Genomic DNA, 111,240 nt, shown 5'->3' on the forward strand with positions numbered 1-111,240 from the left:
CTGGTTGCGCCACATCCTTGAACGCCTGCCGACCGCCAGTAGCGTCGAGGATTACGAAGCTGCTACGCATCGCGTACAACAGGCGATTGCCCTTTGACTTCTATATATTTATCCTGCGCACTTCCAATAGGAGTGCTCAGATATGGACTGTCACCTACACACCACCTCGTTGAAGCAGCTATTTGTCCTGCTCGGTTTCGCCCTTCTGGCAGGCGGCTGCAGCAGCACCTCTCAGCAGAGCGCCCGTTTCTGCGATCACAGCGGCTGTTCCGAACGCCCCTCTCCTCCGTCTCGGCCGACTATCTGAACAAACCGGCCGTGGTCAAAAGTGAAGAAATCCTCAAGCTCGAAGAGGCTGCCGCCAGCGAACCCAAGGCCGCATACGATCTGTCCCTGCGTTACTTTCGAGGCGACGGCGTGCAGCGCAACAGTTATCAGGCTTTGCAATGGATGCGCAAGGCAGGCCATGGTGGTCTACTGGAGGCCCAGAAGGCACTGGGCGGCTATTACCTGAGCGGTTTTGAGGAAATGGGCAGCGATCCCCAAGAAGCTGAGAAATGGCTGTCGATGGCAGCAGCGCAAGGCGACCAGGAATCTGCCGCGCGTCTGGCCGAAGCCACGGAAGCGAAGAAGTCAGAAGCCGACGACTACCGCTGGCGCAAGCACTGGCGTGAGTACTACCGCGGATACTGGTATCGAGGCTATTCGTACTTCGGCTACTGGCGACAGGGCTATTGGTACTACTACTGACAACCCTCAACAATAAGTAAGAAAGCTCGGCCAGGGAAGGCAAGGGTGATCCCTGCTGTATCTAGCTAAGCGAATGATCATCCGACACGACAACATATGGAGAAGTGCATTTCATGAACAAGGCTCGCATCCCATCCAAGCCTCTCAAACTGTTCAGCCTGTGCCTGCTGGGCGCGACTTTGTCCGCCTGTGCTGGCGGCGGCATGATCAGTACCGGCAACCAGTCCACTGCCATGTCCGGATCCGCCGGTGGTAGCACCAGCGTCGGCGCCAACCCGGAACTGGAGCGCTGCGATCGCACTCTGGGAACCATCGCCATCGATGACGGGCGTAATTCCGACTGGTATGGCCAGTTCGGCAGCGCAACCCAAGTCACCAGCATCGAACCACTCCTGCGCCTGGCAGTACAGCAATCCAACTGCTTTGTGATCACCTCCATCGGCAACCAGCAGCTAGACAGCCGTCTGAGCAAGATAACCGACCAGCAGCGCAATTCCGGCGAATACCGTGCGGCTCCAACCAGCAAAAGGGCCAGCGCGTTGCCGCTGATTACTTCCTAGAACCCAAGATCATCATCGATAACGATTCGGTAGGCGGCGTCGGCTCAGCCATCGGTGGCCTGCTGGGCAACAGCGCCGTGGCGGGCCTGGCGGGCGCCTTGCAATCGAAGGCATCGGTAGTAACCCTGTCGCTGTTTGACATTCGCTCCTCGGTACAGATTTCCACCTCCGAAGGCAACGCCACCGCTACCAATTATGGTGCAGCCCTGGGCGCCCTCACCAGCAGCGGCGTGGCCGGCGGCCTGGGTGGTTTCTCCCGCACCCCGGAAGGCAAAGCCACCGTGGCAGCGTTCAACGACGCTTGGAACAAGATGATCGTCTCCCTGAAAAACTACAAGGCACAGGAAGTTGAAGGTGGCCTGGGTACCGGTGGCGTCTTGAAGGTCAACTGACCTACATACACCTCCACCAACAAAAACGCCCCGCACAAGCAGTTGTGCGGGGCGTTTTTGTTTGTAAACCGCTTGGGACTATAGATTTCTAGCGCTTGCGACCGAAACCGGGGCGCTGACCATCGCCGGCGGGCGGGCGCTTGCCGGGTGTTACCGGGCGCGGCTTGCGTGCCGGACGCTCGGACAACTCGACGGCCGGACGCGGCTGACGCTTCTTCACATCGCTCGGGCGCTCCGCTACCGGCGTGCCGCGACCGTTTTCACGACGCTCACCACTGTCTTTGCGCGGACCACGCGGCGCGCGCTGCTCGCCATCTTCACGGCGCGGCGCACGGCTCGGGCGAGTATCTGCTGAACCTGCCTGGTCCTTCGCCGGACGCAGCACACGCTTGCCACGCACCTCGACCGGTTTGGCCGACTTGCGCTGCAGACGGTCGAGCTTCTCGCGGGTCTTTTCCTTCATCGCCGGCAGCGCCTGCGGGGTCAGGCCGACTTCGGCGCTGAGGATGTCCACCTCGCGCTGGTCCATTTCGCGCCAGCGGCCCATGGTCAACTCGGAAGTGAGGAACACCGGACCAAAGCGCACGCGCTTCAGGCGGCTGACCACCAGGCCCTGGGACTCCCACAGGCGACGCACTTCGCGGTTACGCCCTTCCATCACCACGCAGTGGTACCAGTGGTTGAAGCCTTCGCCACCGGGCGCTTCCTTGATGTCGGTGAACTTGGCCGGACCATCCTCGAGCATCACGCCATTCTTGAGGTTCTCCAGCATTTCCTCGGTGACTTCGCCACGCACACGCACCGCGTATTCGCGGTCCATCTGATAGGACGGGTGCATCAGACGGTTGGCCAGTTCACCGTCAGTGGTGAACAGCAACAGGCCAGTGGTGTTGATATCGAGACGACCGATGTTGATCCAGCGGCCTTCTTTGGGGCGCGGCAGACGATCGAATACGGTGGGACGGCCTTCCGGATCATCACGGGTACAGATCTCGCCATCCGGCTTGTTGTAGATCAGCACGCGGCGTACCGAGCCGGTGATTTCTTCGCGCTTGAGCAAACGGCCATCAAGAGCGATGGCGTCATTGGCATCGACACGCTGTCCCAGGATCGCAGCAGCGCCATTGACCTTGACCCGACCTTCGGCGATCCAGGTCTCGATTTCGCGGCGCGAGGCCAGCCCGAGGCGGGCCAGGACTTTCTGCAGTTTTTCGCCTGCAGGACGCGGTTGTTCGTGCTCAGTCATCTTGGGCACCTCCCGGTGTAGTAAAGGATGATCGAAGGGCGCGCATCATACGCGCTGTAGAGCCCATAGGGTAGACGATGCTGCGGCATTCGCCTGGTAGAAGCAGGAGCACAGCACCGGATCGTAGGAGCCCCGCCCCGGGGCGAAGCCTTTGCGCACAAGCCTTGTACTATCGGCGCCCCCGCCATTCGCCGCGAGGCGCGGCTCCTACACCGGATATGCGGTCAATACTTACGCCTTCCGGTGGCCTCCAGCGCCAGCAAGCGCATATCGGCCTCGGCCAGCAGCGCCAGGCGCTCACCCTTGCCCAGGCGTTTCCAGCCTTTGATTTCCTCACGGCTGCGGCCGCAGCCCAGGCAGATATCCTTTTCGAATTCACAGACCTTGATGCACGGACTCTTGCTCATTGGATCGCCTAAACCAGAAAGGATCGGATGGGCGCAAGAATAAAGGCCGAGGGACAAACAGCGAGATTGAAGTATTCGATAAAGGGCTTAAGCGATATCAATGCAACGGCTGATCGCCGTCCAGGTCGGCCAGATCATCTTCGACCGCTTCATCCTCTTCGTCTTCTACCAGACGCAGGTCATCGAAATCAGTCTTGAGCCCTTGCTCCATGTCGTCCAGCTCGGCCAGCAAGCTACGGAAGCTGGTTTCCTCGCGAGGCTCGGCGGCTTCACCGTCGTCCTGCAAGACCAGATCGGCACGCGCCTGCAGCCCTGCCGGCACCTCGGCATCGTCGTCCAGCGCCAGCTCGGGCTCCGACTCCAACTCGCGCAAAGCGGCGAGCGGCGGCAGTTCGTCGAGGCTTTTCAGGTTGAAGTGGTCGAGAAAGCCCTTGGTGGTGGCGAACATCGCCGGGCGCCCCGGCACGTCGCGATAGCCCACCACGCGAATCCACTCACGCTCGAGCAGGGTCTTGGTGATGTTGCTGTTGACCGCCACGCCGCGCACGTCCTCGATCTCGCCACGGGTGATGGGCTGGCGGTAGGCGATCAGCGCCAAGGTTTCCAGCAGCGCACGGGAGTAACGCTGCGGGCGCTCTTCCCAGAGCCGGCCCACCCAGGGCGCGAAGCGCTCACGCACCTGCAGGCGATACCCCGAGGCCACCTCCTTCAGCTCGAAGGCGCGGCCTTCGCAAGACTGCCGGAGGATCTCCAGCGCCGCCTTGAACTGCTCAGGCTCGGGCCGCTCGCCCTCCTCGAACAGCTCGAAGAGGCGCTCGAGCGACTGCGCCTTGCCGGAAGCCAGCAGAAAGGCTTCGAGCAACTGGGCCAGGTCTTTGGGGTCGTTCAGGTTCATTCGGCACGGGCTCGGACATGGATAACGGCGAAGGGCTCATTCTGCACCAGCTCAACCAGGGATTCCTTGATCAATTCGAGCACTGCCATGAAGGTCACCACCACACCAAGTCGCCCTTCCTCGGCGCTGAACAGCTCGACGAACGGTACAAACGCCCCATCCTTGAGACGCTCCAGCACTTCGCTCATGCGCTCGCGGGTCGACAGCGCCTCGCGGGTAACCTGGTGGCTTTCGAACATGTCGGCGCGGCGCAGCACCTCGGCCATCGACAGCAACACCTCTTCCAGGCTGACGTCCGGCAGCAGCTTGCGCGCGCGGGCTTCGGGAGCATCCAGTTTCGGTACGGTCACGTCGCGGCCAACGCGCGGCAGTTCGTCGATCCCCTCGGCAGCGGCCTTGAAGCGCTCGTATTCCTGCAGGCGACGAATCAGCTCGGCACGCGGATCGTCTTCTTCCTCCTCGGCCTCGGTGGAGCGCGGCAGCAGCATGCGCGATTTGATCTCGGCCAGCATGGCGGCCATCACCAGGTATTCGGCAGCCAGCTCCAGACGTACCGAATGCATGAGTTCAACGTAGCCCATGTACTGCTTGGTGATCTCGGCAACGGGGATGTCGAGGATGTCGATGTTCTGTTTGCGAATCAGATACAGCAGCAGGTCCAGCGGACCTTCGAAGGCTTCGAGGAAAACCTCCAGGGCATCCGGGGGAATGTACAGGTCCAGCGGCAATTCGGTGACCGCCTCACCATAAACCAGGGCGAACGGCAGCTCCTGCTGGGCGCCGGCCTGGCTGTCCGGGGTTGGCGTGGCGGGCTCACTCATCGACTGGCGCTCCTTCAGCGGTAATTCAGGCCCATGGCCATGCGTACTTCGGCCAGGGTTTCGCGCGCTTCGTCACGCGCGCGTTCGGCGCCTTCGGCGAGGATGCTGCGCACCAGGTCCGGACTATCCTCATAGTCGATGGCGCGCTGCTGCAGGGGCATCAGCTCGGCCTGCAAAGAGGAGCACAGCGCGCTCTTGCAGTCGAGGCAACCAATCGAGGCGCTACGACAGCCCTCGATCACCCAGTGCAATTGCTCGGCGCTAGAATACAGCTGATGCAGCGACCAGACCGGGCAACGCTGCGGCTCACCCGGATCGTCGCGGTGTACCCGTGCCGGATCGGTGGGCATGCGCCGCAGTTTTTCCTCGAGCTCGGCATCGCTATCGCGCAGGAATATCGCGTTACCGCTGGACTTGGCCATCTTCTGTCCGTCCAGGCCAGGCACCCGCGAAAACTCGGCAAGAATCGGCTGCGGCTCGCTCAGAATCACCTTGCCGCCACCTTCCAGATAGCCGTACAGACGCTCCTGGTCGCCGAGGGTGATGCTGGTCTGTTCCTTGAGCAGGGCCCGCGCCGTCTCCAGCGCCTGTACGTCACCCTGCTCCTGATAGGCCTTGCGCAGGTTGCTGTAGAGCTTGCCGAGCTTCTTGCCCAGCTTGCCGATGGCCGCTTCGGCCTTCAGCTCGAAATCCGGCTCGCTGCCGTACAGGTGGTTGAAGCGGCGCGCCACTTCACGGGCAAATTCGATATGAGGTAGCTGATCCGCACCGACCGGCACCTGGCCGGCGCGATAGAGCAGGATGTCCGCCGCCTGCAGCAGCGGGTAGCCAAGAAACCCGTAGGTGGAAAGATCCTTGCCGCTCTGTCGCTCCTGCTGCTCCTTGTAGGACGGCACGCGCTCGAGCCAGCTGAGCGGACAGATCATCGACAGCAGCAGGTGCAGCTCGGCATGCTCCGGCACCTGCGACTGCACGAACAGTGTCGCCGAGCTGGGACTGACGCCAGCGGCCAGCCAATCCACCGCCATGTCCATGACATGCTGGGAAAGCTGGCCGGCATCGGCATATTCGGTGGTCAGCGCATGCCAGTCGACGATGCAGAAGAAGCAGTCGTACTCGTGCTGCAACCTGACCCAGTTCTTCAGCACGCCATGGTAATGCCCGAGGTGCAGACGACCGCTCGGACGCATCCCTGACAGCACCCGACGCTCGGAGTCGTTAAGGCTCAAACCGTTCCATCCAAAGTCCAGACGAGGCCAGGGAGTATAGGGTAGCTGCGCCCCCGGCGGAAAATCCGCCGTCAGAGATCGCTGAACGGCGTCGGATCACCGCAACCGACGCGCAGCACTTGCGGGCTATCGTCGGCGAGACTGACCACGGTGGACGCTTCCAGCCCGCCAAAACCGCCGTCGATGATCAGGTCAACATGGTGTTCAAGAATCTGCCGCATTTCGTAAGGGTCGGACATCGGCAGTTCATCGCCCGGCATGATCAGGCTGACGCTCATCAGCGGCTCGCCCAACTGCTCCAGCAGCGCCAGGGCAATCGGATGGCTGGGCACGCGAATGCCAATGGTGCGGCGCTTGGGATGCAGCAGCATGCGCGGCACTTCACGGGTGGCATTGAGGATGAAGGTGTAAGGGCCGGGCGTGTGATTTTTCAGCAGGCGAAAGGCAGCGGTGTCGACCTTGGCAAACAGCCCGATCTGCGACAGATCGCGGCAAACCAGGGTGAAGTTGTGCTTGTCATCGAGCTGACGCAGGCGACGAATGCGCTCTACCGCATTCTTGTCACCGATCATGCAGCCCAGCGCATAGGAGGAGTCGGTCGGATAGACAACCACGCCGCCGCCACGAATGATTTCCACGGCCTGTTTTATCAGGCGTGCCTGCGGGTTTTCCGGGTGGACCTGGAAAAATTGACTCACACTTGCTCCCAGCTCATAAAGTGACAGCGGATGGCTGTGCATGCTCGAAACGCTCCCAGAGCGCAGTCAGATCGTCGGGCAGCGGCCGGTACATACCCAGCTCGGACCAGTCGCCGGGCGCATGAAAATCACTGCCGACGCTGGCCATCAAACCAAACTCACGGGCCAGAATCGCCAGGCCGCCGACCTGCTCGGCCGGCTGCATGCCGTTGACCACTTCCAGCGCGTGGCCACCGGCTGCCGCGAAGTCGGCAACCAGACGGCGACGCTTACTGCGCGTGAAATCGTATTGCCACGGATGCGCCAGGCTGATCCAGGCCCCGGCCGCGCGCAAAGTGGCAACGGTTTCTTCCAGCATAGGCCAATGCTGCTTGACGTCACCCAATTTGCCCGAACCCAACCACTTGCGAAACGCCTCGGCACGGTCGCGCACATGGCCGGCGCGCACGAGAAATTCGGCGAAATGTGACCGGGCCGGCGCATTGCCGCTATCGCCCAGTTCCTGCTGAACGGCCCGCGCGCCCTCCAGAGCGCCTGGCATACCTTTGGCCGCGAGGCGTCGGTCGATCTCTTGCGCACGCTGCCAGCGCCCATGGTGCAAGGCATCGATGGCAGCACACAGCGCCGGCGCCTCGCGCTCGAAGGCATAGCCCAACACGTGGATGGTCGCTCCACCCCAGGTGCAGGACAGCTCGATGCCATTGATCAGTTGCATATCCAGAGCCGTCGCTGTGCGACGTGCTTCATCCAGCCCTTCCAGGGTGTCGTGATCGGTCAGTGCCAGCAGCCTAACGCCACGCTCATGCGCCCGGGTCACCAGGACGGCGGGGGCCAGGGCGCCATCGGAGGCGGTGCTGTGGCAGTGCAGATCGACAATCATGGCGGCGCTTTCGTTGAGATTGATGTTTGTTATTATGCCCCACATCCGCGCCAAGGCTGTTGCCATATGGCGAAAATGCTTCATCCCTCCCCGCTTCGCCCCTAAATAAGGACTGAAATGCTCTACGCCATCATCGCCACCGACGTCGAAAACTCCCTGGAAAATCGTCTGGCCACCCGCCCTGCTCACCTCGCTCGTCTGGAGCAGCTGAAGCAGGAAGGTCGCCTGCTGCTGGCCGGCCCGCACCCGGCCATCGACAGCAATGATCCAGGCCCGGCTGGTTTCAGCGGCAGCCTGGTGGTTGCCGAGTTCGACTCCCTTGAAGCTGCCCAACAATGGGCTGATGCCGACCCGTACCGCACAGCCGGCGTGTATGCCAACGTTTTGGTCAAACCCTTCAAGAAAGTGCTGCCCTGACGAAGTGCCACCCACGCTGCTTTCGCACACAAGGAATCGCGATGCGCCCGATCCCGCTGTCCCTGCTGGTCACCGTGATGCTGACCTGTGCTTCGGTACAGGCAGAAGAACAACCCGCTCAGCCTTCCGCCCCAGCAGCTGCGGTCGACAGCCAGGTGTTGGAACAGCGCCTGGCGCAGAGTGAGCAACTGCGCAATGAGCTGGAAGCGAGCAGCGCCGTGCAACTGCAGCGCCTGCGCCAGGAAAATCAGCGACTGCGCCTGCAGCTCAAGGAAAGCCAGGCGCAGGCTCAACCCCGGCTGCTCAGCGAGGAACAGACCTGGTTCGCCCTCGGCGCAGCCCTGAGCCTGATCTCGATGCTATTCGGCGCCCTGTTGCGTGGCTCTCGCAAGACCCGTCGCGAGTGGATCAACTAAGCCATGAACCGATTGCTGCTGATCGATGATGATCAGGAACTCTGCGAGCTGCTTACCCGTTGGCTGACCCAGGAAGGCTTTCAGGTCACCGCCTGCCACGAAGCCGCTGGCGCCCGTCAGGCACTTGCCGCACAAGCCCCCGAGGCTGTGGTGCTGGACGTGATGCTGCCGGACGGCAGCGGCCTTGAGTTGCTCAAGCAGCTACGGGGCGAGCATCCGGACCTGCCAGTGCTGATGCTCTCCGCCCGCGGCGAACCGCTGGACCGCATCCTTGGCCTGGAGTTGGGCGCCGATGACTACCTGGCCAAGCCCTGTGACCCTCGCGAGCTGACCGCACGCCTGCGCGCCGTGCTGCGCCGCACCGTGCCCGCGCCGGCCAGCAGCCAGCTGGAGCTGGGCGACCTCAGCTTCAGCCCCAATCGCGGGGTGGTCAGCATTGGCGAGCATGACGTTCCGCTGACACTTTCCGAAAGCCGCCTGCTGGAAGCCCTGCTGCGCCAACCAGGTGAGCCGGTGGACAAACAGGCATTGGCGCAACTGGCCCTGGGCCGCAAATTGACCCTGTATGACCGTAGCCTGGACATGCACGTCAGCAACCTGCGCAAGAAGCTCGGCCCGCACCCGGATGGCCGCCCACGCATTCTCGCCCTGCGCAGCCGCGGCTATTACTACGCGCAGTGAGTACGCCCTGGCGCAGCGTAAATAACCCGCAACATCGCCTTTACCCAAGCTTTACCCACAGCTGACTGCCCTTGACCTTGACCGCCGCATAATGAGCCCATCCGGTACTTACCGGCCTCGGAACCTGTTTACGACCTGCTGCGCGTCGGCCCTGCTGCGTTGAAAACAGACTCGGAATGCTCATGTACAACAGTACAGTCGCCCGCGACTCCGACCGTTCCTCGTCTGTTTTCGCCTTGCATGACTCTAGCTCGCTAGATCGCAAAACAGGTTCTCAAGACAAGGAGAATCACCATGCGCAAGACCCTCACCGCCCTGCTGCTCGCTGCCACCCTGCCGACCCTGGCCTTCGCCATGCCCATGCACGACGGCGGCCCTCGCCACCATGATCGCGGCCACAGCATGTTCAAGGAGCTGAACCTGAGCAAGGAGCAGCGCCAGGAGTTTCGCAAACTGATGGGCGAGCAGATGAAAACCCATCGCGACATCACCAAGCGCTACCTGGACAAGCTGCCGGAAGCCGAAAAGCAGGCCATGAAGAAGGAGTTGGACAAGGCTCGCGCCGACCAGCACAAGGCCCTGCGTGACCTGCTCAACCCCGAGCAGCAGAAAGCCTTCGACGAGCACCAGAAGAAAATGGAAGCTCGCCGCGCAGAAATGGCCGAATTCAAGGCCTGGAAGGCCGAGAAGGACAGCAAGACCAACTGATCGACACCCCCTAGACCCGCCGCCGCGCTCCCTGGGCCCGGCGGCTTTTGCATGAGGAATCACCGTGCGTTCACTGTTCTGGCGCATTCTGGCGACCTTCTGGCTGGGCATCGCCCTGGTAGCCGGCCTGTCGCTGCTGCTGGGCCGCGCCCTGAATCAGGACGCCTGGATTCTGAGCCTGCACCCGGGCCTTGACGATCTCGATAGCAAGTGGGTCAAGCGCTATGAACAGCAAGGGCCAGCCGCCGCCCAGGATTTTCTCGAACAGCGCAAGCGCAAGTACCGTATCGACACCCAGGTGCTTGGCGAGAGCGGCCAGCAACTGGTCAAAGGCACCTTTCCGTCCCGTGCTGCCGCCTTCGAGGCGCGTCACGGCGACGAACGTCGCTTGCCATGGCGGCGCCTGACCGCCGAATACACCAGCCCGGAAAGCGGCGAAAGCTACCTGTTCATCTACCGTATTCCACACCCGGAACTGGCAGCCTGGCACCGCGGCAGCCTGTTCTGGCCACTCAGCGCCATCGCCATTGCCCTGGTGGTGCTGACGCTGTTCAGCCTGATGCTGACGCTGTCGATCACCCGCCCGCTGGATCGCCTGCGCGGCGCCGTGCATGACCTCGGCCAGACCGCCTACCAACAGAACAGCCTGGCTCGTCTGGCCACGCGCCGCGACGAGCTGGGCCTACTGGCCAAGGACTTCAACCGCATGGGCGAGCGCCTGCAAGGCTTGATCGGCAGCCAGCGCCAGTTGCTGCGCGATGTCTCCCACGAACTGCGCTCGCCCCTGGCGCGCCTGCGTATTGCACTGGCATTGGCGGAGCGCGCCGATGCTGCGGAGCGAGAAAGGCTCTGGCCCCGCCTGAGTCAGGAGTGTGATCGACTGGAAGCGCTGATCAGCGAAATTCTTGCCCTGGCCCGTCTGGACGCGGATCCGGGCGCCGCACAGCCCGTCGATCTGGCCGCCCTGCTCGGCAACCTGCAGGAAGACGTTCGCCTGACCGCCCCGCAACAACAGCTGCAGATCGATCTCGACCCGCGCGCACGCCTGCAAGGCTGGCCAGACATGCTGGAGCGCGCGCTGGACAATCTGCTACGCAATGCCTTGCGCTTCAGCCCAGCGGATCAACCTGTCCTCATCAGCGTGCAGAGCCAGGGGCAAAACGTAACGCTGAGCGTGCGCGACCATGGCCCTGGAGTCGCTAGCGAATACCTGGAGCAATTGGGTAAACCGTTCTTCCGCGCGCCAGGCCAGAGCGGCTCCGGCCACGGCCTCGGCTTGGCTATCGCGCGGCGGGCGGCGCAACGTCATGGCGGTGAACTGCTGTTGAGCAACCATCCGCAAGGCGGCTTCATCGCCACGCTCAGCCTGCCGGCCAGGCAGCAGGCAGGCTGAAGCGCGTTTCGCTCAGCCCTCCCAGGCGCTGACGAAATCCTCGACGCGAACCTCCGGGGCGCGGCGCAGCTCACGCTCCGGCGTACCAAGGTAGAGGTAGGCGATGATCTGCTCGTCCGCCGCCAGGCCCAGCCCCTTGGCCACATGGGCGTTATAGGCCATGTCGCCGGTACGCCAGACCGCACCGATACCCTGAGCATGGGCGGCCAGCAGCATGCCATGCGCGGCACAGCCGGCTGCTATCACCTGCTCGGAAGCGGGTACCTTGGGGTGAGCCTGAACCCGGGCGATCACCACCACCAGCAATGGCGCGCGCAGCGGCATGCCACGCGCCTTGTTCAGCGCTTCCGGCGCAGCATGCGCATCGGCGACCAGCAAGGCCTCGGCGAACAGCTCGCCCATACGCTCACGCGCTTGCCCCTCGACCGTCAGAAAACGCCACGGACGTAGCTGACCATGATCAGGCGCACGCAGGGCTGCGCGAAACAGCATCTCGCGCTGAGCAGCATCCGGGGCTGGTTCGACCAGGCGAGGAACGGAAACACGGTTGAGCAGAGCGTCGAGGGCCTCCATCGGCCACCTCCAAAAACAAAGATGGCGCATTCTCAATGCTGCAAGCTGCAAGCTGCAAGCTCAGCGGTATGCGGGGACGGCGCATCAGCCTGTAGGCACTGCGCCTCGCGGCGAATCGCAAGAACACCGCAAAGCCAAAAGCTTCGCCCCGGGGGCGGGGCTCCTACACAAACCTCGCAGGCGCCGACCTACCCTGTAGGAGCCGCGTCTCGCGGCGAATCGCAAGAACATCGCAAAGCCAAAAGCTTCGCCCCGGGGCGGGGCTCCTACACAAACCCCGCAGGCGCCGACCTACCCTGTAGGAGCCGCGCCTCGCGGCGAATCGCAAGAACATCGCAAAGCCAAAAGCTTCGCCCCGGGGCGGGGCTCCTACACAAACCCCGCAGGCGCCGACCTACCCTGTAGGAGCCGCGCCTCGCGGCGAATCGCAAGAACACCGCAAAGCCAAAAGCCCCGCCCCGGGGGCGGGGCTCCCACAAAGGCGCTTCGGGTATCCTGCCAAATAAGCATCAGGCAATGTCCAGCTTCACCTGCGGCTTGAGATACCGTCAGGCTACCCGGTCGGGCGATATCACCGGTTGCACCGGCGGAGTGAGCGGCGGCAGACCGTAAGCCCTGCGCGCCTCGTCGCAACGCGGGTTGTGCTCACCGTTCGCCCATGACGCTTCGAACTCGCGGCAGCTACTCGAGCGCTGTTCGTACATGGTGCAACGCACACCACAACCGACGTCGCCCAACAGTTGCGTACAACGTGCCGGTTTGCTCTCCGTGCCACGCATGGCGACGTAATGGGGGCTGATCTGGATGACCTGCTCGTCCGGAACGCTACCGCCCGCGGATTGGCACTCGCCCCAGAAGAAGGACACACGAAAAAACGCGCAGCAGGCGCCGCACGTAAGGCAGGGATTAGCTTCGGACATTTGAGGAGAGCTCGGAAACCGACGGACGTCGGCAACTGGCAGCTATTCTATGCTCGGCGATGCGCTTGTAAAGCCCCCACCGTTGCGGTTTACAGCCGTCCGTGCGCAGGTAGAATGGCGCATTTTCCAACCCGCCAGAGCCCTCTAAATGGCCTTGCCGACGCTGCGCATCATCGGTTTCATCATCGGCATATTCCTGATTACCCTGGCGATCAGCATGGCCATCCCGATGCTGACCCTGCTGATCTTCGAGCAGCCTGAAGATCTCAATGCCTTTCTCTGGTCCAGCCTGATCACCCTGATCGCCGGGCTCGCCCTGATGATTCCCGGCCGGCCGCAGAACGCTCAGTTACGCCCGCGTGACATGTACCTGCTGACGACCGGGAGCTGGACCGTGGTTTGCTGCTTTGCCGCGCTGCCGATGATGCTGATCGCCCATATCAGCTACACCGACGCCATCTTCGAAACCATGTCCGGCATTACCACTACGGGCTCCACCGTGCTGACCGGGCTGGATGACATGTCGCCCGGTATTCTGATCTGGCGCTCGATGCTGCACTGGCTCGGCGGCATCGGCTTCATCGGCATGGCCGTCGCCATTTTGCCGCTGCTGCGCGTGGGTGGCATGCGCCTGTTCCAGACCGAATCCTCGGACTGGGGCGAGAAGGTAATGCCACGCTCGCACATGGCGGCGAAGTATCTGTTGGTGATTTATCTGGCCCTGACGCTGCTGGGTTTCCTGGCCTTCTGGGCGGCAGGCATGAGCCCTTTCGACGCCATCAACCACTCCATGGCAGCGATCTCCACCGGCGGATTCTCCACCTCGGACGTGTCCCTGGCGCACTGGCCAGAACCGGCCGTGCATTGGACGGCGGTGGTCCTGATGCTGCTCGGCGGCATGCCGTTCATGCTTTACGTCGCCTTTATTCGCGGCAATCGCAACGCCCTGTTCAAAGACCATCAGGTTCGCGGCTTCATCGGTTTTCTGCTGCTGACCTGGCTGGTCTTCGGCACCTGGTTGTGGATCAACTCGGACTACGCCTGGCTCGACGCCTTTCGCATCGTCGCGGTAAACGTCACCTCTGTGGTCACCACCACCGGCTTCGCCCTCGGCGACTACACCACCTGGGGCAGCTTCGCCGTGCTGCTGTTCTTCTACCTGACCTTCGTCGGCGGCTGCTCGGGCTCCACCGCAGGCGGCCTGAAGATCTTCCGCTTCCAGGTCGCCTACGTGCTGCTCAAGGCCAACCTGATGCAGCTGGTGCACCCCCGCGCGGTGATCAAGCAGCAGTACAACAATCACAACCTGGATGAAGAGATCGTCCGCTCGCTGATCACCTTCTCCTTCTTCTTCACCATCACCATCGGTGTGCTGGCCCTGGCCCTGACCCTGGTCGGCCTAGACTGGGTCACCGCGCTGACCGGCGCCGCCACCGCGGTGTGCAACGTCGGCCCAGGGCTTGGCCCGATCATCGGCCCAGTCGGCAACTTCGCCAGCCTGCCGGATTCAGCCAAGTGGCTGCTCAGTGCTGGCATGCTGCTCGGCCGCCTGGAAATTCTGACCGTACTGGTGCTGGTCACCCGTAGTTTCTGGAAACACTGACCGATGCCCCTAGCCAGCCTGCGCATCCTCGCCTTCATCAACGGCATCTTCCTCGTCACCCTGGCGCTGGGCATGCTGGTGCCGGTGATCACCCTGTTGATCTTCGAGCAGACGCAGGGCATCAATGCCTTTCTCTGGTCGAGCCTGATCACCGCGCTCACCGGCATCGCCATGATCGCCCAGGGCAGGCCCCAACAAACGCAACTGCGCCCCCGCGACATGTACATGCTGACGGTGTCGAGCTGGGTGATGGTGTCGATCTTCGCCGCCTTGCCGTTCATCTTCGCCGAACGGGCGAGCATCACCGACGCGTACTTCGAGAGCATGTCCGGCATCACCGCTACCGGCGCCACCGTATTCAGCGGCCTCGACGACATGTCGCCCGGTATTCTGATCTGGCGCTCGATGCTGCACTGGCTCGGCGGCATCGGCTTCATCGGCATGGCCGTCGCCATTTTGCCGCTGCTGCGCGTGGGTGGCATGCGCCTGTTCCAGACCGAGTCGTCGGACCGCTCGGAAAAGGTCATGCCGCGCTCGCACATGGTCGCCAAGTACATGGTGCTGGCCTATGTCGGCCTGAGCACACTCGCGGTGCTGGCGTTCTGGTGGGCGGGTATGGGCCTGTTCGATGCGATCAACCACGCCATGTCGGCGATCGCCACCGGTGGTTTCTCCACGTCCGACTCTTCACTGGGCAAATGGCAGGAACCGGCGATTCACTGGGTCGCCATCGTGGTGATGGTGCTCGGCAGTCTGCCGTTCGTGCTCTATGTCAGCACCCTGCGCGGCAACTACCGCGCACTGTTTCGCGACGCGCAGGTGCGTGGATTCCTGCTGTTGCTGGTGGGCAGCTGGTTCGTGCTGGCGGGCTGGAAATGGCTCACCACCGACCTGTACTGGCTCGATGCGCTACGCCTGGTGGCGGTGAACATCACCTCGATCATGACCACCACCGGCTTTGCCGTGGGCGATTACCACCTGTGGGGCCCGTTCGCCAGCATGATGTTTTTCTACCTGGGTTTCGTCGGAGGCTGCTCCGGCTCCACCGCCGGCGGCCTGAAGATATTCCGCTTCCAGGTCGCCTACATCCTGCTCAAGGCCAACCTCAAGCAGCTCATTCACCCCCGGGCGGTGATCAAGCAGCATTACAACCGCCACCGCCTGGACGAAGACATCGTTCGCTCGATCCTGGCCTTCGCCTTCTTCTACACCATCACCATCGCCACGCTGGCCCTGGCAGTAGCGATGTGCGGCGTGGACTGGATCACTGCCCTGACCGGCGCTGCGGCGATGGTCTCAGGCGTTGGCCCAGGCATGGGCGAGATGGTCGGCCCGGCCGGCAACTACGCCACCATCCCCGATACGGCCAAGTGGCTACTGAGCCTGGGTATGCTGCTCGGGCGCCTGGAAATCCTCACGGTGCTGGTGCTGTTGTTCCCCGCCTTCTGGCGCCATTGAGTGGTCGATGGACCTTAACCAGCCAGCCCACGACGACTGCGATACTCACCGGGCGTTTCTCCGAACCAGCGGCGAAACGCCCTGAAGAAGTTGCTCGGGTCGGCAAAGCCCAGCAGATAGGCAACCTCCAGCAACGTCAGGTCGACCTGGCCAAGATACTGCTCGGCCAGCTCTCGGCGCGTGTCGTCGAGCAACTGCTGATAGCTGGTGCCCTCCTCCTGCAGGCGTCGCTGCAAGGTGCGCTGCGACAGATGCAGCGCCTGCGCCACCACCTCGCGGCGTGGCTCGCCCTGCGGCAACAGGCGGCATAGCACCTGACGTGCCTGATGGGTGACGCGACTGCTGCAGAAACGCGCCAGGTATTCGCCGGCAAAACGGTCATGCAGTTGCGCCAGCGCCTCATTGGCACTGGGCAATGGTGTCTCCAGATCGGCACGCTCGAAGATCAACCCGTAATGCTCGGCATTGAACTTCAGCGGAGCCTGGAACACCTGCTGATAAGGCGCCAGGTCGGCGGGTGGCGGACCTTGCAGGCGAATCTCGCGCGGGCGAATGGGCTTGCCGGTCATCCAGCGGCAAAAGGCCAGGCAGTATGCCAGCGACGCCTCGGCGCTCTGCCGGGCCGGCGGCAGGCGGTCGCCATGAATGGCCAGAGTCAGCGCATAGCCGTCGGGTTGCGGCAAAAAATTCAGGTCCGCGCCTTCACCGATGATGCGCTGGTAGCGCACCAGACGGGTGAAGCCATCACGCAGGTTGCGACTGGACATCAGTGCATAACCCACCACATGGAAGGACGCCGGGCGCACCACCTGCGCCATGTTCAGGCCGATCGCCGGATTGCCCGACAGCGCCACGGCGCGCTGCCACAGACGGGTCATGCCGTCCTGCGGGAAGCGCGCATCGGGGTCGTTCAGCGCGGCGTAATCCATGCCCAGTTCGGTGAACAGGCTGGTGCAGTCTACGCCGCCCAGCTCCAGCGCCTGCACGATGGCCAAGGCCCAGCTGGAGGATGTGGTTCTTTCGCTCATCGTCTTGTTCTTGTGATCAATCAGCAATGCCATGGTTGGCGGCGCAAGGATACTAGACTGGCACCTTAAGTCAGTGGCCCACGGAGACAGCAGGTCTAGACTCGTAGGTGACAATAACAGGAGGTGCGCCATGACCGCCCAGACCACCGAACGCTACCAGAGCTTCGCCGAGTTCTACCCCTATTACCTGCAGGAACACAGTAACCCCGTGTGCCGCCGACTGCACTATGCCGGCAGCCTGCTGGTGCTGGCGATCCTCGCCTACGCCCTGTTCAGCCAACAATGGCTGTGGCTGCTGGCCATGCCGCTGGCCGGTTATGGCTTCGCCTGGGTCGGCCACTTCGTCTTCGAAAAGAACCGCCCGGCCACCTTCGACTATCCGCTGTACAGCCTGATGGGCGATTGGGTGATGCTCAAGGATGCCTTTACCGGCCGTATCCGTTTCTAAGAACCTGGCTGCTCACACTAGGGTCTGTTGCCGTTTCGACGCGAGCCGCGTTGCTGCGCCAAATTGCGCCACGCGAGGCGCGGGATGCAGGTAATGGTCGTTCCCTTGCCAAATCCCGCAACGACGCATGGCGCAATTTGCCGCGCAACCCGAAGGGACGGGCCAGTTTTTGCGTGGTACGTTGTTACTCGACGGCTCATTTGGGCGACCAAACTTCGCCTCTCGCGCCTAGCCCCACGCAAAAACTGGCTCCGTCGCGGCCGTGCGCGAAACGGCAACAGAGCCTAGGCAGCTACAACCACCCGGACATTGCCACAGCCATCCTCAAGCCTTTCGTCAGTGCCGAGAATCACTGGATGGTCGAGAAGCATGGCATTTTCCAGGGTTATTACTTCTTCTATCACCTGGGCATGGATCGCCACCTGCGCGAGCAGTTCAAGGATCACCCGCAATACCAGGCGACCATCGAGTTCTGCGCCAAATACGATGCGGCCGCCTTCGACCCGGACTATGAAAGCCTGCCATTGAGCTTCTTCGAGCCCATGCTGCAGCGCGTATTCGCCCGACCGAAGAACTCCATCTATCTGGCTGCAATGGACAATACCAGCGCCTGACCGCTGGCCACTGTTGCGCCACCGCTCGGCGGCCATGCTTGGCTGGCCTCCACCCCCTTGGTTATGATCCCCGCCCAGCGAGCCTCAGGCTCAGGTCTTGCAGACCAGCCAGGCGTCCAGCAGAGACGCCAGAAATCCAGCAGGGACAGTTCCAGCAGATGAAGCCAGCAACCATCAGCCGTGCCAACGGGCTACCGACGCCGCCGTTGCGCGAATACTATTCGCGCGTACTGGCCTATATCGCCACGGCCGCCAGCATCGCCGCCGGCACCTATGTCGGGCACTTCGCCTACGACATTCTGTGGATGGTGCCCTACGCCCTGCTCTACCCTCATCTGGCGCACAATCTCAGCCGCCGTTTCAAGCGCGACTATCCGCAGCAGACCGACCTCGCCCTGCTGTTCTTCGATGCCCTGCACGCCGGCGCGGCCTGCGTGCTGCTCGGCTTCTCTGCCGTGCCCAGCCTGATGTTCCTGCTGATTCTCTGTTTCAGTGCCCTGGTCGTCGGCGGCATGCGCTATCTCGGCCTGGGCCTGCTGGTGGCCGCCAGCGGCATGGCGCTGTGCGCCGCGCTGGTTGGGATTCATCCCAATACCGACACGCCGACGCTGGTGGCGCTGGTCAGCATCCTCTTCGCCACCCTGTACATCTGCATCACTGCCTACTTCGTCAACCAGCAGGGCCTGCGCCTGGCTCAGGTACGCAGCGAGATCAAGCGTGAGCAGGAAAAGGCCGCGCGCCTGGCGCGCAACCTGGCCAAGTACCTGTCACCACAGGTCTGGGAATCGATCTTCACCGGCAAGAAGAGCGTGCGCCTGGAGACTCAGCGCAAGAAGCTCACGGTGTTCTTCTCCGATATCAAGGGGTTTACCGAGCTGTCGGAAGAGCTGGAAGCCGAAGCGCTGACCGACCTGCTCAACACCTACCTCAATGAAATGTCGAAGATCACCCTGAAATACGGCGGCACCATCGACAAGTTCATCGGTGACTGCGTCATGGTGTTTTTCGGCGACCCGAGTAGCAACGGCGCCAAGAAGGATGCGGTCGCGGCGGTTTCCATGGCCATCGCCATGCGCAAACACATGAAGGTGCTACGCCAGCAGTGGCGCGCCCAGGGCATCACCAAGCCACTGGAAATTCGCATGGGCCTCAATACTGGCTACTGCACGGTGGGCAACTTCGGCGCCGACACGCGTATGGACTACACCATCATCGGCCGCGACGTGAACCTTGCCAGCCGCCTGGAAAGCGCCGCCGAATCCGGCGAAATCCTGATCTCCCACGAGACTTATTCGCTGGTCAAGGACGTGATCATGTGCCGCGACAAGGGCCAGATCGCCGTCAAGGGTTTCACCCGCCCGGTGCAGATCTACCAGGTGGTGGACTTCCGCCGCGACCTGGGCGCCACCTCCAGCTACGTCGAGCACGAACTGCCGGGCTTCTCCATGTACCTGGACACCAATGGCATTCAGAACTTCGACAAGGAACGGGTGATCCAGGCGCTCAACCAGGCGGCCGAAAAGCTGCGCGACAAGGTCATTCTGTAAGATCGGAACGCCGGCCGCTCGTAGCGCAGCGAACAGTCCGCCGTTCTTTGGCGCAGTACAAATCCAACGGCGCACTGCTTCCAAGCGGCCGGTGTCCCGGTACGCCCTACCGGCAATACGCCCTACGCCTCCAGTGCCTCGGTCAACACTGGCTCGCCATCGATCAGCGGCTGCAATGCCAGAAACTCCAGCGCCGACGCGCGCCAGGACTGCGCTGCCGCCAATTCCGCGCAACGCTTACGATCCAGCTCCAGCGCGCCCAGGCAGGCGGCATGCAGATCCTCGGCCATCACTCCACTGACGCCCTGCTGCAGCACATCCAGCGGCCCGGCCACGGGAAACGCAGCCACGGGTGTACCGCAAGCCAAGGCCTCCAGCATCACCAGGCCATAGGTATCGGTACGCGAAGGAAAGACCAGCACCGAGGCATCCTGATAAGCCTCGGCCAACGCCTGGCCATGGCGGTAGCCGAGAAAGCGCACCAGCGGATACTGTTGTTGCAACGTCTCACGCTGTGGACCGTCACCAACCACACGTTTCTCCCCCGTCAGGTCCAGATCGAGAAAGGCCTGCAGGTTCTTTTCCGGAGCGATGCGTCCGACGTAGAGAAACACCGGTTGCACAGGTCGTGGACGCGTCTCGTCCGGCCGAAACAGCCGGGTATCCACCCCTTTGCACCACAGTTGCAGCCGTTGCAGAGCCCAGTTGGCGAACTCCTGGCGCAGCCGCTCGGTGGTCACCAGCACGGCGTGACTGGGGCGATGGAAAGCGCGTAGAAAGGCATAGCCCCAACGCGGCGCAATCCAAGGCCAGCGGGCGCTGACGTACTCCGGAAAACGCGTATGGATCGCCGTGGAAAACGCCAGCCCACGCTTGACCAGCCAACGCCGCGCTGCCCAACCCAGCGGCCCCTCGGTAGCGAGGTGCACGCAGTCAGGACGAAAGTTGCGAATCGCCGCACCGACGCGCCACAGATCCCACACCAGCGGAATCTCAGGGTAGGTCGGACAAGGCACGGCGCGGAAATCGGCGGGCGATAGCAGCTTGACCTGATGCCCCAGCCCACGCAGTTCGCCGACCAGCGCGGCCAGGCTGGTGACCACACCATTGACCTGAGGCGCCCAGGCGTCGGAGACGATCAGTATCCTCATGCGCCGGTCTCGAGGGCGACAGCCTGCTCCTCGCTGGCCAGTTGCGACTCGGCCAGACGATAGAGCTCGATCTGCCCATCCCAGTGCTCGATCAGCGCCGTGCAGGATTCCACCCAGTCGCCGCAGTTCATGTACTCGACACCACTGACCTGACGGATTTCGGCGTGGTGGATGTGACCACAGACCACGCCCTGCAGGCCGCGCTTGACGCACTCGTGAGCGATGGCCTCCTCGAAGTCGCTGATGAAGTTCACCGCAGTCTTGACCTTGTGCTTGAGGTAAGCCGACAGCGACCAGTAGCCGTAGCCCCAGCGGCTGCGCCAGTGATTTAGCCAGCGGTTGAGGGTCAGGGTGAATTCGTAGGCCGAGTCGCCGAGAAAGGCCAGCCAGCGGTGATAACGGGTAATCACATCGAACTGATCGCCATGGATCACCAGCAATTGCCGGCCATCGGCCGTGACGTGCACGGCCTCGTCGACCAGTTGGATATTGCCCAGCAGCAGGCTGGAGTAACGACGTAGAAACTCGTCATGGTTGCCGGTGACGTAGATCACTTCGGTGCCGTGCTTGCTCATGGTCAGCAGACGGCGGATGACGTTGGTGTGCGCCTGTGGCCAGTAGATGCCGCCGCGCAGTTTCCAGCCGTCGATGATGTCGCCCACCAGGTAGATACGGTCGGCGTGGTAGCGCTTGAGAAAGGCTGCCAGGTGCTCGGCCTGGCAATCGCGGGTGCCGAGGTGTACATCGGAGATCCACAGGGTACGGACACGTTGCTTGCGGCTGGGCTTGGCGAGCTGGACGCTGGTCATGGGCGACCTCCGGCTGGGTTTAGACGAGCTTGAGGGGTCGCGGTGAAAGGCTTGTGACGGGAAAAAGACGGTCCCATGACGCAGCAGCGCCCCGGCCCAGGCGTTACACTGCGGCGGTTGCCGAGGAAACCGCCATGCTCCCGATCCTGTCCCTGCGTCATTACAGCCACGAAGTGCTCAGCCATAGCCACGACCACGCGCAACTGGTGTTCGGCCTGGCGGGCGAGCTGCAATTCGAAGTCGATGGCCAGGGCAGCCAGGTGCTGCGCCATCACCTGGCCGTAGTGCCGGCCGAAGCGCGCCATACCTGCGGCAGCCCACGCGGCAGCCAGTGCCTGGTGCTGGATCTGCCGGCCAACGACTGGCTGGAGCGCCAGCTTGGCCACCATGCGAGCGACATCCAGCGTCTGTTGGACAAACCCAACGCACTGCAACTCGATCCCTCGCAGGGGCAGCTACTCAACTGGCTGGCCAGCAGCCCGATCAATGATCCAATCATCGCGGGCCAAGGTGCGGCCTTGCTACTCGGCAGCCTGGCCTGCAGCCGCCAGCATGCCGAGACGACCGGCTTGCCGCTGACAGCCCTGGATCGCTATATCGAACAGCACGCAGCGCATCCGCTGCAGGTGGCAGATCTGGCACGCCTGGCCGGTCTGTCGGTGGCGCGTTTCCATGCGCGTTTCCTCGCCGAGACCGGGCGCACGCCGATGGAACATATTCGCCAACGGCGCCTGCAACTCGCCGAACAGCTGTTGCGTGGCAGCGACCTGGCGGTTGGAGAAATCGCCGCACAGGTCGGCTACAGCTCGCAAAGCGCCTTCACCGCTGCCCTCTATCGCCATCTCGGCATGACCCCGCGACAGTTGCGCCGCACGCGCTAGCAGCCCCAGCGGCGCACCGCTCTCGTAGGGTGGGTTAGCCGCCTGTCACGCTGGTTGGCTACCCCGCCGAAACCGGTGTGGCGTAACCCACCATCGTCGCCAATCGTTACATCGTCTGGTGGGTTACGCGGCGCGTCACGATGGAAGTGTCTGATCGTTCGAAGGTTAGCGCCGCTAACCCACCCTACGTGCTCCTGCCACCTTCAGACCTGATTGAGAGTCCGACGACAAAACTCGTAGTTCCTGCGACAGACAGCCCTTCGCGAGGCGCCTAGACTGCGCGTCAGTAACCAGGAGTACCCCATGCAAACCATCGAATGGCAGGATTTCGAGAAAGTGGAGCTGCGCGTCGGCACCATTCGCTGCGCTCGTCCCAATGAAAAGGCAGTGAAGCCGGCCTACGTGCTGGAAGTCGATCTCGGCGAACTGGGCGTCAAGACCTCCAGCGCGCAAATCACCGCGCATTACAGCTGTGGCGAGCTGATTGGTCGCCAGGTGCTGTGCGTGTGCAATTTCGCCCCCAAGCGCATCGCCGGGGTGCGCTCGGAAGTGCTGGTCACCGGTGTCTATGACAACGACAACCGTGTCGTCCTCGCCGGGTTCGACCAGCCATTGCCCAACGGTGCGCGCCTGGCATGACGGAACGTAACGCCCTGCTGGCGATTCACCTGGGTGCCCTGCTGTTCGGCCTGTCGGGCATTTTCGGCAAACTGGCGGCGACCACGCCGAACATGATCGCCGGCGGCCGCGCGTTCTTCGCGGTACTCGCCCTGGGCCTGGCCGCGCTGCTCTGGCGCAGCCGCAACGCGGTTCGCCCGAGCTTGCGGCAGATGACTCTGCTGGCACTCGGCGGCCTGCTGCTGGGCACGCACTGGGTCACCTTCTTCGAAGCGGTGAAGGTCTCCGGCGTGGCCATCGCCACGCTCGGCTTCGCCAGCTTCCCGGCCTTCACCGTACTGCTGGAGGGCCTGCTGTTTCGCGAGCGCACCCGCCCCGGCGAGTTCGCCATGGTCGGCGTGGTATGCGTGGGGCTGATCCTGGTCACGCCCGAGTTCAGCCTGAACAGTGACGCCACAGTCGGATTGCTGTGGGCAGTGTTGTCGGGCTTTCTGTTCGCCCTGCTGTCGCTGCTCAATCGCGCCAGCACCCGCGGCCTCGACCCGGTACAGGCAGCGCTGCACCAGAACGTCGCCGTGTTCATCTGCTTCCTGCCGCTGGCCTGGCCGCTGCTGCCCAGCGTGCGCCCGGTGGACTGGCTGTGGCTGGCCATGCTCGGCATCTTCTGCACCGGCCTGGCACACAGCCTGTTCGTCGCCAGCCTGCGCGTGCTCAAGGCGCGCACCACAGCAGTGATCTTCGCCCTGGAACCGGTCTACGGGATTCTGTTCGCCTGGTGGCTGTTCAGCGAGCAGCCGACGCTGCGCATGCTGGCCGGAGGCATGCTGATCGTCAGCGCTATCTTCATTTCGGCGCGGATGGGGCGTTGAACCAAGCGGTGCGCACAGCGCACCCTACCGGTCGTTGTGACCCAGATCGCGACCTGGATCGATCAGATCACGCACCCGCTGCTTGAGCACCTTGGCCTCGGGGAAACCACCATCGGCCTTGCGTTCCCAGATCTGTTGGCCATCGCAGAGGATGCGGAACACGCCGCCGGTGCCCGGCTCCAGGCTGACCCGCCCGAGCTCGTCGGCAAAGGTGCTCAGCAGTTCCTGAGCCAGCCACGCGGCGCGCAGCAGCCACTGACACTGGGTGCAATAGGTGATGACGATTTCGGGCTTCTGATCGGGCATGGCAGCGGCTCTACTGTGGGGCTTGATGCCTATAATAACGGCCTTTGTCTCTGCTCCTGCCGGAATCCATCATGCGCCGCCTGCTCCTTTCGCTGCTTTGCCTGTTCGCTCTGTCCAGCCTGCCTGTCATCGCCGCCGAACGTGTCGGCCTGGTGCTGTCAGGCGGCGCCGCCCGTGGCCTGGCGCACATTGGTGTGCTCAAGGCGCTGGAGGAACAAGGTATTCGCATCGACGCCATCGCCGGCACCAGCATGGGCGCCATCGTCGGTGGGCTGTACGCGGCCGGCTATTCGGTGGCGGAGCTTGAACGTCTGGCGCTGGAGCTGGATTGGCAACAGGCGCTGTCCGACTCACCGCCACGCGAGGACATCCCCTTTCGCCGCAAGCAGGACGACCGTGATTTTCTGATCAAGCAGAAACTCAGCTTCCGCGACGACGGCAGCCTTGGCCTGCCGCTGGGCGTGATCCAGGGCCAGAACCTGGCGCTGCTGCTGGAAAGCCTGCTGGTGCATCGCAGCGCCACCCGCGATTTCGATCATCTGCCGATTCCCTATCGCGCCGTGGCCACCGATGTGGTCACGGGTGAACAGGTGATCATGAGCAGCGGCCACCTGCCGCAGGTGATGCGCGCCAGTATGTCGATCCCGGCGGTGTTCGCCCCGGTGGAAGTGGACGGCCGCCTGCTGGTCGACGGCGGCATGGTCAACAACGTGCCCATCGACGTGGCGCGGCAGATGGGCGTCGATCACGTCATCGTCGTCGACCTGGGTATGCCACTGAAACCGGCCAAGGACCTGCTCACCGTGGTCGACGTGATGAACCAGTCGATCAACCTGATGATGCGTAAAAACTCCGAGACCCAACTCGAAACGCTGGAGGCGGACGACGTATTGATCCTGCCCCCTCTGGCCGGCTTCGGCGTCGCCGACTTCAATCGTGGCGAACAGATGATCGACGCCGGCTATCGCGCCACACAGATTCAGGCAGAGCGTTTGGCTCGCTTGCGCACCAGCAGTGCCGGCAACCCGGCGTTGGCCATGGCGCGCTCGCGCGAACAGCGTACACCGGTGATTCGCGAAATCCATGTGGAGAACGACTCGAAAGTCGGCGATGCAGTGATTCGCCGGCATATTCGCCAACCGCTCGGCGAGCCACTGGACATGGATCGCCTGCAGAAAGACATGGGCACGCTGTACGGCCTGGACTACTTCGAGCGCGTGCAATACCGGGTAGAGCCGCTGGACGAGCGCGGTAGCGCCCTGGTGATCGATGCCCGCGGCAAGCGCACCGGCACCGATTACCTGCGCCTGGGCCTGAATCTGTCGGATGACATGCGCGGCGACAGCCCCTTCAATATCGGCGCCAGTTACCGCATCAATGGCATCAACGAGCTCGGCGCCGAATGGCTGACTCGCTTGCAGTTAGGTGACCGCCAGGAGCTCTACAGCGAGTTCTATCAGCCGCTGGACGCCGGCTCACGTTACTTCGTCGCGCCCTACCTGTTCGGCGAGGCGCAGAACGTCGAAGCGATTCTGGACAACGACCCGATCGCCGAATACCGCCTGGAACGCTACGGCTACGGTCTCAATCTCGGCCGACAGATTGCCAACAATGGCGAGATTCGCTTCGGCATCGCTCAGGCCTGGGGCGAGGCGGATGTCCGCGTAGGCGAGCGCGACCTGCCCAGCTTCAGCTTCAGCGAGGGCTACTACGAACTGCTGTACTCCTTCGACACCCTGGACAACCTCGACTTCCCGCGCACCGGCGAGGATATCGGCCTGATGCTGCGCAAGTACGACCGCGACCTGGGCTCGGACGAGGCATATCGCCAATGGCAACTGAAGCTGGACAAGGCCTACAGCCACGGCCCCAATACCTGGCTGTTCGGCGGTCGCTACGGGCGTACCCTGGATGAAGCGGAGGTGGTCACCTCGGGTTTCATTCTCGGTGGTGCCCAGGAGCTGTCGGGCTTTCGTCAGGACTCGCTGAGCGGCCAGAACATGGCCCTGGCACGGATGATCTACTACCGGCGCATGACACAAACCTCGATGCTGCCGCTGAACTTCCCGCTGTACCTGGGCCTGTCGCTGGAGCGCGGCCGTGCCTGGAACAACGACAACGCCTTCGACAGCGGCTATATCAACGCAGCCAGCATCTTCCTCGGCCTGGACACCCCGCTGGGCCCGCTGAACTTCAGCTATGGCTTCAACGACGAGCGGGAGAAGGCGCTGTATCTCAATCTGGGTAAGAGTTTCTGAAACGACGAGGCCGCGACATATGCGCGGCCTCGTCAGGTGCAGCAGCAGAGGCGCTCAGGCGATTTCCGCCAGCAACTGGCGCGCGGCCTTCCTCTGCTCGTCATCGCCGTTATCGATCACCTCGTTGAGGATGTCGCAGGCGGTGGCGATATCGCCCTGTTTGATATAGGCCAGCGCCTGGTTAAGCTGGGCCATATGCTCCGGATTGCCCGCCAGGTGGTCGATGTCGCCCTGCAGCGCAGCGGTGGCATCGGCATCACCGGCGAAAGCGTCGATGAAGTTGTCATCCAGCGCCGGCACCTCATCACTGAGCACCATTTCCATCTCACTGAAGGCGCTCAACTGCTCGTCTTCATGATGCAGTTCGAACACCTCCGGGAGCTCCTGCAGATTGCTGGCGAACGACGGATCGAACTCCGGTTCTGCAGCAGCCTTGGGTTTGGCCTTGGCGGCAGCAGGGAAAGGGCTGACCAGATCCCAATCGGCATCCAGCGACAGGTCGTCGAGGTTGAGCTGAAAATCAGGTTCGGCCGCAGGCTGCTGCTCAGCGATAACCTCGGTCGGTACCTGCTGAGTCACCCGCAGATCAGGATGCCGCGCCTTCAAGGCATCGATGCGTGCGGCGTCGAACGCTTCGGCGCGCAGCACGGCCTCCTCACGCGCGAAGCCCGCCCCGTCGCCCAGCAGCGCCAGAACTTCCAATAGACGGAAGCGCAGATCGCTGCGCTGCGGGTCCTGAGCCAGCGCCTTGCTCAGCTCACCACGGGCCTCGCTGAAGCGACCGTAGGCGATGTAGACATTGGCAGCCTCGAGTGGGTCGACCGGCCCTTGAGCACGCACCGGAGCCGGCGCCGGTACTGCCTTGACCACCGGAGCTGCGCCAACCGCCGCGAGTAGCGGACGAGGCGGTTGCTGCGGTGGCTGCCCCTTGGGTTGTACCTGCACCGCCGGCCTGGTTTTCTCGCCACGCCGCCGCACGGCCCAGAAAAGCGCACCGAGCAACAGCAGAAGCCCTATACCACCGGCCAACAGGGTCGACCACCAGCCGCGCTCTGCTGCCGCGGGCTCCTCGACACTGACCGGCGCGGCGGCAATGGGCTGGGCGGCCGGCTCGGCGGGCGTGCGCGCAGCCAGCTCAGCCAACTGAGCATCCTTCTGCGCCAATTGCTCCTGCAACTGCTGCAGTTGCAATTGCAGTTGCGCCAAGCCTTGTTGCAGTTGCAGATTTTCCGCCGCCTGGTTGGCCAGCTCCAGATCGACCTGGCGCTGCCTCTCGGCCAGCAGCTCCAGGCTTTCGCTTTGCTGCGGTGCTGGCTCCAGGGCAGCCAGAGGCGCGCTAACGGGCCCTTCGGCAGTGTTTTCAGCGAGCACGGGTGAGGCCTCGGCAGCGACCGGAGCAGCGCTCGGCGGGGCAGCCTCCGCACGGGCGGCATCCGGCAACAGCAGCTCGGCGCCAGCCTGTAGACGACTTGGATCGCCGCCAGCGAAGGCATTCGGGTTGAGGGCAAGAATGCCCTCCATCAGCGCCTGCTGAGACAGCGTACTGCCCTGCTCACGCAAACGCGCGGCGATGGACCAGAGACTGTCGCCACGGCTGACCTGATGACGGTGCCCAGCAGATGCACGCGGCGGCGTGACCGCTCTGACCGACGAGGCCGGTGCTGCGGTGCGGTTAGAGGGTTGCGATACGGCAGCAGCGCTTGGTGCGGTTACAGCGGAATAAGCCGAAGAACCAGGTGGATCGAGCAGAACCGTATATTCACGTAGTAACTGGCCATTGGGACGCGCCACTTCGACGATGAAGTTCAGGTATGGCTCACGCACCGGACGGTTCGACACCACGCGGATCACACTACGTGATCCCTGCAGAAGCGGCGTGAAACGCAGATCATTGAGAAAGTAGAAGCGCTCCACCCCCGAACGACTGAACACCTCGGCTGGTGCCAGACCGACACGCAGATCCTGCGCGCCCAGATCACCCACTTCCAGCAGCTCGATCTCGGCCTCGAAAGGCTGATTCAGCGCAGAATGCAGCGTGATTTCACCCAAACCAAGCGCCGGAGCCATTCCCGAATAGAGGGCGGACCCCGACGCCAGACCCAACATTAATTGACGCACCCGAGCCATGCGACCTCCAGGGTTATTCGGCTCGAACGCCACCTCCTCGACTTCCTGTCTGAGCATCCCTTGGCCGGGAGGCTGGCGCCCTTGATAGTTCGAGAACGGGCGACAAGGTCCTTGTCGAGGCCGTCTCGAATTGCATTATGGCTACTAATTCACAAAGTAGCGGCTTGGCGGCCAGTTTGCCGATGAAAGCACGGTGCCATCAAGTTGAATCAGTCAAAAATTAGGCAAATAAAAAATACGATCAAAAAAATGATCGGATTTTTGACAGTGCAGGCGGTTCACTTCATCAGGTTGCCGAGCACTCGAGCGTGCACCTGCTGACAGCGACGCAGATCCTCCTCGTCGATACCGGCGAAGACTTCATGGCGCAGCTGGGTGGAAATCGCTTCGATCTTCTCGATCAGAGGCTGCGCATCCGGCTGCAGCGCGATCTTCTTGGCACGGCGGTCTTCGGGTACTGCCACGCGAGTAACCAGCCCCTGACTTTCGAGACTGTCGAGTAGACGCGCCAGCGTCGGCCCCTCTACGCCGACGCTTTGCGCCAATTCACGCTGGGTCGGCATTTCGCTGAAGCGCGCCAGGTGCAGCAGCACCAGCCAGCGAGCCTGGGACAGGCCCAGCCCTACCAGGCGTCTATCGAGTTCGGAACGCCAGGCACGGGATAGCTGGGCAACCTGCATGGCAAAGCGATGTTGATCGGGGTAAGACATGGGCAAGCGGACTCATACAAAGGTCAAAAACTAATTATTAGCCAGCTAGCCATAACCCGATGCGCAGGGCAAGCGCGGATTGCGCCATGAGCGTTGCAGAATGCGACCGGCTCGTTGCGCCCCGACTGCAACTCAGGCCGCCACCCTGTTACGTCCGAAAGCCTTGGCCTCGTATAGCGCTCGGTCGGCCTGCTCGTAGAGCTGGCTCAATTCAGGCTGACTATCCGGACTCAGGCAGGCGACGCCGATAGACATCGTCAGCACATCGGCGCTATCGGAGCCGCCGTGGGCAATGCCCACCTCCTCCAGTGAATGGCGCAGGGCCTCGGCGCGTTGCCTGGCCTCATCGGCACTGATGTCGAACAACAGCAACGCGAACTCCTCACCGCCAAGCCGTACGCCCATATCCAGTGGTCGCCGCGCCGCCTGCTCGATCAGGGCGCCGACACGCTGCAAAGCCGCGTCGCCAGCCTGGTGACCGTAGCAGTCGTTGTAGGCCTTGAAATGGTCGATGTCACAGAGCAGCAACGCAATCGATATACCGTCACGCTGTGCCTGGCGCCACAGGCGCTCGAACTGCCGATTGAAGCTACGACGGTTATGCAGCCCGGTCAGGCTGTCGTGGTAGGCAAGCAGCTGCATCAGATGGCTGATCAGAAAATGCTCACGTGATTTGTATTCCAGGAGGTAGCAACCGACAGCGCCTATAAGATTGCCGAAGACCAGGAACAACAGGTTGTTGATCAACCTCGGAGCAGGCAGCCCTGCGGCCAATTCCGCCAGCACATAGGCGAGCAAAATCACCAGGGAACAGGCAAGCGCCTCGCTCAAGCGCAGGCCGACCAGAAAGTACGCCGCCATGCTCACCAGCAGCAGGCCTTCATAGGGGTAGCCGGGGTCGGCGCGATGGGCAATACCGACAATCATCGCTGCGCCCACGCCGAGTACTAGGATGCAGGTCATGCTCAGCGGTAGCAGAAGATGGCTGTGGCGACGCCGCAGGATAAGGGTCGCGCAAACCAGCAGGATGACCAGCGCCACCAGGCGCACTGCGATCACCCAGCCCAGGTGCGATGCAGGCACCACCAACATGTCCAGCACCGTCAGGGCCAGCCAGATGACCGTGGCGACGCACAGCGCGATACGTTTGAGTTCGAAACCGTCCTCAAGCATATGCGCACGATATTCACGCTCGAGAGCGCGGGAAAAACGCAACCGCCGAAACCCCAGGCTCAACTGCTCGGCATAAGGGCTCGGACGAACCTCGTCGTACCAGGCGTGATAGTCAGGCACCCTCACCTCGTTATCTGGCGGCCTGCCCACACCTTAGCCCTGCGATCGAAATGCCGCCAGAATCAGGCTGCCAAGTTTCACCGAGGACACTTAGATCTCGAACTCGGCCTGCAGCGCCGCACGCACGCAGTAGAGCACCGCTTCGTCGACCCGCCCGGCGAACAGCGAGGCAATCTCGCTGACCGCCGGTAATTCGCCCTCGCCATCGAGGAAGGTCTCCTGAATCTCGCCCAACAGTTCCTCAGGAAGATCCAGCGCCTGCTCCAGGGTCAGTTGCTGCTGGGCGATTGCCTCGGCTAGCAGGCTGTAGACGTTCTTCTCGGTGCAACCCAACTGGCCGGCGATTTGCGTCGGGGTCATACCGGCGCGAGCCAGGCTGACCAGCTCATGACGCAGATCGGCCACCGGCGGTGGCGTGTCATCCGCGCCGCTGCCATTGAGTACTTCCAGGAAGGCCTGGCCGTAGCGTTCCAGCTTGCGCGCACCGACGCCGCTGACCTCGGCCATTTCACTCAGCGAGCTGGGCTGGCTGCGCAACATTTCCAGCAACGTGGCATCAGGGAAGATCACGTACGGCGGTACGCTGTGCTCTTCGGCCAACTTACGACGCAGACTGCGTAGCGCCTCCCACATATCCCGCTCATGGCCGCGCACCAGTTGGCTGGCGGCGCTACTGGAGGCCTTGGCCGCCTGCGCCGGCTTGGGCTCACGACGCAGTTGCAGGCTGACCTCACCACGCAGCAGCGGCCGGCAGGACTCAGTCAGGCGCAAACCGCCGAAACCGTCCAGATCGACATCGGCCAGGCCGCGGGCGACCAACTGGCGGAACAGGGTTCGCCACTCGACCTCGGAAAAGCCCTTGCCGACGCCGAACACCGCCAGGTGCTGATGGCCGGCGGCGCGAATCTTCTCGTTGTCTCGGCCGAGCAGAATGTCAACCAGATGGCCGACACCATAGCGCTGGCCGCTGCGATAGACCGCCGACAGCGCCTGGCGCGCCGGCTCGGTGGCATCCCAGGTCTCGACGCCGTCGATGCAGTTATCGCAATGCCCGCAGGGCTGAGCCAGTTCCTCGTCGAAATAGCCCAGCAACGCCTGGCGGCGGCAGCGTGTCTCCTCGCACAGGGCGAGCATGGCGTCGAGCTTGTGCTGCTCGATGCGCTTGTGGCGCTCGTCACCTTCGGAATTGTTGAGCATCTGCTTGAGGAAGATCACATCCTGCAGGCCGTAAGCCATCCAGGCATCGGCCGGCAAGCCGTCACGGCCGGCGCGACCGGTCTCCTGGTAGTAGGCCTCCAGCGACTTGGGCAGATCCATGTGGCAGACGAAGCGCACGTTGGGCTTGTCGATGCCCATGCCGAAGGCGATGGTCGCCACCATGATCAGGCCTTCCTCATTGAGAAAGCGCTTCTGGTGATAGGCGCGCAACTCGTTGGGCAGGCCGGCGTGATAAGGCAGCGCCGGAAAGCCCTGGCTGCTGAGAAAGTCGGCGACCTCCTCGACCTTCTTGCGCGACAGGCAGTAGACGATACCGGCATCACCCTTGCGCGCGGCGAGAAAACCCAGCAGCTGCTTGCGCGGCTGATCCTTGGGCTGGATGCGGTAGAAGATGTTCGGCCGGTCGAAGCTCGACAGAAAGCGCTCGGCGTTGTCCAGGTGCAGACGCTGGACGATTTCCTCGCGGGTACGTTTGTCCGCGGTGGCGGTCAGGGCGATACGCGGTACATTGGGAAACAGCTCAGCAAGCTGACCGAGCTGCAGGTACTCAGGCCGGAAATCATGCCCCCACTGCGACACGCAGTGCGCTTCATCGATGGCAAACAGGGCGATATCCAGGCCCTGCAGGAAGCTCAGCATGCGCGGCTGCACCAGGCGCTCGGGCGCCAGGTAGAGCATCTTGATCTGCCCGCGACGTATACGGTCGGCGATCTCGCGCTGCTCGTCAGGGCTCAAAGTGGAATTCAGCGCCACAGCTGCCACACCCAACTCGTCCAGGGTAGCCACCTGATCGTCCATCAAGGCGATCAGCGGTGAAACCACCACCGCCAGGCCCTCGCGCATCAGTGCCGGCACCTGGAAGCATAGCGACTTGCCGCCACCGGTAGGCATCAACACCAAGGCATCGCCGCCGCCGGCCACACGCTCGATGATCGCGGCCTGGTTGCCGCGAAAGGCGTCGTAGCCGAAAACGTCTTTGAGAATGCGCATGGCGTGGTCGAGCATGAAGGCCTCCAAATCTGGCCGCGCATTATGCCGCAGGATGGCAGGCAACAGGGCGCCTACCCGTCCGAAGCCGCTGAGTCGCCGCTTTCAGAGCGCGCCGCGCTAGCGCTGGGGCGGCGGTTGACTAGAATCCACCCTCGTGTGCGACACGTTGAACGTGTCGTGCTTGGTTTGGTTAATGCGCCTAGGCACCTTAATCCCTTGCTATCAGGGGGGGGTTGAAGCCCGAAAAAGCATTCAACAAACCGGCTCAGCCTGGTTAATCCACACCCTGGAAGCGCTTCGTTTTGGCGGGGATGGATAACAAAAGCTGTATCTGTTCACACCCTAAAATGGGTCAATGAGCGGTTACAGAAACAGGATAGTAACGTTCAGCTATCATCGAATTGCTACTAAAAATGTCTGACCCGAGGGTGAATTTGCCCTCCGGGCAGAACTCATCCGCGCACGTCTGGCAGTGAGCCAATTCACCGTCGTGAAACGTTGGGGGGATGTTGAACCAAGCACGGAGCGAAAAGCTCCGAATCGCATTGCTCAACTTCGCTGGCATAGGAAGCACCGAGCCTGGCATGTACCTGCCAGTTCATTAGATCGGCATGCGTCAGGGGCCAACCCTGGGGTGTGAAGCCGGATTAACCTTATTCCAGTTCCCGAACGCTTCGGGGAGATCTCTCCAGGGGCATCCCGTGCGCATGCGGTACAGCATGCCCTCCACGGTCATTCGTCGATCACGCTTGTTGTAGATGGCCTTGCGCAGCAGAATTTCCCGCAGCTTCGACCAATGCCCATCACTGAGCAATAATCGGGGCATTGTAAACTCGTATCGATGTTGGGTCAGAGCTTCAACGATACGTATTTTCTCATATATATCAACTTATTAGCGCAAAACGGCAACAGCCCCTAGGCTTCGCTGACTTTCCGGAGGCGCGCCATGCAGTCACCCATTCACACCGCCACAACTCTCGACACCCCCCTTGCCGAACTGAGCCATGAAATGGCGCGCCTAGTCGATCGCTTCGCCCCCGAGGACGGCTTGCACCTCACAGCGATTCCTGGCCTGAAGCTGGCACGCGCCACGACACCCAGCCTGCCGATGCAGACAGTCTACGACCCCTGCCTGTGCATCATCGCCCAGGGCCGTAAAGAGATACGTCTGGGTGACGAACTCTACGTCTATGATCCGTTGAATTACCTGGTGGCGTCGGTGGTGCTGCCGGTAACCGGCCGGGTTATCGAGGCCAGCCCGGATCACCCCTATCTGAGCATCGCTCTGGAGATCGATCCCGCGCTGATCAGCAGCCTGCTCACCGAAATGCCAGCGATTCCAGCCCCGGACGCGGCTTCCCAGCGGGCGCTGTTTCTCGATCGCCTCGACCCGCGCCTGCTGGATGCGGTGATCCGCCTGCTGCGCCTGCTGGAAACCCCATCCGACATCGCCATGCTGGCGCCATTGGCATTGCGCGAGATTTTCTACCGCATGCTGCTCAGCCCGCAGGGCCATCGCCTGCATGAAGTGGTGATCGCCGACAGCCAAAGCCAGCGCATCTCCCGCGCCATCGAGTGGCTGCGCAAGAATTTCGATCAGCCGCTGCGGATCGAGGAACTGGCCCGCGAGGTGAACCTGAGCCCCTCGACCCTGCACCATAGATTCAAGACGGTCACAGCGTTCAGCCCGCTGCAGTACCAGAAGCAGCTACGCCTGCAGGAGGCTCGCCGACTGATGCTGTGCGACAACCTCGAAGCGGCAGCGGCCAGCTACCGCGTCGGCTACGAAAGCCCATCGCAGTTCAGCCGCGAGTACAGCCGTCTGTTCGGCGATCCGCCGCAACGCGACATCGCCCGCCTGCGCCAGGCCGCGCAGAACCAGGTCGCTTCCTGATAACCGCACAGGACCATGCCGCCCGTGGGAGGCGCTTCAGCGGCGAGCTTTTCCGCCCTTTTTGGGGATGATCGCGGCTAAAGCCCCACCCACTGCGCGTCCGGCTACAGCCCCATCTGCTTGGCGATGATCTCGTTCATGATCTCGCGCGTACCGCCGCCAATGGAGAGGATTCGATTGTCGCGGTATAGGCGCTCGACCAGGGTTTCGCGCATGTAACCCATGCCACCCATGATCTGCACCGCATCGTAGGTCAGGCGATCAGCAATATCGGTGGCGAAGTTCTTGGCCATGGAAATCTCCTTGATCACGCTCCTGCCGGCGGCCATTTGAGCGGCCTGGCAGTAGGTGAACTCGCGGGAAACCTCCAGTTGCGTGGCCATCTCGGCCAGGCGGTGCTTGAGCACCTGGAACTTGCCCACCGGCTTGCCGAACGCCTGGCGCTCGCGCGCCCATTTCAGCGACTCCTGCAGGGCCAGTTGTGCGGTCATGTTGGCCATGATCGCCAGGCTCAGGCGCTCGCTCTGGAAGTTGGCCATGATGCAGGCGAAACCGGCATTCTCCACGCCGATCAGGTTCTCCACCGGCACCTTGCAGTCGTCAAAGAACAGTTCGGCGGTATCCGACGCCCACCAACCCATCTTCTTCAGCTTGCGACCGACGCTGAAACCCGGCGTGCCCTTCTCCACCAGCAGCAGGCTGACGCCACCGAAGCCCTCACCGCCGGTGCGCACCGCCACCGTGTAGTAATCGGCACGCACGCCGCTGGTGATGAAGGTCTTGCTGCCATTGACGCGGTAGTGATCGCCATCGCGCACAGCGCGGGTCTTGAGATTGGCCACGTCGGAGCCACCGGTGGGCTCGGTCACCGCCAGCGCCATGATCTTCTCGCCGGCCAGTACCTGCGGCACCACGCGCTCACGCACGACGGGCTTGGCCCATTTGACGATGGGTGGCAGGCCGATATCCAGCGAACCGAGCCCGGCCACCAGGCCGCCGGAGCCACTGCGCATCAGTTCCTCGCTGGCCGCCACTTTGGCGAACACGTCTCCCTCGTGACTGCCGCCGAACTGCTCTGGGTAGCCGATACCGAGAATGCCCGCAGCGCCGGCCTTGAGGTACAGCTCACGAGGAAACTCCTCTGCCTCTTCCCACTCGTCGATATACGGCAGGATTTCACGCTCGACGAAACGCCGGACGGAATCACGAACCAATTGGTGGGACTCATCGAAATACGACAGAGAGGCGGCCATGCGGGTACTCCCGTTATCATTTTAGCCACCCTAACCTAGCGCTTGCTTGGTTTTCAAGCGAGCGTTTCATTTCTGCTCGCGCAACGCCTTTCTCACCTGCTCGCCCATCTCGTAGGCTGGCCCTTCCACTGACTGGAAATTGCGTGTGTAACGCTGGGCGAAGCCATCGGTGCCCCACTCGCGGTATTGCTGCACATGCCACAATTCATGCGCCCACAGCGCCGCATCCTGCTCAGCGGCAGCGGCGTTGCGAAACACCACCACATCGACCAGCGTCACGGCCTGCACATCGGGGTTCTGCAGCATGACGGTGGCGGCGTCCATCTCGTCGGTGATGCCCACGCGAAAGCGCACTTCATCAAGCAACGCATCGTCGTAGAACGGCGCGAGCTGGGCACGAATCATCAGAGGGATAGGTTCGGTGCCGGCTCGCAGTGCTGCCTGGCGAGATTGCAGCAACCAGGCTTCGAGACGCGCCGCCGCCATATTCAGGCCATTTTCACGCACCCGTACCGGATCGGGCACGCACAAGCAGGAAGCGCCCAGACACACCTGTACCTGCCCGTTCGGACATTGAGCCTGTGCGGCCAGAGGCGCCCCGAGCAGGAGCAGCAGAGCAATACGGCGCAGAGTGTCGGTGGTCACTGGCACTCCGAATCGAGAGGGTTTGACTGCTTACAGGCTGATCGGGCGCCGACCTGCCAAGGCATGCGCCAGGGTGCCGCCGTCGACCAGTTCCAGTTCGCCACCGAGCGGCATGCCATGGGCGATGCGCGAGGCGATCAGGCCTTTGCCGGCGAGAATCTGAGCGATGTAGTGCGCCGTGGCCTCGCCTTCCACCGTCGGGTTGGTGGCCAGGATCACTTCGCTGAAAGCACCGGCATCGATACGCTCCAGCAGCGCCGGAATACCGATGGCCTCTGGCCCCAGACCATCGAGCGGTGACAGATGCCCCTTGAGCACGAAGTAACGGCCGCGAAAACCAGTCTGTTCCACTGCGTGCACATCCATTGGACCTTCGACCACACACAGCAGGCTGTCGTCGCGGCGCTCGTCCAGGCACAGCTGGCAGATCTCGTCCTCGCTCAGGCTGCGGCAGCGCTTGCAGTGCCCCACGCCTTCCATCGCCGCATTCAGTGCCTGCGCCAGACGCAGACCGCCACTGCGATCGCGCTCGAGCAACTGCAACGCCATGCGCTGCGCGGTCTTCTGCCCAACACCGGGCAGGATGCGCAGAGAGTCGATCAACTGGCGAATCAGGGGGCTGAAGCTCATGGCGTTCCTGCAAGGGTGAGCGGGGAAAGATCTGGTGGGCTAAAGCCCACCCTACGGATTTGCAACGAGCAGATTCCCGGATTGCATCTCATTGGGCTACGAGCCGGCCCAGTCGACACGGCAAGAGTGGCGATCAGGCAGCGTGCAGGGCAAGTTCGCCGGCAACGCCGCCATGTGCGTCGACTGGACGGCACGAAGCCTGTCAGAAGGGCATTTTGAAGCCGGGGGGAAGCTGCATCCCTGCGGTCATGCCAGACATTTTTTCCTGGCTGTTCTGCTCAACCTTGCGCACGGCATCGTTGACCGCTGCAGCAATCAGGTCTTCCAGCACTTCCTTGTCTTCCTGCATCAGGCTGTCGTCCAGGGTGATGCGCTTGACGTCGTGACGACCGGTCATCACCACGCTGACCAGGCCGGCGCCGGACTGGCCGGTAACTTCAGCGTTGGCCAGTTCTTCCTGCATCTTCTGCATTTTTTCCTGCATTTGCTGAGCCTGCTTCATCAGGCCTGCCATGCCACCTTTCATCATGTCGGTATCCTCGGTGTTCGGGGTTAAACAAGTCGTTGAAACGACCGGTTAGCTGGGAGTATCGATAGGTTCGATGCTGTCGTCGCGCACCTTGGCGGAGAACTGTTGAATCATCTGCTGCACCAGTGGATCGGCATGGATCGACGCTTCAGCGCTGCGCTGGCGCTCGGCACGACGACGGGCTGCCGCCTGTGCCGGAGTTTCCTGCTCGGGCTTGCACAGCTCGATGCGCAGTCTGATGCTACGACCCTGCTGCTGGTTCAGCGCCTCATTAAGACGGCGCTGCTGGGTCGGGTTGAACAGCGCACTGTGCGCCGGGTCCAGGTGCAACAGCCAGTCATCGCCGTTGGCTTCGATGAGCGTACAGTTGGCCGCAATGCTGCCGGTCATGCCACCCAAACCCAACTGGGGGAACAACGACAACCATTCCGCCGCCAGACCGGTAGCCGGCTGGGCGGCCGGCAGGGGTTCTTCGATCGTCGGCATAACGGCTTCAGGCTGGCCAAAGTCGTAGTCGAGCGTTTCGGCATCCATTTCGACATAGTCGTAGTCACCGGGTGGCGGCTCGTCATCATTGCCGTCCGTATCGGCCATGGGCTGCACGATTTCGCTCGCCATGGGTGCAACCACAGGCGCTGCGGCTGACTCAGCCGCCACAACGGGTGCGGCCACAGCTGGCTCGGTAATGGCAACAGGCTGAGCGGGCACCACAACCTTCTCGGATACCTCGGCCGTGTCCCATGGCACATCGACGACTGCTGCCGCCTCAGGAGCGGCAGGCTCGGGCTCGGGCTCGGGCTCGGGCTCGGGCTCGGGCTCGGGCTCGGGCTCGGGCTCGGGCTCGGGTGACAGGCTGGCGGCTGGCGCCACAGGGATGTCAACCACAGGCGCCGGTTCGGCTACGGCTGGCTCTGAGAGCGCAGCGGCGACGGACAGGCTGGACTCGACGAGAGCTGGAGCGGCGGATAGCGGCACCTCCGCACTTGCCGGCACAGAAACCATGGGAGCCGACATAGCGCTGCCGGCCACTGGGCTTTGTTGGGGGTCAGCAGTGGCCTGGCTGATCCCCAAGGGCTTTAGCGTGACCTTGGGCGCATCGTCGGCGCCCGCCGGGCGGAAAGCCAGCATGCGCAGCAGCACCATTTCGAAACCACCGCGCGGATCCGGCGCCAGCGGCAGGTCGCGGCGGCCGATCAGCCCCATCTGATAATAAAACTGCACATCTTCAGCCGGCAGCGCCTGGGCCAACTGTAGTACGCGCTCACGGTCGCCCTGGCCATTGTCCACGGCTTCTGGCAGCGCCTGAGCGATGGCCACGCGATGCAACACGTTGAGCATTTCCGCCAGCACGCCATTCCAGTCCGGCCCCTGCTCGGCGAGATGCCGCACCGCCTCGATCAGCGCCCGCGCATCGCCTTCGATCAGGGCATGCAACACGCCGTAAACCTGACCATGATCGAGCGTGCCGAGCATGGCGCGCACATCAGCCGCCAGCACCTTGCCTTCACCAAAGGCGATGGCTTGGTCGGTCAGGCTCATGGCGTCGCGCATCGAACCGTCGGCCGCACGGCCGAGCAGCCACAGGGCGTCATTCTCGAACGGCACGTTCTCGGCAGTCAGCACATGGGTCAGGTGCTCGACCACCCGCTCCGGCGGCATGTTCTTCAGCGAGAACTGCAGGCAGCGCGACAGCACGGTGACCGGTAACTTCTGCGGATCGGTAGTCGCGAGGAGGAATTTGACGTGGGGCGGCGGCTCTTCCAGGGTCTTCAACAGGGCGTTGAAGGAGCTGGTGGAGAGCATGTGCACTTCGTCGATCAGGTAGACCTTGAAGCGTCCGCGACTCGGGGAGTACTGCACGTTATCGAGCAGTTCACGGGTGTCTTCGACCTTGGTGCGGCTGGCGGCATCCACTTCAATGAGGTCGACGAAACGCCCCTCATCGATCTCCCGGCACACCGAGCAGGTGCCGCAGGGCGTGGAACTGATGCCGGTTTCACAGTTCAGGCACTTGGCGATGATCCGCGCGATGGTGGTCTTGCCCACCCCGCGCGTGCCGGTAAACAGATAGGCGTGGTGCAGACGCTGGCTGTCCAGGGCATTGATCAGGGCTTTGAGCACATGGGTCTGGCCGACCATTTCGCGGAACGAGCGCGGACGCCATTTACGTGCAAGAACCTGATAACTCATGGAAAACCGTCATATGAGGAAAGCAAAAGTGGGCTAATGCTAGCGGAGCAACCAGCAAATTGCATCCGCCAACCGATACCCGCAGACGTCACAGAGGTGATCTGCAAATAGCGCTGTTCAATTCTTGAACAACGGCGTATAGTTCGAATTGTTCGTACCACGCTGCAAGTCAAAAAGGCCTTCGCGCCCCCTCGCTGGTTTCCCGGTTCAACGTCTAGCGCTGTTTCGCGCTACCGCCCTACCCGATCCCATCCGCTGACTGATCAGGCCGACTCGCCACTTACTGGCGCAGATCCTCCGCCTGCCTCCGACGTACCGACCACGCCTAAGAACCGTAACATTGGAACTTTATCGTGCTAACCAAGCTCCGATGGTTCGACATGCTATGGCCGCTTTTCGGCCAACCACATGGAGCTACACCACGCGCAACGAAGCGCACATGCTTTAAGGAAGTACCTAAGAATGAATGCTCAACATCAAATTCAGAAAGCCATCAGCACCCTGACTCACGCCTTCGCGCCGTTCGACTGCCGCATCCAGGCAACGCGCAAGGGCAGCTTCAGCTTCACCCTGGTCGACAAGACCGGTATCGCCCAGTACAGCCAGCGTCTTTACCCAGGCCAGTACAGCGACGAATCGCTGCAACAGGTGATCGAGCGTACCCGCCAGTCGCTCACTGCCTGAACTAAGTCATCATCCTGAGGTCGAAGGAGATCAACCATCAGGATGGAGTAGGACATGGAACTCACCAACCAACAGCTCGTCGATCACCTGTTCAATCCGTTGCGTGTCAGCTTCAGCTCACCGCGCCCGGACGGCAGCATCATCCTCGCCCTGCTCGACGAGAGCGACAGCACTGTCTACAGCCGCGTCCTGGCCAAGCCACAGATCAACGACCAGAATGCCTTCGCCCAAAGCCTGGAAGAAATCCGCCTGGAACTGGCTGTACGCGCCGGCAATATCCCAGCCGATCTGCGCAAGATGCTCAAGGAACAGGACAGCGTGTTGAATTACCGCATCGCCTGAACCTGCAAACAGCCGAAAGCCCGTGCCCAAAGCGCGGGCTTTTTATTGCGCACAGCAAAAACCGCCAGATGGGCGCTGAAGATATTGATATAGAAGGGTGCAAGGGCTTGGAAACTGGAGGTGGACCCTGCCAGCCACACCCCGGCACACAATGTTCCCGCTGTGGCTGCTCCCTTCCGGGATGCCCAGGTTAACGGGTAATCGTTGCGAGAGGCTTGGAGACCCCGCCATTCCTGACTTCTAGCGCTTTCTGCTCGTCGCACGACTATCAATCGGAGATCACATTCTATAGCGAGGCCTTTAGCCTTTGGGAGCGCTTTGGATCACCGTTTCGGATCACTTCTGGATCCCTTTAGGATCACCTGGCCACACCCCAACCGGCTTTTTTTTGACAAAAATGCGAGCCCCTATCCATCGAGCCGTCCCACTCGATTCCCCCAGTACCCACCTCTCCTCGCCTGAAAAACGGGGCACCCGCCCACCTAATGACTTGACTCAGCCGACACCCAAAATCCGGCTCGTCTCAGTAACGAGGAGGAACCACGCACTATGGAAAAACTGCAGGTATTCACACCAATCGCGATCCTCGCTGGATCTGTCTTGATAGCCCTCAAACGTCGCAGCCAGCGTAATAGACTTCAATGGTCACGCTTTGATCGTCTCGCAGACATCTACATACCGAAGCCCAGAAATGCACATCCTTATCCCGAGGATCGCTTCGCGTTACATACCCGAGGCAGGAGCCGTATGCGGTAGTTCCGCACGCACGGATCTGTGCGGGGGGCGGCAGGTAACTGCCGTCCCTGCCGCGACCCGACGAACCAGCGAAAAAGCAGGTTGTAGCCCAGTTGCTCCATGAGCATGCGCTCGCTGCGCAGCGAGTAGAACAGCTACAGCAATTGCGCCCGCATCAGCTTCTCCGGGGCAACCGAGGTGCGGCCGGTGTCGGCATACAAGGTGTCGAACAGAGCACTCATCCGTTGCAGGGCGGTGTTGGCCAGCTTGCGGATGGCGCGCAGGGGATGATTCACCGGCACGAAGTCATCGAGCTTGGCGACAGTGAACAGGGACTCCTGGGTGATATCGGCCCCAGGCATGGAAATCGAGGGCTCCGGCAGATTGGAGCCGATATCGTAAACCACACGTCGCAAAACCAGACAGGACGTGGGCGAATTTCAACAAGCTGCTAGCGGTCACATTACGGTCATCCGTCGGCGTTAAATTGGCCTAGGCCAATGCCACGGATGATCCCATGCCCTCCCCCTGCACCGCCCTGATCTTTCAACTGTCCGGCTGCCTGGTCGACTTCGGCGCTCGCACGCTACCTGTCGCGCTGCAGCGACTGCATCCCGAGCGCACAACCGCGAACCTGGCCGGTACCCCGCAACAGGCGCTGGATGCATGGTTAGGCAAGTCGGCAACCAGCACACAACTGCAGACGCTGCAACAGGCGCTGAGCGAGGTGGCCGGAGAGCATGCCGAACTGACCCCGGGTGCAGCACAATTGCTGCAAACCCTGCATGCGAACGGCACGCCCTGCGCCTGGCTGGATGACCTGCCAGCCGACGCCAGCCTGCGCCTGGCCGAAGCGCTGCCCACGCCCATCGAAGCGGTGCTGGCGCGTCAGACCAGGCCGTGGCCAGCGCCGGACAGTTGCTGGCAGGCATTGAGCCAGCTGGACGTCGAGCGCCTGGATGGCTGTGTTGTCGTCAGCGGTAATCCGCTATTGCTGCAAGCCGGGCTCAATGCCGGCTGCTGGACCATCGGCCTGGCGGCCTGCGGGGCACTGTGCGGCTACGCCCTGGCCGACTGGCAGGCACTGGGCGCGAGCGATCAGGAACACCTGCGCGCCGAGGCCACGCTGCAGCTCTATCGTCTGGGCGTGCACTCGGTGGTCGATCATCTGGGAGAAATCGAGGCCAGCCTGGACGATATCGGCGTGCGCCGGAGCAAGGGCGAAAAGCCCTGAGCCTTTGACTCTGATCAGGCAAAGCCGGCCCGCTTGGATTAACCTTCAGGTACGGGTTGAAAACTTCCAGCGCCGCTGGGGGTCAATGCCTAAGCTGATTCGATAAGGAGAACTCTATGCCAGCAAGCGACCTGCAGCAGCAACTGGAAGCCCTCCAGCAACACCTGGCCCAGGACACGCCGCTCAGCGAGGAAGAACGCGCATCGCTTTACCTGCTGACCCAGGAAATCGAAGTCCAATTGGCGCGTGAAGCCGCCTCAGCGCCTGACGCCACGCTGATCGATGGCGTCAATCTGGCGGTGGAACGTTTCGAGGCCAGCCACCCTACCCTCGCCGGCACCCTGCGCAACATCATGCAGAGCCTGGCCAATATGGGCATCTGAATGCCCTGCCCCCGGCTCAGGCCCGGCGTTTCAAGCAAAATGTCGACGCTTGGCCAATGCCACTTAGCCAAGCGTCGATGCATCGAACGTGTAGGAGCGGCGCCCCGCCGCGAACCTGAGCGGGGCTGACGCGAAAAGCTTCGCCCCGGGGCGGGGTTCCTACAAAGGCCGCATTGGCAGCATTGTCTAAGCGGCATTTTTCATGGGTTACTGGCGCGCCAGGCGGCCATTTTCCGGCGTGAGCGCCTCGGTGCTGCGATACGGATTGATGTCCAGCCCACCACGGCGCACGTAGCGCGCATAGACAGTCAGCGCCTGCGGCTGCAGCAGGCGTTGCAGATCGAGGAAGATGCGTTCGACGCACTGCTCGTGAAAATCCGCGTGCTGACGGAAGCTCACCAGATAGGCCAGCAGGCTGGCATGATCCAGCGCGGCACCGCGATACTCGACGACCAGGCTGCCCCAATCCGGCTGACCGGTAACCGGGCAGTTGGATTTGAGCAGATGACTGTGCAGGCTCTCCTCCACCACGCGATCGGCGTCGCAGCGCAGCAGCTCGGGTTGCGGGTGGTCGTACTGGCTGACGCTGATATCCAGTTCGTCTATGCACTGACCCGGCAGCGTCGCCACGCCTTCTTCAGCAACCTCAGTCAGCGAGCGCAAACGCACCGCCACTGGCTTGCCGGCCACCGTCGACAGATCGTGCACCAGCGTCGCTTGCAACTCATCCCAACTGGCGAAAGCCGACTGGTTCAGGGAATTGAGGTACAGCTTGAAGGACTTCGACTCGATGATGTTCGGCGAGTCTGCGGGGATGGCGAACTCACCGATGGCTACCACCGGTTTGCCGGACGGCAGCAGCCAGGACAACTCGTAGCAGTTCCAGTAATCCACACCCTGATACGGTAGGTTGGCGCCTTCGAGGCCCAGCTCTGCCCACTTGGTGGTGCGCGAGATGGGGAACAGCAGCTCTGGACTGTATTCGGCGATGTACTGGCTGGACTTGCCCAGCGGGGAATGTTCGGCGGGGTGCTGCATGGCGCGCAATCCAGGGTGGCGAAAAACCGCGCAAGTTTAACGGGTTGAGCGCCGCGTCGCACCCGCGAAGCACTACGCCAAGCACTTGTAGGAGCGAGCTCTGCTCGCGAATCGCCTTACAGCCAGCAGCTTCGCGAGCAGAGCTCGTTCCAACAAAAATAGTAGCCCAGTGAACTGTGAGAGGCTGCAAAAGCTCGCCGCTAAAGCGCCTCCTACAGGATTCAGACCGCCACCGGCTCCTCCTCTATCTTGAGCAGTGGCGCCCAGCGCCTCAGCAGCAGGTACAGCGTCGGAATCACGTAGAGGGTGAAGAAGGTGCCGACCAGCAACCCGCCGACGATCACCAGGCCGATCTGCTGGCGGCTTTCCGCGCCGGCTCCGCTGGCGATGGCCAGCGGCAGCGAACCCAGCACCATGGCGCCGGTGGTCATCAGGATCGGCCGCAGGCGCTGCACCGAGGCCTCGATCACCGCCTCGCGCAGGGCCTTGCCCTCGCGCAGCAGGTGGTTGGCGAACTCGACGATAAGGATGCCGTGCTTGGTGATCAGGCCAATCAGGGTCACCAGGCCGATTTGCGAGTAGATATTCCAGGTGCCGCCGAACAGCTTCAACGCCAGCAAGGCCCCGGCCATCGACAAGGGCACACTGAACAGAATGATCAGCGGGTCACTGAAACTCTCGAACTGCGCCGCCAGCACCAGGAAAATGAAGGCCAGGGCCAGGGCGAAGATCAGCAGGATGCCCGAACTGGATTCCTTGAAATCACGCGACGTGCCGGTGTAGTCGTACTGCGTCTCCGGCGGGAACACCTCGCGCGCCACACTTTCCAGGTGATTGAGCGCCTCGCCCAGGGTGTAACCCGTACCGACGTTGGCGCTGATAGTCACAGCACGCAGCTGGTTGAAATGATTGAGCTCGCGCGGCGCCACGGTCTCACGCACCTCGATCAGGTTAGACAGCTGCACCATGCCACCGTCGCGGTCACGCACGTAGACGCGATCCAGATCCTGCGGGTTGCTGCGGTCGACGTCCTGCAACTGCACCAGCACGTCATACTGCTCGCCATTCTGCTTGAAGCGGGTCACCTGACGACTGCCGAACAGACTTTCCAGGCTGCGGCCGATCACCGACACATCGGTGCCAACGGCAGCGGCCTGCTCACGGTTGACGGTAATCTGCAACTGCGGCGAGTTGAGCTTGAGGTCGCTGTCCAGGCCCTCGACCCCCGGATAGTCGCGCATGCGCTCCATCAGTTGATCGACGTAACCCTGCAGTTCGGTGTACTCCATGGACGAGCGCACGACGAAGTTGATCGGCTGGTTACGCGCACTCTGCCCCAGCGGCGGGCGGTTGACCGGAGTGACGCGCATACCGGCGATATCCTGCAACTGCGGCAGCAACTCGTTGCGAATCTCGAACTGGTTACGCGAACGATCGCCCCAGTCCTCCAGCTTCATGAAGGAAATGCCCTGGGCCACGGTCGGAAAACCCGCAATGACCAGATAGCGATTGGTCTCGGGAATGCTCGCGTAAGCGGCCTCGACCTCACGGGCGTAGCGCGCCGTGTAATCGATGGTGGCACCGTCCGGGCCATTGAACACGCCGACGATGGTGCCGGTGTCCTCGGTTGGCGCCAGCTCGGAGCGCAGGCCGCCGAACAGCCAGGCACACAGCACGAAAGCCCCCAGCAGTACAGCGAGCACCAGCGGCCAGGCGCGCAGGGCGCGATCCAGGCTGTGCTTGTAGCTGTAGGTCAGGCCGTTGAGGAAACCTTCGATCAGGTTGTACACGCGACCATGGCGCTGCTCGTGCGAGTGAGGTTTGAGCATCACCGCGCACATCATCGGCGTCAGCGTCAGGGCAACGAAGCCGGAGACCAGTACCGAGCCAGCCAGAGTCCAGGCGAACTCGGTGAACAGCTTGCCGGTAGTCCCCTGCATGAAGCCGATGGGGGCGAACACGGCAGCCAGGGTCAGGGTCATGGCGATCACCGCGAAGGCGATCTCGCGGCTGCCCTTGAAGGCCGCCTGCATGGGTTTCATCCCGGCCTCGATATGGCGATGGATGTTTTCCAGCATGACGATGGCGTCGTCCACCACCAGACCGATGGCCAGCACCATGGCCAGCAGGGTCAGGGTGTTGATGGTGAAGCCCATCAGCGACATCAGGGCGAAGGCGCCGATAAGCGACACCGGAATGGTCACCAACGGGATCAGCGTCGCGCGCAACGAGCGCAGGAAGATGAAGATGATCAGAATGACCAGCGCCACGGCTTCCCAGATGGTGGTGAAGACGTTGTCGATGGATTCGCGGATGAACTGCGAGTTGTCGTTGGCCACGGTCATGTTCATGCCGTCGGGCAACAAGGCCTGAACGTCATCCCAGGCCGCCTCGAGCCCGTCGGAGATATCCAGCGGGTTGGCCGTGGCCTGTTTGACCAGGCCCAGGGTTACAGCCGGCAGACCGTTGAAGCGCACCACGGTGCGCTCGTCGCGCGGCCCCACTTCGGCGCGGCCAACATCGGACAGGCGCAGCAGATAGCCTTGCGAATCATCGAGAATCAGCTCGTTGAACTGCTCCGGCGTGCGCATATCGGTTTCCGACAGCACGCTGAACTCGCGCTCGCGCGACTCGATGCGCCCGGCCGGGATTTCCACGTTCTGCCGGCGCAGGGCATCTTCCACGTCCTGCACGGTGAGGTTGTGTGCGGCGAGCTTCTCCGGATCGAGCCAGATACGCATGGAGAAGGTTCGGGCGCCACGCACCTGCACTTCGGAGACGCCGGGAATGGTCTGCAGGCGATCCTTGATCACCCGTTCCAGCAGGTCGGTGATCTCCATGGCGCTGTGCTGCTGGCTGTGAAAGGCGATCCACACCACCGGCTGGGCATCGGCCTCGACCTTCTGCACGATGGGTTCGTCCACCTCATCCGGCAGCAGGTTGCGCACCCGCCCCAGGCGGTCACGCACGTCGTTGGCCGCCTCGTCGGCGCTGCGGCCGAGGCGGAACTGTGCGGTGATCTGGGTGTTTTCCGCGCGACTGATGGAGGTGACGAAGTCCAGCCCCTCGATGCCGGAGAGTACGTCCTCCACCGGCTGCGCCACCTGCGACTCCATGATCTCCGGGCTGGCCCCTGGATAGGTGACCTGCACGGTGACGATGGGCACGTCGATATTGGGGTATTCACGCACATTGAGGCACTCGTAAGCCATCAGCCCCAGCAGCACCACGATCAGCGACAGAACAGTGGCGAATACCGGCCGGCGAATGCAGACGTCGGAAAGTGTCACGGCTGGCGCTCCCCGCTCTTGGTGCGTACGGCCAGCCCTTCGCGCACACGCTGCCAACCGGCACTGATGATGGTTTCGTCGCCCTGCAGGCCTTCACGCACCTCGACCAGGCCGTCGAATCGCTTGCCCAGCGTCACCTCACGGCGCTCGACCTGGCCATCGACCACCAGGTTGACCAGCAACTTGTCGCCCTGCGGCATCACCGCCTCTTCCGGGATAACCAGCGCATTGGGCCGCTCTTCGAGAATCACCGAAACGCGGACGAACTGTCCGGGACGCAGGCGGCGGTCATCGTTGCCGATATGCGCGCGGATCGCCTGGCTGCGCCCGGCCTCGTCGAGGCGCGGGTTGATGGCGTAGATCTCGCCACGAAAGCGTTCGCCCGGGTAGGTATCGAGGGTGATTTCCACGGTCTGGCCGAGGCGCACCTGGGCCACGGCCTTCTGCGGAATACGGAAGTCGACCTTGAGCGGGTCAAGCACCTCCAGGTTGACGATGTTCTGCCCGGCACTGAGGTAGTCACCGACGCTGGCCTGGCGCAGGCCGAGCGTGCCGTCATGAGGCGCCTTGATCTGGGTCTTGTCGAGCCGCGCCTGGGCCAGGGACTGACTGGCACGCGCGGCCTGCAGCTGGCTCTGCGCCTCGTCCAGCGCCTGGGCGTTGCTCGCACCACGCTGAAACAGCATCTGCGCACGCTGGTGGTTTTTCTCGGCCAGATCAAGATTGGCCCGCGCCTGGGCGAATTCGGCGCGGGCAATCGCATCATCGAGGCTGATCAGCAGGTCGCCAGCGGTCACCGCCTGGCCCTCGCGAAAATGCAGGGTGGCCAGGCGCCCTTCCACTTCCGGGCGAATCATCACCGACTCGTCGGAGCGTAGCGAACCGAAGGTGATCAGCTCGTCACGCACCTCCATTTGCCGTACCGGCACGATCTCGACCATTGGCCCTTCGGCAGCCAGCGCAGGTGTCGTGAACAAGCCCAGACACAGCCATGGAAGAGCACGCAACAGCACGGTCATGATCAGCCCCTTTTTCTTGGTAGAGGCGGAGTCTAACCGGCTGCTGCATTACTGACAGGGACGCAAGTTATTTCGCTATGTTTTTTCGGTCGTCGCCACATTCTGTAGGAGCGGCTTTAGCCGCGAGCACTCAAGCGCAGCCCGGATGAAATCCGGGGAGCACAGCAGCCATCCCCCGGATTGCATGCGTGCTACACATTAACGTTTAGGCGCGGTGGCGCCGCGAGAATCGCGGATAAATCCTACATGAGCGGCAAACGTCACTGACGCATGCCACGACCGCTGACCAGCAGACGGATGCACAGGGTATAGAGCACAGCGGTGGCCAGCAGCATGAAGCCGACTGCCACGCCGATACGGATGTCGGACACCCCGAGAATGCCGTAACGGAAGGCGTTGACCATGTGCAGGATCGGGTTGCCCAGCGACACCGTCTGCCAGAACGGCGGCAACAGGGTGATGGAGTAGAACACCCCGCCCAGGTAGGTCAGCGGCGTCAGCACGAAGGTCGGGATGATCGAAATGTCGTCGAAGTTGCGCGCATACACCGCGTTGACGAAGCCACCAAGGGAGAAGATGGTCGCCGTCAGCAGCACCACCAGCACAGTAACACCCAGGTGATGCACCTGCAGGTGGGTGAAGAACAACGACAGCAGGGTGACGATGAAGCCCACCGCCAGCCCGCGCAGCACGCCACCGACGACGAAACCGATGAGGATGGTATGCGGTGACACCGGCGACACCAGCAACTCCTCGACGTTGCGCTGGAACTTGCTGCCGAAGAAGCTCGACACCACGTTGCCGTAGCTGTTGGTGATCACCGACATCATGATCAGCCCCGGCACGATGTACTCCATGTAGCTGAAGCCACCCATGTCGCCGATCTGCCGGCCGATCAGGTTACCGAAGATGACGAAGTACAACACCATGGTGATTGCCGGCGGCAGCAGCGTCTGCGGCCAGATACGCAGGAAACGGCGCACCTCACGGTGAACGATGGTGCGCAGGGCCACCAGATTGGCGGCGAACTCGCTGTTAAGGTACTGAGAAGTCATTGCGCCACCTTGGCCAGGTTCTTTTCCACCAGAGAGACGAACAGCTCCTCCAGGCGATTGCTCTTGTTACGCAGGCTGAGTACCTCGACCTGCTGCTGCGCCAGCTGCTGGAACAGTGCATTGAGGCCCTGGCTCTTCTCCACCTGCACCTCCAGGGTGTGGTGGTCGACCAGGCGCACCGGATAACCGCTCAGGTTAGGCGCCTCGCTATAGGAATCCTTGAGGTCGAGCAGGAAGGTCTCGACATGCAGCTTCTTCAACAGATCCTTCATGCTGCTCAGCTCGACGATACGGCCGTGGTCGATGATGCCGATGTTGCGACAGAGCTGCTCGGCCTCCTCCAGGTAGTGGGTGGTCAGAATGATGGTGGTGCCCTGCTTGTTCAGCTCGGTGAGGAAGCTCCACATCGAACGGCGCAGCTCGATATCCACCCCGGCAGTCGGTTCATCGAGGATCAGCAGGCGAGGCTGGTGCACCAGAGCGCGGGCGATCATCAGGCGGCGCTTCATGCCACCGGACAGCTCGCGTGAAGCCACGTCGCGCTTGTCCCACAGGCCGAGCTGGGTCAGGTACTGCTCGGCGCGCTCCTTGGCGATCGAGCGCGGAATACCGTAGTAGCCGGCCTGGGTGACGACGATGTCGAACACCTTCTCGAACTGGTTGAAGTTGAACTCCTGCGGCACCACGCCCAGGCAGCGCTTGAGCGCATAAGGCTCGCGGTCGAGGTCATGGCCGAACACGCTGACCGTGCCGCCACTCTTGTTCACCAGCGTGGAGAGCACACCGATGGTGGTGGATTTGCCGGCACCGTTGGGGCCGAGCAAGGCGAAGAAATCCCCTTCGGCGACGTCCAGATCGATGCCGTGCAGGGCCTGGAAGCCGTTTCCGTAGGTCTTGGTCAACTGGCGAATGGTCAGGGCGGAGCTCATGAAGATGGGATTTCCCGCGCGAGAGTGAGGTGGTTATAGATGAGGGCGGACACCGGCGATTGCAACCTGGTGTTTCATCCGCTCCTCACTGGCATGCACCCTACCGACCCTGGCGCGCAGAGAAAAGGCCATCCTGGCGATCTTGATTATCGACTCAGTCGATAACACTGGCCTCGCGCTGCATATCACCACCGAGCTGCAGCGCCCCGGACTCGAACAGATGCGGGTAGCAGCCGCGCAGGTGATCAAAGAATAGTTGCTCCGGCAGATCCTCGAACTGACCGTGGTCGACCAGGTACTCCATGTAGCGCTCACCCTGGTCGTTGTAGGGGTGGAAGACGCTGTCATGCACGCCGTCGAACTCCAGCGGCGCCACCTTGAACACCCGGCATAGCGCCTCGTTGAACGCCGGCGTGGCCTTGACCCAGCGCCCGTCCAGATACAGTTCGGTGTAGCCATGCATGGCGAACACCTCGCTGCGCAGCAGTTCCAGCAGGCGCGGCGTGGACAGGTGATTGCGCACATCGGCCAAACCGATACGCGCGGGAATCCCACAATGCCGGGCACAGGCAGCGAGCAGATTAGCCTTGGGCACGCAGTAGGACTCACCGGCCGCCAATGCATGACTGGCCTTCAATGTCTGCGCATCGAGGCTGAAGGCATAGGGGTTGTAGCGAACCTCGTCACGCACCGCCAGATACAGGGCCACGGCCTGACTGGTCGGTTCTCGTGACGCACCACGCCAACGTTCGGCGAACTCGACTACCGCGCGATGGTCACTGTCAATGAAGCGGACGGGACGTAGACAGTTCTGCATGGCGAGGGCTCCTGAAGTTTGCTTCAGTCTAATCCCGTCAATTGCGCCACCTTGACGACGATCCGGCCAAGCTCACCGCCCCTGCCGCCATTTATGGCCCGCCATCCCTGGCTGCCACCCTGCGGGTCGGCGCTACGCGACGTTAAAAATGGCTCCCGGCCATTTTTTATGGCTATGCTCGGGGCGTCGCCCGCTCGAATCATGGAGGAATGCACATGCTCGCCATCTGGTTGTTGGTTCTGCTGCTCGGGGTCGCCTACCTGGCCCATAGCCGTACCGCCGCCCTACCCGCCCTCGGCATCACCGCAGCCTATCTGGTGGCCATGGCGCTGTTCAGCCCGGTACCGGGCTGGTTGCAACTGCTGCTGTGGATTGTCACCGGCGCCGTCGCCTCGTTCATCCTGCTCGGCGATCTGCGCCGGCAACTGTTCACCAGCCCGCTGTTCGCCTGGTTCCAGCGCGTACTGCCGCCGATGTCGGCGACCGAGCGCGACGCTATCGAAGCCGGCACGGTGTGGTGGGATGGCGAGCTGTTCAGCGGCAAACCCGACTGGGACAAGCTGCTGGCCTACCCCAAAGCCAAGCTGAGCGAAGAGGAACAGGCGTTCATCGACGGCCCCACCGAAGAACTCTGCGCGATGATCAGCGACTGGCAGGTCGGCCAGCAGATGGATCTGCCGGAGAAAGCCTGGGAGCACATCAAGCAGCATGGCTTCTTCGCCCTGATCATTCCCAAGGAGTACGGCGGCAAGGGCTTCTCTGCCTACGCCCACTCGCAGGTGGCGATGAAGCTGGCGACCCGCAGCGGCGACCTGGCCTCCACCGTGATGGTGCCCAACTCCCTCGGCCCGGCCGAACTGCTACTGCATTACGGCACCGATGAGCAGCGCCAGCACTACCTGCCGCGCCTGGCGCGCGGCGATGACATTCCCTGCTTCGCCCTCACCGGCCCGCTGGCCGGCTCCGACGCCGGCGCCATACCGGACACCGGGATCATCTGCAAAGGGCAGTACAACGGCAAGGAAGTGATCGGCCTGCGCCTGAACTGGGAAAAGCGCTACATCACCCTCGGCCCGGTGGCCACCCTGCTCGGCCTGGCCTTCAAGGCCTACGACCCGGATCACCTGCTCGGCGACAAGGAAGACCTCGGCATCAGCCTGGCGCTGATCCCCACCGACACCCCCGGCGTGGAAATCGGCCGCCGCCACCTGCCACTGGGCGCTGCCTTCATGAACGGGCCGAACTCGGGCAAGGACGTGTTCATTCCACTCGACTACTTGATCGGCGGCCAGGAGTACCTGGGCAAGGGCTGGATGATGCTGATGAACTGCCTGTCGGTCGGCCGCTCCATCTCCCTGCCCGCAGTCGGCACCGGCGCGGCCAAGTTCACCAGTCTCGCCACCGGCCAGTACGCCCAGTTGCGTGAGCAGTTCAACGTGCCGTTGGCCGCTTTCGAGGGCATCCAGGAGGCCCTGGCGCGCATCGGCGGCAACGCCTGGCTGATGGACAGCGCGCGCATCCTCACTGCCAACGCCGTCGACCTGGGCGAGAAACCCTCGGTGCTGTCGGCGATCCTCAAGTACCATCTCACCGAACGCGGTCGCGAGTGCATCGGCCACGCCATGGACGTGCACGGCGGCAAGGGCATCATCATGGGCCCGAACAACTACCTGGCCCGCTCCTGGCAGGGAGCACCGATTTTCATCACCGTCGAGGGCGCCAACATCCTCTCGCGCAACCTGATGATTTTCGGCCAGGGCGCCATCCGCTGCCATCCCTACGTGCTCAAGGAAATGGCCCTGGCCGACCGCGAGGACAAGGATCAGGCACTGTCCGAGTTCGACACACTGCTGATGAGCCATATCGGTTTCGCCGTCGGCAACGCCGCCAGCAGCTTCCTCTTGGGGCTGACCCTGAACCGCCTGGGCCAGGTACCCGGCGACGATCTCAGCCAGCCCTACTACCGCGCCCTCAATCGTCTGGCAGCAGCCTTCGCCCTGTGCGCCGACAGCAGCATGATGCTGCTCGGCGGCGACCTGAAACGCCGCGAGCGCCTGTCCGCCCGCCTCGGCGATGTGCTCAGCCACCTCTACCTGGGTTCGGCCGCACTCAAGCGCTACCACGACCTGGACTACCCGGAAGCGATTCGTCCGCTGCTGCGCTGGGCCATGGAGGAAAACCTCTACCACGCCGAACAAGCGCTGGATGACCTGCTGAGCAACTTCCCCAACCGCCTGTTCGGCTGCCTGCTCAAAGTACTGGTGTTCCCTCTGGGCCGCCGCCACCAGGGCCCGAGCGACGCACTGGACGCCGAAGTGGCGGCAATCATCGGCCGCCAAGCCGGCGATCCTGCTCTGGAGTCGGTGCTGGAAGGTTGCTACCGCCCGCAGGCCGATCAGGATTCGGTGGGCGCCCTGCAGCATGCGCTGAACCTGGTGCAGGCCAGCCAGGACGCTCGCAAGCGCCTGCATCAGGCGCTCAAGGACGGCAGCCTGCAACCAGCGCCGGGCCAGGACACCATCGAAGCGGCGATCGCTGCCGGCATCCTCGACGGCGAACAGGGCCAGCGCCTGCAAGCGGCCGAGGCGGCTCGGCGTCGAGTGATTGACGTCGACGACTTCGCCAAGGAAGAGCTCACGCTGGAGAGCGGCAAGGTACGCTGACTCGAGCCGCCTGTGGGAGGGGCTTTAGCCGCGAGCTTCATGCGTCGCGACTACGACTGCAGGGATGCAGGAGGTAGAGCGAAGCAGGATGCCCGAGCCGAAAGCTCCTCCCAGGAAAGCCAGCCATGCAGGACAGCGGGCGCCAGGAACTCTATACTCCTGCGCCCGTTTTACCCTTCAGGAACCTGCACCATGGCCAGCCATATCGAACACCACCTCGCCCTGCTCAATCACCTGCGCGGCATCCTCGTCGCCCTGGGCGAAGCCGAACAGGTGCTCGACGACAGCCACGCCCTGTTCCTCGAGCGCTACGACGAACTGCTCGCCGAATTGCCGCGCGACCCGGTTTCCAGCCAATACCTGGGCCAGGATCTGATCAGCCAGGTGTTCCACCGCTACCCACAGATCGCCCACCTGGTACCCCGTGATCTGCTGTGGTTCTTCGGTGGCGACTGCCTGCACTTCATGCCCGACGAGGAAATCGCCCTGTACCAGGCCCTCGACGAGCGCCGTTTCGAAGCCGAGGAGAACGACGAACCCTTCGACTGGAACCAGGAAAAGCAACTGCTGGCCTTGCCCACCGACGGCTCCAAGCACTGATCTGCCAATAAACAAAAGGCCCGCACGGTAAACCGGCGGGCCTGTTGTTTTGTGCCTGTACAAACGACAGAAGCGAAAACGCCGCTCGATTGAGCGGCGTTTTCATTTATTTGGAGCGGGAAACGGGTTTCCCCGTCGATCCCTATCCTATTGATTCAACAGAGGTTTTTGGTACACCGCTCTGCTTGACGGACTGGATTATGTACTACCCTTGCTGTCTTGGCAAGCGCTTTCTCACGACACCGCTTCAAGTGCTTGTTTTTTGGTCATATCGTCTCTTCATCTTACCCGATCATTGCCTGCATGCCCCTGGGCAGCAGCAACCATGCGGTGACTGATGCCGAACAAGAAGCACCGCCCCAGCCTGCATCTACCACTCCGCGTCCCTGCTCCAGCCAAGAAGAGCTTGTAGGTGCTGCCTCAGGTCATGGTGCCAGGCGAAGCAACCTTCATAGTGGCAATGTTGCCTGGTTTGTCCCGCCATGGACGTTCTTTCACTGACAAGGACACTGCAATTCAGCAGAAGCCCGAGCAGCACAAAAATAACGCAATCCAACCCTAAAGAATTCTCATTTGTAGCCGTTAACCCGTAGGGAACTTATACAAAAATTTTATCAGCCTGCATTGAATAAGAATCCACGAGAAGACGTTTCAACGCAGGCAAGATAAAGCAGAATTGCCGCATGGAATCGCACAACGAAGTGCTGCAATACCGGACGGGCGAACACAAACCCTGCACGGATACATTGTTCAATACCACTGAAGGAGATCGTATATGAAGATCAAACAAACCATGCTGTCGGCTGCTCTTGCCGCTGCGACGATGTGTGCCGCTGGCGCTGCATTTGCTGGCCCGCCAGTGACCGTAACATTCAAAAACCTCAGCACTCAAGAGGCCACCTACAAGGTCGTCACCAATAATGAGGTGAGTACCAACACCAATGCAAGCCCTAAGCCAAAAACGACAGTGCAGCCTCAAGGTGCTGACACATACGTTGTGCAAAATATCATCAGCCCCGATGCCAACGCAGCAACCGTGCGCTATACCATAGGCAGTAAGACCTGCGTCTTCGGTACAACCTTCGTAAATCAAATCTCGGGCGGCGCTCTGCTACCTGGCGGCCCAACTAAAATTCCGAAATGGAACAAAACTGCAACCGCTAGCGGTGGGGCAGTCTGCACCGCCACCATCAAATCGCAGAATTTGTCAAACTACTCGTGGACGGTTGAATTCACGATGAAGTAACTGACAACGGGCGACCCGGCATATGTAACTGGTCGCCCCTCTTTCTGAAAGCGCAATGCAGATTACAATTCCTACGGGACGCTATATGAATAGCATTAATCAACTTGGCACAACCACGCCTCAACAAACTCAAGTAAGCGAACGCAGTTTTGTTAATAAAACTGGGGAAACAACATACTCTCAGACCTCTGAGATAATCAACACTCCCAACAGTGCAACAATGCAGGTTTCATCGCTATCACGCCTGCTTAATGATGCCGCCGTTCGAGCCGAAACACGAGACGCCATCACCAATCGTGACGGACTTGCAGCTATTGCCCAATCGACCGCTCATGAGCTTTATGGTGAAAGCTATACACGCAACAAAGCTATTCATGATGCAGAAGTCCCGAACTCCGACGACTCACAACGACTTGCACAAGCAAAACAGGCAACTGCCTTTACCAACGGCCAAGGCAGCAATCCATTCAAAGGTATGTCACGCGACCAACTTGCACTAATCGCTTACGACGACAGCGGCGCCTTCACTGTCAACGAGCGCCGTGCGGCTTTATCAGAAGCGGATGATCAGGAATATCAGTGGCGCGTAAAGGTTGTTGCCAAAATGATGGATGACTACAACCGTACAGGCAAAATATCTGCAGAGACCCACCAGGAAGTTCTTGACCACTATAAATCTCTACCCGCCATTGAAGAGTCCCAACTTCCCAAAGGCTATGACATGCAGTTGCAGGGCTGGATACAGGAGGCTAAAAGCACAGAGTCATCACAACATAAAGATGAACTTGAATCCTTGCTGGAACAACTAACAAAACGACTAACAAATAACCAGAAATCATAAGCCCAGAAACATCATCGTCTGCTGCGACAGCACAGGCAAGGGGACGGCAAAATCATCTGGAGAGAGGATGCAGAGAGTTCACGACACCGATTTGATTCGCCTGGAAAATATTACGCATGCTTATGCTACGGGCGCGTCCAGTCAGGCGGTTTTGTATGATGTGTCGTTTTCTGTCCCCACAGGCCAAAGTTGCGCCATCGTTGGTGCGTCTGGCTCAGGGAAAAGCACGCTGCTCAACCTCATCGGGCTGCTGGATGAACCGACTTCGGGGCGTGTTCTGCTCGCGGGCGAAGACATGACCAACGCCGATGCCGAATCACGCGCCATCGCGCGTAATCGGATCATTGGCTTCGTATTCCAGAGTTTCAACCTGCTGCCACGGCTCGATGCGCTCGACAATGTGGCACTCCCGCTGCTCTATCGCGGCATCCCCCAGCCGCAAGCCCGCCAGGCTGCCCTGACGCAACTGGAGCGCGTCGGCCTGAGCAACCGCAGCCACCATCGACCCGCCGATATGTCGGGCGGCCAGCGCCAGCGTGTCGCGATAGCCCGCGCCCTTGTCGGCGAACCCTCGCTGCTGCTGGCTGACGAACCCACCGGCAACCTCGACAGCCAGACGGCGCAGGACATCATCGGGCTGCTGCTGTCTTTGAACCGCGAACGCGGCACGACCCTGGTTGTGGTGACGCACGATACCGGGATTGCCGATCGCATGGCTCGTTGCATTCAAGTCCGCGATGGCCGGATCGAGGAAGCGGGACATGCCTAGACGTGCTGCCATCACACTGACCTCATCGCATGGCTACGGCCCCTCATGGCTGCACCTGGTGCGCGAACCCGTGGAGAATCTGCGCCAGCTCGGTCGCCGTGCCGTTCTGGCGCTGCTGGGGATCGCCGTGGGCTGCATGGCCGTCGTTGCCCTGCTGAACATCGGGCACAACGCCGAACGTGAAGCCATGAACGTCTTCAAGGGGATGGGCAGCGATCTGCTTGTGGCAAACGTGCAGATCCCCGGCAGCGGCCGCAGCGAGGCGTTACCGAACGTCGCCACACTGGATACCGCCGCGTTGCGCCAGGCCATCCCCGACATTACAGCGGCAGCTCCTCTCATCCTGACCAGTAGTGACGCCCGGCTTAAAGGCCATGCTCTGAGTACAACAATACTGGGCAGCAATGCCGACCTGCCCGGCGTGCTGGATCTCCAACTGGCGCAGGGGCGTTTCCTGAGCCAGTTCGATACGCACAGTACCCATGCGGTGCTGGGTGCGAATGTCGCAGCGGCGTGGGAAAACGCAGGCATCCATGCCCAGCCCGGCGACCGCATTCAGATCGGCGGTTATCTGTTTCAGGTGATCGGCATCCTGCAACCCGCAGGCCAGAACCCATTGCTTCCCGCCCCGCCGGACGACGCCATTTTGCTGCCACTGGAAGGCATGCGACGCATCATCCCCAGTCCGCAGATCACCAGCGTACTGGCCCGCAACCCCAACGGCGCAACGCTGGTGCAAACCTCCCCCGCCCTGCAGCAATGGGTGGAAGGCAGGATGCCCGGCTATGAGGTCAACGTGCAAATTCCCCGACTGTTGCTTGAGGGCATGGCGAAACAGTCACGCCTGTTTTCCTGGCTGCTGGCAGGACTGGGCAGTATCGCCCTGCTGGTCGGCGGCATCGGCGTCATGAATGTCATGGTGATGAACGTCGCCGAGCGCCGCCGTGAGATAGGCGTGCGTATGGCGCTCGGCGCTCGCCCCAGGGACATTGCCAGGCTCTTCCTGCTGGAAGCGGTTGTACTGGCCGCCACCGGGGCACTGGCTGGCGCGGCTGTTGGCCTGATCATGGCCTGGGCCTTCGTTCACTACTCGGGCTGGTCTGCCTTCTCATTCTCGGCGGCGGCATTGCCGCTCGGTATTGGCAGCGCCATCGCAACCGGCCTGTTTTTCGGGCTGTCGCCTGCGATGGCGGCTGCGCGCCTCACCCCGGTACAGGCGTTGCGTGATGCGTAAAGTGTCTATCCTCATCGCACTCATGCTGATGGCCCCTGTCGTTGCGCAGGCGAGGACAGATGGGGCGCTGCGCCCATCCCAGGCGACCCGCCAGGGTCAGCCATCATCGACGACGGCCAGCATTTCACTCAATGCCGAGACCATCGAGTTGACCCTGAGCGACGCGATCTATCTGGGGCTGCGCGACAACCGCGCCATCCGCAGCGCCTATCTCGATCGCATTGCCCAGAAATTCGACCTGCGCGTGGCGGAAGACCGCTTCACACCCAAACTGGTGCTCAGCGGCGGCTATCTTTCCAGCCGGAATCAGGATGACCGTTACCGGGAAAGCACCGTAACCCCCACAACCACATTGCTGACGCCCTATGGCACCCGCGTAAGCCTGGGCTGGACGTACCGCCATACGCAGGCCGACCAGGCCGGGCTGTCACGCAATGACGGGGCCAACATTTCTCTGATCCAGCCGTTGTTACGCGGCGCAGGCAAGGATATTGCGACAGCACCGGTGCGCCTGGCGCGGCTATCCGAGCAGGCCAACCGGCTCAACCTGAAATCCACTGTCTCGCAGACCATCACGCAAGTGATTGCGTCCTACCGCACCCTGCTGCAGGCACAGGAGCAGTTGAAGATTTCCAGGGAATCGTTGCAACGCGCCCGTCAGTTGCTTGAAGTCAACCGCGCCATGATCGCTGCCGGACGCATGGCCGAGTTTGAAATCGTGCAGACAGAGGCCGAAGTCGCCTCACAGGAACTGGCCTATGAAGAGGCCCGCAATCAGACGGATACCGCACGGCTTGCCCTGTTGCAGCTACTCGCCCTGAATCTGAATACGCCGATAGTCGCCACCGAGGCACTGCAGGCGCGGCGCGTGGACGTCAATGCCGCTGAGGCGCTCCGGCAAGCCGAAGCCTTGCAACCCGCCTGGCTCTCTCAACTCATCTACAGCGAACAGGCCACCATCAATCTTGCCGTAGCGCGTAATGACCGCCTGTGGGACGTTTCTCTGGTGGGCGGCGCCAGCCAGATACGCGACCGCAATACCCTGAGCGGTTCCGCACGAACCTGGGAAAACTATGTCGGCATCCAGGTCGAAATCCCCATTGGCGACCTCAGCACGCGCCAGGCCGAGGTACAGGCCCAGGTCAACGTGCGCAATCAGGAAATCCAGCTGGCCGAAGCCCGCCAGCAACTGGAGCGCGACGTGGCGAATGCGGTGCGCGATATTGGCACCCGCTGGCGACAGTACGAAATCGCCCAGCGTGCGCTCGACCTTTCACGCCGCAAGCTGGAAATTGAACGGGAAAAGCTCACCGTGGGCCGCTCCAGCAACTTTCAGGTGCTGAGTTTCGAGAACGACCTGCGCAATGCCGAGAACGCCCGCCTGAACGCATTGATCAGCTACCTGAACGCGCAGGCCGAACTCGATCAGACGCTGGGCACCACACTGGAAAGCTGGGACATATCGCTGAATGATTAAAAATCGCTTGATAGACCCACTGATCGCACACGTCCGCCGCCACCCCATGCGTTCGGCGTTACTCGTGTTGCTGACAGCCGCGACTTCCGCCGCCTTCTGGCAATCCGACAACGCCAGCATCCCCCAGCAACCACAAGCGCAATGGGTGCAGGTACAGCCCCAGTTGGTGGAACAGCAGCTGGGCCTGGTGGGCCGCATCCAGGCTGCCCGGCAGGAAACCCTGTCCGCGCCGTTTGAAGGCGTCATTCGGGACGTGCTGGTGCAGGAAGGTCAAACCGTTGAGGCGGGCCAGACACTGCTGCGGCTTGACCCGGCGCAAATCGAAATCCAGTTGCGGCAGGCACAGGCCGAACTGCTCAAGGCACAACGGGAAGCCCATCAACTGCGCAACTGGGACGGCAGCCCCGAAGTGTCACGCGCCCGACGCGCCGTGCAGACCGCTCGTTCAACGTTGGAAGCCACGCAGGCCAACCTGCGAGACACGCGGGCGTTGTTCGAGCGTGGGATCGTGGCCCGCATGGAAGTTGATACGCTGGCGCAGCAGGTACGCACCCAGCAGCAAGACCTGCTTGCCGCCCGGGACGAACTGCGTACCGCCGAGTCTCGCGGCCAGGGCGAAGAACGCAAGATTGCCGAGATGGAGCTGACCAACGCACAAGCCCGCTATCAGGCCGTGACGGCGCAAAGCGAACGGCGCGTGCTTAGAGCGCCATTTCCTGGCGTGGTGGCGCGTCCATCGGTGCCCGAGGGCGGAAAAGCGCTTATCGCGCAGGCTGGCGTACAGGTCACGCAAGGCACGCCACTGCTGACCGTAATCGGGCTGGATCGCATCCAGGTACTCACCCGCGTAGAGGAAACCGACCTGCATCAGCTACGCGAGGGCATGCCCGTGCAAATCACGGGCGATGGCTTCGCCGGGATAACGCTGACAGGCCGTATTGCCGCCATCGCGGTACAGGGCAACGCGGCGGATGCCCCCGGCGCAGCCGCCCACTACGACATTGTGATTGCCGTCGATACGCCGCAGACCGAAGCCGCGCAGGTCAGGCTGGGTATGAGCGCCCGGCTGGCGGTCAGCCTCTACCGCAACGAGCAGGGCATCGTGGTGCCGCCACAGGCATTGACGACGGACAGTGACGGTTCAACTTATGTCATGTTCCGCGCCACCGCAGATACAGCGCCATCGAAGATTCCGGTTGTACCAGGACGGGCAATCACTGAGGGCATTGAAGTACAAGGGTTGCAGGCAGGGTATGTTCTGGTGCCCTGAACGTGGGCGACGGCAAAAAATCACGCAAAAATTGCAGAAAAAACAGTCAAGAAAAGCTAAAGAATTCTCATTTCCTGCCGTTATAGAAGTTACCCTTCACCAGCTTTCCGTGCCGAACGAGGGCGAAGGGGATTCAGCTATTTCATCCACAAGGAGTATCGTATGAAAAAACTGTTCTTCTCGCTATTCGCGGCATTGTTGCTGAGTACCAGCAACATGGCGGCTGCTGCATGCGCTTATATGAACATCACCAGCAGCGGGGCAAGCCTTTCTGCAGGTGATTCTCAGAACGTGTATGAGTTCAGCATCTCGTGCATTGGCTCGGTGACGTTCAAGTTTGAAGACCTTTCCGGCAACAACCCGACGAGCAGGATCGCCCATATCATTGAGCGACGTTCTGGTTCGTCGTGGTCTCTCGTGTCTTCGACCACCAGTAATGGAGCAAGAACTGTTAATCGGAGCTTCGTACCCAGTGCTACCGGCCAATACCGTTATCGCATCGAGAACGTAGGTACATCTCAAGTACGTAACTGGCGTATGGAAGGTCGTATGCCACTGTTCACAATCCCTGGCACTTGATTGATTTAATAAAGCTGAACTGGGGAGCCATCGTCTGCTCCCCAGTTCTATCAAAATCGCGTCATGGCAACTCAAAGGGAGAATCATAGACCATGCCATCAATTAACCCGTTATCAAATGCACTGGGCAATTTATCACTCAACGCGAACCGTTCACTGCTTGATCCCAAACAGTATGAGGGATTTACCGTAAAAGTAGGGAAAGAAACCAGCCAAAACGGGGTATTGGGTGGCGTTCTAAGTCAGGATGATTATGATAAATTTAAAGAGATAGTAAAAGATATCAATGTTAAAGATGCCAGCCGCAATGATATGCTCACTCTTTACAGAGGGCTTATCGACGCAAAACTTCTGACTTACGAACAAGTCAATTTCGGATATATATCTGGCTCAGTAGAATTTGGCCCTGATGGCAAGGGGATAAATCAAGACGCAAAATACAATCAATGGGATTTTCAGCAAAAACAACTTCCCACATATGCCGGAAGTGAATTTAACGGGAGTCGTGGTGGCGCAATCAATTCCATGAAGCTCATCGCTGCTGTTGCAAATGCTTCACCAGTTACCGGGGCTACTGTAGCGAAAGAAACCTATTCTCCGCAAGATCGCAACTATTCAAGCGGTAATTCATCAAGCTACCAAGTCAATTTCTCTGAGCTGGCACAGCGCCTATCTCGTGGTGAAAGCATTGAAGAACTGAATGTTCCTAAAGATGTGGACATTGCTGAACTGATCAAGCAACTTGAACAAATGGCCCAAGCGCAACGTTCGGCAAAAGCCGTAGAGCCACAGGACTCAAGGGCAGTCTCACAAGGGTGACGGACGCATGAGCATCATCACATCGTCAACCGGCATCATGTCCGTACAGCCTGCGCAGACCATCACAACGGGCAGTGCGCAGTCTCCCCTTGGAAATACTCAGCCAGATGACGCAGGCTCTGTAAAAATTTCAATGGCTGGCCTTATGATGGCTGGGCAAGCCAACAAGAAAACATCAGGGAAATACGACGACATTGAAAATAGCGGCCTCCCCGATGAAGTGCAGCGCATTCTGAAAATGATCCGCGACCTTAAAGAAAAGCTCAAGGCTGAACAGGAAAAACTCCAACAGATCATGAACGATGCCAGCCTTAGCGACGAAACGCGACAGGTGAAAGTTGCGCAGAGCCAGGCAATGATCAATGCGCTATCTGGAGCGTTGGCAGATGCAAATCAAATGCTGGCAAAAGTTACCAAAGACCTTAACTTAAGCAAAGAAGATTTAGTGAAGGTGGCAGCGCTTGCAATGAAGTAATGATGCCCATTTCGATACGCCGAAGACCGAAGCCGCGCAGGTCAGGCTGGATATGAGCGTCCGGCTGGCGGTCATCCTCTACCGCAACGAGCAGGGCATCGTGGTTCCGCCCCAGGTTTTGGCGACGGACAATAACGGTTCAACTTATGTCATGTTCCGCGCCACAGCAGGCGCAACGCCAGCGAATGTTCCTGCCGTGCCTGGACAGGCGATCACCCAGGGCGTTGAGGTGCAAGGGTTGCAGGCAGGGTATGTTCTGGCGCCATGAGCACGACGAAAACTTACGCAAAAAAATGCAGAAAAAACAGCCAGGAAAGCTAAAGAATTCTCATTTACCGCCGTTAATTTAGATGTTCTTCCGCTGCCGGGGAGACCTGGCAGGTCAGGTACTTGCCTGAATGCTGAGGGACAAGCGCTGTAGAGATTATCAACTTAAAAGGACATTTTATGAAACTCGCTAAACTGTTCGGAGCAGCCGCTCTCTTCGCGTCGATGGTCGCAACCGCCCACGCGGCCAATACTACTGTCACCGTTAAGGTGAAAAACTCCACCACCACCGAAGCAGCATACACTTACGAGTACTTCTCAGGTAGCGTCTCGCCGACGCCAGGCTCGATCCTGCCGTCCAATACAACAACTTTCTACCTGACCAGCGTTGCAGATACGGTTTCTGGCATGCGCTTCGTCTACGCTTCCGGCAACAAGAAATGCCGTTTTGCGGCATCGCACCAGGTCAACCCAAGCACCAAAGTACCGAGCTGGACCAAGACCGGCACCAGCATTGGCACCACTCGCGCCACCTGTAATGCCAACATCACTGCGGCCCAAGCTGGGCTTCCGTACAACTATACAGTCGAATTTGAAATCAAGTAATTCGGCATTTCTCTAGGCTCTCTGGCCGGGGATAGCTATGCTGTTATCTCCGGCTTTTGGAGTATTGCTATGAATATCACGATCAAATCCTATCAGGCGAGCATTCCCGCACAAGTGCCTGCCCAGGAAATACCGCGTTCGGACAACACTACAAAGTCCATCGCTGAAAACACCAACTCGAGCACTGCCGCAACCGTCTCAATATCCAGCTCCGCACAAGCCCGCTATATCCAGAGCAGCGCAACCGAGCGCCAAGCTGCCATGTCGCAAGGTGAATTAAAGCAGCTACACTCAAGTACATGGTCTGATATATACAATTTCAGCCAACTTCTCGGCAGCAAAAATTACAATAAAGATGATTTGCTACCACAAACAGATGATCCCGCACGATTGGAACTGGGAAAAAAATCTCTGGAATACGCCATTTCCCTTCATCAATCCCCCCCGGGGAATGCTTCTAACCCTTTTGCTGGAATGGCCCGAAATGATCTGAGTGCCGTGGTCTATGATGACTCCGGAACATACACCATGGCCGAGCGATATGCTGCCTCAGCAGAACTCCGCATGCAGGACGAGGCATATTTCTCCAGCCTGTCAGCCAAACTAACAAATGGTGGCGATAATCGTGATTTTTTCAAAAGCATTCTGGACTACTTCGATGATCTGCCTCCGGTAGAAAAGGCAGCCTACCCGGATGGTTACAGGGACAGCATCGACAGTCTGTATCAAGAACAGCTGGATCAATGGGGACCGCTCGCCCTAATCAAACAAGCAACCGAGGAAGACACCGAGAAACTCTCTGAAAGCATCTTCAAAGAAGGTCAGTCATCGCAGGAAATGCTGCAAGCCGTCCTGGAGAAAGCGATTGGGCTTTCTAAGGCACAATAAACCATGAACATCTCGATCAAATCTTATCAGACGAGCATTCCCGCAAAAGCGCCTGCTCAGGAAGGCTTGCGATCGGAGAACACTACAAAGTCCACTACTGAAAACACCAACTCAAGCACTGCCGCAACCGTTTCAATATCCAGTTCCGCTCAGGCACGCTATATTCAAAGCAGTGCTATCGAGCGACAGACATCCATGTCACAAAGCGAGTTGAAGAGCCTATATGCAAAAGGACAGAAGGATATTTATAATTTCGGACACCTTATTGCAGGCGGGAGCTATAACAAAGACGACTTACTTCCAAAAACAGACGATCCCGCTCGATTGACTTTAGGCCAGAAGTCTCTGGATTGGGCCATCGGGCTATCCCAATCCCCGCCCAAGCATCTTTCCAATCCGTTCGCAGGCATGGCTCGAAATGATTTGAGCGCCATTGTCTATGATGATTCGGGAACTTACACAGAAGCAGAACGATATGCCGCTTATGGGGAACTTAGCAAGCAGGATGAAGCATATTTCTCCAGCCTGTCAGCCAAACTAACAAATGGTGGCGATAACCGTGATTTTTTTCAAAAGCATTCTGGACTACTTCGATGATCTGCCTCCGGTAGAAAAGGCGGCCTACCCGGATGGTCACAGGGACAGCATCGATAGCCTGTACCAAGAACAACTAGACCAATGGGGACCGCTCGCCCTAATCAAACAAGCAACCGAGGAAGACACCGAGAAACTCTCTGAAAGCATCTTCAAAGAAGGTCAGTCATCGCAGGAAATGCTGCAAGCCGTCCTGGAGAAAGCGATTGGACTTTCTAAGGCACAATGATAACCGGATAAGCAAAACAGGCTTTTATCGTCCAACCGAGCAACGTGCGCATCCATAACGCTTGTCCCTCTGCTTGGAAGCCGGAGAACGTTATCCCCATGCACAATCCACCTCACCCAGGCGAAGCACTACGCCTTGACGTACTTCCAGCGCTGGGCATCAACGCCGATGCCCTGGCTACCCACCTGGGATTCAGCCCCCGCCATCTGCGTGCCGTACTGAATGGCCGCTTGCCTGTCCGTGCCGAACTCGCGCACCGACTGGAACTGGCTGGACTGGGCAGCGCTCGCCAGTATCTTGCCGAGCAACAAGCCTGGTCGTTGTGGCAAGCCAGGCAACGGCCTCACCCTCCCATTATCCGACTGTACCCCTGACTTTTGTTATTGGCCTGAATGTGTGAGTCAAGCGGTTGTAACCGCGTGAATGCTGCTTTGCCTGTTCATGCCCGAGTGCATCGGAAAGGCCCCGCCGTCGCGCACCGAACGTCAGCGGCCACAGTCTGACGGCGGTATGAAATAGGGTTGTGCCGCAGAACCTATTGTTGCCTGACATGAAAACAGAACTCCAGTGAGATGCAGGGCATCGGGCGAACCCGCCTGCCATTCTGGAGAACTGACATGACGCACCCTCACAGCAACGCCTCTGCAGGCGAGACCTTACTTGGCACTCCTACCGCCCTGATGCTCGACACCCGCCTGACGCCCCTTGAACGCAATGGCTGGCAGGTGCTTCGGATGCTGCGTGCCGCTGACGGCCTCAGTCCGCTGGCGAATCTTGGACAACTGCGCCGCTACCTCACCTCGATCCCGCTGGGCCAGCGTGCTGGCTACGAGACCGCCTGGCGCGTACTGGTGGTGCTGCGCTTGACCGGCTGGATCAGCCTGATCGGCCAACACCGCGACCCACTGACCGGCCATGTATTGAGTGAGCTGTACCAGGTACACGACCACCCTCTCAGGTTTGCCCAGGCCTGCGAACTTGATGCCAGCCTGCCGGATTTGCTACACGAATCAGAACGCCACGAAAACAATCAGGTATCACGGGTAGCCAGCCACATCCAGGCCACGATGACGGATGAAAAGCCCGGCCCTGTCGCTGACGACGATCATAACGATCCGCCGCCACCGGCATCGACGGCGACCGGGCAGCCTCAACCTGCGGATACCGACGCCCCGGAAGAACCAGCCAACGCATCCGCCAATCCAATGGCCGTTCTGCCACAGAACCATCGCGCCCGGCAGACCATTCAGGATTCTGCGCCTACGTATAGTTTGTATAAGTATAAAAAAAGTACGTACTGCGCGGGCGAAAACGAAAAATCCAGTTCCGTGCAGTTGCCACCCTGCCTGATCGGCGTCAAGCCCAGGCAGCAACAGGATATTCAGGCGGCGCTGCGTCAGTTGCCTGAGCAACAGCGTCAGGATGTCCTCGATGAATTGCAGGCCCGCAGTCAGAGCGGCGTGGTACGCAATGCCATCGCCTATTTCTTCGGGTTGATCAAGCGGGTACTGGCCGGAGAATTCCGTTTTTGGGCGGGTCGCAGGCTGCGTCAGCCTGCCAGCCCTCCCGCCCCGGCAAAGCCCGCCGTGGTCGCCACTCAGCCGACTGCACCACCGTCCCCCGCGTTCAAGCCCGCAGCCCCGGAAGTCGTCAGGGCACACCTCGCCAACATTCGCAGCATGCTGGGCAAGCCCACGGATGCCAGTGAGCTTGCCGCCCGGCTCATGCAGGACAAAGGGTGGCAGCCTGATCCAGCATGAGCAGGCGCAAACCCTGGCGCTGCCTGACCAGGCAGGGCGGCCTGATGGCCTGACGGGTCGGGCAGCCGACAAGGCCGCAGGCCGCGTCAGTGGCACAGCCATCGGGAACAGGCCCCGCGCCGCGACTAACCGAGCAAGACGGCGGTCACATGAACGCTCATTGCCTGCGCCAGATCGGGCAACGTACGGCTGCCGGGTCGTCACTGCACACCGCAGTGACGACACGGCGAACTGCAGCAACAATACGGGCTGGCGCAGCATCGCATTGTCTCTGTCGCACATGATGATGGCCGGGCGATACTGTCCCGGCAGTGACCTACCGGCAGGTACAACGCCGGACATGCTGGCGCAGTTTCCATGCGCCGTCATTGCGCGGGCCGTACCCATCCGGCCACCCCAAAGGCACCGGCTTCTGCAAGTGCCTGTCCGCAAGGATGAAGCCACCCCAGGTGCGCCAGGCTCGTTCGCGCGCCGCCCTGCAACAGGGTGAGCCACCGTTCTCATCAAGCCATCCGGCGTCGTCCCATCCGCCGCAGCGTCCTGCTGCCTGTTTGTCCCATGCCCGCTGTCGTCATCAGCCGGGAGCTGTCCCTTATCCCATCCACAGGAGGTTTATCCATGCACTACGCACCATGACTGGCTGCCCGGTCTTCCCACAGGAAGCAAGGCGGACGCCTCATACCGAGGCAACGGGTGTGCTGAGCACCCAGACCCTTCGCCCTTCGGGGATCTCGCCATAGCGAGTTGGCAATAACACTAACCGATCAAGTTCTCAGCATGACGCTACACCCAGGACACAGGAGGCAGGCGGTGGATGATTTGACCTGGACGCTGAAACAGCTGTGCCGACGCAACCGTGACGGCAGCTTCGCCACACAGGCCGACCGGCAGCGCTCCCTGACGCTGATGGCCCGCCAGTTGCGTGACGCGGGGTTCAACCAGATGCAGGCTCGCTCGCTCAAGGGCAAGCACGTCGATGCGCTGCTCAACCAGTGGCAGGCACAGGGGCTGTCGACCGGCACCCTGAAAAACCGCCTGAGCCATCTGCGCTGGTGGGCCGAGAAGATCGGCAAAGGGGGGCTTCTGCCTGCCGACAACCGCCAGCTCGGCATTCCTGAGCGCCAGTACAGCACCAACCAGAGTAAGGCACAGACCCTGGACGAGCGCCTGGAGGCCATCCGCGATGCGCATGTGCAGATGAGCCTGCGCCTACAGGCCGCCTTCGGGCTGCGCCGCCAGGAGTGCATCAAGTTCCAGCCGGCCTGGGCAGACCGGGGCGACCACATAGCGCTAAAAGGATCATGGACGAAGGGCGGTAAACCACGCAGTGTGCCCATCACCACGCCGCAGCAACGGACGGTGCTCGATGCGGCCCGGACGCTGGCGGGCGCCGGTTCGCTGATCCCGGCGCACAAGTCCTATATCCAGCAGCAGCACGTGTATGACGGCCAGTGCAAGGCGGCAGGACTGAGCAATATGCACGGCCTACGTCATCAGTATGCCCAGGCAAGATATGAGGCACTGACCGGCTGGCAGGCGCCGGCTGCGGGCGGGCCGACGGCGCGCGACCTGACCCCGGCCCAGCGCCAGGTCGATGCGCAGGCTCGCCAGATTATCAGCCATGAACTCGGCCATGAACGGCCCCAGATCGTCACGCTGTATGTGGGGCGCTAGTCGCCGGCTAGCCTCGTCGCATCCACAGTTCATACGCCTGGCCCGAGAGCATGAAGTAGGCCGCACCGAGCAGCATGATCAGCAGCACGACACCGCTGATACGAGCGGAAAACCGGGTGTACCGGGCCAGGGCAAACCAGAGCGAGGACAGCGTGCCGCTGGCCCGCTGGTTCATCAGGGCGAGGTAATGTAGCGATCGGAGTGCCGCAGCAAGCGTTGCGCCGATCCCCATCACGACCCCGAAGAGCTGAGACAGTATCCAGATCCGGTGCTCGTCCTCCAGTACATCAAAATAGTAATCAATGATCCCGTAGCGGAAAGCCGCCTCACGGGCGCCGGCAATAATGCCTGCTTGCGCCAGTTCGGTCAGGTAGATGGAGGCGCCCACGGCAACCAGGGGCGTGAAGATGTACCAGCCCCATTCCGCGCTGTTGTATTGCCCCCGGATGGCAGAGGCCAAACCAGCTGCCAGGATAAACGCCGTGCAGGAAAACACCCCACTCAGCCAATAGTGCAGGATGTCACTGGCGTAACGGCTATATCCCCAGATGACAACGGCCACGACCAGAAATAGTGCGCCAAGGTAAGCCCACACGTCGTCCGAAGAAGAGGATGTTCCCCGGCCTTGATTCACCACGACCGTTTGCCTGAAGGTGATAACGGTCTGCTGCACTGTGACAGGTGCCGCAGGCGAAGGGGTGTTGTTGAATCCGCCAAATAGCAGCCCCAATATGGCGCCCACAAGTGGGGAAATAACGGCACTTTGTACAAGTGGGTTATTGACCCAGGTAACAAACGCGTCCAATCAATGCTCCTTTACATGTTATACCGACCCGAAAGAAAAGCCGCCTGAAGAGCAACGCTGCCATTAAATGACAACTCACTCCGAAGACGGCTTGCTTATCGGGCCTGCTGCAATTCTCTGTATTTTTATACAGATTAAATCGCAAAGCGAGCATTACACCTTGAACTGCGCCACCATGCCATTGAGTTTCACCGCAAGGCATGACAGATCCTGGGCGGCAATGCGGTGAGGGTGAATGCCGCATTGTTTGTCGAAGAACACGGCGGTTTGTCATGAACTGCCCGGAGCGTTCCTTTGCTCCGGAGAAACTGTCATGCCCTCGCCGTTCTCACCCACCAAGCCTGATCGGCCATTGCGTCGCTTGCTCATCATCATGGCGCTGCTGGTCGCCAGCCTGTTCGTCCTGGCCTTCGTGGTCGCCTTTGCCGGCATCCATTTACTGGGCGGTATCGAGAACTGGCAACAGTGGCTCGACGATCACGCCGGGCACTTCTTTGTCTGGCGCCTGTGCCTGTACGCCGCCGTCCTTGCCGTCTGGCCCTGGGTACGTCGGCGCCGCCTGGCGCGCGATCCGCAATCACACCGGCAATTGCGCCGGGTCGAGGTGCTGGGCGTGCTCGCCATCGTCCTGTCCGAAGCCAGCAACTGGCTGCGACTGCACTAAGGCTGGTGACGAGCCATGACATTGCTGACAACCGATTATCTGGAGTATTACCTGACGCTCGTCGCCTGGATCGTGCACAACGGCATCTGGGCCATCGTGGTGACCAGCGGAGTGATCGCGCTGCCGTTCCTGGCCATCATCCTCGGCGAGTGGCTGAACGTGCGAACCGAGGGTGCCGACGAGGGCAACAAGGGCATCCTGTCGTCTCAACGCATCGAGAACCGTATCTGGGTCGCCATCGTCGTGGTGATGTTCGCCTGCGTGCCGACCATCGACGTAGATCTGGCGACTATCAAGTTCGATACCAGTCGTTCGGCCCAGTGCCAGGTGAACGTGCCGCTGCCCACCGATACCGGCTGGAGCCAGTCCTTCACGACCCTCAACAACCAGAGCGCGAAGGTTCCGGTGTGGTGGGTATTCATGCACGCATTGTCGCGGGCGGTGACCGGCGCCTCAGTGGCCGCAATTCCCTGTGGTACTGACCTGCGGCAAATGCGCATGGAGATCAACGCCACTCGCATCGCCGACCCGGTTCTCGCGCAGGAAGTGGCCGACTTCACCCACGACTGCTACGGCCCGGCACGCGCCAAACTGTTCATGAGCCGCCCCGATCTCGACGACAACCAGATGCACGACGTGACCTGGATTGGCTCGCGCTTCTTCACCGACACTGCAGGCTATTACGACACCTATCGCGCCCAGACCCCACGCGACGGCTGGACCTACGACAGTGACCGGGACGCTGGCCTGGCCCAGGTGCCAAGCGGTGCCGGCTACCCCACCTGCAGCCAGTGGTGGAACGATGCCGGCAACGGCCTGCGAGCCCGCCTGCTGCAGCAGGTTGAGCCCGGCCTGCTCAGCCGGATTGCGGGCTGGGCCGGTTTTCTGAGCCGCACCGAAGTAGATGACTCGGTGGTGCGTGCCATTGCCGCCCCGGGTCGACAGAAAATGAATCTGGGCAACGTCTACGCCGATTACGGCGGACAAATTGAGAAGACGCTGCCGAACATCGTCACCCGCGCCGCCGGCGATGTGGGGATGGCGGTGGGCAGCCTGGCCTATTTCCCGGCGATGGACGTGGTGCGCCAGGCGTTGCCGATGGTGATGTCGCTGCTCAAGATGGCGCTGATCATCAGCACGCCACTGCTGTTCACCCTGGCCACCTACGATATCCGCGCCTTCGTCACGATCAGTTGCGTCTACTTCGCGCTGTACTTCGTCGATTTCTGGTTCGAGCTGGCCCGCTGGGTCGACTCGACCATCCTCGATGCCCTGTATGGCTGGGGCATGGGATTCAACCGGCCGCACATGAACTTCAACATCATGATGGGGCTGGATAACACCTTCGGCGACATGCTGCTGAATTTCGTCATGGGCACCATGTTCATTGTGCTGCCGACGTTTTGGGTTGCCGCATTGGGCTGGGTGGGCGTACGCGCAGGTGGAGCCTTGAAAGGACTGAATGACGGAACCAGCGGTGCCGGGCAGGCCGGCGCGAAGGGGGCCTCAGCAATGTCTGGCGGTACGCTGAAATAGCCCGCATCTAGTCCTTGTCGTATCGGGGATCGTAGTAGCTGGGATCTGGCGGGTCGTTGTAGAGATTCGGGTCGTAGCCCGGATTCTTCATGTGCTCGTCAGGGTCTGGAATTACCCAGTCCTGATCATGATCGGCACCAGTGCTACGGCCTGCATGCGCCAACACCGCAGCGCCCAGGAACACCAGGGCCACCCAGAACGCAAGGTACAGCAGCACCAGCACGGCGACGATCCTGAATGCCCAGGGCAGGATACGAGCAAGCGTCCGCGGCACGCCATGCCCGGTCAGCCAGGCCACAAAACGGGCCTCCTGGCGCAGGAACGCCCGGTAGCCGCTCCCCAGCCACTGGCCCAGTTTCCAGGCAGTGCGCGGCCTCTGTGTGTCGTGCTGCGGCATGATGGATACCTCGCTGGCTCAGCAACCTTGCCCTGGGCCTTTGCTGCCTCTGCCTTCAAAGGGAAACGGCAAAGGGCCTCAAGGGGTTGCGACAAGGGAAGAGGCTCAAGGGTCAAAGGCCCTATCCGAAAAGGCCAAAAGGCACAAAAGCCTTCCTCCCGCATGGAGCCGGCACAACCGGTGCAGCTCCTTCACCGGGCCGGCTGTCTCCGGCCATCAATAGTGATAACGGCAGGCGGCAATCAGCAGCGCCTCGTCCGTCACCGAATACACAAACCGGTGCTCGGCGGTGATCCGCCTCGACCAGAAGCCCGCCAGGTTGTGGCGAAGCGGCTCCGGCTTGCCCTTGCCCTCGAAAGGGGTGCGGCGGGTCTCCTTGATCAGCTCGTTGAGCTTCTTGACCATACGCTTATCCGCCTCTTGCCAGTACAGATAATCGTCCCAGGCTTGCTCAGACCAGATCAGCTTCACTCGGCGATATCCCGCTCGACACCCTGGCCACGCTTGAGGCTGTCAATCGAATCCATCAGGCGGCGCGCGTTGGCCGGCGAGCGCAGCAGGTAAGCCGTTTCCTCCAGCGCGTTGTACTCCTCCAGCGACATCAGCACGCACGCCTCGCCGTTCTGGCGGGTAATGAGGGTAGGCACGCGATCCTCGACGGTCTGCACCATGGTGGCCGACAGGTTCTGCCGGGCTTCGGTATAGCTGATAGTGCGCATGGCAACCTCTCTTTCATATGTACAGCTCATTGTACATCAAGCGAAATCCGATTACCAGATTTCCATGCCACTGGCAAGCCACCCCGAAGCCCCTGCATCAGCCCACGATATGACGCTGCAGCACGCCGTCCACCGGCTGCGGCAAACGCCCCTGCGCCAGCAGACGCAGATAGCTTTCGATCCCCGCCATGCTGTGCGGCGCCGCCTGCGGGAGCACAGGCTGAGCGATCGGCTCGCCACGCTCGCAGGCATCGAGCCGGTCGGCCCAGTCCTGCATCATCATCCGGCGCTGCTCCACATAGTCCGCATGGTTGTAGGCCGCGCGGATCTTGTTGGGGTCGGCATGTGACAACTGCACCTCGATCCATTCCTTCGGGTAGCCCAGTTCATTGAGCGCCGTGGAGATCGTCGCACGGATACCATGCCCGGTCAGCAGGTCGGCATAACCCATGCGATGCAGTGCGCCATTGAGCGTGTTTTCACTGATGCGTTCCTTGAGGCGGCTGCGATGCGACAGCAGGTAGTGCTGCGCGGGGCGACGGGCGTGCTCGTCGAGCAGCACACGCACGATGTCGATGGCCTGCTGGGGCAGCGGCACGATGTAGGGCGGAATGGTTTTGCCTTCTCGGCGCAGCTTGACCTGTAACTGCTTGACGATAACGGGCGGGATGATCCACAGCCCACGCTCCAGGTCGAACTGCTCGGGCACCGCCTGGCGCAGCTCCCCAGTACGCACGCCGGTCAGCAGCAACAGGCGCAGGCCCATCCTGGTGACTTCCTGGCCGCCATAATTGCGCAAGGTCTGCAGGAAGGCCGGCAGCTCGTCCATGCGCAGAAACGGGTTGTGCGATACGGGCGGTTTGGGTGCGGCCACGATATCGAGGTCGCTGGCCGGGTTGTAGCGCAGACCCTTTTCGACCATCGCATAGCGGAACAACTGATTGAACCAGATGCGCACCTTCTCGGCGGTAGTGAACGCCTTGCGCCGCTCAATGCGACGCAGTACATCCAGCAGGTGCGGATTGTCGATATCGAAGATGGACAGCTTGCCCAGCCAGGGCAGCACGTCCTTGGCAAAAATGCGGTCGATCTGCGACAAGGTGCTCTGGCGGCCGGTTTTCAGGCTCAGCGCCTTGAAGTCGCGCCAGGCCTTGAAGACAGATGCAAAGGTGTTCAGGGGGGCGGCCAGCTCCGCCGCTTTGACCTGCAGACGGTGAACACGCGGATCAACGCCACGGGCAACCTGCGCTCGCAGGTCGTCGCGCTGCTCGCGCGCCTCCTTGAGGGACATTTCCGGGTAACTGCCAACGGCAACGCGCTGTTGCTTGCCCAGCCAAGTGAAGCGGAAGTGCCACTTCTTGGCCCCTCGGGCGGTGACGAACAGCACCAGGCCGTCCGTATCGTTGAGGGTGTAGTCTTTGCCGGTGGTCTTGGCCTGCCGGACGACGGCATCGGTTAACGCCATGGGTACGCCTCCTTCTCGGGTTGAGGAGAGGTGTACCGTGCTCAGGGGCAGTGACTCAGCAAACAATCCGCACCAGCAACCGCCCGGATTTCATGTACTGTTTCGTGTACTGATCGGGCGTGGTTGACAGTGGAATTGAGTAGCTTTCGCTAGACATTCCCCAGGGCTGAAACCCTGTTGAATCAAGAACCTATAGACTTTGGTGGACGTCTATAGATGAAGAATTGGAGCGGGAAACGAGACTCGAACTCGCGACCCCGACCTTGGCAAGGTCGTGCTCTACCAACTGAGCTATTCCCGCAATACAACTTGGTACAACAAAAATGGCGTCCCCTAGGGGACTCGAACCCCTGTTACCGCCGTGAAAGGGCGGTGTCCTAGGCCACTAGACGAAGGGGACCTTGGAACTTCGTTTGAAATCCTGCCGAAGCAGCATTTCCAAATTTTGGAGCGGGAAACGAGACTCGAACTCGCGACCCCGACCTTGGCAAGGTCGTGCTCTACCAACTGAGCTATTCCCGCATTACAGCTTAGAAGTGGCGTCCCCTAGGGGACTCGAACCCCTGTTACCGCCGTGAAAGGGCGGTGTCCTAGGCCACTAGACGAAGGGGACACACCCCGGAACATCAAGCAACTTTCCGGCTTCCTTCGCTCTGTTTCTAGCATTGCTCTGGAAGTGGCGCGCATTCTATGGAGCCTTTCGAGGGTCGTCAACCTCTCTCTAAAAAATTTTTAAAATCAAAGACTTCAGCCCATAAATCGATATGCCACTAGGAGCCATGCAGCCAAGCCACTACACTCGGTCGAAAAGTCGATTCTCGAGAGGTCCCAAGCAGTGTCCGCACTCGTGATAACCATGCTGATCGTCGGCGGCATCGCCCTGCTGATGGTGATTGCCTACATCAACCACGCCGTCGAGAACAGCAAGCTGGAGAAAGCGCGCCAGCGCGCTGATCTGCTCGACCGCATTCGTCGCTGCCAGGATATCTCCGAACGCATGCCTGGGCAGCTTATGACACCGCAGCTGAAGCTACTGCTGAGCCAGTTGCAGCTGCAAGTCAGCGAACGCCTGCTGCCGCTGGACAAGCAGAACACCAAACTGAAGACCGATATCGACACGCTCAAGGCCCAGGTCGCTCAAGGCGAATCCATTGCCGTGAAGAACCCGCCGCAGCCCATCGCCAACGAAGCCAAGGCCAAGGACGTGCGTTTCCTGCTGGAAAATCTGCATGCCCTGATCACCGGTTCGGTTCAGGCCGGCCTGCTACCCGCGGGCGATGGCAAGCATTGGCTCAAGCAGATTCGTCAGATGCTGGTACTGGTGCATATCGAGTTCTTCAGCACCCTGGGCCAGACGGCCATGCAGCAGAATCAACCCGGCCAGGCCCGCCTGGCCTTCGAACGCGGCGTGCAATACCTGCGCAAGCAACCTGACCCGACCCCTTACCAGACGCAGCTCAAGCGTTTCGAAGAGCAATTGGCGCGCGCCAATGCCTTGGTGCTCAACAACAACGTACCCAACGCGGATGAACCCAGCCAGTTGACCGAAGGTCTGAAGGACCTGGAAGACGACTGGAAGAAGAAGAACATCTACGACTGAGCAGACGACCGCCTTCACTTAGTCAACCACGTTGACCGCCGAATAGGAGCTGTAATGAGCCTGACCGTTTACGGAGCCCCCCTGTCTCCCTTCGTTCGCAAACTCTGCCTGTGCCTGATCGAAAAGGGCCTGGATTACGAGCTCGAGGTGGTCATGCCCTTCGGCCAGCCGGACTGGTTTCGCGAGCTCAATCCGCTAGGCCGGATTCCCGCCTTTCGCGATGGCGACCTGAAGCTGGCGGACTCCAGCGTCATCTGCCAATACCTGGAAGAGCGCTACCCTGAGCACATGCCGCTATATGGCGAGAGTGCGGAGCAACGCGCCAAGGTACGCTGGCTGGAAAAATACGCGGACTACGAGCTGGCGCCACTGTGTACCTTCACCGTATTTCGCAACCGCGTGCTGAAAGCCACCATGGGGCAGCCATGCGATGAGGAAAAGGTGCAGCAGACGCTCAAGGACAAGCTGCCCAAGCACTTCGACTATTTCGAGACCACGTTAGGTGACGCGCCCTACTTCCTTGGCGAACAACTGTCCATGGCCGACCTGGCGCTGGCCAGCCAACTGATCAACATGGAGCACGGCGGGGAAACCCTGGATGCCGGCCGCTGGCCGAACCTGCTGGCGCACTACGAGCGCATCAAGGCCCGCGCATCCACACAGCAACTGCTGCCGCGTGAACTGCGCACACTGGAGAAGATCGGCGCCAAGCGCTGACCACGCCCGCTTCACAGGGTGCGCCGTGCGCACCGATTGCGAAATCAGCTTCGACGACGTCTTAAACCAGCGGTGCGCGCGGCGCCCTAGCAGATCGAGTCTCCGCGCATCGCCAAAGGCGTATTCAGCAGTCGCTGGCGGCCAGGAATATCTCTGCCAGCGCTTCGATACCGGCCTGATCCACCTCGGTGAACCGCCCCACCGACGGGCTGTCCAGATCCAGCACGCCGATCAGCCGACCATCCTTGACCAGCGGCACCACCAGTTCGCTGTTCGACGCACTGTCACAGGCAATGTGTCCTGGGAAGGCATGCACATCCTCAACTCGCTGAGTTTGCAGGCTGGCAGCCGCGGCGCCGCAGACACCACGACCGAAGGCGATGCGCACGCAGGCCACCTTGCCCTGGAACGGGCCGAGCACCAGCTCGCCATCCTTCGCCAGATAGAAGCCGGCCCAGTTCAGATCGGCCAGCTCGTGAAACAGGAAGGCGGAAAACTGCGCGGCATTGGCGATGAAGTCGCGCTCGCCGCTAAGCAATGCCTGCAATTGCGCACTCAGCAGCGGGTAACCATTGAGATCACCACCAGTCTGTGAAAGATCGATCATGCCTGTTGCTCCAGCAGTTGCAGCCCGACCCAGTGGCGGGCGAATTGATAGGCGCAGCGGCCATTGCGGTTACCACGACCCAGCGCCCAGCGAATGGCGGCTTTCTCCAGCGCCTCGTCCCAGCTCCAGTCGAGCCCGACCTGACGCGCCTGCACCTCTACCCAGTGGCGCACGACGAGCAGGAAGTGATCCTGAGTGAAGGGATAGAACGACAGCCACAGGCCAAAACGGTCGGACAGCGCGATCTTGTCCTCCACTGCCTCGTTGGGGTGCAGCTCGCCGTCTACCCTCTTCCAGTTCTCGTTGTCACTCTGATGCTCGGGGACCAGATGGCGGCGATTGGAGGTGGCGTACAGCAGCACATTATCCGGTGCCTGCTCCAACGAGCCGTCGAGCACGCTCTTGAGTACCCGGTAGTCGCCCTCGCCCGCTTCGAACGACAGGTCGTCGCAGAACAGCACGAAGCGTTGCGGCAAGCCGGCCAGCAGCTCGACCACGCGCGGCAGGTCGGCCAGATGATCGCGCTCGATCTCGATCAGGCGCAGGCCGGCTTTGGCGTGCTCGGCGAGCAGGGCACGCACCAGCGACGACTTGCCAGTGCCACGTGCGCCCCAGAGCAAGGCATGGTTGGCCGGCATGCCGCTGACGAACTGACGGGTGTTGCGCGCCAGTTGCTCGCGCTGGGCGTCCACGCCCAGCAGGTCGCTCAGCGACAGGTCGAGACTGACATCCAGTGGCAGCAGGTAGCCACTGCGACCATCACGTACCCAGCGTGTCGCCACGCACTTGCTCCAGTCCACCTCCGGACGTAGTGCAGGTAGCAGGGGCTCGATGCGCTCCAGCACCTGCTCGGCGCGGGCAAGAAAATCCAGTAACCGGGAATTCACGATCTACTACTCCTTTTGCGCAGAGCCGCAGGCTGCAGGCTCTGCCGGTACAGGGTCGCTATCAGGTATGCTTGGCAGGCGCCCAAGGATCAGAGAACACGCACGCCTGTATGGACATTTCGCTCACCAATCGCCTGTCGTTCAAACAGGCCGGCCTGACCGTCCTGGTGGCGTTTATCCTTGGTACGCTGCTGAGCGTCACCCAGGTGGCGGTCGATTATGCCAGCGAAGAGGCCTCCATCAACCGCGAGATTCGCGCGCTGCTGGAAATCAGCCACAATCCCGCCGCCCGTATCGCCTACAACATCGACGCGGAACTGGCGCAGGAGCTGGTCCTCGGCCTGCTACGCTCGCCCGCGGTGACCCGCGCCGAACTGATCGACAACAACGGCCTGGTGCTGGCCAGCGTCAGCCGTCCACGTAGCGAAAGCCGTTATCGGGTATTCAGCGACAGCCTGTTCGGGGCCCAGCGGCAGTTCCAGGACCCGCTCCACGTCAGCCATGCCCCCAACGAAGCCTTGGGCTTTCTGCGCCTGGAAGTCGACACCTACGCCTTCGGCAGTCACTTTCTCAGACGTTCGCTGCTGACTCTGCTCACCGGTTTCGCGCGCAGCCTGCTGCTGTCACTGATCCTGCTGGTGCTGTTCTATTTCATGCTGACCAAGCCCCTGACCGGGGTGATTCGTGCACTCAGCGAACGTAACCCGCAAGACCCGCAGCACCGCCCCGTGCCCTGCCCCAAAGGCCACGAGCGCGACGAGATCGGCACCCTGGTGGAGGTCACCAACCGCCAACTGTCGAGCATCGCCCAGGAGATCGAACAAAGGCGTAACGCCGAAGACCGCCTGACCCAGTACCTGAACGAACTGGAAAATATCGTCTCGGCGCGCACCGCCGAGCTCAAGGCCACCAACGCCCGCCTCAGCCAGTCCAACCGCGAACTGGAGGTGGCGCGTACCACCGCCCTGAACATGGCGCAGGCGCGCTCGGCCTTTCTCGCCAACATGAGCCACGAGATCCGCACGCCGCTCAACGGCCTGCTGGGCATGCTTGCGCTGGCTCTGGACGGCCCACTCAGCGCCGAGCAGCGCCAGCAGCTGGGCATTGCCCATGACTCCGGCAAGGTGCTGGTGGAACTACTCAACGACATTCTCGACCTGTCCAAATTCGAAGCAGGCCAGCTCGAACTGGAGGAAATTCCCTTCGACCTCGGCGCCTTGGCCGAGGAAACCGCCAGCCTGCTGTCACAGAACGCCGCCAGTGCAGTCGAGCTGACCTGCCTGATCGACCCGGCACTGCCGACCCAGGTACTGGGCGACCCGACACGGGTGCGCCAGATCGTCAGCAACCTGCTGTCCAACGCGCTCAAATTCACCCGTTTCGGCCGCGTCGACCTGATCGTCGCCTGCTGTAAGGACGGCATCAGCATTCGCGTGCGCGATACCGGCATCGGCATCGCCGAAGACGCCCAGGCGCGCATCTTCCAGCCCTTCGCCCAGGCCGAAGTCGGCATCACCCGTGAGTACGGCGGCACCGGGCTCGGCCTGGCACTGACGCGGCGCCTGTGCGAAGCGATGCATGGCAAGCTGACGCTGCAGTCGAAAGAGGGCCTCGGCAGCGAGTTCTGCGCCAAACTGCCGCTACCCGCCCATGCGCAAGCCGGCTCACAACCTGTGCTGGACGGCCGCATCGTCGCGCTGACGCCGGCCAGCAGCGGCCTGCAGCAGATGCTCAGCCAGTGGCTGCCAGCCTGGGGCCTGAGTTATCAGCGCCTGGATACCGATGCCAGCCTGCACGGTGTGGATGCCGACCTGCTGATCAGTGATTGCCCGGAATGCCTGCTGGGTATGCGCCCGGCGATCAGCACGCCAATACTGCTGGTCACCGCCTATGGCAACTTCCTGCCGCACGAGCAGGCGCAGCGTCTCATGCCGCTGCTGCAGATCGCCCGCCCGCTGGCGCGCAATGGCCTGCTACAGGTGCTGCGGCACATCCTCCACAGCGACGACGGCGACCTGCACAACAGCGCCCAGGCGCGATCTGCGCGAGAAAGCACAGCGCGCGTGCTGCTGGTCGAAGACAACCCGGTCAACCAGATGGTCGCCAAAGGCATGCTGGCCAAGCTCGGCTACCAGGTGCTGGTCGCCGCACACGGCGCTGAAGCATTGGAGGTGCTGGAGCAGGAGCCCATCGATCTGATCCTGATGGACTGCAACATGCCGGTGATGGATGGCTACGAAGCCAGCCGACGCATCCGCAGCAATGGCCGCTGGCTGGAGTTGCCCATCGTCGCCCTGACCGCCAATGCACTGTCCGACGAGCGCGAGCGCTGCCGCGCTGCCGGCATGAACGATTACCTGGCCAAACCCTTCCGCCGTGAAGAACTGGCAGTCGTGCTCGACACCTGGCTGCCCGATGAGGTCAATCGCTGAGCCGAGCCAGCAGCCGATCCAGGCTGCGCCGCAGCCTTTCCATTTCCAGCAGATCCTGGTCACCGAACTGGCAGAGCAACTGCGCCTTGAGCGGCAGGACCTGCGCCTGCAGCGCCCTGCCAGCCTCGCTCAGGGCCAGATGCACCTCGCGCTCATCCGTCTGCGCGCGACGGCGCTGCACCAGCCCCAGCTGCTCCAGACGCTTGAGCAGCGGCGTCAGGGTGCCGGAGTCCAGCTGCAGGCGTTGCCCGAGTGCCTTGAGCGTCGGCGGCTCAGGCGCCCGCTCCTGCCACTCCCACAGCACCAGCATCACCAGGTACTGCGGGTAGGTCAGACCGAGGGCATCGAGCATCGGCTTGTAGGCGCGGATCACCGCACGCGAGGCGGCGTAAAGCTTGAAGCACAGCTGATTGTCCAGTTGCAGCCCGGCGGTGCCGAAAGCACTCATTTCAGCAGGGCCTCGATCTCGCTGCTCAGTTCTTCGGGCTTGGTGGTCGGAGCGAAGCGCTTGACCACCTTGCCGTCCTCGCCGATCAGAAACTTGGTGAAGTTCCACTTGATGCCCTGGCTGCCCAGCAGGCCCGGCGCGCGCCTCTTCAACTGCACGAACAGCGGGTGAGCATCGCTGCCATTGACGTCGACCTTCTTGAACAGTGGGAAGCTGACGCCGAAGTTCAGCTCGCAGAACTCGGAGATCGCGCCCTCGTCACCCGGCTCCTGCTTGCCGAATTGATTGCAGGGGAAACCGAGCACTACCAGCCCTTTGTCCTTGTATTGCTGCCAGACGCTTTCCAGCCCTTTGTACTGCGGGGTGAAGCCACATTTGCTGGCGGTGTTGACCACCAGCACAGCCTTGCCGCCGAATTCGGCCAAGGTCTTCTGCTCGCCCTTGATGGTGGTGACCGGAATATCGAAAAGTGCGTTGCTCATGGGGAATCGTCCTGAATGGGCTTGAAGCGACGAACAAAGTAGCGAGCAATTAAATTGCATGCAATTTAATTAACGCAAAATAAGGCATGCGAATACACGCGATCTCCTAGGGTGGGTCAGCGGCGCCGAATGCAGGGCGTCCAAACGCAGATGAACCCAGCGCGCTCGGGTGGCCGCCCCACGTAACCCACCAGGCGGTGTGTCGAGTTGCAACGATGGTGGGTTATCGCGGGGCGGCCATCCGCCGCACCGGGCTTAGCACACTGTTCTGCAAGCGTGACAGGCGGCTAACCCACCCTACGAAACGGTGGCGCCCAGGGCTCGTACCAGCGCGACCAGCGGCGCTGAATCGCCCTGAATACGTACGCGTAAGCCATCGATCTCGCGGCGCATCGGGTAGTGCTTGCGCAGTCGGTCGAAGCCGGCGCGACGGGTATCGGCATCGCCAACCAGGCTGCGGCGAAAGTCGGCATCATCGCGGCGCGGGTCGTATACCGCGCGGCAGATGCTGGCCAGGGCCCAGGCCGGGTCCGCGCTGCCGTCGATGCTCAGCTCGCTCAACCAGGGCGCCGGCAACAGATCGGCCAGGCTCACCTGCTCGGCCACGCCCAGCGCCCGGCAGCAGGCTTGATAGATCTGCGCCGTGCCGCGCAGCTTGCCGTCCAGGCTGTAGCCGGCAATGTGCGGCGTCGCCAGTTGGCACAGGGCGGCCAATTCGACATCGGCCTGCGGCTCGCCTTCCCAGACGTCCAGCACTACCTTCAGATCAGGCCGCTGTGGCAGCAGGCTGCGCAGCGCAGCGTTGTCCACCACGGCACCACGACTGGCATTGATCAGCCAGGTGCCGGGTTTGAGTGCGGCCAGCCGCGTCGTATCGAACAGATGGCGCGTCGAAGCATCCAGCGGCGTGTGCAGGCTGATCACATCGCATTCGTCGATGATCTGCTCCAGGCTGTCGAAGTCGCCTCCCTCGGCAGCCTGGCGCGGCGGGTCACACACCCGCACCTGCCAACCGAGACCACGCAACAGATTGACCAGGCGCCCACCGACCTGCCCCGCTCCGACTACGCCGTAGACACGCGCTGCCGGATCGACGCCCTCGCGCTCGGCCAGAGTCAGCACACTGCCCAGCACGTAATCCACCACGCCACGGGCGTTGCAACCAGGCGCACTGCTCCAGACGATGCCAACCTCAGCGAAGTAATCGAGATCCAGATGGTCGGTGCCGATAGTGCAGGTGCCAACGAAGCGCACTCGGCTGCCTTCGAGCAAGGCGCGGTTCACCTGGGTCACCGAACGCACCAGCAACAGATCGGCATCGCGCACGTCCTGTGCGGTGATGGCGCGCCCTGGCAGGCGGTGAATGGTGCCGAAGTCGGAGAAAAACTCATCGAGCAGGGGAATATTTTCGTCGGCGACGATATGCATGGCAGGCTCCATCGGGCAGGTCGCCATTCTAAGTCAGCCGACACCTCAGCGTCGCCCCACAGGCCGCCAGACAGAGGGGCAGATCGTACTTTCCTGACCGCTACGTCAAGGCGTAGACTACGCGGTTTCCTGTTATCCCGAAGAGTCGAAATGTCCACCGACAGCCGTCTTGGCCGCGTGCGCACGGAGCTGCGCAGCCTCTTGCTCCTGGCCACCCCCATCATCATCGCTCAGTTGGCGCACACCGCCATGGGCTTCGTCGACACGCTGATGGCCGGGCGCGTCAGCCCGCAGGATCTGGCTGCGGTGGCGTTGGGCAACTCGATCTGGGTGCCGGTGTTCCTGTTGATGACCGGCATCCTGCTGGCCACCACACCCAAGGTGGCCCAGCGCTTCGGCGCAGGCGAAGAGGCCGACATCGGCCCGTTGGTGCGCCAGGCACTCTGGCTGGCGCTGGCCGTCGGCGGTAGTGCTGCGGCGCTGCTGTGGAACGCCGAGTTCATCCTGCGCACCATGAATGTCGACCCGGCGCTGATCACTCCGGCGATGGGCTATTTGCGCGCTGTGGCCCTGGGTTTCCCGGCTGTGGCGCTGTATCACGTGCTGCGCTGTTTCAGCGACGGCCTTGGTCATACGCGCCCGGCCATGGTGCTGGGCATTATCGGCCTGCTGCTGAACATCCCGGCCAACTACATCTTCATCTACGGCAAGTTCGGCCTGCCGGCCATGGGTGGCGTTGGCTGCGGCTGGGCGACCGCCCTGGTGATGGGTTTCATGCTGATCGGCATGCTGGCATGGGTGAAGTGGGCGCCCTACTACCGCAGCAGCGCGCTGTTTACCCACTTCGAATGGCCGCAGTGGACAGTGATCAAACGCCTGCTGAGCATCGGTGTGCCAATCGGTATCGCGGTATTCGCCGAATCGAGCATCTTCGCGGTGATCGCCCTGCTGATCGGCGGCCTCGGCGCCACTGTGGTAGCCGGGCACCAGATCGCGCTCAATTTCAGCTCCATGGTGTTCATGATCCCTTACTCACTGGCCATGGCCGCCACCGTGCGCGTCGGCCAAGCGCTGGGGCGTGGCCAGCCACGCGAGGCGCGCTTCGCCGCCGGGGTAAGCATGGCGGCGGCGCTGGGCTACGCCTGCGTATCGGCCAGCCTGATGTTCCTGCTGCGCGAACAGATCGCGCAGATCTACACCCCGGACAAGACGGTGATCGCGGTGGCGGCAACGCTGATCGTCTATTCGGCGCTGTTCCAGTTCTCCGATGCCATCCAGGTGACCGCCGCAGGCGCGCTGCGTGGCTACCAGGACACGCGCATCACCATGTTGCTGACCCTGTTCGCCTATTGGGGCATCGGCCTGCCGGTGGGTTATGCGCTGGGGCTGTCCGACCTGTTCGGCGAACCCAGCGGCCCCAGTGGCCTGTGGCAGGGACTGGTGGTCGGGCTGACCTGCGCCGCCGCGATGCTCACCGTGCGCCTGGCGCGCAGCGCGCGCAAGCGCATTCGCCGGGCCGCCTGAGTCATTGGATAGGCAGGAAATCAGCTCTAGACTGAGCGCATGATTCGACCTGCCCTGCTCCTCTGCTTCCTTCTGCTCTCTGGCTGCGGCCCGGCCAACGATGGCCTGGCCCTGCAGAGCGATTACCTCGAACGCCTGCAGCGCTCGCTCGATGCACCGAACGTCAGCTCGCTCGATAAGCGCAGCATCAGTCAATACCGCTTGCCCGCCAGGCGCGAGCGGCTTTCGGATATCCCCGAACTGCGCATCGGCCTGCTCGATCTGGTGATCGACGCGCGGCGCTGTCCGCACCTGCAGCAGCTGATCAGCCAGCGCAACAGCAGCCTGGGCAAGCAGCTGATGCCCAGCCAACGGCTGGGCTATGAAGGCGATCTGCTGCGCGCCATCGATGACTGCGTGCCGCATCTGCAGGAAGGCTCCAGCCTGAAAGACACGCTGCAGCGCCTGGCCGACGACAAGCGCCAGCAACTGCCCGCAGTATTCTGGAATGCCCTGAACGGCAGCCCGGAGTTCGAGAACTACCTGCGTTTCGCCGATAAGGCCTTGCCGGTGGACACGCCGGAAGACAGCGCCGCGCTGGACGCATTGCAGCGGCTGGCCAGCATCGGCGCCGCCCTGCCTGCACAGCTGCCGCCGAGTGCCGATCAGCTGGAACCGCTGTTCTTCGCCCTCTATGCCAGCGAACAGGGCAGCCAGCTGATCACCAGCCTGGCCAGCCTGCGCCACACCCTCGACGTTGGCAGCGAACTGCTGGAGCAACGCCAGCACAATCGCCCACTCTGCCCACTGGGCCAGGCGACGCCACGCGGGCGCATCCTGCAGAACATCTTCATCAAGTTCTACGCTGGCAGCCTGCAACCCTATCTGGCACAGGTCGACCAACGCGGCCGGGAGTGGCAGGCGACGCTGCTGCAACTGCAGCGCATCGACGGTATTCCCACCGCCACCCGCGAGCATCTGCAGAGACTGGCCGGCGAACAGGATTCGTTATGGCAGGATTTCCGCGCCGCCACGGCGCGTCACGTCAAGGCCTGGCAGACGCTACTGAACAGCTGCGGCCTGGCACCGGGACAGGCGGGATGGAACAGCGAAAGCTAGCAAACCGTAGGGCGGGTGCAACCCGCCATCGCGACCAACAACATCCGCTATTTGGCGGGTTGCACCCGCCCTACGAGATAACTGTCTAATCGGCCTTCTTGCGAATCCAGTACAGGTAGGTGCCGTCTTCCTCGGCCTGGCCGAGCAGCTCGTGGCCAAGAAACACGCAGAACTTGGGAATATCACGACGGGTCGACGGATCGGTAGCGATCACCTTGAGCAGGCCGCCCGGCGACAGGTCGCGCACCTTGTTGTGCAGCATCATCACCGGCTCAGGGCAATTCAGGCCGCTGGCGTCGAGCAGGTCATCGTGATTGAGGGTCAGGGCTTCGGACATAAGGGGCTCCACAAACAGGCGCGCATTGTCGCGCAAAGCTGACCTTCAGGTCACCTACACGCAGATCATCACTTGCCATGCCGACGCAGATGGCAGGTCACTTCCTCACGGTCGTGATACAGCTGCTTGCAGCCGATGCTGACCTTCAGGCCCCGCTCGACCAGCCCCGACTCAATGCGATCGAGCAGGCGCCGCACTTCGGCGTAACGCTGCTTCATCGGCAGCTTGAGGTTGACCACCGCCTCGCGGCACAACCCCTCGCCCAGCCAGGTTTCGATCATCGCCGCCGTGCGCGCCGGTTTCTCGACGATATCGCAGACCATCCAGTGCACTGGATGCTGCGGGCGAAAGGTGAAGCCATCGGCGCGCTGGTGCACGACGAAGCCGGAGTACATCAGGCTTTCAGCCATCGGCCCGTTGTCCACGGCGGTAACGCGGATTTCCCGATTGACCAGTTGCCAGGTCCAGCCGCCTGGCGCAGCGCCCAGGTCAACGGCGGTCATGCCCGGCGCCAGGCGCTGATCCCACTGCTCGCGCGGGATGAAATGGTGCCAGGCCTCCTCCAGCTTGAGCGTGGAGCGGCTCGGCGCCTCGCGCGGGAACTTCAAGCGCGGAATGCCCATCGGCCACATCGCCTGGTTGTCCGCCTCGGCAATGCCGGCGAACACCTCACGGCCGCTCTTGAAGGTCAGCAGCAGACGCGGCTTCCTGGCGTCGTCCACCAGTTTGCCGGCCTTGAGCAAGGCCTTGCGCAGCGGCGCCTCGAACTTCTTGCAGAAGGTCGAGAGCTCCTTGCCGTCGTTGGTATCCACCACTTCCAACCACAGGCTGCCGCACACCGGGTAATCAGCCAGCGCCTCCAGCAACACGCTGATACGGTCACTTTCCGGCAGGATGACGTAGGCCCCGCGCGCCCATTGCCGCGGGAAGATCAGCTGATTGAAACGCACGCTGCGCATCAGCCGCTCGGCATCGGCCGCCTCGCTGCAGACGAACTCGGCGCACGCGCTGCCGGGCTTGGTCTTGGAGTAGCCCGCTACATCCAGGCGTGCGGCGAGGTCGGTGATCTCGGCGCAAACCTCCCCTTCGAAACCGGGGCGGCAATGCAGAAACAGGGTATTCATCAAAGGGTCTCCTCGAGGCCCGCATGATACCCGAGACCGGAACCCAGAGCCGCTAAACCTGTCCAGCTACATATGCGCTGCCCACAGATAGGGAGCCGCCAGCCATCGCGTTTCGATGAGGCCCACCCCCCAGAACAGCTAGCGCATAGCAACCGATAAAGGATATGCGCTAGGGTCTGTTGCCGTTTCGCGCACAGCTCGCGTCGAAACGGCAACAGACCCTAGCCAGACTGCTCAAGCTGAACTAGCTTGAAGGTCTGCCGCCATCAGATACAGCCCGTACCGTGCGGGCCCAAGGAGATGTGCAATGCCCTCCCTCGATAGCCTGAACTGCCGCCGCGAACTGAAAGTCGGCGACGCCACCTACCACTACTTCAGCCTGCCCGAGGCCGCCCAGCGCCTCGGCAACATTGACCGCTTGCCCAAGTCGCTCAAGGTGCTGCTGGAAAACCTGCTGCGCAACGAAGACGGCCAGACCGTGCAGCCGCCGGATCTGCAAGCCATGGTCGACTGGCTCGACCAGCGCACCTCCGACCGCGAGATCCAGTACCGCCCGGCGCGCGTGCTGATGCAGGACTTCACCGGCGTGCCGGCGGTGGTCGACCTGGCCGCCATGCGCGACGCCATGGCCAAGGCCGGCGGCGACCCGCAGCGGATCAACCCGCTGTCGCCGGTGGACCTGGTCATCGACCACTCGGTGATGGTCGACAGCTACGCCTCCTCCAGCGCCTTCCACGACAACGTCGAGCTGGAAATGCAGCGCAACGGCGAGCGCTACGCCTTTCTGCGTTGGGGCCAACACGCCTTCGACAACTTCAGCGTGGTGCCGCCGGGCACCGGCATCTGCCACCAGGTCAACCTCGAGTACCTGGCGCGCACCGTATGGACCAAGGAGGAAGACGGCGTCACCCTCGCCTACCCCGACACCCTGGTCGGTACCGACTCGCACACCACCATGATTAACGGCCTCGGCGTGCTCGGCTGGGGCGTCGGCGGCATCGAGGCGGAAGCGGCCATGCTTGGCCAGCCGGTGTCGATGCTGATTCCCGAAGTGATTGGCTTCAAGCTCAGCGGCAAGCTGAAGGAAGGAATCACCGCCACCGACCTGGTGCTGACCGTCACCCAGATGCTGCGCAAGAAGGGCGTGGTGGGCAAATTCGTCGAGTTCTACGGCGACGGCCTGGCCGACCTGCCGCTGGCCGACCGCGCCACCATCGCCAACATGGCCCCGGAATACGGCGCCACCTGCGGTTTCTTCCCGGTGGACGAGATCACTCTCGGCTACCTGCGTCTGTCCGGCCGCCCGGAGGCCACCGTGCAACTGGTCGAGGCCTACAGCAAGGCCCAGGGGCTATGGCGCGAGCCAGGCGATGAGCCGCTGTTCAGCGGCAGCCTGAGCCTGGACATGGGCAGTGTCGAAGCCAGCCTGGCCGGGCCCAAGCGCCCGCAGGACCGCGTCCCGCTGGGCCAGGTCAGCCAGGCCTTCGATGACTTCCTCGGCCTGCAGCTCAAGCCAAGCGCCAAGGAAGAGGGTCGCCTGCTCAGCGAAGGCGGCGGCGGTACCGCCGTAGGCGGCAACAAGCAGAGCGGCGAAATCGACTATGAGGACGACGGCCATACCCATCGCCTGAAAGACGGCGCCGTGGTGATCGCTGCCATCACCTCCTGCACCAACACGTCCAACCCCAGCGTGATGATGGCCGCCGGCCTACTGGCCAAGAAAGCCGTGGAAAAAGGCCTGCAGCGCCAGCCCTGGGTGAAGAGCTCGCTGGCCCCCGGCTCCAAGGTGGTCACCGAGTACTTCAATGCTGCCGGCCTGACGCCCTACCTGGAGAAGCTCGGCTTCAACCTGGTGGGCTACGGCTGCACCACCTGCATCGGCAACTCCGGGCCGCTGCGCGAGCCCATCGAGAAAGCCATCACCCAGGCCGACCTGACCGTCGCTTCGGTGCTCTCCGGCAACCGCAACTTCGAGGGCCGCGTGCACCCGCTGGTGAAAACCAACTGGCTGGCCTCGCCCCCCCTGGTGGTGGCCTATGCCCTGGCCGGTAGCGTGCGCATCGACATGACCCGCGACGCCCTCGGCACCGGCAAGGACGGCCAACCGGTCTACCTCAAGGACATCTGGCCGACCCAGGCCGAGATCACCCAGGCAATCGCCCAGGTCGACACCGCCATGTTCCGCAAGGAATACGCCGAAGTCTTCACCGGCGACGAGAAATGGCAGGCCATTGCCGTGCCCAAGTCCGATACCTACGCCTGGCAAGGTGACTCCACTTATATCCAGCATCCGCCGTTCTTCGAGGACATCGCCGGCGATCCGCCACGTATCACCGATATCCGCCAGGCGCGCATCCTCGCCCTGCTTGGCGACTCGGTGACCACCGACCACATCTCGCCAGCCGGCAACATCAAGGCCGACAGCCCGGCCGGGCGCTATCTGCGCGATAACGGCGTGGCCCAGGCCGACTTCAACTCCTACGGCTCGCGCCGCGGCAACCATGAAGTGATGATGCGCGGCACCTTCGCCAACATCCGCATCCGCAACGAAATGCTCGGCGGCGAGGAAGGCGGCAACACCCTGCACGTGCCCAGCGGCGAGAAGCTGGCGATCTACGACGCCGCCATGCGCTATCAGGCCGAAGGCACGCCACTGGTGATCATCGCCGGCAAGGAATATGGCACTGGCTCCAGCCGCGACTGGGCGGCCAAGGGCACCAACCTGCTGGGGGTCAAGGCGGTGATCGCCGAAAGCTTCGAGCGCATCCACCGCTCCAACCTGGTGGGCATGGGTGTGCTGCCGCTGCAGTTCAAACCCGGTACCGACCGCACCAGCCTGAAACTGACCGGCAAGGAAGTGCTGGCCATCGAAGGTCTGGAAGGCGTGGAACTGCGCCCGCAGATGCCCCTGACGCTGATCATCACCCGTGAAGACGGCACGCATGAGGAAGTCGAAGTGCTGTGCCGCATCGACACCCTCAACGAGGTCGAGTACTTCAAGGTTGGCGGCATCCTGCACTACGTGCTGCGCCAGATGATCGCCAACTGATGCACCTGCCCTGCCGCGCCACGCGGCAGGGCCTCACCGTCGGGCCAAGGACGGCTCATGCCGTGACAAAAATGTGACGTCAGTCAAAAAATTGCCGGGAGCAATTTTTGACGTCGCTCCGCGACGGCCCGCAGGGTGGCCGCCATGGACGGCGGGCCACAAAAAGCGTTTACACTCGCCAAAACGCACTCACCCCTCAACTTTGCCGTCCGTCGGCCGATGACAGGGCATTACAACGACGGATACCTGCCATGCGTAACAACCAGCCGGTCACTCAGCGTGAGCGCACTTTTCCTGCGCAACAACGCCTGATATCCACCACCGATCTCAAAGGGCAAATCACCTACTGCAACGACGCCTTCGTCGACATCAGCGGCTTCAGTCGTGAAGAACTGCTGCGCGCGCCACACAACATCGTGCGCCATCCGGACGTTCCGGCAGCCGTGTTCGAGCATATGTGGACGACCCTGAAAAAGGGCCGCCCGTGGATGGGCATCGTCAAGAACCGCAGCAAGAACGGTGACCACTATTGGGTCAACGCCTACGTCACGCCCGTCACCGAAAACAACCAGGTCGTCGGCTACGAATCCGTCCGCGTCAAGCCGACCGCCGAGCAGGTACGCCGCGCCGAAACGCTGTACGCCCGCATCAACGCGGGCAAATCAGCCATCCCGGCCAGCAACCAGTGGCTACCCATCGTCCAGGCGTGGATGCCCTTCATCCTGGTCAGCCAGATCGGCTTCATGATCGGCCACTGGATGGGCAGCAACTGGGGCTTCATCCTCGCTGCCGTGCTCTCCGTGCCGCTGGGCCTGGCCGGCATCGCCTGGCAGACGCGTGGCGTCAAACGCCTGCTGCGCCTTGCCGAGCAAACCACCTCTGACCCGCTGATCGCGCAGATGTACACCGACAGCCGCGGCGCCGAAGCACGCCTGGAAATGGCCATGCTCAGCCAGGAAGCGCGCCTGAAAACCTGCCTCACCCGCCTGCAGGACACAGCCGAACAACTGACCCTGCAAGCGCGTGAAGCCGACAAGCTGGCGCACAACAGCTCGGCCGGCCTCGAGCGCCAGCGCAGCGAGACCGAGCAGGTCGCCACCGCCGTCAACGAAATGGCCGCCACCACCCTGGAAGTCGCCAGCAACGTCGCCCGCGCCGCCATCGCCACCCAGGAAGCCAACCGCCTGACCAGCGAAGGTCGCACCATCGCCGCGGAAACCCGCGAAGCTATCCAGCGCCTGTCGCAATCGGTAGGCGATACCGGCGAAACCGTGACCCGCCTGGCCCAGGACAGCAGCGAAATCGGCGGCGTGGTCGACGTGATCAAAGGCATCGCCGACCAGACCAACCTGCTCGCCCTCAATGCCGCCATCGAAGCTGCTCGCGCTGGCGAGATGGGCCGCGGCTTCGCTGTAGTGGCTGACGAGGTGCGCTCGCTGGCGCAACGCACCGCCGAGTCCACCGAACAGATCCACGCCCTGATCGCCAAACTGCAGCGCACTGCCGAAGAGGCCGTGCTGACTATGGAAATCGGCCGCAAGCAGGCCGACGAAGGCGTCGAGCGCGTGCTGCAGGCTGATCAGGCGCTGGCCGGCATCAGCGACTCGGTGGCCAATATCGCCGACATGGCCAACCAGATCGCCGCAGCGGCGGAAGAGCAAAGCGCCGTCGCCGACGAGATCAACCAGAACATCACCACCATCGCCCAACTGGCCGACCAGACCGCCGGCGAAGCCAACGATACCGCCAAACTCAGCGAAGCCCTGACCAACACCGCACAGGGCCAATACGCCCTGGTCGAACGCTTCAACCGCTGAAACAAAAGGCGCAGCGGCTCACCGCTGCGCCTCCCCTCCCCGCCCTGCTTTTTGTAGGAGCGAGCTTGCTCGCGATCTTCCCTACGCCGTTCCCATCCGTCCCCGCTTTCACCGTAATTGCCAATTGCCAGCAATTATCTGACATGGTGTATAACCCCCAAACACATTAAAAGCCAGGTGGCGGTGACTCCTAACTAGTTTTTGCTGGTGAGCATTGCCTTCACGGATACGGATGCCATTTATGAACTCAGAGGCCGCTACAACCATCCACGGACGGCAAAACCTATCTAGTGATTGAACACGATAACGGTGGTGGCTGTGGAGCGCTCTCGGTAGACGACGAACACTGGCCTCATCAGCTTCACGAGGTCGGGGAGATAATGCCCGGAACGCGCACGATCAAGTGCGGTGGGGAAATCGATATCGAGATCAAGCCCGGCAACATCTACTACTTCAATTATTGGGGCCCGTAGGCGCTGGAAAAATCGGCGCTCACGCGCTTTAGAGCCTGGCACTGCAAAGGCTTCGCCCCGGGGCGGGGCTCCTACCGCATGGCGTTCAATAACCCTTGTAGGAGCAGCGCCGCGCGGGGAATAGGCTCTCGCGGGACGGCGATGTATCGATTAACCGCACGACGATGCCATATCTCCAAACGATGAGAGATCTCCTGCCAGGCCAAAGGCAACAGAGTTATTGTTACCCGCTCCTTTGAGACGTCAAAGCTCAGCCAGTTTCAGCCAGTGTGCGTAGAAACCTTCGGCAACCTGGTTCAGTGCCCTGACCTTCCCACTCAGGTCGTCACGCATCTCGGCGATACTCTGCTGGCTGCTCTGGCTGGCATCGAGCAGGTGTGCCCAGTCGTCTAGCCAGAGCGCGATCAAATCTTCGGTCATCTCCGGGTGGCCCTGCAACGCCAACACCTTGTCACCCCAGGCGAAGGCCTGGTTGTCGCACCAGCGGCTGCACAGCAGGGGCTGGGCGCCGTCTGGCAGCGCGAAAGTGTCGCCATGCCACTGGAAAATGCTGCACGCTTCAGGCAAATGCGCCAACCAGGGGCTATCGGCTGTTTCTGAGCGACGCTGAATACTCTGCCAACCGACCTCGGTGTAGGGCATACGGCGGATAGTGGCACCCAGTGCCTTGGCCAGCAGTTGGCCGCCCAGGCAGTGACCAATGATGGGAATGTCGCGCTCGATAAAACGCTGCAGCGCAGCCACTTCGTCGGCGATCCAGGCCAGTGGGTCGTTGACGCTCATCGGCCCGCCCATCACGGCAACCGCCTTGGGTCGCTCCAGGTCGTAACCGCGCAGTTCACCCAGATCGACACGCAACACGTCGAAGCTGCAGCCACGCACCTGCAGCACCTGCGCCAGATGGGCTGGCGGGCAATAATCGATATGAGTCAGGATCAGAACATCGGCCATGAGCACCTCCGCCGCGAAGTCTGCGCGAGAAGGATTGGCAAGTCGAGGTAGGCTGGGGTTTGAAGCCATCGGCCGGCCAGCCGGCCGATGGTCTGAGCGGATGGACGCCGCTGCATCCACATTTGAGGATGTCCTGAAAAAGCCGGCTATCGTCACTCCCGCGAAGGCGGGAGCCCAGATAATTCGCTGGTTCTGGATGCCCGCCTGCGCGGGCATGACAATTTTTTCAGTGTTTCCCTAACGCATGGCTGACGCTTTCACCTCCTGGGTAACGCCCCAGCCATCCATCTTGCCGCCCAGCGGGACGACGATGGACTCCAGGTCATGTTCGAACTCGCCGATACCGGCATGGGTGGCGTACATCACTTTGCTGATTTGCAGGTGCCATATACCGTCCTCGCGGGCGAATATCTGGGCGTTGAGCGACTCGCCGCGAAAGTTTCTGGCCGCCATTCTGGCCCGTTCTTCGTCGGGAAAGATGGCGTAGAACTCGATCGGGTGAAACTGGGCGAAGTCGAATCCCCCTTCTTTCATCCGACGCAGCACCGACGTGCTGGAGTCTTCGTGGAAGGCTGTGCTCATAAACGACCCCCTCTCAGGCTATGGATGGATTAACCGCTTTCCCAATACGACCGTCCTAGGTACGGTGTCGCGGCCTCTACCGGAAACCTCTGAAAACACCCTGCGTTTACAGAAGCATCCAAGTGACGCCACCCCGAGAATCGAGCTGGTGCTCGATGTGTCTACTGCAAGCGTATCGACGACTGCCCGACAGAACGCCGGGCTGAAAACCGTCACCCCAAGAGTAGCCGCTAAACGCGAGATTGGCGTCGCCCAGAAAGCCTTTGTGACAAAGCCGACGACCGACGGCAATTGGCCAGCCTGCATGCCTCGCCGGAACGCACGGGCGACTCAGCCAGGCCATCAGCAACCTGTTGATCCAGCCCGGCGTGATCTACCCAAGGCTGAACACCAGGCCGAATTGCAGCCCCACCGGGCGATGCACGGTGCTGCCGTGGGCCTGCTTCCAGGCTGCTTCGGCGATCTGCTCGGCCTCCAGACGCACGCCGAGACGGCGCATCACCGGCGGACGCTTCGCCTGGCTGCGGACCATCGGCGTGTCGACGAATGGCGGCATCAGATCCCCCACGCGAATGCCGTATTCACGCCACTCCAGCTCCAGCGCCTCGGTAAGCCCACGCACGACGAACTTGCTGGCCGAGTAGCTGGCCAGTTGCGGCACGCCATAGAGCGCCGAGGCCGAGCCCATGTTGATCACTTGCGCCGCTGACGTGACCTTGAGATAGGGATAGGCCGCATGGCAAAGATTGAGCACGCCGAGCACATTGATCTGTACCTGGCGCGTGTGCTGCTCCAGCTCGATATCGGCGAAGGCACCGGTGCGCAGAATGCCTGCGCCATTGAACAGCAGGCGCAACTGACCGCCGCTCAGCGCGCAGAAATCGCCCAGCGCGGCCTTCACTGCTGCGGCCTCGACCACATCCAGCGGCGCATGCCACGCGCCGCCCAGCTCGGCGACCAGCGCCTTTTCATCGACATCGAGCAGTCCGACACGCCAGCCCCGTGTGTGAAACAGTCGCGCGGTGGCGGCGCCAATGCCCGATGCAGCACCGCTGATGAGGATGCTGCTCATCACAAGCCCCGTTCACGGAGAAAGGCCGCCACGCGGGCAATGGCGTAATCTGCCGTACGCAACATGCCGACGTGCGCCTGGAACACGTGCCACAGCCCCGGATAACGCTCCAGGCGCACGTTCACCCCGGCCGCCTTGGCGCGCTCGGCCAGACGCAGGCTGTCGTTGAGCAGCAACTCGTCTTCGCCCACCTGAATCAGCGTCGGCGGCAGTTGGCTGAGGTCGGCGAACACCGGTGACATGCCCGGGTCGTTGCGCGGCAGGTCAGCCGGGCAATACAGATCGGCAGCCTGTTCGATCCAGCTGGGGTGGATCAGCGGATCGCCGGCGTGCGGCTCGTGCATCTGCTCGCCAGTGAAATCGGTGACCGGCGAGAAGCACACCAGGGCGGCGGGCGGCGGCAGGCCGAGTTCGATGATGCGCAGGCAGCCGACCAGGCTCAGGTTGCCGCCGGCCGAGTCGCCGCCAATGGCGATCTGTTCGGGCCTATAGCCGACCTCCAACAATGCCTGGTAAGCCGCCACCACATCATCGCGCGCCGCCGGATAGGGATACTCCGGCGCCAGGCGGTAGTCCAGCGCACAGACCTCCAGAGCAGCGCGTTTGGCCAGGCTGGCGCAGATGCCTCGGTGCGTGTCTGGTCCGCCGATCATGAAGGCGCCGCCGTGCAAGTAGAGCAGCACGCTGCCGCTGCTGACAGGCGGTCGATGCCACTCGCAAGGGCGCCCGGCCAGGGTATCGGCGCTGCGGCTGACGCCGCGCGGCGTCAGGGTGATGGCGGTGAGCGCACGCAGCACACGACGCTGCCCGGCCACCGGCATCGGCGGCCGTACCAGGCCACGGAAGAACAAGCGCAGAAAGCCGCGCAACAGGCCGCGCAGCAGCATCTGCTCGGCGGCTGGGGCTTTGAAGTCAGCGGACGCAGTCATAGTCGGCAAGCTCCGGAGTACGGGTCATGAGGCGATAGGTAAAGGTGAACCCCGGCCAGTTGTTGGTGTTCTTGCCGGTCGCGGTCTTGTACCAGCTGTCGCAGCCCTGTTCCCATATCGTTCGATGAGTCGCCTGCTGCAGATCGGCGTTGTAACTGCGCTGCACCGTCGGGCGCAGATCGAGATAACGCAGCCCCTGTTCGCGCAGCGCCTGCAGGCAGCCCAGTACGTAGGCGTACTGGCTCTCGAGCATATAGAGAATGGAGTTGTGGCCGAGGTTGGTGTTCGGCCCGTAGAGCAGGAACAGGTTGGGAAAACCGCTGACGCTGATGCCCTTGTAGGCCTCGGCGCCCCCCTTCCAGGCCTGATTCAGCTCCAGCCCATCGAGGCCGCGAATGTGCATCGGCGCGAGGAAATCGGTGGCGGTGAAACCGGTGCCGTAGATAAGCACATCGCAGGGATGCTCACGACCATCGGCCGTCACCAGCGACTGCTCGCGCACTTCGCGAATCGCCGAGTCGACGATCTCGACATTGGCCTGCGCCAGTGCCGGGAAGTAGTCGTTGCTGATCAGGATACGCTTGCAGCCCATGGGGTAGTTCGGCTGCAACCGCTCACGCTTGCCGGCATCGGGCATCTGCCGCTGCAGGTGACGGGTGAAGCTGTGGCGGAACAGGCGCATCAGCCAGGGGAAGCGGATAAAGGCCAGCGCACGGCCCTCGTGATGCAGGTATTGCAGGAGGCGGTCGGCGCGTTGCAGCAGGGGCAAACGCTGTTTTAGAGCAATCTCCCAGGGTCGATAGGCACGATCCGGCTTGGCCAGCACATAGGCAGCCGAGCGCTGGAACAGGCTCAGGCTGGCGACCTTAGGCTGGATCTGCGGCACGAACTGGATCGCCGAAGCGCCGGTGCCGATTACCGCCACGCGCTTGCCGGTCAGATCCAGATTATGGCGCCAGCGCGCCGAATGAAAAGCCTCGCCGCGAAAATGCTCCAGGCCGGGCAGTTTCGGGTAGGCCGGCCGATTGAGCTGGCCGCAGGCACTGACCAGCGCCTGCGTTTCGATCAATGCGCCCCCTGCCAGCTCGACACGCCAAATGCCGCGCGCGGCATCGAACTCGGCGCCGAGCACTTCGCTGTTCAGACGGATGTGCGGGCGCAGCCGGTGTTTCTCCACGCACTGCAGGATGTAGGCGTGGATTTCCGCCTGTGGTGCGAACTTGCGCGACCAGTCGTGCTTGGGCTCGAAGGAAAAGGAATACAGGTGCGAAGGCACATCGCAGGCGGCGCCTGGATAGCTGTTGTCGCGCCAGGTACCGCCGACCTCGCCGGCCTTTTCCAGCAACAGGAAGTCGTCCTCACCGGCCTTGCGCAACTGCATGGCCAGGCCCAGACCGGCAAAGCCGCTGCCGATGATCAACACGCGCCAGGGCGCGTTCGTACGGGGGTTGTTGTGCATTGTAGTGACCCGTGTATGGCGATGAGCAGATGCTACTTGCCTCGCCCTGCCCGGGTTATGGCATAGTCGGCCAGGATATTGTGATTTTCGGACAATCTATGTCATCCCCCTGGCCAGCACGCCGCAGCATCACCAGCATTCAGTTGCTCACGCAGCTGGGGCTCGATCTTGGCCTGAGCCTGGACAGGTGCCTGCATGAAACGGGGCTCAGCCCGGTGCAGTTGGCCAGCCTGAACGGGGAAATCGAAGCGCAGCGTGAGCTGCAGTTGATCGCCAACCTGGTCGAGGCACTACCCGCAGTCGAAGACCTTGGCCTTCAGGCCGGTCGGCGCTACCACCTGACCACCTACGGGGCCTGGGGTTACGCCATTCTCAGCAGCGCCACGGTGCGCCAGGCCGCCGAACTTGGCCTGCGCTATCACGGCCTGACCTATGCCTTCACCCGCATCAGTCTTAGCGTGGATGACGCCATCGCCAGCCTGAGTTTCGACGACAGCGCCCTGCCCCCGGCGCTGCATGACTTCATCGTGCAGCGCGACATGCTCGGTGCCCTGGTGGTCGTGCGCGAGCTGCTGGGCAGCACGCTGCAATTGCTGACCGTGGAGCTGCGCCAGCCTGCACCGGCTGACGTCTCACCCTTTATCGCCGCCTTCGGCCAGGTGCCGCGCTTCGGCGCGGCGCACAATCGCCTGGGTTTTGCCGCCGATTTGCTGGACAACCCACTGCCACGAGCCAACCCGCAACTGGTCAGCGCCTGTGAACAGCAATGCCAGGCGTTGCTGGCGCGCCATCAATGGCATCAGGGCCTGGCCGGACGGGTGCGTCAGTTGCTGTTGCAGTCGCCGGGACAGATCGCCGACATGGAACAGGTCGCAGAGCGCCTGCACCTGAGCAGCCGCACCCTGCGCCGGCGCCTGATCGAAGAAGACACGAGCTTCCGTGCCCTGCAGGACGAAGTGCGCCAGGCGCTGGCCGAAGAGCTGCTGGCCGCCGGCGGCCTGAGCCTGGAAGAGATTGCCGAGCGCCTGGGTTATGGAGAACTGTCAAACTTCATCCACGCCTTCAAGCGCTGGAAAGGCGTAACGCCGGGGCGTTATCAACGGGAAGCGTTGGTGTAGGGCGTACCGGGACGCCGGCCGCTCGGAAGCAGTACGCCATCACGGTAGGCACTATGTGTGGACTGTTCGCTGGCGCTCCTGAGTCCACCCTACGAGCTGGCGCTACGAGTGCTCGGCATTCCGATCCACCCTACGAGCGGTCGGCGTAACGATCCATCGGAGTCGCGTCCAGGCAGCCTTCGCGGGCGTGCCGAGGTTTGAAAGTCATCTTCTCGCTGACAAGGCGCAAACGCCGCGCTAGGGTGCCAGCCATGAATATCATCACGCTGCTTCTGCCCTACCAACCGCCCTGGGACTGGCAACAGTTCCACAGCCACTTCGCCCTGCGCGCGATTCCCGGGCTGGAGTCACTGAGCGCGGACAGCTACAGCCGCGGCTTCAGCATCGACGGCACACCCGGCTGGTTTCGGGTTGCCCCGCTGCCAGGGCAGAACGCGCTGGAACTGCGCTGCCGCCTGGCCTCGCCCGCACATCTCGATCAACTCGAACAGCGCGTGCGGCGCATGTTCGACCTCGACAGCGAGCCCGAGGCGATTGCCCTGCACCTGAGCACTGATGAACTGCTCGCCCCGCTGCTGCAGCGCAATCCCGGCCTGCGCCTGCCGGTGGCGTTCGATCCGTTCGAACAGGCGGTGCGCGCCATCGTCGGCCAGCAGGTCACGGTCAAGGCGGCGGTCACCATAGTCGGGCGCCTGGTACAGCGTGTCGGCGCACGGATCGAGACGCCAGAAACGCTGGGCATCAGCCATCTGTTCCCCTCGCCACAGGCGCTTGCCGAGGCCGACCTGAGCGGCATCGGCATGCCCGGCAAACGTGTGCAGTGCCTGCAACATTTCGCCGCGCGCATTGCCGATGGCGGTCTGAAACTGCATCTGGCCGACGGCAGTGCAGCCCTGATCGAGCAGCTATGCGCCCTGCCAGGCATCGGCCCGTGGACAGCCGAGTACATCGCCCTGCGCGCGTTCGGTGAGGCCGACGCCTTTCCCGCCAGCGACCTGGGTTTGCTCAAGGCGCCGGTATGGGGAACGGAAGGTATCGATGCGCGCCGCCTGAAAACACGCGCGGAAGCCTGGCGCCCGTGGCGCGCTTATGCGGCGGCGCATCTCTGGCATAACTATTCGGGAGGCTGAGTCATGCATTACCGCTACCACGACAGCCCCGTCGGTCCGCTGCTGATCGCAGCCGACGACAGCGGCCTGCAACTGCTGCTGATGGAGCTGGACAGCCGGCCCTGGCGCATCGAAGACCATTGGCAGCCCGCTGGCCGCGAGCTGGACGCCGTGTGCAGCCAGCTCGATGAATACTTCGCCGGCAAGCGCCGTCAGTTCGAATTGCGCCTGGCGCCGAGGGGCACAGCATTTCAGCAGGCGGTCTGGCAGGCGCTGTTGGCCATACCCTACGGTCGCACCTGCAGCTATTCGGAGCTGGCCAATGTCATCGGCAGACCGCAGGCCGTACGCGCGGTGGGGACGGCCAATGGCGCCAACCCCATCTCCATCATCGTGCCCTGCCATCGCGTGATCGGCCGGGACGGCAGCCTGACCGGTTATGCCGGTGGCCTGCCGCGCAAGCAGCAGTTGCTGGAACTCGAGGGTGTATTGCAGCCAACGCAGGCGCAACTGGCTTTGTAGCCTAGGCTCTGTACGAAAAGTGCCTGCGCTCAGTGATGCTTCGTTAAAAACGGGCTGGAACGCCAGCCCGGTCGAATGCTCATTTACAGCTCGTAAACTCGAGTGCAAGCCCAGTCCGTTCCTCACCCGTTTTTGCGGGGCCGCCATCGGTATCGCCTGACCTTCGCTCGACGACTTTTCGTACACACCCTAGGGCGCGGGTATGCGCGCCAGAGGCTCTGCACGCGGACGCAGGGGCAAAGCCAGAATCAGCCCTTCGCCCGACGCCGGAAAGATGCCGGTCAGGGCGGTGATATTGACCTGATGGGAAACCAGCACCAACGGCGCGCCAGCAGGCAGTTGGTTGACCGAGCGAATCAGCTCGGCGGTCTGCTCGGCACCATCCTCGGGCTTGCCGAAGAACGAATCCAGCGCCGCGAATGGTTGTACCGGGCCGCGCTGCATGTTGCTGGCCGTGTCCAGCGCGCGGCACCAGCGACTGCTGAGAAGCCGCGGCTGTTCGATCCCCTGACGCGCGAGCAACTCGCCCCAGCGCCGGGCCTCGGCACGCCCTTGAGCGTTGAGGTTGCGCTGGGTTTCGCATTGTCCCAGGCGAAAGTTCGCCGGGTCGCCCGTACCCGGCGCGGTGGCGTGACGCATGAGTATCAGCGCACGACCTTCGCGCAATGCCTGCCAGGCGTCGGCGTTATCTGCTGCCACACTGAACAGCGGCAGCAGCGCCAAGACCAGCAGCCACAGACGCCTCATATTCTGACGTTGCCGCGCGGCCCCATCAGCGCCCAGATGATCAGGCCGATTACAGGCAACAGCACGATCAGCAGAATCCATAGAATCTTGATTCCAGTTTCCGCGTTGCTTTTGACCACGTTGATGATGGCCCAGATATCCAGGGCCAGGATGACCAGGCCGAGCAGCCCATTGAAGGTGGAACCCATGACGACACTCCTGTCTGAAAGGTTGCCTGCATAGGATAGTCGTTGATTGGCTGGGGTTCCCTCAGTCCCCCAGGCGCGGAAAGCGGCTGGCGATATCGTCGCCCGTCCGCTCTGGCGTCTCGTCGCCAAGGCTCAGGCGCAGAGCCAGCACGTGCGGTTCTTCACCTAGGTCGAACCAGTGACGAGTGCCGGCCGGCAGCGTCAGCAGGTCGCCACGCTCCCCCTGCAGCACATACACGTAGCCATCCAGATGCACGCTGAGCTGGGCGAAACCACCCAGGAACAACCAGGTACTGGCGCTAGACTGCACTTGCTCGTCCAAATACCGAGCGCGCAACTCCAGTTTCTGCGGATGGTTGCGCTGCAGGTTGAACAGCTCCTGCTGCACATGGCCTTCCTTGCCCATGAACGCCTGCAGCCACAGACCATAGGCAGCGTCGAACTCGGCCTGCTCACAGCCGGGGCGCAACGCAGCCGGCAATTCCACCTGGCGATAGTCGATGTCCACCGCGGACAGGGTGCTGGCGATATCGTCGGCGTGGTTGAGAACCTTGTTCGGCAGTTCCGGGGAGGTGTGCGGGTAGACGGCGAGACTGCTCATGGAGGGTTCACTCGATTCAGGGTCGCTCGGGCGGCAGACGGGTGGCAATGATGAAGGCTGCCAGCAAGGCTACCAGACTGGCGATGGCGAAGGTCCAGGCCGGGCCCAGGCCCTTCCAGCTGTAACCGGCATATAGCGCGCCCAACGCACCGCCGATGCCGGCCAGGCTGACATAGAGCGCCTGGGCCTGCCCCTGCTGGCGGTCCGCAAAACTGCGCTGCACGAAGTGGATACAGGCAGCATGGAACGCGCCGAAGGTGGCGGCGTGCATGCACTGCGCCAGCAGCAGCACCGGCAGGTACTGGGGCAGACCGCCCAGCAGCAGCCAGCGCATGGCGGTGATCAGGAAGCTGGCCAGCAGTACCGCGCGCAGCGAGTAGCGCTGCAGCAGTCGCGCCATGACCAGGAACAGCAGGATCTCCGCCGCCACCCCCAAGGCCCAGAACAACCCGATGGCGCCACGACTGTAGCCAACGCCCTCCAGGTGCAGAGTGAGGAAGGTGTAGTACGGGCCGTTGCTCAACTGCATCAGCCCGACGCTGAGGTAAAACGCGAGGATGCCGGGGCGACGCAATTGGCGCACAAAGCCTTCCGGCTCCAGCGTGCTCGGGCGCAGCACAGGCTGTGCATTGGGCACCCAGAAACTGCTGACGACGATACCGGCCATGATCACCAGCAGCGCTGCCGGATAGGCATCCAGACTCAGCCACTCAAACAGCAGGCCGAGGCCGACCACGGCGACGATAAAGCCGATGCTCCCCCACAAGCGAATCTGGCTGTAGCGCGCCGCCTGCTCGCGCAGATGGGCCAGGGTGATGACCTCGAACTGCGGCAGCACCGCATGCCAGAAGAAGGCGTGCGTGGCCATGATCAGCGCCAGCCAGGCGTAGCTTTGACTGAAGAAGATGCCGGCGAAGCAGACCAGGGTGCACAGCGCGCCGAAACGTACGATCAACAGGCGCTGCCCGGTGTGGTCACCCAGCCAGCCCCACAGGTTCGGTGCCAGACAGCGCATCAGCATGGGAATGGCGATCAGCTCGCCGATCCGCGCCGGAGAAAAGCCCAGGTGGTCGAAGTACAGCGCCAGGAACGGCGCCGTACCCCCGAGCAGAGCGAAGTAGAAGAAGTAGAAGCCGGACAGCCGCCAGTAAGGCAGGGCCGCACGCGCCCAGGTCACAGCTGTGGCAGCACCGGTGTGGTGACGCGCACGTCGGCGTTCTGCGCGCGGTGACGCAGCAGGTGATCCATCAGCACGATGGCCATCATCGCCTCGGCGATCGGCGTGGCACGAATGCCCACGCAGGGGTCGTGACGGCCCTTGGTGATCACATCCACCGGGTTACCGTCGACGTCGATGGAGCGCCCCGGCGTGGTGATGCTGGAGGTCGGCTTGAGCGCCAGGTGGGCAACGATCGGCTGGCCACTGGAAATACCACCGAGAATGCCGCCAGCGTTATTGGAGAGGAAGCCCTCCGGAGTCAGCTCGTCGCGGTGCTCGGTGCCACGTTGGGCGACGCAGGCGAAGCCGGCGCCGATCTCCACGCCCTTGACCGCGTTGATGCTCATCAGCGCATGGGCCAGTTCGGCGTCGAGGCGGTCGAAGATCGGCTCGCCGAGGCCCGGCATCACCCCTTCGGCGACCACGGTGATCTTCGCGCCGACCGAATCCTGGTCACGGCGCAGCTGATCCATGTAGGCCTCCAGCTCCGGCACCTTGTCCGGGTCGGGGCTGAAGAAGGCGTTCTGCTCGACGCTGTCCCAGGTCTTGAACGGGATCTCGATGGGGCCGAGCTGGCTCATGTAGCCACGGATGACGATGCCCTGGCTGGCCAGGAACTTCTTGGCGATGGCGCCGGCCGCCACACGCATGGCAGTTTCGCGCGCCGAGCTGCGGCCGCCGCCACGGTAGTCGCGGATGCCGTACTTGTGGTGGTAGGTGTAGTCGGCGTGGGCCGGGCGGAACAGATCCTTGATCGCCGAGTAGTCCTTGGACTTCTGGTCGGTGTTGCGGATCAGCAGGCCGATGGAGCAGCCGGTGGTCTTGCCCTCGAACACGCCGGAGAGGATTTCCACCTCGTCGTCTTCCTGGCGCTGCGTGGTGTGGCGGCTGGTGCCAGGCTTGCGGCGATCGAGGTCGCGCTGCAGGTCTTGCAGAGTAATCTCGACACCAGGCGGGCAACCGTCGACGATGGCGACCAGCGCCGGGCCATGGCTTTCGCCAGCGGTGGTGACGGTGAACAGCTTGCCGTAGGTATTGCCGGACATGGGAAGACGCTCCGCGAAATTCAGCTCAGGCCCGGCGCTGCGCAGGCCCGATTCACAAGGTGGGCGAGTATACCTGCCGATAACTTGCAGTTCACCCCGAACGGGCATTTCTAAAAACGTAAGCGAGGCAGTCAGCACAAGGCTGAAAACAGGCGAAAAGCGGAGTTTACGGGCTGTAAATGAGCATTTGAGCCTGTTTTCTAACGCAGTGATGATAACGCAGCTAGTTTTTAGAAGTGCCCGAACCTTGGCCAGCCGAACGCGTCCAACGCCAGTCTGCCACTACCTTGTTCCCATCATGCTACGAGCTCTACTCTTGTCCCTCACCCTGATCACCGGCCTGGCTCAGGCCAACACCACCCAGCAATCACCCATCAGCCTCGACACCGACCAGGGCACCCTGTACGGCAGCCTGCTGGTGCCGCAAAGCGACAAGCCGGTGCCAGTGGCGCTGCTGATCGCTGGCTCCGGCCCCACCGACCGCAATGGCAACAACCCCGAGGGCGGCCATAACGATGCACTGAAGAAGCTGGCCCAGGTCCTGGCGCGCAATGGCATCGCCAGCCTGCGTTACGACAAGCGCGGCGTCGCCGCCAGCCGCGCTGCCACGCCGGACGAAAAGGACCTCAGCGTCGAGCGTTACGTGGCCGATGTCGAAGGCTGGGCCAAGCTGCTCAGGGACGATCCGCGTTTTGATCGACTGATCCTGATCGGTCACAGCGAGGGCGCACTGATCTCCAGTCTGGCCGCGCCCGCCAGCCAGGCCGATGCACTGGTGTCCATCGCCGGCCCCGCCTACCCCGTTGGCCAGGTGCTGGATATGCAGCTGGCCATGCGCCTGCCGCCGCCGCTCCTGGCCGAGAGCAGGCACATCCTCGCCAACCTGATCCGCGGCAAGCTGCAGCCCGAGGTGCCCAAGGAACTGCAAGCGATCTATCGCCCCAGCGTGCAGCCCTACCTGATCAGCCTGCTGCGCCAGGACCCGGCGGAGAACTTCGCCGCGCTGCAGATCCCCGCCTTGATCGTGCAAGGCACCCACGATGCCCAGGTCAGCCCCGACAACGCCGAAGCCCTCAAGCAGGCCAAGCCCGATGCCGAACTGGCGATGATCGCCGGCATGAACCACGTGATGCGCATCACCCCGGCGCCCTGGAACGAACAGCTGGCGTCCTACGACGATCCGCAGCTACCCTTGGCCCGTGCGCTGGGCGAACGGATCCTGTCCTTCATTCGCTCCAGTACTGAGGAAAATGGCCGATAACGCATCGAAGGCCACCGAACGGTACACAGGACGCCCATGAGCGAAAACCCAGCCCCGCAGGCACCAGCGCCAGATGCCGAAGCTGCGACAAGCGAAACGCCTGCCGCGCCGCATCCCTGGGCGGACCTGCCAGCCGAGCAATTCAGCCTGCTGCGTCTGGCGCCACTGCCCGTCGACCGGGAAACCGGTCCGCGGCCGCTGCGCTTCGTCCAGCTTGGCCGGGTGGAACGCCACGCCAAAGACACGAGCCTGCTGCGCCTGACCATCCAGGTGCCCGGCCAGCGCCTGCATCGCCAGCAAAACCTGCTGGAGGTCTGGGCCGACCATCAGCGCAAGGAAGTTCGCTTCGGCCCGGACAAGGGCCTCAGCGTAGAACCGGCCAATCGCGGCCTGGGGCGTTTTCTCATGGCTCAGGGCATTGCCTGGGCGCGCAAGCAGTACGCGCACTACCAGGTCGAGGGCGCCGCCCTGCCGACCAAGGACAATTTCAACGACGCCGCCCGCGCCCGCCGTGACCACGCGCTGAAGGCGCAGGGTTTCACCATCGAGTACAGCGACCCGTTGCAACTCAAGCCCTTCTACAGCGCACCGCGCGTCAGCTCGCTGCATGGCGACTGGCATGCAGAGAAGGTACAGATCATCGAGTTGCTGGACGCCGCGGCGATGCTGCAGCAGGCCGACCAGACGCTGCAGCAGCAGGACGTCAAACTGCGCAAGCTGGAAGATCGGCTCGAGCGTCTCAAGCGTGACGACAGTGGCCTGCGCTTCACCATCACCTGCCTGGTGGCGTTCAGCCTGTTTCAGGCGGGGTTGCTGATCTGGATCGCCACACGCTGATCCATTGCGGCGGAAGCCGCGAAAAATCAGCCCGTAAAGTAATGCCATTCAGTTGAGCCGTTGCCCTCGGTCCTTGTAGGAGCCGGCTTGCCGGCGATCCGCCATAAAAAGCATCGCCAGCAAGCTGGCTCCTACAGAAAGTGCCCCCTCCACTGTAAGTGAGAGGGGTAAAGAACTTATCTGATCAGCCTTAGCCCTACGCTCTAACAGCCCTTGGTGCGCACCGGCGAATCAGCCTTCGATACGCGAACGAAACAGTGCCTGATGCTCGCGACACTGCTTGGCCGCCAGCAGGAACACACCATGCCCGCCGCGCTGGAAGTCCAACCAAGTGAAATCCACTTCCGGGTACAGCGCTTCGACATGCACCTGGCTGTTGCCCACTTCGACGATGAGCACGCCACGCTCGGTCAGGTGATCGGCCGCTTCAGCCAGCATGCGTCGCACCAGATCCAGGCCATCATTGCCGCAGGCCAGGCCCATCTCCGGCTCGTGCTGGTACTCGGCCGGCATGTCGGCAAAATCCTCGGCGTCGACATAAGGCGGGTTGGAGACGATCAGGTCGAAACGCTGCCCCGGCAACCCGGCGAAGCCATCACCCTGCACGCAGTACACGCGCTCCTCCAGGCCATGACGCTCGATGTTGAGGTTGGCCACCTCCAGCGCGTCGAACGACAGATCGCCCAGCACCACTTCCGCTTCGGGGAATTCGTAGGCGCAGGCGATGCCGATGCAGCCAGAACCGGTGCACAGATCGAGAATGCGCGCCGGCTCGGTTGGCAACCAGGGGGCGAAGTGACGGTCGATAAGCTCGGCGATCGGCGAGCGCGGCACCAGCACACGCTCATCGACGACGAAGGGCAAACCGCAGAACCAGGCTTCGCCGAGCAGGTAGGCGGTGGGTACGCGCTCTTCGATGCGGCGCTTGAGCAGCGTCTGCAGGTGAGCGTGCTCGTCGTCTTCCAGGCGGCAATCGAGATAGGCGTCGGAGATTTCCCAAGGCAGGTGCAGCGCGCCGAGCACCAGCTGACGCGCTTCATCCCAGGCATTGTCGGTGCCGTGGCCGAAGAACAGTTGCTCGGCCTGAAAACGACTGACGGCCCAGCGGATGTAATCACGCAGGGTACGTAAACGGGTAGTGAGAGCAGTCACGGGCGGCCTCCGGGTGAAAAGTGCGGAAGTTTAGCCCAGTGCGGGTGGCCAGCGCATGAATGAGCGGTTAACGAACATTCATGAGCGCTCGCGCTTCTTGCGCAGTGCATCGTCATCAGGACGGCGCAGCTCGCGCAGAACGGCGATGGCCACGGCGATGGAGAACAGAAGCCAGAAATGCGGGGAAAACTGCGACAAAAGTGACATGGCAACTCCTTTTGCGTACGACCCTGAGTCCTTCAGGGCAGTTCCGATTCTGCTCCGGCAAAATGCACCGAGCAAGCCTTGGCGCAGATAGAGGTTCACAGAGCGCCCTGGCAAGCGGACAATGGCACATTATCACCATCAGCCAGGAGCCCGAGATGTCCCATCCGCAAACCATGTTCCAGCTCACCGGTCGTGGCCACGCACCGGCCAGCCTGAACAATGCGACCCTGCTGATCATCGATGCCCAGGAAGAGTACCGCAGCGGCGTCCTCGCGCTGCCGGGCCTGGCCCCCGCACTGGCAGAGATCGCCAGCCTGCTGGCAGCAGCGCGCAGTGCCGGTGCCGACATCGTTCACGTCAAACACCTCGGCATTCCCGGCGGCCTGCTCGACCCCAGCGGCCCGCGCGGTCGTCATCTACCGGAGGCAGCGCCACTGGCAGGCGAAATCGTGGTGGAAAAACGCCTGCCCAACGCCTTCGCTGGTACCGAGCTGCATGACCGCCTGCAGGCGCTCGGCCATCTTGACCTGATCGTCTGCGGCTTCATGACCCATTCGAGCGTCAGCACCACCGTGCGCGCAGCCAAGGACTACGGGTATCGCTGTACCTTGGTCGATGCTGCCTGCGCTACCCGCGACCTGCCTGCACCGGATGGCAGCGTGATCGCCGCCGCCGAGGTGCACCGCATCGAGATGATCGCCTTGGCCGACAATTTCGCCACCTTGGTGCCGCACGCCAAATCGCTGGTGTGAAACCTGAAGCAGTATCGCCAGCACTGCGGAACCCGGACGCGACCAGCCGGTCATACCGAGGATAAGCCAAAGGAAATCGGAATGAAGCTGTCCGACGATTTCGATGCACGCCGCTTGCGTCCACGCCCGCCGAAAAACTGGCGCCTGCGTATCGGAGCCGGCCTGGGCGCCCTGCTCGCTGCCTTCGGCATTCTGCTGGCGATGGCGGGTGTCGCCTCGCTGGCAGGCCGCGCGCCGGTACTGGGTACGCTCAACGACTCCACCGGCGAGGCCACCGTCCTGCTGCTGCTCGGCCTGTTCCTGTTGTGGGCCGGGATCGCTTTCTGGCGTCGCTGCCGCAGACGCCTGCGTCGCCCCAGCGATCTGAGCCTGTCGCCATCATTGATGAAAAAGCGCGACTGATCACCCGAAAACACAGCACCAAAAACCGTAGGAGCCGGCTTGCCGGTGATGCTCTTCTTCAATCGAATTGATGATCGCCCGCAAGCGGGCTCCTACAAATTCGTCTTTCTACGCTTACACGGCCGGCATTTGGGTAAAATGCCAGCCTGTTTCGCGGAGCCACCGATGCAAGACGACGACTTTTCCCTGTTCCAGGCCGAGCTGCGCGGCGTCAAGCCGATCAAGCACGACCGCGCCGATACCGGCAAACCCAAAACTGACCGTAAACAGTTCAACACCCTGCGCCAGGCTGCAACCATCAGCCAGGGCGAGATCAAGGTGGACGGGCTGTCCGACCAGTTCGTCATCGACGTTGGCGCTGAAGACCCGCTGTACTGGGCCGGCAACGGCGTGCAGGACGGTCAGATGCGCAAGCTCAAGCTGGGCCAGATTCCGTTCGACGGCAGCCTCGACCTCCACGGCATGAGCGTCGAGAAAGCGCGCGACACGCTGTGGGAGTTTCTCGCCGAAGCCACCAAGTTGGAGATTCGCTGCGTACGCGTCACCCACGGCAAGGCGGTGCGCATGGATGGGCGCAAACCGATGATCAAAAGCCATGTGAACACCTGGCTGCGCCAGCACCCGCAGGTGCTGGGGTTCAGCTCCTGCCTGGCCAAGCACGGCGGCACCGGCGCGGTATACATCATCCTCAAGCGCACCATGATGGATGGTCGCGACGAGTAATCAGAGAACCTGGCACTCTTGCCAGGCCCCTGTCGGCGCCCTACCCTGCGCCCATTCGATACCCAACAGGATTTTCCATGTCCCTGGAACAACAGTACACCGCGATCCTTGGCCAGCTTGGCGAGGACGTTTCCCGCGAAGGCCTGCTGGACACGCCCAAGCGCGCCGCCAAGGCCATGCAGTACCTCTGCCGTGGCTACCAGCAGACGCTGGAAGAGGTCACCAACGGCGCGCTGTTCAGCTCCGACAACAGCGAGATGGTGCTGGTCAAGAACATCGAGCTGTATTCGCTGTGCGAGCATCATCTGCTGCCGTTCATCGGTAAGGCCCATGTTGCCTACATTCCCAACGGCAAGGTGCTCGGCCTGTCCAAGGTAGCGCGCATCGTCGACATGTACGCCCGCCGCCTGCAGATCCAGGAAAACCTCAGCCGGCAGATCGCCGAAGCAATTGAGCAGGTCACCGGCGCACTCGGCGTGGCAGTGGTCATCGAAGCGCAGCACATGTGCATGATGATGCGTGGCGTGGAGAAGCAGAACTCCTCCATGGTCACCTCGGTGATGCTCGGCGAATTCCGCAGCAACCCGGCGACCCGCGGCGAATTCCTCAATCTGGTTCGTTGACACCACTCAAGACGACGGCCGCTCACTTCGGTGAACGGCCGTCGCCGTTTAGCGTGAAAGTCGCGTAGCGACGCCTTCTTCGATGACCCTTCTCCCACCGGGAGAAGGTGGCGCGAAGCGCCGGATGAGGGTGGGCACGCCGCAAAGATCATTTGCAGTGCCGCCCGCGGCATGCCCGTTCAGGAGTTAGAAAGATGTTGCTCAAAGCCCTTCGTATCGGCCTGGGTCAGCTCGTCGTGTTCGCCGACTGGATCAGCCGCCCGCGCAAGCTAAAGCGCAGCCCCGAGGCGCAAGCCGAGGTCGAGCGCGCCACGGCCAACCTGGCGCTGTACCAGTTCCACGCCTGCCCGTTCTGCGTCAAGGTCAGGCGCAGCCTGCACCGCCTCAACCTGCCGGTGCAACTGCGCGACGCCAAGAACAACGCCGAACATCGTCAGGCACTGGAGCAGCACGGCGGCCGCATCAAGGTGCCGTGCCTGCGCATCGAGGAAAACGGCCAGAGCACCTGGCTGTACGAGTCCAAGGCGATCATCGCCTATCTGGATCAGCGCTTCGCCGGT

110 protein-coding genes, 4 tRNA genes, 1 other RNA gene and 4 pseudogenes are annotated in these 111,240 nt (G+C 62.1%); 60 read left to right on the forward strand and 59 right to left on the reverse strand.

Annotated features, from left to right (window positions below; all coding sequences use genetic code 11):
* Nucleotides 1–318: 318 nt before the first annotated feature.
* The 3 genes from N5J71_RS07760 (at nt 319) to N5J71_RS07770 (ending at nt 1,702) form a co-directional block, all read left to right on the forward strand.
* Complete coding sequence (locus N5J71_RS07760; RefSeq protein ID WP_003460971.1) at nt 319–750, forward strand: tetratricopeptide repeat protein; 432 nt, start codon at nt 319–321, stop codon at nt 748–750.
* A gap of 113 nt (nt 751–863) precedes the next feature.
* A complete protein-coding gene (locus N5J71_RS07765; RefSeq protein ID WP_279534772.1) occupies nt 864–1,310 on the forward strand; it encodes a hypothetical protein in 447 nt (148 codons plus the stop codon).
* A gap of 98 nt (nt 1,311–1,408) precedes the next feature.
* Nucleotides 1,409–1,702 carry a hypothetical protein gene (locus N5J71_RS07770; RefSeq protein ID WP_242408720.1) on the forward strand — a complete coding sequence of 98 codons (294 nt, stop codon included), beginning with the start codon at nt 1,409–1,411 and terminating at the stop codon, nt 1,700–1,702.
* Nucleotides 1,703–1,790: 88 nt separating this feature from the next.
* On the opposite strand, the gene rluB is transcribed toward N5J71_RS07770, so the two are convergent.
* The 7 genes from rluB to N5J71_RS07805 all read right to left on the reverse strand — a co-directional run bounded on the left by rluB (nt 1,791) and on the right by N5J71_RS07805 (nt 7,878).
* Complete coding sequence (rluB, locus tag N5J71_RS07775; RefSeq protein ID WP_125874855.1) at nt 1,791–2,948, reverse strand: 23S rRNA pseudouridine(2605) synthase RluB; 1,158 nt, start codon at nt 2,946–2,948, stop codon at nt 1,791–1,793.
* 224 nt (nt 2,949–3,172) lie between these two features.
* Nucleotides 3,173–3,355, reverse strand: a complete 183-nt coding sequence (locus N5J71_RS07780; protein ID WP_003460967.1) for a DUF1289 domain-containing protein — start codon at nt 3,353–3,355, stop codon at nt 3,173–3,175.
* Between the two features lie 97 nt (nt 3,356–3,452).
* Nucleotides 3,453–4,250 (reverse strand): SMC-Scp complex subunit ScpB, encoded by a 798-nt coding sequence (gene scpB, locus N5J71_RS07785; protein WP_074859650.1) that lies wholly within the window; start codon nt 4,248–4,250, stop codon nt 3,453–3,455.
* A complete protein-coding gene (locus N5J71_RS07790) occupies nt 4,247–5,071 on the reverse strand; it encodes a segregation and condensation protein A (RefSeq protein ID WP_074859647.1) in 825 nt (274 codons plus the stop codon). The genes scpB and N5J71_RS07790 overlap by 4 nt, the downstream gene beginning before the upstream one ends.
* Nucleotides 5,072–5,085: 14 nt before the next feature.
* Complete coding sequence (locus N5J71_RS07795) at nt 5,086–6,300, reverse strand: tryptophan--tRNA ligase (protein WP_279916633.1); 1,215 nt, start codon at nt 6,298–6,300, stop codon at nt 5,086–5,088.
* Nucleotides 6,301–6,371: 71 nt separating this feature from the next.
* Nucleotides 6,372–6,998 carry an L-threonylcarbamoyladenylate synthase gene (locus N5J71_RS07800; RefSeq protein ID WP_083393748.1) on the reverse strand — a complete coding sequence of 209 codons (627 nt, stop codon included), beginning with the start codon at nt 6,996–6,998 and terminating at the stop codon, nt 6,372–6,374.
* A gap of 13 nt (nt 6,999–7,011) precedes the next feature.
* The gene (locus tag N5J71_RS07805) at nt 7,012–7,878 is read right to left on the reverse strand and encodes a PHP domain-containing protein (protein WP_279916636.1); all 867 of its coding nucleotides are present in this window, start codon (nt 7,876–7,878) and stop codon (nt 7,012–7,014) included.
* 117 nt (nt 7,879–7,995) lie between these two features.
* On the opposite strand from N5J71_RS07805, the gene N5J71_RS07810 reads away from it, so the two are divergent.
* From N5J71_RS07810 to N5J71_RS07830, 5 genes are all read left to right on the forward strand, one after another.
* The gene (locus N5J71_RS07810) at nt 7,996–8,295 is read left to right on the forward strand and encodes a YciI family protein (RefSeq protein WP_003460961.1); all 300 of its coding nucleotides are present in this window, start codon (nt 7,996–7,998) and stop codon (nt 8,293–8,295) included.
* 41 nt (nt 8,296–8,336) lie between these two features.
* Nucleotides 8,337–8,711, forward strand: coding sequence for a hypothetical protein (locus tag N5J71_RS07815; protein WP_003460960.1), 375 nt, complete (start codon nt 8,337–8,339; stop codon nt 8,709–8,711).
* Nucleotides 8,712–8,714: 3 nt separating this feature from the next.
* Entirely contained in the window at nt 8,715–9,392 is a 678-nt protein-coding gene (locus N5J71_RS07820; RefSeq protein WP_075746958.1) for a response regulator transcription factor, read from the forward strand.
* Between the two features lie 294 nt (nt 9,393–9,686).
* Nucleotides 9,687–10,100: a periplasmic heavy metal sensor gene (locus tag N5J71_RS07825; RefSeq protein WP_074859632.1), complete on the forward strand. Its 414-nt coding sequence runs from the start codon at nt 9,687–9,689 to the stop codon at nt 10,098–10,100.
* Nucleotides 10,101–10,164: 64 nt separating this feature from the next.
* Nucleotides 10,165–11,493 (forward strand): sensor histidine kinase, encoded by a 1,329-nt coding sequence (locus tag N5J71_RS07830; RefSeq protein WP_084342035.1) that lies wholly within the window; start codon nt 10,165–10,167, stop codon nt 11,491–11,493.
* Nucleotides 11,494–11,505: 12 nt separating this feature from the next.
* Here the strand turns inward: N5J71_RS07830 and N5J71_RS07835 are convergent, their stop codons facing one another.
* Together N5J71_RS07835 and N5J71_RS07840 are read right to left on the reverse strand one after the other, a co-directional pair.
* Nucleotides 11,506–12,066: a nitroreductase family protein gene (locus tag N5J71_RS07835; RefSeq protein WP_279916637.1), complete on the reverse strand. Its 561-nt coding sequence runs from the start codon at nt 12,064–12,066 to the stop codon at nt 11,506–11,508.
* A gap of 548 nt (nt 12,067–12,614) precedes the next feature.
* The gene (locus tag N5J71_RS07840; RefSeq protein ID WP_003460954.1) at nt 12,615–12,986 is read right to left on the reverse strand and encodes a YkgJ family cysteine cluster protein; all 372 of its coding nucleotides are present in this window, start codon (nt 12,984–12,986) and stop codon (nt 12,615–12,617) included.
* 148 nt (nt 12,987–13,134) lie between these two features.
* Between N5J71_RS07840 and N5J71_RS07845 the strand changes: the two genes are divergently transcribed.
* Nucleotides 13,135–14,589 carry a TrkH family potassium uptake protein gene (locus N5J71_RS07845; protein ID WP_279916638.1) on the forward strand — a complete coding sequence of 485 codons (1,455 nt, stop codon included), beginning with the start codon at nt 13,135–13,137 and terminating at the stop codon, nt 14,587–14,589.
* 3 nt (nt 14,590–14,592) lie between these two features.
* Nucleotides 14,593–16,047, forward strand: a complete 1,455-nt coding sequence (locus N5J71_RS07850) for a TrkH family potassium uptake protein (RefSeq protein ID WP_084342034.1) — start codon at nt 14,593–14,595, stop codon at nt 16,045–16,047.
* Nucleotides 16,048–16,061: 14 nt separating this feature from the next.
* On the opposite strand, the gene N5J71_RS07855 is transcribed toward N5J71_RS07850, so the two are convergent.
* A complete protein-coding gene (locus N5J71_RS07855) occupies nt 16,062–17,075 on the reverse strand; it encodes an AraC family transcriptional regulator (protein ID WP_039964751.1) in 1,014 nt (337 codons plus the stop codon).
* Between the two features lie 130 nt (nt 17,076–17,205).
* Here N5J71_RS07855 and N5J71_RS07860 point away from each other — a divergent pair, with 130 nt between their 5' ends.
* The 3 genes and pseudogenes from N5J71_RS07860 to N5J71_RS07870 all read left to right on the forward strand — a co-directional run bounded on the left by N5J71_RS07860 (nt 17,206) and on the right by N5J71_RS07870 (nt 19,684).
* On the forward strand, nt 17,206–17,523 hold the full coding sequence (locus N5J71_RS07860; protein ID WP_003460950.1) for an Mpo1-like protein: 318 nt from the start codon (nt 17,206–17,208) through the stop codon (nt 17,521–17,523).
* Between the two features lie 281 nt (nt 17,524–17,804).
* A pseudogene (locus N5J71_RS07865) lies at nt 17,805–18,137 on the forward strand (phosphohydrolase); the annotation flags it as partial.
* 158 nt (nt 18,138–18,295) lie between these two features.
* Nucleotides 18,296–19,684, forward strand: coding sequence for an adenylate/guanylate cyclase domain-containing protein (locus N5J71_RS07870; protein WP_003460948.1), 1,389 nt, complete (start codon nt 18,296–18,298; stop codon nt 19,682–19,684).
* 122 nt (nt 19,685–19,806) lie between these two features.
* On the opposite strand, the gene N5J71_RS07875 is transcribed toward N5J71_RS07870, so the two are convergent.
* Together N5J71_RS07875 and N5J71_RS07880 are read right to left on the reverse strand one after the other, a co-directional pair.
* A complete protein-coding gene (locus tag N5J71_RS07875; protein WP_003460947.1) occupies nt 19,807–20,835 on the reverse strand; it encodes a glycosyltransferase family 4 protein in 1,029 nt (342 codons plus the stop codon).
* Nucleotides 20,832–21,644, reverse strand: coding sequence for a UDP-2,3-diacylglucosamine diphosphatase (locus tag N5J71_RS07880; protein ID WP_003460946.1), 813 nt, complete (start codon nt 21,642–21,644; stop codon nt 20,832–20,834). The genes N5J71_RS07875 and N5J71_RS07880 overlap by 4 nt, the downstream gene beginning before the upstream one ends.
* Nucleotides 21,645–21,778: 134 nt before the next feature.
* On the opposite strand from N5J71_RS07880, the gene N5J71_RS07885 reads away from it, so the two are divergent.
* The 3 genes from N5J71_RS07885 to N5J71_RS07895 all read left to right on the forward strand — a co-directional run bounded on the left by N5J71_RS07885 (nt 21,779) and on the right by N5J71_RS07895 (nt 24,012).
* Complete coding sequence (locus N5J71_RS07885; protein WP_039964695.1) at nt 21,779–22,525, forward strand: helix-turn-helix transcriptional regulator; 747 nt, start codon at nt 21,779–21,781, stop codon at nt 22,523–22,525.
* Nucleotides 22,526–22,828: 303 nt separating this feature from the next.
* Complete coding sequence (locus N5J71_RS07890) at nt 22,829–23,164, forward strand: tRNA-binding protein (RefSeq protein WP_074859620.1); 336 nt, start codon at nt 22,829–22,831, stop codon at nt 23,162–23,164.
* The gene (locus N5J71_RS07895; RefSeq protein WP_003460943.1) at nt 23,161–24,012 is read left to right on the forward strand and encodes a DMT family transporter; all 852 of its coding nucleotides are present in this window, start codon (nt 23,161–23,163) and stop codon (nt 24,010–24,012) included. The genes N5J71_RS07890 and N5J71_RS07895 overlap by 4 nt, the downstream gene beginning before the upstream one ends.
* Nucleotides 24,013–24,036: 24 nt before the next feature.
* Here N5J71_RS07895 and N5J71_RS07900 read toward each other — a convergent pair whose 3' ends face one another.
* Nucleotides 24,037–24,318, reverse strand: a complete 282-nt coding sequence (locus N5J71_RS07900) for an Rdx family protein (RefSeq protein WP_003460942.1) — start codon at nt 24,316–24,318, stop codon at nt 24,037–24,039.
* A gap of 71 nt (nt 24,319–24,389) precedes the next feature.
* Here N5J71_RS07900 and N5J71_RS07905 point away from each other — a divergent pair, with 71 nt between their 5' ends.
* Nucleotides 24,390–26,576: a patatin-like phospholipase family protein gene (locus N5J71_RS07905; protein WP_257597459.1), complete on the forward strand. Its 2,187-nt coding sequence runs from the start codon at nt 24,390–24,392 to the stop codon at nt 26,574–26,576.
* Nucleotides 26,577–26,630: 54 nt separating this feature from the next.
* Here N5J71_RS07905 and N5J71_RS07910 read toward each other — a convergent pair whose 3' ends face one another.
* From N5J71_RS07910 to N5J71_RS07930, 5 genes and pseudogenes are all read right to left on the reverse strand, one after another.
* Nucleotides 26,631–28,625: a FimV/HubP family polar landmark protein gene (locus tag N5J71_RS07910; RefSeq protein ID WP_242408723.1), complete on the reverse strand. Its 1,995-nt coding sequence runs from the start codon at nt 28,623–28,625 to the stop codon at nt 26,631–26,633.
* A 356-nt stretch (nt 28,626–28,981) separates the two neighbouring features.
* Nucleotides 28,982–29,413 carry a MarR family transcriptional regulator gene (locus N5J71_RS07915; protein ID WP_003460939.1) on the reverse strand — a complete coding sequence of 144 codons (432 nt, stop codon included), beginning with the start codon at nt 29,411–29,413 and terminating at the stop codon, nt 28,982–28,984.
* Nucleotides 29,414–29,545: 132 nt separating this feature from the next.
* Nucleotides 29,546–30,706: a GGDEF domain-containing protein gene (locus N5J71_RS07920; RefSeq protein WP_279916640.1), complete on the reverse strand. Its 1,161-nt coding sequence runs from the start codon at nt 30,704–30,706 to the stop codon at nt 29,546–29,548.
* Between the two features lie 90 nt (nt 30,707–30,796).
* The gene (gene recQ, locus N5J71_RS07925; RefSeq protein ID WP_084341748.1) at nt 30,797–32,929 is read right to left on the reverse strand and encodes a DNA helicase RecQ; all 2,133 of its coding nucleotides are present in this window, start codon (nt 32,927–32,929) and stop codon (nt 30,797–30,799) included.
* Nucleotides 32,930–33,563: 634 nt separating this feature from the next.
* Nucleotides 33,564–33,740, reverse strand: a pseudogene (locus tag N5J71_RS07930) (transposase); the annotation flags it as partial.
* A gap of 120 nt (nt 33,741–33,860) precedes the next feature.
* Between N5J71_RS07930 and N5J71_RS07935 the strand changes: the two are divergent.
* A complete protein-coding gene (locus N5J71_RS07935) occupies nt 33,861–34,808 on the forward strand; it encodes an AraC family transcriptional regulator (RefSeq protein WP_074859604.1) in 948 nt (315 codons plus the stop codon).
* A gap of 104 nt (nt 34,809–34,912) precedes the next feature.
* On the opposite strand, the gene N5J71_RS07940 is transcribed toward N5J71_RS07935, so the two are convergent.
* From N5J71_RS07940 to dnaX, 5 genes are all read right to left on the reverse strand, one after another.
* Nucleotides 34,913–36,061: an acyl-CoA dehydrogenase family protein gene (locus N5J71_RS07940; protein WP_003460934.1), complete on the reverse strand. Its 1,149-nt coding sequence runs from the start codon at nt 36,059–36,061 to the stop codon at nt 34,913–34,915.
* Nucleotides 36,062–36,127: 66 nt separating this feature from the next.
* Nucleotides 36,128–36,706, reverse strand: a complete 579-nt coding sequence (locus N5J71_RS07945; RefSeq protein WP_104729756.1) for an eCIS core domain-containing protein — start codon at nt 36,704–36,706, stop codon at nt 36,128–36,130.
* 30 nt (nt 36,707–36,736) lie between these two features.
* Entirely contained in the window at nt 36,737–37,336 is a 600-nt protein-coding gene (gene recR, locus N5J71_RS07950; protein ID WP_003460932.1) for a recombination mediator RecR, read from the reverse strand.
* A gap of 202 nt (nt 37,337–37,538) precedes the next feature.
* Complete coding sequence (locus N5J71_RS07955) at nt 37,539–37,865, reverse strand: YbaB/EbfC family nucleoid-associated protein (RefSeq protein ID WP_003460931.1); 327 nt, start codon at nt 37,863–37,865, stop codon at nt 37,539–37,541.
* 48 nt (nt 37,866–37,913) lie between these two features.
* Entirely contained in the window at nt 37,914–40,055 is a 2,142-nt protein-coding gene (gene dnaX / locus N5J71_RS07960) for a DNA polymerase III subunit gamma/tau (RefSeq protein ID WP_279916641.1), read from the reverse strand.
* Between the two features lie 462 nt (nt 40,056–40,517).
* Here dnaX and N5J71_RS07965 point away from each other — a divergent pair, with 462 nt between their 5' ends.
* Together N5J71_RS07965 and N5J71_RS07970 are read left to right on the forward strand one after the other, a co-directional pair.
* A complete protein-coding gene (locus N5J71_RS07965; protein ID WP_003460929.1) occupies nt 40,518–40,739 on the forward strand; it encodes a hypothetical protein in 222 nt (73 codons plus the stop codon).
* A gap of 54 nt (nt 40,740–40,793) precedes the next feature.
* Complete coding sequence (locus N5J71_RS07970) at nt 40,794–41,081, forward strand: DUF3509 domain-containing protein (RefSeq protein ID WP_003460928.1); 288 nt, start codon at nt 40,794–40,796, stop codon at nt 41,079–41,081.
* A 125-nt stretch (nt 41,082–41,206) separates the two neighbouring features.
* On the opposite strand, the gene ffs is transcribed toward N5J71_RS07970, so the two are convergent.
* Nucleotides 41,207–41,302, reverse strand: an RNA gene (gene ffs / locus N5J71_RS07975) — signal recognition particle sRNA small type.
* A gap of 480 nt (nt 41,303–41,782) precedes the next feature.
* A pseudogene (locus N5J71_RS07980) lies at nt 41,783–42,178 on the reverse strand (transposase).
* Nucleotides 42,179–42,333: 155 nt separating this feature from the next.
* Between N5J71_RS07980 and pcrP the strand changes: the two are divergent.
* Both pcrP and N5J71_RS07990 read left to right on the forward strand, forming a co-directional pair.
* Nucleotides 42,334–43,050 (forward strand): HAD superfamily inactivated hydrolase PcrP, encoded by a 717-nt coding sequence (pcrP, locus tag N5J71_RS07985; protein WP_003460926.1) that lies wholly within the window; start codon nt 42,334–42,336, stop codon nt 43,048–43,050.
* A gap of 116 nt (nt 43,051–43,166) precedes the next feature.
* A complete protein-coding gene (locus N5J71_RS07990; RefSeq protein ID WP_003460925.1) occupies nt 43,167–43,433 on the forward strand; it encodes a DUF4404 family protein in 267 nt (88 codons plus the stop codon).
* Nucleotides 43,434–43,640: 207 nt separating this feature from the next.
* On the opposite strand, the gene queF is transcribed toward N5J71_RS07990, so the two are convergent.
* The 6 genes from queF to N5J71_RS08020 all read right to left on the reverse strand — a co-directional run bounded on the left by queF (nt 43,641) and on the right by N5J71_RS08020 (nt 51,581).
* Nucleotides 43,641–44,471 carry an NADPH-dependent 7-cyano-7-deazaguanine reductase QueF gene (gene queF / locus N5J71_RS07995; RefSeq protein WP_074860887.1) on the reverse strand — a complete coding sequence of 277 codons (831 nt, stop codon included), beginning with the start codon at nt 44,469–44,471 and terminating at the stop codon, nt 43,641–43,643.
* 221 nt (nt 44,472–44,692) lie between these two features.
* Nucleotides 44,693–47,761 (reverse strand): efflux RND transporter permease subunit, encoded by a 3,069-nt coding sequence (locus N5J71_RS08000; RefSeq protein WP_108234974.1) that lies wholly within the window; start codon nt 47,759–47,761, stop codon nt 44,693–44,695.
* Nucleotides 47,758–48,780 (reverse strand): efflux RND transporter periplasmic adaptor subunit, encoded by a 1,023-nt coding sequence (locus tag N5J71_RS08005; protein ID WP_003460922.1) that lies wholly within the window; start codon nt 48,778–48,780, stop codon nt 47,758–47,760. The genes N5J71_RS08000 and N5J71_RS08005 overlap by 4 nt, the downstream gene beginning before the upstream one ends.
* A gap of 260 nt (nt 48,781–49,040) precedes the next feature.
* On the reverse strand, nt 49,041–49,835 hold the full coding sequence (locus N5J71_RS08010; RefSeq protein WP_074860880.1) for an ABC transporter permease: 795 nt from the start codon (nt 49,833–49,835) through the stop codon (nt 49,041–49,043).
* Entirely contained in the window at nt 49,832–50,764 is a 933-nt protein-coding gene (locus tag N5J71_RS08015) for an ABC transporter ATP-binding protein (protein WP_090337548.1), read from the reverse strand. The genes N5J71_RS08010 and N5J71_RS08015 overlap by 4 nt, the downstream gene beginning before the upstream one ends.
* Before the next feature lie 154 nt (nt 50,765–50,918).
* Nucleotides 50,919–51,581: a transglutaminase-like domain-containing protein gene (locus N5J71_RS08020; protein ID WP_090337546.1), complete on the reverse strand. Its 663-nt coding sequence runs from the start codon at nt 51,579–51,581 to the stop codon at nt 50,919–50,921.
* Between the two features lie 215 nt (nt 51,582–51,796).
* Between N5J71_RS08020 and N5J71_RS08025 the strand changes: the two genes are divergently transcribed.
* The 19 genes from N5J71_RS08025 (at nt 51,797) to N5J71_RS08115 (ending at nt 69,571) form a co-directional block, all read left to right on the forward strand.
* The gene (locus N5J71_RS08025) at nt 51,797–54,244 is read left to right on the forward strand and encodes an acyl-CoA dehydrogenase (protein ID WP_074860874.1); all 2,448 of its coding nucleotides are present in this window, start codon (nt 51,797–51,799) and stop codon (nt 54,242–54,244) included.
* Between the two features lie 192 nt (nt 54,245–54,436).
* Nucleotides 54,437–54,844 (forward strand): PA2817 family protein, encoded by a 408-nt coding sequence (locus tag N5J71_RS08030; RefSeq protein ID WP_084341756.1) that lies wholly within the window; start codon nt 54,437–54,439, stop codon nt 54,842–54,844.
* Nucleotides 54,845–55,619: 775 nt separating this feature from the next.
* Nucleotides 55,620–56,090, forward strand: coding sequence for a hypothetical protein (locus tag N5J71_RS08035; RefSeq protein ID WP_094267742.1), 471 nt, complete (start codon nt 55,620–55,622; stop codon nt 56,088–56,090).
* A gap of 85 nt (nt 56,091–56,175) precedes the next feature.
* Nucleotides 56,176–56,931 carry a hypothetical protein gene (locus N5J71_RS08040; protein WP_094267741.1) on the forward strand — a complete coding sequence of 252 codons (756 nt, stop codon included), beginning with the start codon at nt 56,176–56,178 and terminating at the stop codon, nt 56,929–56,931.
* 67 nt (nt 56,932–56,998) lie between these two features.
* The gene (locus N5J71_RS08045; protein WP_094267740.1) at nt 56,999–57,700 is read left to right on the forward strand and encodes an ABC transporter ATP-binding protein; all 702 of its coding nucleotides are present in this window, start codon (nt 56,999–57,001) and stop codon (nt 57,698–57,700) included.
* A gap of 58 nt (nt 57,701–57,758) precedes the next feature.
* A complete protein-coding gene (locus N5J71_RS08050) occupies nt 57,759–58,934 on the forward strand; it encodes an ABC transporter permease (RefSeq protein ID WP_341794074.1) in 1,176 nt (391 codons plus the stop codon).
* Nucleotides 58,927–60,411: a TolC family protein gene (locus tag N5J71_RS08055; RefSeq protein ID WP_094267738.1), complete on the forward strand. Its 1,485-nt coding sequence runs from the start codon at nt 58,927–58,929 to the stop codon at nt 60,409–60,411. Before N5J71_RS08050 ends, N5J71_RS08055 begins: the two co-directional genes overlap by 8 nt.
* Complete coding sequence (locus N5J71_RS08060) at nt 60,404–61,681, forward strand: efflux RND transporter periplasmic adaptor subunit (protein WP_094267737.1); 1,278 nt, start codon at nt 60,404–60,406, stop codon at nt 61,679–61,681. Before N5J71_RS08055 ends, N5J71_RS08060 begins: the two co-directional genes overlap by 8 nt.
* Before the next feature lie 162 nt (nt 61,682–61,843).
* On the forward strand, nt 61,844–62,260 hold the full coding sequence (locus tag N5J71_RS08065; RefSeq protein ID WP_102053791.1) for a hypothetical protein: 417 nt from the start codon (nt 61,844–61,846) through the stop codon (nt 62,258–62,260).
* A gap of 92 nt (nt 62,261–62,352) precedes the next feature.
* Nucleotides 62,353–63,078 (forward strand): hypothetical protein, encoded by a 726-nt coding sequence (locus N5J71_RS08070; protein WP_102053792.1) that lies wholly within the window; start codon nt 62,353–62,355, stop codon nt 63,076–63,078.
* A gap of 7 nt (nt 63,079–63,085) precedes the next feature.
* Nucleotides 63,086–63,553 carry a hypothetical protein gene (locus N5J71_RS08075; protein ID WP_079890275.1) on the forward strand — a complete coding sequence of 156 codons (468 nt, stop codon included), beginning with the start codon at nt 63,086–63,088 and terminating at the stop codon, nt 63,551–63,553.
* Between the two features lie 52 nt (nt 63,554–63,605).
* Nucleotides 63,606–63,821, forward strand: coding sequence for a hypothetical protein (locus N5J71_RS08080; RefSeq protein WP_075123232.1), 216 nt, complete (start codon nt 63,606–63,608; stop codon nt 63,819–63,821).
* A gap of 179 nt (nt 63,822–64,000) precedes the next feature.
* Entirely contained in the window at nt 64,001–64,426 is a 426-nt protein-coding gene (locus N5J71_RS08085; protein WP_075123233.1) for a hypothetical protein, read from the forward strand.
* A gap of 69 nt (nt 64,427–64,495) precedes the next feature.
* Complete coding sequence (locus N5J71_RS08090) at nt 64,496–65,314, forward strand: hypothetical protein (protein ID WP_197731400.1); 819 nt, start codon at nt 64,496–64,498, stop codon at nt 65,312–65,314.
* Nucleotides 65,315–65,317: 3 nt separating this feature from the next.
* Nucleotides 65,318–65,911 carry a hypothetical protein gene (locus tag N5J71_RS08095; RefSeq protein ID WP_176978485.1) on the forward strand — a complete coding sequence of 198 codons (594 nt, stop codon included), beginning with the start codon at nt 65,318–65,320 and terminating at the stop codon, nt 65,909–65,911.
* Nucleotides 65,874–66,137, forward strand: coding sequence for a hypothetical protein (locus tag N5J71_RS08100; protein ID WP_197731401.1), 264 nt, complete (start codon nt 65,874–65,876; stop codon nt 66,135–66,137). The genes N5J71_RS08095 and N5J71_RS08100 overlap by 38 nt, the downstream gene beginning before the upstream one ends.
* A gap of 92 nt (nt 66,138–66,229) precedes the next feature.
* The gene (locus N5J71_RS08105) at nt 66,230–66,511 is read left to right on the forward strand and encodes a HigA family addiction module antitoxin (RefSeq protein ID WP_094267963.1); all 282 of its coding nucleotides are present in this window, start codon (nt 66,230–66,232) and stop codon (nt 66,509–66,511) included.
* Between the two features lie 243 nt (nt 66,512–66,754).
* Complete coding sequence (locus tag N5J71_RS08110; protein WP_094267735.1) at nt 66,755–67,897, forward strand: STY4528 family pathogenicity island replication protein; 1,143 nt, start codon at nt 66,755–66,757, stop codon at nt 67,895–67,897.
* 810 nt (nt 67,898–68,707) lie between these two features.
* Complete coding sequence (locus tag N5J71_RS08115; protein WP_094267734.1) at nt 68,708–69,571, forward strand: phage integrase N-terminal domain-containing protein; 864 nt, start codon at nt 68,708–68,710, stop codon at nt 69,569–69,571.
* Between the two features lie 7 nt (nt 69,572–69,578).
* Here N5J71_RS08115 and N5J71_RS08120 read toward each other — a convergent pair whose 3' ends face one another.
* Nucleotides 69,579–70,376: a hypothetical protein gene (locus N5J71_RS08120; RefSeq protein WP_102053793.1), complete on the reverse strand. Its 798-nt coding sequence runs from the start codon at nt 70,374–70,376 to the stop codon at nt 69,579–69,581.
* Between the two features lie 313 nt (nt 70,377–70,689).
* Here N5J71_RS08120 and N5J71_RS08125 point away from each other — a divergent pair, with 313 nt between their 5' ends.
* Together N5J71_RS08125 and N5J71_RS08130 are read left to right on the forward strand one after the other, a co-directional pair.
* A complete protein-coding gene (locus tag N5J71_RS08125) occupies nt 70,690–71,040 on the forward strand; it encodes a hypothetical protein (protein WP_094267732.1) in 351 nt (116 codons plus the stop codon).
* 15 nt (nt 71,041–71,055) lie between these two features.
* Nucleotides 71,056–72,576 (forward strand): conjugal transfer protein TraG N-terminal domain-containing protein, encoded by a 1,521-nt coding sequence (locus tag N5J71_RS08130; protein WP_102053794.1) that lies wholly within the window; start codon nt 71,056–71,058, stop codon nt 72,574–72,576.
* 7 nt (nt 72,577–72,583) lie between these two features.
* On the opposite strand, the gene N5J71_RS08135 is transcribed toward N5J71_RS08130, so the two are convergent.
* The 8 genes and pseudogenes from N5J71_RS08135 to N5J71_RS08170 form a co-directional block, all read right to left on the reverse strand.
* Entirely contained in the window at nt 72,584–72,973 is a 390-nt protein-coding gene (locus tag N5J71_RS08135) for a DUF3742 family protein (protein WP_075117075.1), read from the reverse strand.
* 216 nt (nt 72,974–73,189) lie between these two features.
* Complete coding sequence (locus N5J71_RS08140) at nt 73,190–73,444, reverse strand: Txe/YoeB family addiction module toxin (protein WP_075117074.1); 255 nt, start codon at nt 73,442–73,444, stop codon at nt 73,190–73,192.
* Complete coding sequence (yefM, locus tag N5J71_RS08145) at nt 73,441–73,692, reverse strand: YoeB-YefM toxin-antitoxin system antitoxin YefM (protein ID WP_075117073.1); 252 nt, start codon at nt 73,690–73,692, stop codon at nt 73,441–73,443. Before yefM ends, N5J71_RS08140 begins: the two co-directional genes overlap by 4 nt.
* A 232-nt stretch (nt 73,693–73,924) precedes the next feature.
* Nucleotides 73,925–75,157: pseudogene (locus N5J71_RS08150) on the reverse strand (tyrosine-type recombinase/integrase); the annotation flags it as partial.
* 225 nt (nt 75,158–75,382) lie between these two features.
* Nucleotides 75,383–75,458, reverse strand: a tRNA-Gly gene (locus tag N5J71_RS08155).
* Nucleotides 75,459–75,481: 23 nt separating this feature from the next.
* Nucleotides 75,482–75,557: transfer RNA gene (locus N5J71_RS08160), tRNA-Glu, on the reverse strand.
* Between the two features lie 46 nt (nt 75,558–75,603).
* Nucleotides 75,604–75,679, reverse strand: a tRNA-Gly gene (locus N5J71_RS08165).
* A gap of 15 nt (nt 75,680–75,694) precedes the next feature.
* Nucleotides 75,695–75,770, reverse strand: a tRNA-Glu gene (locus N5J71_RS08170).
* A gap of 243 nt (nt 75,771–76,013) precedes the next feature.
* Between N5J71_RS08170 and N5J71_RS08175 the strand changes: the two genes are divergently transcribed.
* A complete protein-coding gene (locus tag N5J71_RS08175) occupies nt 76,014–76,757 on the forward strand; it encodes a hypothetical protein (protein ID WP_003460903.1) in 744 nt (247 codons plus the stop codon).
* A gap of 54 nt (nt 76,758–76,811) precedes the next feature.
* Nucleotides 76,812–77,474 carry a glutathione S-transferase family protein gene (locus N5J71_RS08180; protein WP_003460902.1) on the forward strand — a complete coding sequence of 221 codons (663 nt, stop codon included), beginning with the start codon at nt 76,812–76,814 and terminating at the stop codon, nt 77,472–77,474.
* 124 nt (nt 77,475–77,598) lie between these two features.
* Here the strand turns inward: N5J71_RS08180 and N5J71_RS08185 are convergent, their stop codons facing one another.
* Both N5J71_RS08185 and N5J71_RS08190 read right to left on the reverse strand, forming a co-directional pair.
* Nucleotides 77,599–78,081 carry a free L-methionine (R)-S-oxide reductase MsrC gene (locus N5J71_RS08185; RefSeq protein ID WP_257597467.1) on the reverse strand — a complete coding sequence of 161 codons (483 nt, stop codon included), beginning with the start codon at nt 78,079–78,081 and terminating at the stop codon, nt 77,599–77,601.
* The gene (locus N5J71_RS08190) at nt 78,078–78,968 is read right to left on the reverse strand and encodes an ATP-binding protein (RefSeq protein ID WP_003460900.1); all 891 of its coding nucleotides are present in this window, start codon (nt 78,966–78,968) and stop codon (nt 78,078–78,080) included. Before N5J71_RS08190 ends, N5J71_RS08185 begins: the two co-directional genes overlap by 4 nt.
* Nucleotides 78,969–79,078: 110 nt before the next feature.
* Here N5J71_RS08190 and N5J71_RS08195 point away from each other — a divergent pair, with 110 nt between their 5' ends.
* The gene (locus N5J71_RS08195; RefSeq protein WP_074857947.1) at nt 79,079–81,400 is read left to right on the forward strand and encodes a response regulator; all 2,322 of its coding nucleotides are present in this window, start codon (nt 79,079–79,081) and stop codon (nt 81,398–81,400) included.
* On the opposite strand, the gene N5J71_RS08200 is transcribed toward N5J71_RS08195, so the two are convergent.
* The 3 genes from N5J71_RS08200 to pdxB all read right to left on the reverse strand — a co-directional run bounded on the left by N5J71_RS08200 (nt 81,390) and on the right by pdxB (nt 83,758).
* Complete coding sequence (locus N5J71_RS08200; protein WP_074857943.1) at nt 81,390–81,848, reverse strand: MarR family winged helix-turn-helix transcriptional regulator; 459 nt, start codon at nt 81,846–81,848, stop codon at nt 81,390–81,392. The genes N5J71_RS08195 and N5J71_RS08200 overlap by 11 nt on opposite strands.
* A complete protein-coding gene (locus N5J71_RS08205; RefSeq protein ID WP_084342345.1) occupies nt 81,845–82,330 on the reverse strand; it encodes a glutathione peroxidase in 486 nt (161 codons plus the stop codon). The genes N5J71_RS08200 and N5J71_RS08205 overlap by 4 nt, the downstream gene beginning before the upstream one ends.
* A 297-nt stretch (nt 82,331–82,627) precedes the next feature.
* On the reverse strand, nt 82,628–83,758 hold the full coding sequence (pdxB, locus tag N5J71_RS08210) for a 4-phosphoerythronate dehydrogenase PdxB (RefSeq protein ID WP_279916643.1): 1,131 nt from the start codon (nt 83,756–83,758) through the stop codon (nt 82,628–82,630).
* 150 nt (nt 83,759–83,908) lie between these two features.
* Here pdxB and N5J71_RS08215 point away from each other — a divergent pair, with 150 nt between their 5' ends.
* Together N5J71_RS08215 and N5J71_RS08220 are read left to right on the forward strand one after the other, a co-directional pair.
* Nucleotides 83,909–85,282 carry an MATE family efflux transporter gene (locus N5J71_RS08215; protein WP_279916644.1) on the forward strand — a complete coding sequence of 458 codons (1,374 nt, stop codon included), beginning with the start codon at nt 83,909–83,911 and terminating at the stop codon, nt 85,280–85,282.
* Between the two features lie 39 nt (nt 85,283–85,321).
* Nucleotides 85,322–86,380, forward strand: a complete 1,059-nt coding sequence (locus N5J71_RS08220) for a DUF3080 domain-containing protein (RefSeq protein ID WP_257597470.1) — start codon at nt 85,322–85,324, stop codon at nt 86,378–86,380.
* Between the two features lie 85 nt (nt 86,381–86,465).
* On the opposite strand, the gene tusA is transcribed toward N5J71_RS08220, so the two are convergent.
* Nucleotides 86,466–86,717, reverse strand: coding sequence for a sulfurtransferase TusA (gene tusA / locus N5J71_RS08225; RefSeq protein WP_003460892.1), 252 nt, complete (start codon nt 86,715–86,717; stop codon nt 86,466–86,468).
* A 68-nt stretch (nt 86,718–86,785) separates the two neighbouring features.
* Complete coding sequence (gene rlmM, locus N5J71_RS08230; RefSeq protein ID WP_279916645.1) at nt 86,786–87,841, reverse strand: 23S rRNA (cytidine(2498)-2'-O)-methyltransferase RlmM; 1,056 nt, start codon at nt 87,839–87,841, stop codon at nt 86,786–86,788.
* Between the two features lie 307 nt (nt 87,842–88,148).
* On the opposite strand from rlmM, the gene acnA reads away from it, so the two are divergent.
* Nucleotides 88,149–90,890, forward strand: a complete 2,742-nt coding sequence (gene acnA, locus N5J71_RS08235; protein WP_279916647.1) for an aconitate hydratase AcnA — start codon at nt 88,149–88,151, stop codon at nt 90,888–90,890.
* 251 nt (nt 90,891–91,141) lie between these two features.
* Entirely contained in the window at nt 91,142–92,707 is a 1,566-nt protein-coding gene (locus N5J71_RS08240; RefSeq protein WP_279916648.1) for a methyl-accepting chemotaxis protein, read from the forward strand.
* 716 nt (nt 92,708–93,423) lie between these two features.
* On the opposite strand, the gene N5J71_RS08245 is transcribed toward N5J71_RS08240, so the two are convergent.
* The 5 genes from N5J71_RS08245 to N5J71_RS08265 form a co-directional block, all read right to left on the reverse strand.
* Nucleotides 93,424–94,131: a type 1 glutamine amidotransferase gene (locus tag N5J71_RS08245; RefSeq protein WP_279916649.1), complete on the reverse strand. Its 708-nt coding sequence runs from the start codon at nt 94,129–94,131 to the stop codon at nt 93,424–93,426.
* A gap of 237 nt (nt 94,132–94,368) precedes the next feature.
* Nucleotides 94,369–94,713, reverse strand: a complete 345-nt coding sequence (locus N5J71_RS08250) for a ribonuclease E inhibitor RraB (protein WP_125874051.1) — start codon at nt 94,711–94,713, stop codon at nt 94,369–94,371.
* A 373-nt stretch (nt 94,714–95,086) separates the two neighbouring features.
* On the reverse strand, nt 95,087–95,785 hold the full coding sequence (locus tag N5J71_RS08255) for an SDR family oxidoreductase (protein WP_084341483.1): 699 nt from the start codon (nt 95,783–95,785) through the stop codon (nt 95,087–95,089).
* On the reverse strand, nt 95,785–96,714 hold the full coding sequence (locus N5J71_RS08260; protein ID WP_279916650.1) for an alpha/beta hydrolase: 930 nt from the start codon (nt 96,712–96,714) through the stop codon (nt 95,785–95,787). Before N5J71_RS08260 ends, N5J71_RS08255 begins: the two co-directional genes overlap by 1 nt.
* Nucleotides 96,698–98,173: a flavin-containing monooxygenase gene (locus tag N5J71_RS08265; protein ID WP_279916651.1), complete on the reverse strand. Its 1,476-nt coding sequence runs from the start codon at nt 98,171–98,173 to the stop codon at nt 96,698–96,700. Before N5J71_RS08265 ends, N5J71_RS08260 begins: the two co-directional genes overlap by 17 nt.
* Nucleotides 98,174–98,271: 98 nt before the next feature.
* Between N5J71_RS08265 and N5J71_RS08270 the strand changes: the two genes are divergently transcribed.
* The 3 genes from N5J71_RS08270 to N5J71_RS08280 all read left to right on the forward strand — a co-directional run bounded on the left by N5J71_RS08270 (nt 98,272) and on the right by N5J71_RS08280 (nt 100,922).
* Complete coding sequence (locus N5J71_RS08270; RefSeq protein ID WP_279916653.1) at nt 98,272–99,291, forward strand: AraC family transcriptional regulator; 1,020 nt, start codon at nt 98,272–98,274, stop codon at nt 99,289–99,291.
* Nucleotides 99,292–99,542: 251 nt separating this feature from the next.
* A complete protein-coding gene (locus N5J71_RS08275; RefSeq protein WP_279916654.1) occupies nt 99,543–100,421 on the forward strand; it encodes a DNA-3-methyladenine glycosylase family protein in 879 nt (292 codons plus the stop codon).
* Nucleotides 100,422–100,424: 3 nt separating this feature from the next.
* A complete protein-coding gene (locus N5J71_RS08280; RefSeq protein ID WP_072425619.1) occupies nt 100,425–100,922 on the forward strand; it encodes a methylated-DNA--[protein]-cysteine S-methyltransferase in 498 nt (165 codons plus the stop codon).
* A gap of 189 nt (nt 100,923–101,111) precedes the next feature.
* Here N5J71_RS08280 and N5J71_RS08285 read toward each other — a convergent pair whose 3' ends face one another.
* The 5 genes from N5J71_RS08285 to aroC form a co-directional block, all read right to left on the reverse strand.
* On the reverse strand, nt 101,112–101,669 hold the full coding sequence (locus tag N5J71_RS08285) for a histidine phosphatase family protein (RefSeq protein WP_279916655.1): 558 nt from the start codon (nt 101,667–101,669) through the stop codon (nt 101,112–101,114).
* Nucleotides 101,666–101,857, reverse strand: a complete 192-nt coding sequence (locus N5J71_RS08290; RefSeq protein WP_003460883.1) for a PLDc N-terminal domain-containing protein — start codon at nt 101,855–101,857, stop codon at nt 101,666–101,668. The genes N5J71_RS08285 and N5J71_RS08290 overlap by 4 nt, the downstream gene beginning before the upstream one ends.
* 61 nt (nt 101,858–101,918) lie before the next feature.
* Complete coding sequence (locus N5J71_RS08295) at nt 101,919–102,458, reverse strand: acireductone dioxygenase (protein WP_003460882.1); 540 nt, start codon at nt 102,456–102,458, stop codon at nt 101,919–101,921.
* A gap of 16 nt (nt 102,459–102,474) precedes the next feature.
* Entirely contained in the window at nt 102,475–103,635 is a 1,161-nt protein-coding gene (locus N5J71_RS08300; protein ID WP_003460881.1) for an MFS transporter, read from the reverse strand.
* Nucleotides 103,632–104,723 (reverse strand): chorismate synthase, encoded by a 1,092-nt coding sequence (aroC, locus tag N5J71_RS08305; RefSeq protein ID WP_003460880.1) that lies wholly within the window; start codon nt 104,721–104,723, stop codon nt 103,632–103,634. The genes N5J71_RS08300 and aroC overlap by 4 nt, the downstream gene beginning before the upstream one ends.
* A gap of 298 nt (nt 104,724–105,021) precedes the next feature.
* Here aroC and N5J71_RS08310 point away from each other — a divergent pair, with 298 nt between their 5' ends.
* Nucleotides 105,022–105,984: an alpha/beta hydrolase gene (locus N5J71_RS08310; RefSeq protein ID WP_039964689.1), complete on the forward strand. Its 963-nt coding sequence runs from the start codon at nt 105,022–105,024 to the stop codon at nt 105,982–105,984.
* A gap of 36 nt (nt 105,985–106,020) precedes the next feature.
* Entirely contained in the window at nt 106,021–106,821 is an 801-nt protein-coding gene (locus N5J71_RS08315) for a hypothetical protein (protein WP_074857913.1), read from the forward strand.
* A gap of 231 nt (nt 106,822–107,052) precedes the next feature.
* Here the strand turns inward: N5J71_RS08315 and prmB are convergent, their stop codons facing one another.
* Together prmB and N5J71_RS08325 are read right to left on the reverse strand one after the other, a co-directional pair.
* Nucleotides 107,053–107,973 (reverse strand): 50S ribosomal protein L3 N(5)-glutamine methyltransferase, encoded by a 921-nt coding sequence (gene prmB, locus N5J71_RS08320; RefSeq protein WP_074857911.1) that lies wholly within the window; start codon nt 107,971–107,973, stop codon nt 107,053–107,055.
* A gap of 78 nt (nt 107,974–108,051) precedes the next feature.
* A complete protein-coding gene (locus N5J71_RS08325; protein ID WP_017679228.1) occupies nt 108,052–108,180 on the reverse strand; it encodes a hypothetical protein in 129 nt (42 codons plus the stop codon).
* A 155-nt stretch (nt 108,181–108,335) separates the two neighbouring features.
* On the opposite strand from N5J71_RS08325, the gene N5J71_RS08330 reads away from it, so the two are divergent.
* The 5 genes from N5J71_RS08330 to N5J71_RS08350 form a co-directional block, all read left to right on the forward strand.
* A complete protein-coding gene (locus tag N5J71_RS08330) occupies nt 108,336–108,932 on the forward strand; it encodes a cysteine hydrolase family protein (RefSeq protein ID WP_074857908.1) in 597 nt (198 codons plus the stop codon).
* Between the two features lie 81 nt (nt 108,933–109,013).
* The gene (locus tag N5J71_RS08335) at nt 109,014–109,334 is read left to right on the forward strand and encodes a hypothetical protein (RefSeq protein ID WP_074857906.1); all 321 of its coding nucleotides are present in this window, start codon (nt 109,014–109,016) and stop codon (nt 109,332–109,334) included.
* Between the two features lie 165 nt (nt 109,335–109,499).
* Complete coding sequence (locus N5J71_RS08340; RefSeq protein ID WP_003460873.1) at nt 109,500–110,057, forward strand: Smr/MutS family protein; 558 nt, start codon at nt 109,500–109,502, stop codon at nt 110,055–110,057.
* Nucleotides 110,058–110,134: 77 nt separating this feature from the next.
* A complete protein-coding gene (folE, locus tag N5J71_RS08345; RefSeq protein WP_003460872.1) occupies nt 110,135–110,680 on the forward strand; it encodes a GTP cyclohydrolase I FolE in 546 nt (181 codons plus the stop codon).
* Nucleotides 110,681–110,874: 194 nt separating this feature from the next.
* On the forward strand, nt 110,875–111,240 hold a 366-nt coding region (locus N5J71_RS08350), incomplete at its 3' end, for a glutaredoxin family protein (protein ID WP_003460871.1).

The sequence above is a fragment of the Ectopseudomonas oleovorans genome, from assembly GCF_029845265.1.
Taxonomy (GTDB): Bacteria; Pseudomonadota; Gammaproteobacteria; order Pseudomonadales; family Pseudomonadaceae; genus Aquipseudomonas; species Aquipseudomonas oleovorans.

What these genes read in the sequence shown, in the direction of transcription:
- N5J71_RS07765 (WP_279534772.1), top strand. Translation starts at nt 864, where the DNA reads ATGAACAAGGCTCGCATCCCATCCAAGCCTCTCAAACTGTTCAGCCTG.
- rluB (WP_125874855.1), bottom strand. Translation starts at nt 2,948, where the DNA reads ATGACTGAGCACGAACAACCGCGTCCTGCAGGCGAAAAACTGCAGAAA.
- N5J71_RS07780 (WP_003460967.1), bottom strand. Translation starts at nt 3,355, where the DNA reads ATGAGCAAGAGTCCGTGCATCAAGGTCTGTGAATTCGAAAAGGATATC.
- scpB (WP_074859650.1), bottom strand. Translation starts at nt 4,250, where the DNA reads ATGAACCTGAACGACCCCAAAGACCTGGCCCAGTTGCTCGAAGCCTTT.
- N5J71_RS07790 (WP_074859647.1), bottom strand. Translation starts at nt 5,071, where the DNA reads ATGAGTGAGCCCGCCACGCCAACCCCGGACAGCCAGGCCGGCGCCCAG.
- N5J71_RS07805 (WP_279916636.1), bottom strand. Translation starts at nt 7,878, where the DNA reads ATGATTGTCGATCTGCACTGCCACAGCACCGCCTCCGATGGCGCCCTG.
- N5J71_RS07810 (WP_003460961.1), top strand. Translation starts at nt 7,996, where the DNA reads ATGCTCTACGCCATCATCGCCACCGACGTCGAAAACTCCCTGGAAAAT.
- N5J71_RS07815 (WP_003460960.1), top strand. Translation starts at nt 8,337, where the DNA reads ATGCGCCCGATCCCGCTGTCCCTGCTGGTCACCGTGATGCTGACCTGT.
- N5J71_RS07820 (WP_075746958.1), top strand. Translation starts at nt 8,715, where the DNA reads ATGAACCGATTGCTGCTGATCGATGATGATCAGGAACTCTGCGAGCTG.
- N5J71_RS07825 (WP_074859632.1), top strand. Translation starts at nt 9,687, where the DNA reads ATGCGCAAGACCCTCACCGCCCTGCTGCTCGCTGCCACCCTGCCGACC.
- N5J71_RS07835 (WP_279916637.1), bottom strand. Translation starts at nt 12,066, where the DNA reads ATGGAGGCCCTCGACGCTCTGCTCAACCGTGTTTCCGTTCCTCGCCTG.
- N5J71_RS07840 (WP_003460954.1), bottom strand. Translation starts at nt 12,986, where the DNA reads ATGTCCGAAGCTAATCCCTGCCTTACGTGCGGCGCCTGCTGCGCGTTT.
- N5J71_RS07845 (WP_279916638.1), top strand. Translation starts at nt 13,135, where the DNA reads ATGGCCTTGCCGACGCTGCGCATCATCGGTTTCATCATCGGCATATTC.
- N5J71_RS07850 (WP_084342034.1), top strand. Translation starts at nt 14,593, where the DNA reads ATGCCCCTAGCCAGCCTGCGCATCCTCGCCTTCATCAACGGCATCTTC.
- N5J71_RS07855 (WP_039964751.1), bottom strand. Translation starts at nt 17,075, where the DNA reads ATGAGCGAAAGAACCACATCCTCCAGCTGGGCCTTGGCCATCGTGCAG.
- N5J71_RS07860 (WP_003460950.1), top strand. Translation starts at nt 17,206, where the DNA reads ATGACCGCCCAGACCACCGAACGCTACCAGAGCTTCGCCGAGTTCTAC.
- N5J71_RS07870 (WP_003460948.1), top strand. Translation starts at nt 18,296, where the DNA reads ATGAAGCCAGCAACCATCAGCCGTGCCAACGGGCTACCGACGCCGCCG.
- N5J71_RS07875 (WP_003460947.1), bottom strand. Translation starts at nt 20,835, where the DNA reads ATGAGGATACTGATCGTCTCCGACGCCTGGGCGCCTCAGGTCAATGGT.
- N5J71_RS07880 (WP_003460946.1), bottom strand. Translation starts at nt 21,644, where the DNA reads ATGACCAGCGTCCAGCTCGCCAAGCCCAGCCGCAAGCAACGTGTCCGT.
- N5J71_RS07885 (WP_039964695.1), top strand. Translation starts at nt 21,779, where the DNA reads ATGCTCCCGATCCTGTCCCTGCGTCATTACAGCCACGAAGTGCTCAGC.
- N5J71_RS07890 (WP_074859620.1), top strand. Translation starts at nt 22,829, where the DNA reads ATGCAAACCATCGAATGGCAGGATTTCGAGAAAGTGGAGCTGCGCGTC.
- N5J71_RS07895 (WP_003460943.1), top strand. Translation starts at nt 23,161, where the DNA reads ATGACGGAACGTAACGCCCTGCTGGCGATTCACCTGGGTGCCCTGCTG.
- N5J71_RS07900 (WP_003460942.1), bottom strand. Translation starts at nt 24,318, where the DNA reads ATGCCCGATCAGAAGCCCGAAATCGTCATCACCTATTGCACCCAGTGT.
- N5J71_RS07905 (WP_257597459.1), top strand. Translation starts at nt 24,390, where the DNA reads ATGCGCCGCCTGCTCCTTTCGCTGCTTTGCCTGTTCGCTCTGTCCAGC.
- N5J71_RS07915 (WP_003460939.1), bottom strand. Translation starts at nt 29,413, where the DNA reads ATGTCTTACCCCGATCAACATCGCTTTGCCATGCAGGTTGCCCAGCTA.
- recQ (WP_084341748.1), bottom strand. Translation starts at nt 32,929, where the DNA reads ATGCTCGACCACGCCATGCGCATTCTCAAAGACGTTTTCGGCTACGAC.
- N5J71_RS07935 (WP_074859604.1), top strand. Translation starts at nt 33,861, where the DNA reads ATGCAGTCACCCATTCACACCGCCACAACTCTCGACACCCCCCTTGCC.
- N5J71_RS07940 (WP_003460934.1), bottom strand. Translation starts at nt 36,061, where the DNA reads ATGGCCGCCTCTCTGTCGTATTTCGATGAGTCCCACCAATTGGTTCGT.
- recR (WP_003460932.1), bottom strand. Translation starts at nt 37,336, where the DNA reads ATGAGCTTCAGCCCCCTGATTCGCCAGTTGATCGACTCTCTGCGCATC.
- N5J71_RS07955 (WP_003460931.1), bottom strand. Translation starts at nt 37,865, where the DNA reads ATGATGAAAGGTGGCATGGCAGGCCTGATGAAGCAGGCTCAGCAAATG.
- dnaX (WP_279916641.1), bottom strand. Translation starts at nt 40,055, where the DNA reads ATGAGTTATCAGGTTCTTGCACGTAAATGGCGTCCGCGCTCGTTCCGC.
- N5J71_RS07965 (WP_003460929.1), top strand. Translation starts at nt 40,518, where the DNA reads ATGAATGCTCAACATCAAATTCAGAAAGCCATCAGCACCCTGACTCAC.
- N5J71_RS07970 (WP_003460928.1), top strand. Translation starts at nt 40,794, where the DNA reads ATGGAACTCACCAACCAACAGCTCGTCGATCACCTGTTCAATCCGTTG.
- pcrP (WP_003460926.1), top strand. Translation starts at nt 42,334, where the DNA reads ATGCCCTCCCCCTGCACCGCCCTGATCTTTCAACTGTCCGGCTGCCTG.
- N5J71_RS07990 (WP_003460925.1), top strand. Translation starts at nt 43,167, where the DNA reads ATGCCAGCAAGCGACCTGCAGCAGCAACTGGAAGCCCTCCAGCAACAC.
- queF (WP_074860887.1), bottom strand. Translation starts at nt 44,471, where the DNA reads ATGCAGCACCCCGCCGAACATTCCCCGCTGGGCAAGTCCAGCCAGTAC.
- N5J71_RS08005 (WP_003460922.1), bottom strand. Translation starts at nt 48,780, where the DNA reads ATGACCGTGCTGTTGCGTGCTCTTCCATGGCTGTGTCTGGGCTTGTTC.
- N5J71_RS08010 (WP_074860880.1), bottom strand. Translation starts at nt 49,835, where the DNA reads ATGACTTCTCAGTACCTTAACAGCGAGTTCGCCGCCAATCTGGTGGCC.
- N5J71_RS08015 (WP_090337548.1), bottom strand. Translation starts at nt 50,764, where the DNA reads ATGAGCTCCGCCCTGACCATTCGCCAGTTGACCAAGACCTACGGAAAC.
- N5J71_RS08020 (WP_090337546.1), bottom strand. Translation starts at nt 51,581, where the DNA reads ATGCAGAACTGTCTACGTCCCGTCCGCTTCATTGACAGTGACCATCGC.
- N5J71_RS08025 (WP_074860874.1), top strand. Translation starts at nt 51,797, where the DNA reads ATGCTCGCCATCTGGTTGTTGGTTCTGCTGCTCGGGGTCGCCTACCTG.
- N5J71_RS08030 (WP_084341756.1), top strand. Translation starts at nt 54,437, where the DNA reads ATGGCCAGCCATATCGAACACCACCTCGCCCTGCTCAATCACCTGCGC.
- N5J71_RS08035 (WP_094267742.1), top strand. Translation starts at nt 55,620, where the DNA reads ATGAAGATCAAACAAACCATGCTGTCGGCTGCTCTTGCCGCTGCGACG.
- N5J71_RS08040 (WP_094267741.1), top strand. Translation starts at nt 56,176, where the DNA reads ATGAATAGCATTAATCAACTTGGCACAACCACGCCTCAACAAACTCAA.
- N5J71_RS08045 (WP_094267740.1), top strand. Translation starts at nt 56,999, where the DNA reads ATGCAGAGAGTTCACGACACCGATTTGATTCGCCTGGAAAATATTACG.
- N5J71_RS08055 (WP_094267738.1), top strand. Translation starts at nt 58,927, where the DNA reads ATGCGTAAAGTGTCTATCCTCATCGCACTCATGCTGATGGCCCCTGTC.
- N5J71_RS08060 (WP_094267737.1), top strand. Translation starts at nt 60,404, where the DNA reads ATGATTAAAAATCGCTTGATAGACCCACTGATCGCACACGTCCGCCGC.
- N5J71_RS08065 (WP_102053791.1), top strand. Translation starts at nt 61,844, where the DNA reads ATGAAAAAACTGTTCTTCTCGCTATTCGCGGCATTGTTGCTGAGTACC.
- N5J71_RS08070 (WP_102053792.1), top strand. Translation starts at nt 62,353, where the DNA reads ATGCCATCAATTAACCCGTTATCAAATGCACTGGGCAATTTATCACTC.
- N5J71_RS08075 (WP_079890275.1), top strand. Translation starts at nt 63,086, where the DNA reads ATGAGCATCATCACATCGTCAACCGGCATCATGTCCGTACAGCCTGCG.
- N5J71_RS08080 (WP_075123232.1), top strand. Translation starts at nt 63,606, where the DNA reads ATGAGCGTCCGGCTGGCGGTCATCCTCTACCGCAACGAGCAGGGCATC.
- N5J71_RS08085 (WP_075123233.1), top strand. Translation starts at nt 64,001, where the DNA reads ATGAAACTCGCTAAACTGTTCGGAGCAGCCGCTCTCTTCGCGTCGATG.
- N5J71_RS08090 (WP_197731400.1), top strand. Translation starts at nt 64,496, where the DNA reads ATGAATATCACGATCAAATCCTATCAGGCGAGCATTCCCGCACAAGTG.
- N5J71_RS08095 (WP_176978485.1), top strand. Translation starts at nt 65,318, where the DNA reads ATGAACATCTCGATCAAATCTTATCAGACGAGCATTCCCGCAAAAGCG.
- N5J71_RS08110 (WP_094267735.1), top strand. Translation starts at nt 66,755, where the DNA reads ATGACGCACCCTCACAGCAACGCCTCTGCAGGCGAGACCTTACTTGGC.
- N5J71_RS08125 (WP_094267732.1), top strand. Translation starts at nt 70,690, where the DNA reads ATGCCCTCGCCGTTCTCACCCACCAAGCCTGATCGGCCATTGCGTCGC.
- N5J71_RS08130 (WP_102053794.1), top strand. Translation starts at nt 71,056, where the DNA reads ATGACATTGCTGACAACCGATTATCTGGAGTATTACCTGACGCTCGTC.
- N5J71_RS08135 (WP_075117075.1), bottom strand. Translation starts at nt 72,973, where the DNA reads ATGCCGCAGCACGACACACAGAGGCCGCGCACTGCCTGGAAACTGGGC.
- yefM (WP_075117073.1), bottom strand. Translation starts at nt 73,692, where the DNA reads ATGCGCACTATCAGCTATACCGAAGCCCGGCAGAACCTGTCGGCCACC.
- N5J71_RS08175 (WP_003460903.1), top strand. Translation starts at nt 76,014, where the DNA reads ATGCTGATCGTCGGCGGCATCGCCCTGCTGATGGTGATTGCCTACATC.
- N5J71_RS08180 (WP_003460902.1), top strand. Translation starts at nt 76,812, where the DNA reads ATGAGCCTGACCGTTTACGGAGCCCCCCTGTCTCCCTTCGTTCGCAAA.
- N5J71_RS08185 (WP_257597467.1), bottom strand. Translation starts at nt 78,081, where the DNA reads ATGATCGATCTTTCACAGACTGGTGGTGATCTCAATGGTTACCCGCTG.
- N5J71_RS08195 (WP_074857947.1), top strand. Translation starts at nt 79,079, where the DNA reads ATGGACATTTCGCTCACCAATCGCCTGTCGTTCAAACAGGCCGGCCTG.
- N5J71_RS08200 (WP_074857943.1), bottom strand. Translation starts at nt 81,848, where the DNA reads ATGAGTGCTTTCGGCACCGCCGGGCTGCAACTGGACAATCAGCTGTGC.
- N5J71_RS08205 (WP_084342345.1), bottom strand. Translation starts at nt 82,330, where the DNA reads ATGAGCAACGCACTTTTCGATATTCCGGTCACCACCATCAAGGGCGAG.
- pdxB (WP_279916643.1), bottom strand. Translation starts at nt 83,758, where the DNA reads ATGCATATCGTCGCCGACGAAAATATTCCCCTGCTCGATGAGTTTTTC.
- N5J71_RS08215 (WP_279916644.1), top strand. Translation starts at nt 83,909, where the DNA reads ATGTCCACCGACAGCCGTCTTGGCCGCGTGCGCACGGAGCTGCGCAGC.
- N5J71_RS08220 (WP_257597470.1), top strand. Translation starts at nt 85,322, where the DNA reads ATGATTCGACCTGCCCTGCTCCTCTGCTTCCTTCTGCTCTCTGGCTGC.
- tusA (WP_003460892.1), bottom strand. Translation starts at nt 86,717, where the DNA reads ATGTCCGAAGCCCTGACCCTCAATCACGATGACCTGCTCGACGCCAGC.
- rlmM (WP_279916645.1), bottom strand. Translation starts at nt 87,841, where the DNA reads ATGAATACCCTGTTTCTGCATTGCCGCCCCGGTTTCGAAGGGGAGGTT.
- acnA (WP_279916647.1), top strand. Translation starts at nt 88,149, where the DNA reads ATGCCCTCCCTCGATAGCCTGAACTGCCGCCGCGAACTGAAAGTCGGC.
- N5J71_RS08240 (WP_279916648.1), top strand. Translation starts at nt 91,142, where the DNA reads ATGCGTAACAACCAGCCGGTCACTCAGCGTGAGCGCACTTTTCCTGCG.
- N5J71_RS08245 (WP_279916649.1), bottom strand. Translation starts at nt 94,131, where the DNA reads ATGGCCGATGTTCTGATCCTGACTCATATCGATTATTGCCCGCCAGCC.
- N5J71_RS08250 (WP_125874051.1), bottom strand. Translation starts at nt 94,713, where the DNA reads ATGAGCACAGCCTTCCACGAAGACTCCAGCACGTCGGTGCTGCGTCGG.
- N5J71_RS08255 (WP_084341483.1), bottom strand. Translation starts at nt 95,785, where the DNA reads ATGAGCAGCATCCTCATCAGCGGTGCTGCATCGGGCATTGGCGCCGCC.
- N5J71_RS08260 (WP_279916650.1), bottom strand. Translation starts at nt 96,714, where the DNA reads ATGACTGCGTCCGCTGACTTCAAAGCCCCAGCCGCCGAGCAGATGCTG.
- N5J71_RS08265 (WP_279916651.1), bottom strand. Translation starts at nt 98,173, where the DNA reads ATGCACAACAACCCCCGTACGAACGCGCCCTGGCGCGTGTTGATCATC.
- N5J71_RS08270 (WP_279916653.1), top strand. Translation starts at nt 98,272, where the DNA reads ATGTCATCCCCCTGGCCAGCACGCCGCAGCATCACCAGCATTCAGTTG.
- N5J71_RS08275 (WP_279916654.1), top strand. Translation starts at nt 99,543, where the DNA reads ATGAATATCATCACGCTGCTTCTGCCCTACCAACCGCCCTGGGACTGG.
- N5J71_RS08280 (WP_072425619.1), top strand. Translation starts at nt 100,425, where the DNA reads ATGCATTACCGCTACCACGACAGCCCCGTCGGTCCGCTGCTGATCGCA.
- N5J71_RS08285 (WP_279916655.1), bottom strand. Translation starts at nt 101,669, where the DNA reads ATGAGGCGTCTGTGGCTGCTGGTCTTGGCGCTGCTGCCGCTGTTCAGT.
- N5J71_RS08290 (WP_003460883.1), bottom strand. Translation starts at nt 101,857, where the DNA reads ATGGGTTCCACCTTCAATGGGCTGCTCGGCCTGGTCATCCTGGCCCTG.
- N5J71_RS08295 (WP_003460882.1), bottom strand. Translation starts at nt 102,458, where the DNA reads ATGAGCAGTCTCGCCGTCTACCCGCACACCTCCCCGGAACTGCCGAAC.
- aroC (WP_003460880.1), bottom strand. Translation starts at nt 104,723, where the DNA reads ATGTCCGGCAATACCTACGGCAAGCTGTTCACCGTCACCACCGCTGGC.
- N5J71_RS08310 (WP_039964689.1), top strand. Translation starts at nt 105,022, where the DNA reads ATGCTACGAGCTCTACTCTTGTCCCTCACCCTGATCACCGGCCTGGCT.
- N5J71_RS08315 (WP_074857913.1), top strand. Translation starts at nt 106,021, where the DNA reads ATGAGCGAAAACCCAGCCCCGCAGGCACCAGCGCCAGATGCCGAAGCT.
- N5J71_RS08325 (WP_017679228.1), bottom strand. Translation starts at nt 108,180, where the DNA reads ATGTCACTTTTGTCGCAGTTTTCCCCGCATTTCTGGCTTCTGTTCTCC.
- N5J71_RS08330 (WP_074857908.1), top strand. Translation starts at nt 108,336, where the DNA reads ATGTCCCATCCGCAAACCATGTTCCAGCTCACCGGTCGTGGCCACGCA.
- N5J71_RS08335 (WP_074857906.1), top strand. Translation starts at nt 109,014, where the DNA reads ATGAAGCTGTCCGACGATTTCGATGCACGCCGCTTGCGTCCACGCCCG.
- N5J71_RS08340 (WP_003460873.1), top strand. Translation starts at nt 109,500, where the DNA reads ATGCAAGACGACGACTTTTCCCTGTTCCAGGCCGAGCTGCGCGGCGTC.
- folE (WP_003460872.1), top strand. Translation starts at nt 110,135, where the DNA reads ATGTCCCTGGAACAACAGTACACCGCGATCCTTGGCCAGCTTGGCGAG.